This window comes from Arthrobacter sp. MA-N2 (genome assembly GCF_000517125.1).
In the GTDB taxonomy this organism is placed as follows: Bacteria; Actinomycetota; Actinomycetes; order Actinomycetales; family Micrococcaceae; genus Arthrobacter; species Arthrobacter methylotrophus.
Window position 1 is genome coordinate 143,870 of record NZ_KI912157.1, and the last position, 115,343, is coordinate 259,212.

Genomic DNA, 115,343 nt, shown 5'->3' on the forward strand with positions numbered 1-115,343 from the left:
CGAAATAGACTTCACAGGAACCAAGTTTCGAAGCGGAAGTAGATTTCCGGTCACCCACAATGTGGACGACGCCCCTAATCGTTCCCTGGGGAAATGGCGAGTCTAACGCGGCTTGTAGACGTCGGACCGGTGTTCGATGCGGTGGATGTACAGGATGTGCGCTTCAATGTCCAGGGTGAACAGCACCCTGTAGTCGCCGCGCCGTGCGGTGCGGAGTCCGAGCAGTTCGTTCGTGAGGGGTTTGCTCAGCCGGTGGGGATTGTCGGCCAGCGCGCCGGTGACGAATCCGATCATCGCGGTTGCCGCTTTCTCTGGCAGCCGCCGGAATCCCTTCAGTGCCGGGCTGGTGACCTCGACGTTCCAGGGTGCGGGGCCGGTGGATTCTGGCTGGGTCACCGCGGAGGCAGCCCGAATTCACGGCGGAGCTCTGCGCCGCTGGTCGTGTTGCCCTCGACGATGTCGCGCCGGGCCTGATCCAGGTCTTCGCGGATGCCCGGCTGTGAGAGCCAGTGGATGGTTTCCTGCAGGGATTCCAGGTCATCGGCGGACATCAGCACCGCCGATGGGTGCCCGTGCCGGGTGATCTGGATGATCTCGTGCGTCGTGTCTGCTTCCTCCACGAGGGCGGAGAGCTTGTCCTTGGCTTCGCTGAGCGGTACGGTTCTCATGCGGGAAATTATAGCCTGATGTCAGGCCATCAACTAGCCCGACTTTTAGCCGATAACCAGCCTTATGTAAAGTAAAATACTTTAAGCTTCAACTAAATTCCGGGACTGTGTCCTGTCCCATTGTCCTTTCTCAATTTAGTTGGCCATTTTCGCAACTTACTTGGCCACGTACGGGTTCCTCGCCCGCCAAGAACGGTGGCTTCCTGATACTTGACGTTCTCTGGGAAACGGACAAGGGCATGACGAGCACGAACCCGCTGTACTTCACCGCCAAGGATGCTGACGGTCGCGAAGCCTACTCTGAGCTGGGGATCGATGGTCAGCTTGGTACGGGCCAGGTCCCTGTCGGTGACAAGACGCGCGGCAATGTAGCGTTCGACATCAAACCGGGTACATCGATCGTGGTTATCACGAGCCCGTTGCTGGATGAGGTGGCTCGCATCACGGTGACGCCATAACCGTAGGAAGGCCCGGCACTCCCTTACGTGGAGTGCAGGAGGCAACCGTGAATCCTCAGCGGATATTTCACTCCTTCACACCCCTCCCAACTCGGTCATTTTGATTCCCCGACCAACCGCGGAGAAGTCAGCGAGGGTCCGAATTGTCACGGCTGGTGTTGCTGCACCGGACTGGATCTTCCAGGTACTGCTCCGTGTCAGCGAAGGTGGCGGTCTGGATCTGCGGTTGATGGTTTTTGCGTTGCACTTGGCAGCACAAGAAGCACCGGCAGGTGTGTTTTCTCTGAGTCCGGAGAATCGTCCTGAGGCCGTTCAAACGGGGGACTCCTGATACGCGTGGCCAAGTGACTGGAGCAGCCTGATGCCTTCCCAGTGTCCGTACATCTTCCGTCCGTGTCCGTTTGAGTTGGTTACCCAGACAATCTTTGAGTCCGGTGACTTAGCATCCACTCTTGCTTTGTAGGAAACGCCCATCGGGTATTGCACCTCCACATCGGCGCCGACTTCAATCCAGGACCAGTCCTGCATGGGATACCGCGGTTCCGCAGGTTGCTGTCCAGCCTTCTTTCTCCTCATTCTGTCCAATTCCCCTTTCTCGACCTCTTACCACGTCACGCTTGTAGGCCGCCCCATGATGCGTTGTCCGTAGGTTCGCCATTGTGTTGGAATATCTGACTCGACTGTCTTTTCTTGCTGTGGCGTCGCGTGGTCGAGCCCGCATGGCTGCAGTCCATCCCATCAAGGGATCGAGGGTGAGGGAACTCACTCCAAATCTCCCGTGCCGGCCGAAGCCAGGGCTTGGAGCTGGTACCAAAGCTGCTTTGGAATATCCCAATCAAACAGGCGTGCAGTTTGATCAATTCGCTCTGGATCCGACATCCCAACCAAGGTGGAACTTACACGGGGATCGCTCGTGGAGAATTGAAGCGCCGCAGCGGCGAGCGGTACTCCGTAATCCCCGCACAGCTGCTGCATCGCTGTAACACGTTCGAGGACGGCTTCGCTGGCCGGCCCGTAGCAGTAACTGCGCACCGCGGCGGGGCCCTTGGCGAGCATTCCTCCGCCGTAGGGTGCGGCGTTGACGAACCCAATGCCGCGAGCAGTCGCGGCCTCCAGAAGCGGTTGTGCCGTCTGATCAACCAAGCTGTAGCGGTTGTGGCTAAGAACCACGTCAAACGCGTCAGTTGCTAGATACTTCAGTTCCAAGTCAATGGGCGCTCCGGCGACACCCAAGTGCTGGATGACTCCCTCGTCCTGCAATTCGAGCAGAGCCTCGAGAGGACCGCCGGGTGCCGTTCCTTCCTCAAAGGTGATTCTTTCAGGATCATGGAGGTACACGAGCTGGAGGCGATCCAGGCCAAGCCGCCCGAGGCTCTCTTCCACAGACCGGCGGACTCGATCGCCCGAGAAATCTGCAGTCTCCTTGCATGGGTCCACTTTGGTGGCTAAGACGAAGCCTTCGGGAAGACCGCCGTTTTCACGGACGACGAGTCCGATTCTTCGCTCGCTTTCGCCTTGGCTGTATTCATTGGAGGTGTCCAGGAAGTTGAACGGGCCTTCAAAAACCCTCCTGACCGTGGCAACGGCGGTATCAGTGTCGACTTCGTAGCCGTATTGGGTGGGGTGGCTGCCGAGAGCGCACGTCCCTACGCTGATCGGTGAGACTGACAGGCCCGTACGGCCAAGGACGCGGTGGTTCATGGTTCTCCTTGAGATCTATTCAACTTTGAGCAGTGCACAGCAGAGCACCGGAGACCTCCGAAGTCCCCGTTCAGCTCCCGCTCACGCCATGGTCATCTCCAACGGAGGTAGGAGCTCCGCTTTCGAATCGCCGTGCCCGGTTCGTTCGGTGGCGTGGCCCAAGTCAGCGTGCCACCGGTTCGATTGCCTCTAGCAGTGCCAACTCTCCGCGACGGGGCATTCCCTCCCAGTCACCGGGAACGAGACAGGCAAACGCTCCGGTGCGTACGGCCATGGACAAACGCTCCTCGACACAGCTGCCGCGCAGGTGTTCCGATACGTAGCCCGCTACGAAAGCATCGCCTGCGCCCACCGTGTCCACCGGTTGGATTTTCAAGGCGTCGGCCTCGTATTCGACACCGTCTACAACCGCTACGCAGCCGGCCGGACCTCTTTTGATAATTGCCTGGCTCGGGCCAAGATCACTGAGCCGATGGGCCAGCTCCAGAGAAGTTCCGGGACCAACGGCGATTCCTGCCTCGTCGTCACCTGCGAAGACGATGTCCGATTGGGCCGTAAGCCTTCGGAAATGAGGTCCTGCTTTCTCGGGCGCCCATAGCGCTGCCCGGTAATTCAGGTCGAACGAAACTAGTTTGCCCGAGGTGCGCGCCCTGTCGATGGCATAGTCCACTGCATCTGAGGCGGAGGAAGAAAGGCCGGGGGTGATACCCGTGATGTGCAACAGCCTGGCTGTGTCGATCAGCCCAACAGGAACGTCCTCGCGGGTCAGGCGGGAGCCGGCGCTGCCCGAACGGTAGTACCAGACTTTCACTGCGTCAGGAGTACGCCTTTCCTTAATCATTAGTCCGGTTGGAGCCCCATAATCCCGTAGAGCTATGACTTCTAAGCCTTCGGCCATCAGCTCCCGCACGACCAGATCTCCCAAACTGTCGTTTCCAACCCGGCCCGCCCATGCCACGGAAGTTCCCAGCCGCCGCAGGGCAATCGCAAAGTTGCTCTCCGCTCCGCCGATACCCAGGCCAAGTGAGCGTGCCTGTGCTAGCGGACCTGGGGACTCAGCCCTCATCAGGGCCATGGTTTCCCCGAACGTTATGACTTCAACCGGTCCGGTGAACGATGACGCTCGGACGGTGGTCATCGCTGGCCACCTGTCATCATCTTCCCGTTCCTCGCTGCTAGGGATTCTGCTACGCGAGCCGTCAGATCGTCTGCGCGCTTGGCGAGACCGGCCAGGTCAGCGCTGTCAAAGACATCCTGCAGCAAGGGGCTACCGATGCTGACGGCCATGGCGCCTGCCTCGATCCATGCAATGGCATCGGCAGTTCCGACTCCTCCGCTGGGTATGACTTGGATGTCTGGAAACGGGCCACGTAGCTGCGCGAGATAGCCCGGGCCAACGGTTGAAGCGGGAAAGACTTTCACTGCCGTAGCGCCCGCGTTCCAGCCTTCGAGCAATTCCGTCGGGGTCAGGCCCCCAGGATAAACAGGTATCCCGCGGGCCGCGCAGGACTTCAAAACTTCAATGTTCATGGTTGGGGTGACCAAGAAGGCTGCGCCTCCTGCGAGGGCCCGATTCGCCTGATTCCCCGACGTTATTGTCCCTACACCAATTTCGGCTTCAGAGCCGAACTCTCTGACAAGAAGGGGCAATGCATCAAAGACGCCTTCTGTGCTGAGCGTGAGTTCAATCGTGCTGATACCACCTCTGACCAGCGCGTCGATGACGGGCAGATACTCCCGCGCATGAGAGGCACGCAGCACTGCTATGACAGGAGTTTTGAGAAGCAGCCCGGACGGTGCCGGTCGTTGAGTTCGGGTCTCAATGATCATCTTGCCAGCCACCCCCCATCGACCGGCAGGACGGTGCCGTGCACATAGTTCGCAGCGTCCGAGGCCAGAAACACGACGCTGCCGGCGATGTCTTCAGGAGCTCCCCATCTTCCGGCAGGGATTCGGTCAGAGATCTGCTCTCGACGTTCGTCGTCCGCGATCAAGGCACCGTTCATTTCGGTCGAAAAGTAGCCTGGCGCAATGGCGTTAACGTTGATGCCACGGTGGGCCCATTCGTTGCAAAGGGCTTTGGTCAGCTGACCAACAGCGCCTTTTGATGCCGCGTATGCCGGCACTCTGAAACCGCCCTGAAATGTTAGCAGAGATGCGAGATTGATGATCTTGCCGTAACGGCGCTGGAGCATTCCGGGGGCGAACCCTTGGCAGAGCTGGAAGACTGCGCGTGTGTTGATGTTCATTACCGCGTCAAAGTCACTCAGAGGAAAGTCCGTGGCGTCGTGGCGTATTTGGGTGCCCGCGTTGTTAACAAGGATGTCCACGTCATGGACTGCCAGGGTTTGCTCGATCGCTTCGGCAATGGAGGCTTCACTGGCCATGTCCACAGGTATGTGGGTGAGCTGCGCGCGTGATTTATCGGCGAGTGCCACCAGCTTCTGCGACAGAGCACCGCGCTGCAAGGCGGCCACGCTGGCGCCAGCGTGAATTAGCCCGGCCGCGATCGCTTCACCGAGACCGCGGGAGGAACCCGTCACGACGGCTGTTTTTCCCGTGAGGTCGAAGGGGGGTGGCGTCATGATCGTCGGTCTCCCATTAGATCCTCGTTCGGGGTGACAAGAACCTTCAGCTTGCCGCTGGCTGACATGGCCTTGTCAAAGGCGGATGCAGCGTCTTCCAACGCAAAGACTTCAACAGGTAGTCTGCCCAGGCCCAGGGCGTCGGTTTCGAGCAATTCGACGGCGCGCTCGACATCATCACGGGTATAGACGCGCACACCGATGACCGTATTCTCAGCGAAGGTTAGGGCTTGGAGGTCCACCTCTGTCGGTTTCTTGTAGACACCGACGAGCACAATGGTGCCTAGCACGCGTACGGTTTGCGGCAGGATCGCCGCCACTGAGGGGTGGGCTGCGGAATCGAAGACGATGTCGGCCCCGTTCCCTTCAGTTATCGAGAGAACTGTCGCTACGGGGTCCCCTCCCTTGGGCACAGTGGCAAAGCCGAGGTTCTGCGCGACGAGGCGGCGTTCGTCGCTTGGTTCTACGATCAGTATTTGTCGTGCGCCTCTGTGTCGGGCCACCAGCGCGGTCAGGATGCCGATGGGGCCGGCGCCGAAGACGACTACGTCTTCTCCCCCGGTCATGCCTGAGCGGGAGACGGCATGGACAGCGACGGCAAGCGGCTCGGCCAGTGCCACTTCCCTTGCCGGCACGGTTTCCTTCACGGGAATGAGCACGGAAGCTGGTAAGGCTATGAATTCAGCCAGCGATCCGGGTGCATCGATTCCGTAGAGATTCAAATTACGACAAACGTGCCTGTTGCCTTGGATGCACGGCGGGCATGTGCCGCAGTTTATGAGGGGTTCGACGGTGACCCGGGTGCCGGCTGGGGGCCCGTGAGCGCCAGCGACTTCTACAACACCTGTAATCTCGTGGCCCATGATGAGGGGTGATTCCGCGCGGGGGTGAGTTCCGTGCAGGATGGAAAAGTCCGTTCCACAAAGACCTGTGAATTCAACCCGGACAAGTGCCCACCCCTCCGGGACGTTGGGAACCGCTACTTGCTGGTTTTCGATGACGTCAGGGGCAGTCAATATGGCCGCCCTCATCGTCTCCGTCAGTCGTGTCATACGAGGATCTCCGGGTTGATAATGTTGCGGGGCGTCCGGCCGGCACAAACGTCAACGATGTTTTCCATGGCGCGCCGCTTTAGCTCGCCATAGGATTCTTCGCTATACCAAGCCACGTGAGGTGTCAGCACGGCATTTTCAAGGGACATCAGTGCATGGGTAGCGGGCAGTGGTTCTTCCTCGAACACGTCAAGTCCTGCCCCCCGCAGTCCGCCAGATACGAGAGCATCTGCCACGGCGGAAGTATCTACGACGGCTCCCCGGCATGTATTGACCAGAACAGCGCTCTCCTTCATCCGGGCAAGCGCCTGGGCGTTGATGAGGTGATGGGTTTCAGGCTTCAGCGGTACGTGTAGAGAAACGACGTCCGCCTGGGAGAGGAGTTCTTCAAAAGCCACGACGCTTACGCCATCGTTGGTGATTGTTCCTGGTTGGAGCAGCGGATCATGGCCAATTACCGAGTATCCGAGTCCCTTGGCCTTGCGGGCTGTGGCCGAGCCGATCAGTCCCAGCCCAACCACTCCGAACACACGGGTGTTTACTCTGTGGAGTGGTTGAACAGCCGCGAGATCGTACTCTCCCCTTCGTATCCGGCGATCCAACTGAACTACGCCGCGCTCAAGGGACAGCGCCAAAGCAATAGCGTGGTCGCTGACGTCCTCGGTTCCATAATCGGGGACGTTGCACACTGCGATGCCCCTGGCCGTGGCGGCACCAACGTCTACGGTGTCAAGCCCCACGCCATAGCGGCCGATGGCCTTAATATCAGGCAAGGCATCGAGAACCCTGGCGGTGATCGGTGCATATTGAACGAGCACCCCATCCGCTCCTGTCGCTGCCAGAATGACGTCGTCTTCGGTGCGGCACTGTGCCATCATCAGGCGTATCTGATGCTCGTCGGCAACTGCGCGTTCTATGGCAATGGAATCGTGATCACAGTCTGTAATAACGATTCGTGTAGTTGTTTCCACTTTGACCTTCCCTTCTCGAAACGCGCGCTGTGCGCCTACTGCCGGATATTTCCAACTCGGTCCGTGGAGGAGGTTCTGCTCCCATCAGCATGGGAGATCCCACGGGACCCTAAATTTCCTGAGTGACATGGGGCCGTTATGTCTTCGCGTGCTTTGCGCATCGCACTACCACAGGCCGACGACCGTTCTTTGTGCAGCCCGATTTGCCGGCTGGTGTGGCGTTCGGACGCGCACTTCTTGGTGTTTCCGCTGCGGGGTGCTCCATTTGACCCCAAGCTGGCGGAGGCTTCCGCGTTGACGCGCGTGCCAGAAAGGACCGTCCGGGGTTGGCGCCCGCACCACCAACCCCGGATAGGCCGGTCATTCAGACTTTTTGTCCGAGGACCACTTGTAGGGCCATTCCATCTCTCCCAGCATGTATTTCTCGACGTTGAATTTGCCGTTCGCGCTGTCTTCAAGGCTCTTGGGGCCATCGAAGCCGACTACATCCCAGCTGACGTGATTTCGGTTTCCTCCGTAGACGGGGTCTCCATAGAACCCTTGCCTGGTGTGCAGCAACAGCGCGGAGAAAAAGTCTGCGCCGTTGTCGGAAGCGCCGCGGTCGGAGGCGGCGGCGCTGGCGGGGACGGTAACCAGCTTCTCGGTCAGTTCGATGGTCTCGGGTTTTGGCGCCCCGGAGTAAGCGGCCAGAACATTATCTTGCTGTTCATCGGTCAGTGCTTTGAAGTCGGCCGCGTATGCTTCTCGGCTCAGCCGGTCGAGTTCTTTAATGCCTTCTCGGTACGTCTCCTGCAACTCGCCTATGCGTCCACGCCAAGCGTCTGCCTCTTTCCCGCTCAGCTCAAGGAAGCCGCTGCCGTCCGCTGACGCATAGATGTACTCAATCCCGGAGAGGTAGCGGTCGATGAACAGCGTCACGCCGGCTTCCTTTGCTCCGGGTTGGTGATCCGTGGGCATGATTCGTGCCGTGGCTGCCTCCACTGTGGCCCATTCGTGTTCGTCGAAGAAGAGCCGTTCGGTGGAGTCCGGGTCGATGGGAGGGATTGTTGTTCGCCATGCGGCTTTGCTCGTCGGGTGAACTTCGTCGCTTTCGAGCCGTCCACCGTCCTTCGGAACGTAAGGCCGGGCCGTGGCCTTTGGCCGCTTGCTTGTGTCGGCGGCCGAGTGCTTGCCGATCCCAGGAGTCGCAGCGATTTTTTCCGCGCACCGCCAGGCGTTCGCCATCATGAGCGGTGTCGGGTTGACTCCGGTTGCGGTCGGGAAGGAGCTTCCGTCGAGTATGAAGAGGTTGTCCACGTCGTGTGCCTGGCACCACTCATTCAGAACGGATGTCGCCGGGTCGAACCCCATGCGGGCAGTACCATGCTGATGGGTAGTGGTTCCGGGGATCATGTCTGCCAGGCCGACGGTGTGAATACGCGAAGCTCCGGCCGCCTCCAGGATTTCGGCGTTACGTGCCACCTGCCAGTTCGCCATCGCAACGTCGTTCGGATGATTCTTATATGTGATCCGGGCCGCCGGCATGCCCCACGCGTCTTTAACGTCCGGGTCCAGATCGACCCGGTTGGATTCCTGCGGCAGGTCGTGAAGGATCATGCCGATCTTCATGGCGTAGTTGAAGTAGTCACGGTCTGAGTTCTTCATGGCTTGCCCCCAGAGGGGCCGGTCCGGCATGGACCAGTTGATCGGCTGCAGCGTGCCGGATGCCGTGATGAAGGAACCGTTGATGTGCCCTCGCGACTCGTCCGTCTCATAGAACTGGAATGAGCCGCCGTTGAGGTAGTAGCCGGTCCAGCCATACAGGGGATCATGAACGTCATTATCGAAAAGACCGGTGGCGTAGCAGTATTCGTGGAAGGTGGCATTTCGACCCACTTGTCCGCTGCTGTTGGCCAGACCGTCCGGAAAGAGGTTGGACTTGGACTGGAGCAGCAACCGTGCGGTTTCGATGGCGGTGGAGCACAGGATGATGATGTCTGCTTCTTGTTCCACCTCTCGTCCGTCTGAGTCGATGTAGAGAACGCTCTTAGCGCGTCCGTCCGGGCCGACGTTCACACGTGTCACGTATGAGTCTGCCCGCAGCTCGTACAGCCCTGTGGCCAAGGCACTCGGGATGAAACTTGTCAGGGTTGTGGACTTGCTCAGTCCGGGGTCGCCATAGAGGTTCCAAAAGCCGGTGCATTCGGCCGCCGGACGGCCGTTGTGTTCCCTGGTGACCAGTCCTTGTGGAACGGGCGAGGCATCGATTCCGAGCGTCTCGCAGCCTTCATAGAACTTTCGGCCGAACGCTGTAACCGGGGGCGGAGGAGTCGGGTAGGGGCGGCTGCGCCGCACTTCATACGGGCTCTCCCGGTCCAGGCCGCTGCAGCCGAACTCCCACTCAATTTTCGTCAGGTACGGTTCGATGTCGTCGTAGGAAATCGGCCAGTCCGCCAGGCTCGCGCCATCGATGTTCCCATGAATGGAAAGCTGTCGGAAGTCGGAAGGCCGGGGCCGGGGCATCCAGGCGTTCCAGTGAACTGTCCCGCCTCCGACCATCTGTGGGAGAGGTGAGAACGGGAAGATTTCTGACTTCGAGTTCTCATCGGGCCGTCTGGTGCGAGGTTTGATTCGCATGTCCGGGTGCAGATAGTTGCGGCCCAGGTATTTGATTTCGTCGAAGGAGAAGTCCTTAGGCGTCAGCCAGGGGCCCCGTTCCAGGCCCACGACCGACAATCCCGCTTCGGTCAGCACCTTTGCTGCCGTTCCACCGGTCGCCCCGGCGCCGACTATGCAGACATCCACCCTTTCAGGCTTACGCGCATATTCCTTTTTTGTTGACATTAGGTTTGCCTCCATCAAAATCTTGTAACCGTGCATGAACTAATAGAGAACTTCTACGGGTTTTGTCCGGAGCCCGCTTCGGCTCCAGTCCCCTGACGGATTTTCAGGGGACCGGAAAGGAACAACGCCTTCAGGCGGCGGCCCATACCAGTGGCACCTCCGCCGGACGTCAGGTATACGGCTAGTAGGACAAGAAGCCCCTGGATGATGAGCTGTCCCTCTGCTTCTACGTTGCGGAGGTTCATTATGTTTGAGATCGTCCCGATGAGAAGAGCGCCCAGCACGGCGCTGATCGGGTTTCCCTTGCCTCCAAACAGTGCGGCGCCGCCGACGACTGCGGCGGCAATCGCGTTGAGCTCGTATCCTTGGCCGACCAGGGAGCTGCCGCCTGAAAGCTGAGCGGCGAGCAGCAGACCGGCCAAACCCGCGAGGGTGCCTGAAATGGCGTACGCGGCGATCAGATTGCGGCGTACGGGCAGGCCGGACAGGCGTGCTGCCTCCAGGTTTCCCCCAATTGCATATTGCTGCCGGCCGAAAATGGTCCAGCGCATGACAATCGCCGCAATGGCGGTGACAAGAATGAAAAGGATGGTCGGCGACGGGATCCCCAGGATGCGGCCGTCCAACAGTTCCAGGAACTGTTCGTTGGTTATCGCAATGAGCGACCCGCCCTGGACGAAAAACGCGATTCCTTGAATGATGCTCATCGTGCCCAACGTGGCGATGAATGGGGTAATTCGAGCGAACACCACAGCTAATCCGTTGAGCACGCCGACACCAGCAGATAATACGAGAGCGCCGACGATGGCGATAAGCATGGATTGGCCTTGTGCCATGACCCAGGCGGAAAATACGGTCGACAGGGCAGCGACAGCGCCGACCGAAAGATCTATTCCGGCGGTGACAATCACCATGAACTGCCCTACGGCAAGAATTGAGACAATGGCGCCGGTCAGGACAATGTTCTCAAGGTTCCTGGGAGTCAGAAAGAACGGTGAGGCGACCGATCCAATGATGATGACAACGATGATTCCGAGCAGCAGGAAAGCATAGCCGCCAAGGAAGTACTGCCTGAATCGCTGAAGTAGCGTCTGTTTTCGGTTCCGGTCGGGTGAACCCGTTTTTCCTGCATCCCGGTCTACGGTGGAAACTTGCATGTAGATCTGTGTCCTCTCAGAGCATGTGGATGGGGGCTAGCGCAGCATGGATAGGAGGCCGTCGGAGTCGATCATGTCGTGAGCAAACGAGGTCGAAAGCCGGCCGCGTTGCATGACATAGATTCGATCGCTCATCAGTGCTTCCTCGATCTCGGATGTGATGAGGAGGACGGAACCTCCCTGCGCCAGGTAGGTCCCAATGGCCTTGTAGATGGTTTCTTTCGCTGCTACATCAACGCCGCGCGTAGGCTCACTGACGATGAGCAGTTCTGCTCCAGCAGCAATCCACTTGGCGAAAACGACCTTCTGCTGGTTGCCGCCACTGAGAGTGCCAACGTGTTGGTCGGCATCCCTGACTCGAATTCCGAGGCTGTGGATCATACCGTCTGCGAGCCGCCGCTCCTTCGAGCCCCTTCGAAAGCCAAACCGCCTGATCGTGTGGAGACTGGGCATGGATATGTTTGCTTGGACCGACATGTCAAGAACCAGGCCCTGGCTCTTGCGGTCCTCCGGAATCCACCCAAGTCCGGCTTTGATCGCGTCGCGCGGCGTCCGGATGGAGACCTGGCGCCCGCGCATGAGGAACTCACCTGTGAGATGTGGCCGGCTGCCGAACAGGCACGCGGCCAGTTCAGACTGACCGCTCCCGACCAGACCGGTGACGGCCACCGCTTCCCCAGGCATTACACTCAAGGCGACTTCGTCCAGCAAATGTGAATCGCTGAGGTTTCGGACTTCCAGCATGGGCTTTTCTTTGCCGCTGTCTACAGTGCGAGGATTGATGCGCCGCCGGCCGCCAGTGGTGAGCTGACCGACGAGCTCCCCGATGAGATTTTCGCCCACCATCGCCCGCACCGCTTCTTCTTCTGGGAGCTCGGCGGAAGTTCGGGTCAGCACTTTCCGACCATCTCGCATTACGGTGATCCGGTCGCATAGGCGGTAGACCTCATCGAGCCTGTGGGAGATGAACACTATTGCCACACCCTCTCCCCTGAGTCGTTCCACCAACTCGAAGAGCTTTTCCACTTCAGGTTTCGGCAACGTGGCCGTTGGTTCATCCAGAAGGATCACCCTGGCTTTTCGGTGAACGGCCTTGGCGATCTCGACGGCTTGTTGTTCAGCCATGGACAAGGTGCCAACCGGCGTGTCAGCAGGAATGTCGAAGCCCAGGTTCAGGAGGTCTTCTGTGGCTCTACGGTGAAGTCGGTTCCAGTCGACAAGCCCAGCGCGTGTCGTGGGAAGGTCGGAGAGATAAATGTTTTCCGCCACGGACAGTCCGGGAGCAAGACTCAACTCCTGATGAATCGTGTAGATACCGTTCGCCTGCGCGTCACCGGGATTGCCAAAGCGCCGCGGGCTGCCCTCGAGAATGATTTCTCCCTCGGTGGGAACCTCCACCCCTGACATCACCTTTACAAGCGTTGACTTGCCCGCTCCGTTCTGGCCCAGTAATGCGTGGCATTCCCCCGGCCAGACATCAAGGTCGACACCCTCCAGCGCTTGGACACCGGGATAGCTCTTCGAAATTCCGCGGAGGCTCAGCGCTGCCGATGTCCGTGGTGATGTGTCCGACCCACCGGGATGCCGGGTCCCGGCATTGATCCGCGGCTCATTATTCAGGTTCATGGCGTCCTCCTCCCAACGCTTGGCCTTTGCATGCCCTGCTAGAACTTCTGCTCAGGCTTGAACTGTTGGGCAGCATTCTTGGGGGTGTACAAAGGGGTGGAGATATACTTGACTCCGCCGGGGCATGCCTCGCTCTGGGGCTTTCCCCCAACCGCTGCGAGAGCCATGTCGAGGGCTACTTTCCCCTGGACGTCCGGGCTGTTTGCCCCGTCGGCAAAGATCGGACCACTCGGGTGATCAATCATGTACTTCACCGTTGACATGGCACCGTCGTAGGTCCCGATGACAACTTTGTCCCACATTCCCAGGCCCGTCAGTGCTGACTGAACAGCTGGGAGCATGGAGTCGCTTGCTACGAAGATCAGCTTTAGATCGGGGTTGCCAGTCGCAACCTCGCGCAACGCAGACAGGGCCGTGTCAGCGACCCATTGACCGTAGATAGTGGGGAGCATCTTTAGCTTCGGTGCGTCTGGTGCGGACTGGTAGCCCTGCAGAAATCCTTTTGTCCGGAGATCTGTCACGACTTCGCCCGGAAAGCCGCCCACCATGACCGCCTTCACGGGCGTCTCCAGGCCGGATCTGCTCTTTAGAACGTTGGCGAGCTCTTTTCCTACGCCGGCCGCAGTAGCCACCTGGTCCTCTGCTACGTAGCAGTAGGCGTACTCGGCAAGCGAGGGGTCCAGGTTCGAATTCACTGCTATGAGCGGGATGTTGGCTTCTTTAAGCGCCTTCAATGCAGGTGTTACACCGCGGGGGTCAGCGGGGTTAAGGATGACCGCGTTTGCTCCTTTGGTGATGAAGTTCTTGACGAGAGAGTTCTGCACCACCGGGTCTCCGCGCCCATCGGACTCAAGCAGGCTGACTCCGCTGTCCTTCGCTGCCGCCCGGACGCCGTCCGTCTGGGCGGTCCACCAGTCGCTTGCAAAATTGCGTTGGGCGAAAGCAATGGTCGGAGATTTGGCGCCCGCAGGAGCAGCCTGACCGCCACACGCCGACAATGCAATACAGCTGATAATTGACACGACTGTGATAACCAGATTGCGTCGTTGCATGATAAATCACCCTTCAAAATCCGTTGGGAAAGTAACTCATCAGCGTTCCGTCAGATGAGTTTGTTGGTGAGAGGCCGGCGCGCGCCAGCTAGCTGTTGGCCCTCTACGTCGAGGGGAGCTGTCGGCGCATGTAGCCCAGGAGGTTGCCGCCGACTCGCATCCGCAGCCGATATATGGAGGTGGAGGCCGTGATGTACAGCGTCTTCCAGTCGGGTCCGCCCCAGTTCATGTTGGCGACCTTCTCCGGGACGTTGATCGACCCTAGTTTTGAACCGTCCGGGGCGTAGACCCATATACCTCCGGGTGCGGTCACGTAGAGATTGCCTTGTTCGTCGACCTTCATGCCGTCAACAAATCCATCCCCCGCCCCCGGATCTTCACTGATCTGGGCGGCAAAGACACGGCCGTTCTGAAGCCGGCCGTCGGAGGTGACATCAAAAACCCGCACATGCGCCCGCTCGGTGTCGTTCACGTACAGGAGTGATTCATCCGGTGAGAAGCACAGGCCGTTAGGCTGAGCAAAATCGTCCAGGAGTAGCTCCAGGCCACCCGTAGGCGGGAGGCGATAGACACCACGGAAGTCAAGCTCCACTTCCCGCTCCACTCCGAATACCGGCATCCGCCCATATGTCGGGTCGGTGAAGAACACGGAACCGTCACTGGCGACGACGACGTCGTTCGGGCTATTCAGTTCCTTTCCCTTCCACTCTGATGCCAGTACGTGTCGTTCGCCTTCTGCCTCGCGAACAACGGAGCTGGTGCTGTGCTCACATACGATCAGATGGCCGTCGGCATCGCGGGTCATGCCGTTGCATTTGTTGCTCTGGGCCCGAACGATGCTGAGCCCTTCATCCTCATGCCAGCGCCGGCGCTTGTCTTGGGGCATGTCACTGAAATGCAGTGAATTGTCTTGCATCCAGATAGGTCCTTCGGTGAAGGTGAACCCGGTTGCAATCCGTTCAACCTCCGCGTCCGGCGCGATGAGATCCTGCAGAACTGGGTAGGCTGATCTTGCTACCATGCCCAACTCCCCTTTCCTGTGATCCTTGGCTGCTCAACTGGCAATTTGTCCGCCATCGATGAAGAACGGCGCTCCGGTGGAGAAGCCACTTTCGTCCTGAGCCAGGTAGACAACCAATGGGGCCACTTCCTTCGGCTCTCCTGCCCGGCCCAGGGGGTTGCCTTCGGCTGCAGCCTTGGGGTCAGCTTGTGCTGCCAGGAAGTCCCGGCCGATTCCGGTCATAATCAGGCCCGGTACCAGAGCGTTGACCGTGATGTTGTCTTTCGCATGGTCCATGGCCATGGCCCTTGTCAGCGACATCACGGCGCCCTTGGACGCAATATAGCCCGCGTTATCCTGCCAACCAATGAATGAACTTGGAGAGGCGGTATTGATGATCCGTCCGCCCCCTGCCCGACGCATTTCCGGGATGGCGTAGCGTGAGCAGTAGAAGATGCCGTCCACGTTAACTGCGAAGACCCTGCGCCACTCCTTAAGGGGCATGTCGACGACATTTCCCTCCATCGGGTTGATGCCGGCATTGTTGAAGAGCACGTTCAGCTTGCCGAAATGTTCAACAGTCTCGTGCACGAGGTGGCGGGCCTGCTCCTCGATGGCGACGTCACATTTGATGAAGATGGCGTCACCGCCCTGCTCGGTGATCATCCCCGCTGTCTCCTGGCCGCCTGCACCGTCGACGTCACTGACTGCCACGCTCGCGCCCTCGGCGGCGAGGGCAATGGCCGAGGCACGGCCTATACCGGAGGCGGCTCCGGTGACGATGCATGTCTTGCCTAGAAGTTTCACGTTATCCTCAATTTCTGATCTGTACTGGGGTCTATTCGGCTGCATCAGCGCAGCTGATTCACCGGTCAGGGCCGGCGAAGCGATTAGGGTTGCCGCTCCCTCTGCGGGCCGGATCGGGACCGCAGAGGGAGCGGCAAGAACGACTCCTTAGACAGCTGCTGGAGTCTTACCCGCCTTGGACAGGTCGACCGGCCGGGCAATTTCAGCGGCTTCCACAACTCGGTGGGCAATCCCGTTGTGGTTGAAGGTGCACCGACCGAAGTACGAGGTGATGTCCGTCAGGGGACCGATCGGGATCTGGTCGAACGGGCCGTCCTGGATTGCGATGCTCCCGGTCCCCTTCATGGTGTCGTTGGCTTCGTAGTCCACCTGGACGTACACGAGCTCCTTCTTCTCAAGCCCAGAGGTGGTGTTCGCCGGGGTCTGGCGATAGCAGATGGGGAACTGCGTGCCGAAGAACGGGAATTCTTCCTTTGGAATCGCCTGCAGATTTTCAACGCGGCCAGAAACCAGATGCGCGCCCCGTCGGCTCACCGAGAAGTCATAGTGGTCCGAGTCCTCGGAGGTCGCAGGAGTGATTTCCATCTGGCCGATTTTCTTCGGGTAACCCCAGACTTCCCGGCCGTGAACGAGGACCAGGTCATCATCGACGTAGAGCTGGACGAGGAAGAGGCCCTCGGAACCGGGCTCGTCCTTCAGCCGGCACTTGATGCCGACGCCCCATTCATGGAAGGGGTAAGCCCAGGTTTTTTCACCGTCTTTTTCGGTCTCCTTGAACCAGCCCATGTAAATGACGACTTCGTCCGTGGCTTCCAAGGGGGCCGGCACCAACTTTCGCAAGTGCTCAAGGTCGCCCTTCGCCGTCATGATCAGATAATCGGCGTCGATGCGTCCCAGTTCCGCACCTCCGTCGCATGCCATCCAATCGAGTTCGTAGTTCCTGCAGACCAATCCCTGCTTCACAAGCTTTCTCCGATCTTCATCGACCTCTAAAGCAACACCTAAGCAGCCCAAAAACGTGCGAAGATTCGCCGTCCGTCGGACTCCTTTGGCGGGTGTCCCCCTGCCGCGTCGACGCAAGCAGGCCGGACCTCAGTCCTTCGAGGCTTGATTCCGGCGGTCCATCCACCGTGATCAACAACACTAAGTCAGCCCCGCATTTCCGTCAACCCCTTGGCTAAAATGCCAACCGGCTGACACATTTTGGCTGGCTGTCACCGGCGGAGATCCGTAATCTGGCACGTTTTCCCTAGTAATCCCCGATGGGACCCCCGACGCACACGGCTGCGGTAAAACACCCTGGCGCGTTACGCGATGCGCGTTACCAGGGGGCTGAGCCGGCCCTCATTTAATGGCTCGCTGTCGAACTTGATCGACAGCCGCATTCAGGCCCTCTTCGATCAGGTGCGGCTTGTCCGCCGCGACGTGATAAATACGTCCCGGTCTCGGTGGTCGTGATCATTGCGCGGACGATTTCTCTAACTCCGGTGGCTCTGAAGATCGATTTCGTAAGAAGCCTATGGCCGGCGGGGTCGCGATGTGTTTCAGTTCGTGCAGTCTTTGACGACGGGTGTTGCATTTCGTGCACAGATGACCGTCCAGCCAACGCTGGCCCGAGCAGATTCCCGCAGCCGCCCCAAAGAGAGACCCACCCCGACCGAGTTCAGTGCGCCACCCGACGGATCATCAGCGCCAATCCAGACGCCCCCGCACGGCTCGGAACACGGTCCGCAGTCAGGGCCTTAGACTTTGCGAATAGCTGGACCTTGCGGCGCACACGGCCATCCCACAATGGCTGTCTGCCATTGGGCATCGTCGTCGGCTTCGCCCCATCCGTAGATCAGTTCTCTACGAAGTCACGTTGGTTCGACTTGGGTGGGCAACCCTTTTCTGACATTTGGTCCGAGTGGCGGGCTCATGTTAACGCCAGCCGAAAATAGGGCCAGGAACGCCAACTGAAAATAGGGCCACCGACCACTATGGAAGGTGATCAATTTGGATGATTGGGCGGAGATACGCCACCTGTTTTCGACGGGCAAGCACTCGAAGCGGGAGATCGGCAGGATCGTGGGGTTTCCCGCGGAACGGTGGACCGGGCGCTGGAGTCGGACCGGGCGCCGAAGTATCAGCGGGCGGCGGGAGTCTCGAGTTTTGATGCGTTTGCTTCCGGGGTGCGGGAGCTGTTGGTGAAGACGCCGACGATGCCGGCCGCGACGCTGGCGGAGCGGGTGGGCTGGTCCGGTTCCGCGTCGTTGTTCCGGGCGAAGGTGGCCGCGATCCGGCCTGAATACGCGCCGCCTGACCCGGCTGACCGTTTGGTCCATGAACCGGGGTTCCAGGTCCAGTGCGATCTCTGGTTCCCGCACGAGCCGCTGCCCGTCGGTGAGGGTCAGACCGATACGCCGCCGGTGCTGGTGATGACCTCGCCGTTCTCGGGATTCATCCAGGCGCGGATGCTGCCGTCGCGGACGACGCCAGACCTGTTGGGCGGGATGTGGACTCTGCTGCAGGACGCGCAGGCGGTTCCGTCGCGGCTGTTGTGGGACAACGAGTCCGGCATCGGCAGGCGCCGGCCCACGGAGCCGGTGGCCGCGTTCGCCGGGTCCCTGGGACTGGAGATCAAGCTGCTGCCGCCGCGGGATCCGGAGTCCAAGGGCATGGTCGAGCGGATGAACAGGTTCTTCCGGCAACGCTTCATGCCGGGCCGGGATTTCCGCTCACCCTCGGATTTCAACGGCCAGCTGGAGGACTGGCTGCCGAAGGCGAATCACCGGTATTCGCGGTCCCGCCACGGCCGCCCGGACGAGCTGATCGTCCTGGACCGGGAGAGGATGCGGGAGCTGCCGCCGGTGACGCCGGAAGCGGTGTTCCGCAACGCGGTGCGGTTGCCGCGGGATTACTACGTGCGGGTGTTCTCCAACGACTATTCCGTGGACCCTTCATTCATTGGGCGGATCGTGGATGTGGTCGCTGACCTGGACACCGTCTGGGTCACCCATGAGGGTGTCATCATCGCCACCCATGTCCGGGCATGGGCCCGGCACCTGGTCCTGACCGATCCGGCCCACGTGGCCCGCGCGGCGGTGATGCGACGGGACTTCAGGACCCAGCGGGTGCACCGCCCCGAACCCGAAGAAGCGGTGGAGGTTCGGGATCTGGCCGCCTATGACGAGATCTTCGGCATCGACCTCGGCCTCCAGCCTGCCCTTCTGGAGGTGGCCTCATGACAGGGACACCGTCACAGATCGAGTACTACGCCCGGGCCCTGCGCGCACCACGGATCAGCGACGGGTTCCGCCGGCTCGGGGATCAGGCCCGGGACGCCGGCTGGTCTCATGAGGAATACTTGGCCGCGGTCCTCTCCCGTGAAGTCTCCGAACGCGAAGCCTCCGGCGCGGCGACCCGGATCAAGGCCGCGAGGTTCCCGGCCCACAAGGATCTGGAGGAGTTCAACTTCGACCACCAGCCCTCCGCGGACCGGAACCTCATCGCGCACCTGGGCACCGGGGTGTTCCTCTCCGAGGCCAAAAACGTGGTCCTCCTCGGGCCGCCCGGAACCGGCAAAACCCATCTCGCGGTCGGCATCGGCATCAAGGCAGCCAGGGCTGGGCACCGGGTCCTCTTCGATTCCGCGACCGGCTGGGTCGCTCGGCTGCAGGAGGCCCATTCCCGCGGGAAACTCGCCCAGGAACTGGTCAAACTCCGCCGCTACAGCCTCCTGGTGGTCGACGAGGTCTTGTCTTAAGAGTCTGTGGCTGATGGGCTTTCCGGTATCAACGATCGGAGGCCGTGCGTGGATGATGTTGAGCAGTTCGTGGAGTGGCTGGTTGTCATGGGCCGCAGCAGCTAGCACGGTTTCAGGTCGTACGGTCCTCTTGGGGTGGCGGGAAACACTTCCGACGATTGGCTGAGTCCGGAAGTCGCCCGGATGAAGGTGGACCAAGCCGCTGATCGGGCGACTATATCGGTGCGTTCTTCGCAGCTGGCGCTTTGACCGCGTCAGCTCAGCCCGAGGGCGCCGCCCGGACCGTCCGTGAAACCACCGGGCCCTCGCCGCCCTTGCGGCGTTTCTATGGATTCCTGGGATCCAGCGGGATCGACAAGAAACGGAAGCGGGGCCGCTGGGGCGAACGAGGAGAACCAGTCCGACCGGGTGAGGCCCGGGGGCTCGTTTTCCACGGAAATGCGGGGGGCGGGAGGCTGGCCCCCCATGGCCGCGGTGCTCTCGGTTGGAAAATCCGTTCGCCGGGAGTCCTCTGCGTGCTTTCCGAAGGGACCTCTGACCCGGCGGGGTCGCCGAAAGGATCGCCGTGGGCGAGGGCCCCTGCGCCCCGCCGGTTATCGGGCAAACGTGAACGCTCCTGCTCCGCCGACGGGCCAGCGGCGATCGGCGACTGGAAGCGGGAAAGTCACGGGCCGACACGGTGGTTCTTCTTGGAATGCGGATTTTGGCGGATTTTGCGACCCCGGCGGGTCGCCCGCCCACGGATCACAGTCCTCCTGCTCAAAGGGTTGCACCGGGGACGAGCACCCGGGGTGCCCGTGACGACCGATGACCCTGGGGTTTGGCGCTGCTTGGGATGAAATACTTCCACCGATGAGCGGGGCGCAAAGACCTCAACGCGAGCGGGGCATTTGTGGGTTTAGGCCGCCGCGGTCAGGCGGGCCGCCCGGCCCCCTATTCCTACCCGGGCCGGGCGTCTTTGAGGGGCTGCCGTCTTCCGGGCGCCACTGCACGCGAGATCGGAGGTGCACGCGAATCTCCGCACCGATGGCCTCCCGTGTCAATACTTGTTGCGGCAGAAGCTGGGTCGACTCGTCCGCGGGGCCCCCACGTGGTGCCCAGGGGAGGATGCCTTGGGGGGCATCGCGTAAGTAATCTCCCCACCACCGTCCGTAATGAGTTTATCGCCACATGTCGCGACCGAACGGGCAATGTTTGGAGAGGGCGCTTGTCGAGCTTGAGAGCAGCGCCCGGCAGCGCAGGGGCTTCCACCTCGACGTCGTGCACGGCGGGGGGGCGGTATGCGTTGTCGCCTATTTCGCCGCAGGACCAGTCCGCGGCCCTGGACTCTTTTTGCCCGGGGCAGCGGTGATGGAGGCGGCTTTCGGGGGACCCGGGATGCCGCCCGGCCCGGGAGCTCAGGCAGGCATGAGCCGTTCGTATTCCCCAAAGTGGTGAATGGTCCGGTGGTTTCTGGCCATCCGAATCGGTGGGGAGTGGGATCCGCGGCGTCGGCGGTGAGGCCCGCCAGCGCGGAACTGAACGGGCTCCCTGAAGTCTCCGCCTGCTGGGCTGTGTGCGACGCCTGCAAGCACTGTGGTGGGAGAGTCATCGAACCCGATCCTCATCCGACACTCGCCCGAAACGTGGGGGGCGCTGGTTTATGGGACGATTTCGTGCGGCCCGAGCTTGGGCCATGGCAGCCGCCGGTGAGAGTCGCGCGAGTTGGCGCGTGGCGCCGGTTCCGTGGCCTGGGGCGCCGGCGGATCCGCGCCCCGTGGCGCCTGCCGCCGGCGGCAGGGGCGAGGGGAGCGGCTGATTTGCTGCCTGGGCGGGCAGATCTTCTCATGGGGCGCGTCGCGCGCGAAGCGGCGGGGCGGTCAAGGGGCGGTCCCGCACTGCCCTGCGCGGCTAACGATGGTCGCGCTGCGACTACGACGCCAGCCTGTCCGAGCTGACCGACCGATGAACCTGCCGGATACCGCAGCAAAGGTGCGCAAACGGCACCGACATTCTGGATGCGCCCGCGTTGTGCCTGCTTGGCGTCCTTCCGGACCGGTCGCGGGCCGCGACGACCGGCAGCACACGCGGCCATAAGGCGGCGACCGTCCCCGATCGATCTCCCCGGGGACTGGTTCAAGCGGGTGGTTCCGGGAGCCAGTTTCCAGGCGGTCACCGTCCGCGCTTTACATGAATGCGGTACTCACACAGCGCGCATCAAGCGCCAGCACGCTCCGGCGACGAACGATCCGCCTCCCTGGCCTAGCTTCTGGGAAATGACCTGTGCGAGGGAAGAACAATCCCGAGGTCACCGAGTGCCGGAACGTCCTTTCCGCGGCACGCAACCGCGGATTCGTGCCCTTGGGCGCTGGCCTACCGCCCGAACCGTCCAGCGGAGCACGGCAACGAAGGGCACTGGCCGAACCGGACAACCACCTACGGACTGGCTTGTGGATGTCCGGTCGTTCTTCACCGACTTGTGCACGTGGGGCACCGCGACCCAGGCTCCGAGCTCGCTGGCCCGTTGCCTACAGTGTGGTCCCCGCTGACGACGCACGATTCTTCAGTGATGGTGGGTTCGCCGCTGCACGGGCTCCGAACCCACGGGCACGAACTTGACCAGCAAAGGTAGTATGGACCTGAAGCCGCGCGAGATCCCGACATTCCGCCGCTTTCGCTTTGCGCCCGCTGGCACGAAGCCGCACAGCAGGCTCGAGGCCGCCGGTCCGGGCGACCGGAAAGCCCTAAGGGCCGAGTGACGCGACCGGTTCTGGGATTGTGGCATTGCTCGAACTTGCTCCGTGGACCAGCGCGTCTGAGGGTCGAAGGCGTGTGTCCGGCTAACGACGCTCCGACGTGCTCAAACGCCATCTTCTCCCCGACGGCCGGGTCCTTACTATCTTGCTCCACACAGTCAAGCGCGTCGTCGCGTACGACCGGGCAGACGGGGTCATCTCCCGATCGGCGGACGGCCTCGGGGCGCGTGGATCCCCGAAATATCACTCGTCCCCACGTCAAAAGGGTTTCTACTCGCTCCGATGCATGTGCCGCCATGGCGACCCCGCGCGTGACGAGGAGCGGCCAAAGTTCCACCTGCCCACCCGCTCCACATGTCTTCTGCTGCAGGGGTGTCTTATGGCCATCCAAGCGCGATTGTGCGATCTCGATCAGGCAGTGCGCCAACGGCTTCCAAGCACTCTCTCAGTAGGAAGCTGGCGGCGCCGGCACCGCGGACGGGGCACCGCTGGCGGCTGTCTCGCACACGACTGCAGGGCGGCGCTTTCGCCACGCGAAACACCTGAATAACACAACACCCCGGTTGCACGTCATCGCGGCTGCTCCTGGCAGTGGCCGGGCATCGACAGTAGATGATCTACGCCAAGACCTACCCCGACACCATCGCTCGAAGTCTCACCCGGGCCAGCGCATGCGCGCGGGACTCTACACAGCGACAGGTCATACAGACTGACGCCGGCGCTCCGGGCACCCAACCCGCCGGAGAATCGGAGAGCATTCAGCGCCAAGCTGGTATCCGAGTCTCGGCAAGGGCAGCGCTCCGTGGAGCATTGGGCCACACACCGTCTTGCGCGGCTACAACCGACCAGGCGACGCACTGGCGCGAGCCGCGGTCTCGTCTGCCTCGCGGATGCCACCACGGCGCAACCAACGAGAAAGTCCGGCCGGCACCCGTTTTTTCGCCCGAATGATCGCGCTTCCACCACCGCGCCTGGCCAAACGCACGCGAAACAGGAGAACCCCTCCTGGGAGCAGCGCAAACAGGATCGGCGCCGCCCGGAGCCAAGCGGAGCTCGAGATCGAACCGGCTCCCGCAGTTGGCACCCACCGAAGCCCAAAAGAACTCGCGACGAACGACGTAGGCCCACGCCTCTCGAATCGAGGCCGACGATAACGAGTCCCGTGCGGCCCCCACCCACCGCGGCCACAGGGCGTTCTCCTGCCCGGTCCGGCGTTGGATGGTCCGTCCGCCGGCGCGCTAGGGTTTCATCCATGGTCGAAAGCGAACAGCTCGCGAGATGACGTTGTTTTTTCTACTTCCCCGTGGAAGGGGGCTACGTTATTCCTCAGCGATCAATGATCGGGAGCCGGCCTCGTTCATCCCCCGCGCCCGACGCGCCGAACAAGATTCCCCCCGTTGGACTCCCTGGCCTCGACAAATTCAAGCATCAACACGAGCGGCACAGCAGATTTCTAGAGGACCCTCGCAGCGGTTTCCGTTCTATGAGGTTTCCGCGACTCACCGCCGATGAAGCCTTTTTCCTTGACCGCATAATGCCCATCCATTTTCTTTGCGCTCCTCTCTATTCACTACTCAGTAGGACGGATGTGGGAGCAGCTCATCCAGCGGTTCGGGCTCCCAGGGCAGACGTCGACAGCCCAAACACATTCGTTTCTGCAACGCCACACGGGAACATTTCACCCCCGGGCTGGCACAGGGCGACGGTCATGTCCCTAGGCGTGGAGATACCCGGAAAAGATTCTCGAGGAATTTCGATCGTCAAAGGCATTTCCGCCTTTGCATCCGGATGCCCATAGCCACCCTGCGACTCCGTCGGAGGGGCGCTGAAAGCAAGGCTTGCGGTTGGATAGAGGCTCATGTCCCAGGCTCTGGATTCGGGCTTAACCCACAGCGTGAACGTGGTGATGCACTGGGTCCAAGCCTTGGAAGCGCATGATGGTGCGAGGACCGTTCCAACGAGTGCGCAGACATTTCACTTTGCCCGCCGCGGTGCGTGTTCTTCCGTTGTGGTCGGCTAAATGACTCTTCTCTGGCGGGACGCGACCGAAACATCCTGCAAGGCGCTAAAGCAGGGACCCCGCGGACAAGCGGCCACCGAACGATTCTTGAAGAAGCTCGTGAACGGGACAGATACGACGCGAGCGCGCTGGTCTGGAATGGGGATCCAGCTTAATGGAGCTGGGTACGACGCCGCGGATCACCGCCTACGCCCACGGTGGACTCATGCGGGACCCCTCGACGGGAGTCGCCCGCGACGCTGCGAAGCTCTCGATTTGGACATTAGGGACATGGATCTTAAACTTCTACCTCTGTGCCCATCTTGACCTGGCTTAGCGAGCACGCAAAGCATCCAGTGGCAGATCTTGACCATGCCCTCGCCTCCCTCGCGGGGGCTGCTTCAGCCACGGACTCTTAAGACAAGAAGTAGGCTACATCCCGTTCGATCAGGACGCCGCGAACTTGTTCTTCCAGCTCGTCTCCAGCCGCTACGAACACGCCTCCATGATCCTGACGTCCAACCTCCCATTCGCCCGCTGGGGCGACGTCTTCGGGGACCTGACCATCGCCTCGGCCATGATCGACCGGATCGTCCACCACGCCGAGGTAATCAGCCTCAAAGGCAACAGCTACCGGCTCAAAAAACACCAGCCCGCAGCCAGTACGGCACAATAGAACCACAACCCCGTGGCCCCGTTTTCAATTGGCACGAATGGCCCTATTTTCGGTCGGCGTTAACAGCTCATTCACTTCCCGCGAAATAGACGCACACTTCATCCAACTGTGCAACTGATGCACTGCGGAGACGCACGCGGATCTGCACGTCTCTCCGCCCTCGCCGTCGCTCCCAGTGGCTAGGAAACGCTGCACTCGCGCGGAGTTACAACGGCGGGCCTTCCCTACCCGTCCCGGTCAGTCTTCTTAGTTCAGCGGCTCGAATTTGCAGTACTTCAGGGTTCTCCTTCACATCTCGAAGAGAGGAACCCGTTGCCTCCCTGACGGCACGCCGCATGGCTTGCAGGCTCGTGAATCCGCTGGCCTCCGCAATGTCTGTCAGGGATCGCTTCCAGGAGTTTGCTTCGGTGAGGAGCTCAAGGGCCTCCAAAGTCCTCAGCGCGCGGATGTATCCGCTCACCTGGACCTCTTCGTCTTCGAAGAGGTCGTAAAGGGCACGGCGGGAAAGGAACGAGTAAGCCACAACCTCGTCCACATCAAGGGCCCGGTTCCTGTAATTCCTGCGTATGAACTTCTTGATCGCTGCGATGCGGGCCAGTCTTAGGTCCCCGTCCTCGGCCGGGGTTTCGAGCAGAGAGTTGACCAGGGCCGTCATCATGGACCGGAGGACCGGCTGGAGACGCGGCACCTCCCCGTCCATACCCGTCCGCTGCCAGCCGGACAACGCTGGAAGAATCAACCCTCGCACCAAAGGGTTCTCTCTGATATCGGCCAACCCCTGCAACCGTTTCACTGACTTGTCATCGAGGCCCAGCAGGCACCGATCGAGTTGGAGCCGCACCGCACTCAAGCCGGCCGGCGCATGGAAACTGCCGGGGGAAGAAAGATCAAGAAACCTGACCGCGCCACGAGAAACTTCCTCTGGGCGACCCGAGAAGCTGAACTCAGGACACGAACTTCGGAAATACACCAGCCAGTCCCCGGAAAAAGCATCCCCATTCCAGTAGCAAGTCACGGGTTCATTCGTGACATCAACAAGGCTGAACCCAGGACCATCCAGGCTTAAAGCGGTTGGATTGAAACTCGGACGGACTAGTTTTTCGGTTTTTTCCAACCGCACTGGAGTGTCGATGGCGCTGCCGTACCAGGTCCGCCAGTGCTCGAATTTTTCCTCGGGGCTCAGCCCAGGGGGAACACTGTAGCTTCTGATCCGGTCATGCAGTAACGCATCCGGAGCGCCTGCGTTGGCGCCGGCAGGAGGCATGTACTCCACGGGACTGGGGACCTTCCGGCTGTATGAATACCAAGATTCAGTATGATACATCTGTGCCAGAAGGCGACATGGTGAGGTTGCGCAGCATCGTTTTAGTGCTCGGCAGGGAGCACTCTTGGAAGATCCACACTCCTGTATCAGGGCCCTACCTGTTCCGTGATCGAGCCGAATCCAGAGGTTGAACCATCGGGCATCCATGCATCAATGACACCGATCATCTTTCATCGGTTCAACCATCGAAAACCTAGATTGATACGTCCGCTTGCCATATGAATTAGGATCAACGAAGAGAACGCATGGAACAGATATCGCATTTAGATCGTGGCGGCGCACGCTGGTCAAGCGCAGTGCCGTCGCCGGCAGTGCTACGTGCCGAAGCAATCCTGAAAGTATTGGCCGAGTCGCAGGGGACCGCGGTCAGTGTGGGGCGTTTGGCGGCTCAAGCCCAGGTGCCCCGATCATCCGCCGTGAATATCTGTGCGGCCCTGCGTCAGAGCGGCATTGTCATCGAGACGGACGACGGCTTCTTTTTGGGCCCACGGTTACTTGAGCTGGGCCAGGCTTATCTCAGCTCCCTGGACCCTCTGCGAAGGTTCACGGACCTTTTCCGGGGCGTCGATGCGTCAATCGCCGAAACGGTCCAGCTTGCGACCCTTGACGGCACTGAAGTCGTATATTTGGCAAAACACGACGGGAATACAGCGATTCGGATTGCCTCGAAGGTCGGTCTGAGACTTCCCGCGAACTGTACAGGCCTCGGTAAGGCCATGCTAGCTACGTTGAAGCCCGATGACCGCATGTCGCGGTTGCAAGCTGCGTCACCCCTTCCTGCACGAACACGGCACTCCAAGGTTGCTATACCTGAACTGCTTGAAGAACTCGAGGAGATCGCAGATAGAGGCTACGCAATCGATGACGAAGAGACCACTGAAGGCATTCTCTGCGTTGCTGCGGCCGTGCCTGAAATACCTGCGGACGTAGGAATCTACGGGATTAGTGTCACGATTCTGAAGAGTCTCGCCACTGACGCACGGATCAACGAACTCGTTGCGTCTGTCAAAGGCATCGCCAAGGAGGTCGCGCGACCGTCATAGCCAAGGATGATTATTGCCACTCGGGCTCATGCGAATAAGGACCGAGCGGGCTGCCAGCGGGAGCTGGGCTGCTGCGGCACGACATTTGATTTGTTCATCGGGCCTGGCCGCCGGGAAGTCATGAGGGGGCGGGCGTTTTCGATCTGGCTGGTGGTGAAGGTGCTTCGGCGGCCGCCGAGGTCTCTGCCGGATGCGCGGCGTTTGCTGACACTGTCTATGATGCGTTCGCGTTTGATGTCGAGTTCCATTTGCGCCAGGGCGGCCATGACGGTGAAGGCTATCGCGCCCATGGGGGTGCCGGTATCGACGTCTCCGCCGCCAAGGTTGAGGACGCGCAGGTTGATCTGCCTCCGGCGCAGCTCAGTGGCGAGGTTGAGCATGTCGAGTGCGGGGGGGTGGGCTCTGGCTCCACTGACGCCGTGATCAGCATAGAGGTCATCGCGGCGGACCCCTGCAGCGATGAGGTCAGTGATTTGCCGGTCGGTGGCTTGCGCCTTGTTGGAAACTCTGGCGTAGCCGATCGTTTTGCTCATGCCCGGCCCCATTCATGTCTTGCAACAGCGGTTGGATACAGACATTCCAACTTGAAGTTGTGATACACGGTAGCAAGATATTTCCGGCCGGGTATTTGCTAGGCGCCTGCAGCGCCCGGGGTGTCTTGTCGGCTTGTCTTGCATCCGGTGGCTTGCAAGACGATTGAACCGCACGGATTCATACAACGATGGTCGGCGGGTTCAAGTGGTCGTTGCAACACCTGAGTGATTGGGCGGTGTTGTGGTGCGTGTTGGTCGGCCTGAGGTTTTGCGTGAGGTTGTGCGGGTGTTTTGGGCGTCGCGGTCGTCGGGTCTTTCTGATGAGGCCGCGGCAGGTGTTGCGGGGTTCTCCGAGGGCACTGCCAGCAGGATTGTCCGTCAGCATGGTGGGGTGGATCCTTCGATTGAGCCCGCGTGCGGGCGGTTTTTGTCCTTCGATGAACGCGAGTTGATCGGTGTGTGGCGGGCAGAGGGTCGCGGGGTGCGCGAGATCGGCCGGCGTTTGGGACGGAGCCCGTCCACGGTCAGCCGCGAGCTGACCCGGAACAGCCGCAACGGGGGCAGGCGCCCGTATCTTGCGTCCGTGGCGCAGAACAGGGCCCAGAAGCAGGCCCGCCGGCCCAAGGTCCGGAAACTGGCGGTCAACGAGGCCTTGGCCCTGTATGTCGCCGGGATGCTGACGGCCCGGGAACGGTTGTCCCCGGAACAGATTAGTGCCCGGCTGCGAATCGATTTCCCCGATGATGAGAGCATGCGCATCAGCCCCGAGACGATCTATCAGTGCATCTACATCCAAGGCCGCGGCGGCCTGCGGGCAGAGCTCGCCGCGGCCCTGCGCACCGGCAGGGCGGTGCGGCAACCGAACAAACGACCCGGGATGCGCCGGCCCCGGGTCCCGAAAGAGCTGCTGATCAGCGAACGCCCGGCAGAGGCCGATGACCGGGCAGTGCCAGGCCACTGGGAAGGGGACCTGGTGCGCCACGAGGCGCTGTTTTACCGAGCGGAGGTGGAAGACCTTCGCCGTTGTGCTGTCGCAGCAGCATGACGAAGCTGGGGGCAGCCTGAACCGGGAAACGCCGGTGAGGGTGGCAAGCAGCCCCGACAACGCCGGGACGGGCCAGTACTACCGGATGGTCCGGGTCCGGCAAGCAAGGCGGGAAGGTGTACGCGAGGAACCAGTGCTAAAAGCTTCTCAAGTCTCCCGCCAGCTCCAATCCGGTGGATATGGGCTGGTCTGCGATGCGCACCGATACCCACTGGGTGTTGGCAACTCCGCTGTTGGTTAAGGTCGTTGGCAGTGGAGGCCACGGTGAAGGCCTGCGGCGTAGCCGTGGCGATATCGCAGGGGCATAGCTGGGCACCTAACCCGCCAATCGGTTGACAGTGAACGTGGGAACCACCGTGCGGCTCCCGGCTTCGGCGTCTCGGCCAGAGACGGCAAGGTCCGGGTTGATGCGTTGTCCGTCGACGGCGGCACGGTGGGGCGGAGGGGTCGTAGTAGTCCGAGCGGGGGAAAGCCCCGCACATGGCGAAGGACCCCAGCGGATATGACGCAGTAGCTACTGCAGGAACGGAGGCACTGGTGAATACCGGTGAACTGATATGGCCTTCCCCTGAGGGGGCGGCCGTGCGGGTACGTGCGATGCAGACGAAACTGCACCACTGGGCGGTCAAAGATTCCGACCGCCTTTTTGACGATGTGTTTAACCTCGTCTGCGACCCGGATTTCCTCACCATTGCGTGGGGCCGGGTCAGGGGGAACAAGGGTGCACGCACCGCCGGTGTTGACCGGCTCATCCCGGCGCTTATCGCCGAGGGTGCCGAGGTTGTGGAGTTTCTCGGGCAGGTACGGGAGCAGTTGAAGTCCCGCACATTTGCCCCGCTGCCGGTACGGGAGCGTCTGATCCCGAAGCCGGGCAGCAGCAAACTGCGCAGACTTGGTATCCCGACTGCGGCGGACCGGGTGGTGCAAGCAGCCTTGGCATTGGTGTTGGAACCGATATTCGAGGCGGATTTCAAGCCGGTAAGTTATGGCTTCCGCCCCAGACGCCGGGCCCAGGACGCGATCGCCGAGATACACGCCATGGGCACCCGTAACTATCACTGGGTGTTTGAGGCCGATATCCAGGCGTGTTTCGACGAGCTGAAGCATTCTGCGGTGATGGAGCAGGTGCGCAAGCGTATCGCCGATAAAAGGGTCCTGTCCCTGATCAGTCGTTTCCTGAAGGCGGGCGTGATGTCCGGTGACGGTAAGGTCAGGGAATCCGATACCGGCACCCCGCAGGGTGGAATCGTCTCACCGCTTCTGGCCAACATCGCTTTGTCGGTGCTGGACGAGCATTTCTGCGCTAAATGGGATGCCCATGGCAGCCCGTACCGTAGGGAAGCACACCGGAAGCGGGGCGGGGCCACCTATCGGATCATCCGTTATGCGGATGACTTCGTGATCATGGTGGCTGGCACCAAAGCCCACGCAGACGCGCTCTGGGACGAAGTCGCGGAGGTAATAGCCCCGCTGGGGTTACAGATCTCCGTTGCCAAGTCCCGGATTTGCCATCTGGACGAGGGGTTCGACTTTCTCGGTTTCCGCATCCAGCGGCGGCGAAGGAAAGGAACAACCAAAATGAGCGTCTACACCTACCCGTCCAAGAAATCGTTGCTGTCGATTCTCGGGAAAGTGCGGGCGCTGACACGTCGATCAGAACACCATGGGTTGGCGGATCTGCTGGGCCGGCTCAACCCGGTCCTGCGGGGATGGTGCAACTATTTCCGCCACGGGGTCTCTAAAGCGACCTTTGGTTATCTTGATGCGTTTGCGTGGCATCGGGTCACCCAATGGATCCACAAACGACACCCGGGAATCACGTGGCGGGACCTTTACCGGCGTTTCCTGACCGGAAGGCCCGGAAACCAACCAGAGGTCAACGGGATCACGATGTTCGACACCGCGACGATACCCATCACACGGTACCGGTGGCGAGCATCAAACATCCCGACACCGTGGGCCAGCGCCGCCTAAGGAGTGGCTATCCGTGGAGCGCCGGATGCGATGAGAGTCGCATGTCCGGTGCGGAGGGCGGGTCGGGGAAACGGGCCGGGAGCAATCCTGGCACCGCGCCCCGGCCCGACCCTACATCATCGGGACCCCCGGCACCGGGGCGATCGGGACGCTCGTGGAACGCACAAGCCGTTTCGTGATGCTCCTGCACCTGCCTCACGGACACACCGGCGAGCAGGTCCTGGCCGCCATCGAAGACACCCTGCCGACCCTGCCGGCCCAGCTGCGCCGCTCCCTGACTTGGGACCAAGGCGCGGAAATGGTCGGCATCCACGAACGCGTCAAGATCGCCACGGGAGCCGAAGTCTACTTCTGCGACCCGCACTCGCCCTGGCAACGCGGCACGAATGAGAACACCAACGGGCTCTTGCGCCAGTACTTCCCCAAAGGCATGGACCTGACCACAGTCACCCCCGAAGACCTCGACTACGCCGCCGCCGGACTCAACGGGCGCCTACGCAAAACCCTCGGCTGGAAAACCCCCGCACAAGCCCTGGACCAGATTCTGGAAGAATCAGCAACATAAAGAACGTGTTGCAACGACCACTTGAATCCGCCACCCATGGTGCCCCCACCAATGCGCGAGTAAATATCGAACGCCGAAACTTCGGGTGGACCGAAGCAGCCCTTCTCACCCTCGAAGCGGGTGAGCCAGGAGATCCTTCATCGGAGACGGCGATGATCGGAGGTGAAGCGATCACTAACAGCGCCCCTGGCAAGGAAAGTGGGCTCCGCTCAGCCCCGATGCCCGGGGCCAGCTCGCGCTGAGCGTTCCACCGACCTCGGCCGCGGTCATACGGTTCCACCGGTAAGCATGGAGACCTGAAGGGCCGACGACGCCTCGTAGATGCGTCTTGCATGCCCAGCGAGCGGTCGCCGAGCTGGAGCGGTGATCCTACCGCTTCTGGGAGTCCAGATCATCACAGCCCGAGACACCATGTGACATTGGAGTGCGTCCCAAGCCTCATTCCCCCACAGCGATCCTGTCCAAGTCGGTCTCGGCCCATCAGGATTCGGGTGGGCCGGGGCAACGGAGGATGGCGCTGCGTCGCGTTCTGCCTCGAACCTCCGATGGGTACCTGGCCGGTGCGCAAGGTCCGAGAACCTAGCACACTGGCTAAGAGGTTCGTCGGGTTGGGGCACACCCGAACCTGACGGTAGGGCTCCGGATACCTTTACCTTCTTCCGGGACGGTCCTTAGGGCTGATCCTGGCAACCCCTGGTCAATTGAACCGCTCCCCTGCCGGCGCCGTCCTTGCCTAGACGGAAGGCAAACTATCGGCATTCGGAAATTTGCTGGAGGACCATAAGAGGCGAAATCCCTAACCAGAACGCCATGGGCGCGTTTGTGGGTGACGGCGATAGGCAACGTGGAGCTTGGGCTCGCTCCGGTTGAACTCCCGCTGAGGTCTCCGACCTGGCGGCTGGAATGTAGGCGGACCAAGATACCTCTTTTGGGAGGTAATTTGTGCTTTGAAAAGGGAGTCTGCCCCGGAACTGATTGAACCCGCTTGGGGGTCGGGCGGGCGGACACTTGGAGGGCGCAGTGGGGGAACGGACGGGCTCGCACCGGCCGTACTGGAAGCCATAGGCCTCACGGCGACCAAGGCCGCAGCCATGACCGTCCGCCGGCTGGGCGCCCACCCGCCCAGAATGGTAAAGCTGCTCGCGGACGTGCCGGAATTTGCGACTCATGTGGGGTTTCGGGCCGCTGACCGCAGTCTCTGACGTCAGGACCCGGTTTGGTTCTGAATGGGAGGTCGGCTGCCCGCGTTTGGGCCTTGAGATGAAGGAGCCTCAGCTCCGAAATCGGAATATTCGATTCTGATGGCATAGCGCTGTTGACCCGAGAGCCTAGGAATGCGATATTGGCATGCACCGCAGAATGTAATCCATTACATTTTTCCTTCACACCAAGGAAAAATCTCAAGCAACAGGAGACAACGTTGTTCCCTTCCAAGGCTCTTCGGGCACGCGGGCTGGCAGCAGCTGCAGTAGCCCTCATCAGCGTGGCCGCCATGTCCGGCTGCAGCAGCGCCCAGACGGGGGCATCCGGCACGGCCACCTCCGGCACCGTGAAGTGGTGGGGATGGACGCCGGATGACAGTGAGGCGCAGCAGGAGATCGCCGCGTTCAACAAGCAGTACCCGAACATTAAGGTGGAGTTCAAGAAGATCCAGGACGCCGACTACAACTCGGCCCTCCGCCCTGCCTTGGCGTCACCATCTGGCCCCGATGTCTTCGACGTCGCAGCGGGCGGAGCGACGGGGGACGTAGGCACTTTCGGGGCCAATGCCCTCGACCTGACCTCGACGATGAAGCAACTTCGCGGGGACGGCTGGGATTCGGGTCTCTACACAGCCGGAGTCAAGGCGTTCACGGATGGGAGCGGCAAGCTCAAAGCAGCACAGGTCGGCCGCATCGCTTCGGGATTCCTCTGGATCAACCAGGGACTCTTCGACAAATACGGGTTGAAGGCGCCGACCACCCTCCAGGAGTGGGCCCGGGTATGCTCGGTGTTCCGCGCGAACGGGATGGGGTGCCTAAAAGAGGGCATCGGCCAGCCAGGGTTCGACATCGACACACTCCACTCCATCTCTGATAGCATCCAGCCGGGCACATTTACCAAGGCGACCGTGGGCGAGGTGAAGTGGACCGACCCGACGATCGTTCAGGCGTTCTCGATCTTCAAGCAGCTCAGCACCGACGGCATCCTCGACGAGGGAGCTGTGGGCATCAAGCAGTATCCGGACGCGAACAATGGCTTCCTCTCCGGTAAGGTGCCGATGGTCCAGATGGGCAGCTGGTACCAGCAGTACACAACCCAGCCTGCCCTCAAAGCGGCTGTGGCGGCCGCCGGTGTTCCTTCCGACACCCCGCTGATCACTATGACGCCAGTCCCGTTTCCAGACGTAGCAGGCAAGGGCAACAAGCCGAACCTGTTCGGGGATCCCGACTATGCGCTGGCTGTCAACGCTCGCTCCAAGGCGCAGGATGCCGCGACGACCTTCGCGCTGTGGCTTTCATCAACGAAGGAAGGTCAGCAGATCGTCGCCGATCACCTCACGGACTACCCGGCCCTGGAAAGCGTGTCGACCGACTGGTCGACGAACTCGCTGGTGAATCCGGCCGTCCAGGAGCCGGCACTCAAGGCACTGGGACAGCGGGTGAACCAGGTCGATCAGGCGCGCCAGGCCAATTTGCCAGCGGCAATGATCCAAGCACTAGTCACAGCCAACCAGGCGGTCATCGGCGGCCAGTCGACGCCCGAACAGGCTGCGGCCGCCCTGCAGGCGGCATACGAGGCCAACAAGAGCCATGGCTGACCGGCTGCACCAGGCAGACGGCCCAAGTGGTCGGCCCAGCTTGACGAAAGAGCATGCACGAGAGGCTCCCGTTGCATCGCGTGACCTCCCGGCCAGGAGGGGCCCGGGCGTGATCGGAACCCCGATCGGGCGAAAACCTGGCATCCCACGACGAGCCAGGCCTTCAGGCCTGCCGTGGATCCTCCCAGCACTGATCGTCTCCGCAGTGCTGATCTACTACTGCATCGGCTACACCGGATACATCTCGACCCTGAACTGGGATGGTGTGAGCGACGAGCAGGACTTCGTCGGCCTGCGGAACTATGCCGAGCTCGTCGGGGACGCAGTGTTCTGGAAAGCACTCGGGCATACCGCCGTCTTCTTTGCCGCGACCACGGCCGCACAAATCGTGCTCGGTCTGGTGTTCGCCGCTCTGCTCCACTCCCGACTTCAATGGACGGTTCTGTACAAGGTCCTCGTGTTCGTACCGGTAGTGATCGCCCCGGCCACAATGGCCCCGGTCTTCCGTCAGATCTACGCCCCGCAAGGGCAGTTCAATTCCATGCTCGAGGCGCTGGGATTAGGCGGCCTGGCCCAGTCATGGCTGGCCCAGCCGGAGACGGCGCTGGCAGTGATCATCTCGATCCAGATCTGGCAGTCGACCGGAATTGCCTTCATCCTGTACTTCGCCGCGATGAGCCAGATCGACGGAGAGGTCCTCGAGGCAGCGCGGATCGACGGTGCCGGCAACCTGCGGATCCTGCTCAGCATCATTTGGCCGGCCGTGCGCAGCACCACTGTCACCCTGGCCACGCTGAGCGCGATCGCTTCCCTTAAGACGTTCGACATCCCCTACCTCGTCTCCGGGGGAGGACCGAATTATGGGACCGAGTTCCTGGGCACCCTCATTTACCGGGTGAGCGTGCCGCAGTCCGAGGTCGGCTACGGTGCTGCCATCTCGGTGGTGCTGCTCATCCTCGCAGTCGGCGTCGCCATCGTCTTCAACACTGCAGGCCGCGAGAAAGGGGCACGGAATGTTTGAGACTCGCAGCTTGCGCGGAAGGCTCGTCCTCCAAATCGTGACCACCCTCCTTGTCTTGCCCTTCGTTTTCCCCCTAATAGCCATGGTGGAGGGCTCCCTCGCCGGAACCGGGTGGAACAACTACGTCACGGTGCTGTCGATTCCGCTGCTGCCCGAATTCTTCCGCAACAGCGCCATCATCGCGACCGGCGTCATCATCATAGTCTGCGCCTGCAGCATGCTGGCAGCGTTCGGATTCTCCAAACTGCACATCCGCGGGCGGGAGATCTACTTCTGGACGCTGCTGGCGGCGCTTACGCTTCCGGAAGTGGTACTGCTTACCCCACTTTTCGCCACGGCGACTTCAATGGGCGCCTACGACACCTTCTGGTCGGTGATCCTGCCGCTCGCTGCGCTGCAGATCCCCTTCACCGTCCTGCTGGCCCGGAACTTCATGGATGGCATCCCAAGCGAACTCATCGAGGCCGCCCGCGTCGACGGAGCGAGCACTTGGCGGACATTCCAGGACGTCGTCCTCCCCCTGACCCGCCCCATCGCTGCCGCCATCGTCATCCTGACGCTGATCACCTCATGGAACGCCTATCTGCTGCCACTGGTGTTCCTGCAGGACCCGGCGTCTCAGACCGTGACCCTGGTGCCGCAGTTCTTCATAGGCCAGTTCAACAACGACCAGACGAAGGTTCTGGCCGCCGCAGTCGTCACTGCGATCCCGGAGATCGTTGCCTACCTCTGCCTGCAGCGGCTTTTCGAGCGCGGACTGGCCGCGGGCGCACTGAAGTGACCGTCCCGGCACAGCAACCCATCGATTGCTAAGACCGCCCACCCACTGAAAGGAGCCCCCTTGACCTATCTTGAAATTGCCCGCATGGCAGATGTCTCCACGGCGACGGTCTCCCGCGTGCTCAGCGGAGCCGGCGCGGTCAGTGATGAGCGCCGGGAACGCGTCCTCGCGGCCGCGCAGGAGCTCTCCTATCGGGGCAGCCGTGCGGCGAGGACGCTACGCCGCCAGAAGGCGGACACCATCGGGCTGATCGTTTCCGATATCGAATACCCCTCCGTGGCCTCGATGGCTCGATCCGTCGAGAACGCTGCTGCCGAACGTGGCTTCGCACTGAACATTTGCAACTCTGACGAGGACTTGGCCAAGGAGCGCAAGTACATCAACCTCCTCATCGAGGAACGTGTAGCAGGACTTATTATCTCGCCCGCAACTGAGAGCTACTCGGCGCTTGAGCCCCTCGAGCGTGCCGGCATCCCCGTGGTCACGCTCGACCGACGCCTGCAAGACGCCAGGGTCGACAGCGTTCTGCTGGATAACCAGAAGGCCACACAGCTCCTTATGGACGATTTGCTGCGGCACGGACACCGGCATTTCGCTGCAGTGGTAGGAACCACGGTGGCGACGCCGAGCCGTGAACGGCTGGAGACCATGCGCGCGATCGTGAAGTCTGTCCCTGACGCCACCCTCATCATTGCCGGCAGCAAGCTCGGAGAGACTATCGGCGTTAGTCACACACTCGAAACAATCGGTCCCGCTGTGACTGCTCTCGCCCTCTCCGCACACCCGCAACCCACTGCATACGTGTGCGTGAACGCGATCATGCTCACGAGCGTTATGGCCTCCCTGATCCAGGAAGGCCTCCGCATCCCACAAGACGTGGCGGTCGTCGGATTCGACGACATGCCGGGCTTCGCTCTCTTCCAAACGCCGGTCACGGTCGTGGCGCAGCCCACCCAGGAGCTGGGACGTCTCGCCGTCCAATTGCTGTTCGAGCGAATCGCGTCCCCGACCCGACCCCACGAGACAATCCTCGTACCTCCAACCTTCGTGGCCCGCGCCAGCTGCGGGCACGAATGAACGGCCGCTCCGCCCATGCCCCGGCGTGGGCGGAGCGCACGTAACCCTTCAAGAAACTCAGGAGATTACATGACGAACACCACTGACTGGCGCGACCTAGCCGATCGCGTGCGCAGTTATCCGCAGACAGCAACCCAGGCCGCATTCCCGCTGGGCGGGATCGGCACGGGCAACGTCTCCGTAGGTGCCCGCGGCGAGCTGCGGGACTGGGAGATCTTCAACTGGCCGGGCAAGGGCAACTACATGCCCTTTACCTTCTTCGCTATCCGTACCGAGTCCCCAGACGGAGAGACTCACACTGCCGTGCTCGAGGCGGAACTGGTCGGTCCTCATGCCAAGTCCCACGGCTACTTCAATGGGGAGCTGGCAGGGTTGCGGCGCTTTCGTACCTCGAGGATGTGGTCCCTTTACCCGTACGTCTTCGTCGAACTCACGTCTCCCGACATGCCGGTGAGCGTCGTCCTCGAAGCGTTCACCCCGTTCGTGCCCGGGGACGAGGAGGCCTCAGGGATCCCCGGAGCCGTGATCCGCTACCACGTCACCAACCTGACCTCCGAGGACCTGAAGGTCTCCGTGGTCGGTTCGCTGACGAACGCCCTGGGCTTCCAAGGCTACGACGTCTTCGGCAACCTCAAGCTCAGCGGCGACCCGAAGAACGAGCTCCGCGACGACAATGGCCTCGTAGGGCTTTACTACACTTCCACGGACGACCCGGGGTCGGAGCAATATGGAACTCTGGCGTTCGCCACCACAGAGCACGGCGCGAATTACCGGCCCGAGTGGCTGAAGGGCCAGTGGACCGACAACGCCCAGGATTTCTGGGACGATTTCCGCAGTGACGGCGAACTCGACTTCTTCCACTCGGTAGAAGCTCCGGGCTCCGAACTCGACAACTTCTACGACTTCAGCTACCTCCGACTGCGCGAGCAGATAGGCTCCATTGCCGTGCCCAAGGAGGTCGCCGCGGGGCGCACCGAATCGTTCGAGTTTGCGTTCACCTGGCACGTCCCCAACCGACCCAAGGGCTGGATCGAAGTAGACGCTGATCTGGAGCGCCATGCTGCCGGCGCCTACCCGATCATCCGCAACCACTACGCGCTCGTGTATGAGAACGCCTGGTCGGCGCTGAAAGACCTCATCGGCAGGCTCGGGGAACTCGACACCCGATCCCGCCACTTTACCGAAGCTATCTATCGCTCATCACTGCCGCAGGCCGTCGTCGAAGCAATAGCCGCCAATATTACCGTCATACGGAGCCACACCTGCTTCTGGCTGGAGGACGGAAACTTCTACGGGTGGGAAGGAATCCGCGACCACGTCGGCTGTGGACTGGGGAACGTTAACCACGTATGGAACTACGCCCAGGGCGTCGCCTTCCTCTTCCCCCGTCTGGAGCAGACGATGCGGCGAGTCGAGTTTATGATTGAGACCGACGAAGCCGGCGCGCTCCCCTTCCGCTCCCGGCAGACCCTCGGCGAGGAGCGATGGCGCATGGTCCCCGCAGCCGACGGCCAGCTCGGCTCGATCGTCCGTGCGTGCCGCGAATGGCGCCTCTCCGGGGACGACGCCTTCCTCGCCGACGTGTGGCCCGGCGTGCAGCGCGCCATCGAATACGCCAAACGCACGTGGGACACCGACGGGGATCTGGTTCCGGATGCCCAGCAGAGCAACACCTACGACATCGAGTTCTACGGCGCCAACGGCATGATGGGCACCCTCATGGTCGCCGCACTGCTCGCAGGCGCCGAAATGGCCCACGGAATCGGAGATGAGGAGAGCGCGGCGAAATACGAGGCGGAGGCGCGCATCTCCAGTGAGAACCTCGACGCACTATGCTGGAACGGCTCCCACTATGTGCAGGACCTCGCAGACGTCGATTCGCACCGTTATCAGTTCGGCCAGGGCGTGCATTCTGACCAGCTTCTCGGCCAGTTCCTCGCACACGTGACCGGGCTGGGCCATGTGCTCCCGGAAGACCACGTCCGAACTGCTCTACAGACGATCGTGCGATCCAACCTCCGCGAGGAAATGCGCCAGGTGGACACCGTCCAGCGCGTGTACGCGCTCAACGACGAAGCCGGGCTCGTCCTCTGCAGCTGGCCGGACGGGGGTCGGCCTCGCTTCCCCTTCGGCTACAGCGACGAGATCTGGACCGGGGTCGAATACCAAGTGGCCGCAAGCCTCGTCTACGAGGGGTTCATGGACGAAGCCGAGGCCATCGTTGACCGAGTGCGCGCACGCCAGGATGGCTTCCTACGCAACCCCTGGAGTGAGAACGAGGCGGGGCACCACTATGCGAGATCTCTGGCGAGTTATGCACTCCTGACCGCCTACTCCGGCTTTAACGTCGATCTCTCGAAGAGAAAAGTATCCTTCGCTCCGGCAACAGATGGCGACTTCACCAGTTTCTGGTCACACGGCCTTGGCTGGGGCACCTACGAACAGCACGTCGCCGACAACGGTTCGCTCTCCGCCGTCATTACCGTCATCGAAGGTGAACTCGGCACCGACGCACCCGTGACCCCTGCGGCGACCGTTCATATCCAACAGCTAGCAGCGCCTCAACAGCTCATACAGCAGCCTTCATAGGCTCCCGCAGCTGCTGCACCCCCGGCATCAAAGGCTGGGGGTGTGTTGCGGCCCTGGCTGAGCTGGCCCTCCGGTAGCAGCAGCGGGCCCTCCGAGTTGGGTGGGAGAAGCCGGCGGCCACCGAACATGACGGTAACCGTCAACCACGCCCAATTCCGTAAAGCCGGCTTTCCACTGAAATTATCGCAATCACTGTGTGTCTGCATGGCATCGATTGCGGTGAGGAAGTCATTGCTCGTGGGGAATGGCTGGAGCCGATCAGGATGGCGAGGTCTTTCGCTATTTGGCCGACTCGACGGTTTCGCCACCCTCCACTCACCACCGTGGCGCTGCCCCACTATGAAATGGGCGCTTGGGCCACCGCAAAGAACCTCATCGACGCGATCGAGGGCAAAACCGATCTGGCCTTGTTAGTAGACCACCCGACGGTCCTCGGATGCCCTCTGGTAATTCGTAATTCCGTCACAGACACCCAGGCCCCAGGGTCAACCGGGCACCAGACGCAAGCCGCATTCTGACGAACCATTCCCCCCATCCGGCCCCAGGACCCCTCTGAACCTTCAAGGAGCACTCGATGTACCTCAACCCAGCTGCCGCACGCCCGAATCCCGAGGTGGTGGTTGTCGGTGAATCGCTCATCGACGTTATTGAAACAGCCGCAGGACCTGCCGAGTTTCCGGGCGGCTCGGGGATGAACGTCGCCTTCGGCCTCGGCCGTTTGGGGATTACCACCTCGCTGCTGACAGCTTTGGGCAACGACGCACACGGCCGCGTTATATGCCGGCACCTGGACTCCGCGGGCGTCCAGGTGATGGCCGGGGCCATGCACCTGAACCGCACCTCAACCGCGACAGCCGTCCTGGACCACACAGGATCGGCCACCTACGACTTCGACCTCGAATGGTCACTGCCGGAATTCAGCCCAACATCACTTCCAGCTGTTCTGCACACAGGATCTTTGGCCACGTTCCTCGAACCAGGGGCCAGCCGAGTGCGAAGGCTGCTGGAGGCGATCACCGGCCGCTGCCTCATCACCTACGACCCCAACATCCGCCCAGGCCTTCTCGGGAGCCACAGCGAGACCGTCGCGACCTTCGAAGACATTTCGGCCCTGACAAACGTCGTCAAGCTCAGCGTGGAGGACGCCCACTGGCTTTACCCCGGCCAGGCCGCCCAAAGCATCGCCCGGCGCCTTCTAGCACTGGGCTGCGACCTGGCGGTTGTCACCAACGGTGCGGACGGATCCTATCTTTGCTCACGAACAAGTGAAGTCTCAATGCTTCCACCGCGCGTAACAGTTGCCGACACTGTGGGCGCCGGAGATTCCTACATGGCTGCCCTCATCGCAGGCCTGGTCCAGGAATTCGAGGGTGGCTTTGATTACGGCCGGCTGACCCGCCTGGGAACCGCTGCTTCACTGGCCGCGGCAATAACCGTCGGACGACACGGGGCGAACCCTCCGACGAGGGCCGAGCTGAACGCGTCAATGGAACTGACCGACTCATCCGGAAAGGGCTCCAATGACTGAGACCCAGCCCCTGCAGCCCGAGACCCCTTGCCGTGGCCTCGCAAATACTCGTCCTCTTCTCCACTACACGGCCCGAGACACTTGGTTGAACGACCCCAACGGCCTCATCTACGACAAAGGCACTTACCACCTCTTTTACCAGAACAATCCGTATGGAAATGTCTGGGGCAACATGTCCTGGGGCCATGCCACCTCCACCGATCTCAGCACCTGGGTCGAGCACCCCGTGGCCATCCTGTGCAGCGACGAAGAGGACATCTTCTCGGGGAGCATCGTCATCGACCACCTCAATTCCTCCGGTCTGGGAAGCCCCGGTTCCTCCCCGTGGGTCGCCATCTACACCAGCGCCTTCAAAGAAAAATCCGTCCACCGCGGAACGCAGGCCCAATCCCTTGCCTTCAGCACGGACCAGGGGATGACATGGACAAGATGCAGCGGCAACCCGGTCCTCACCCGGGGCACAGCCAATTTCCGTGACCCCAAAGTGTTCTGGTACTCCGGCAGCGCCGGCTCCTACTGGGTAATGGTCGCCGTCGAAGCCCTCGAGCAAAAGGTGCTGCTCTACAAATCCAGGAACCTGAAGGACTGGGATTATCTGAGCGACTTCGGTCCGGCCAACGCCGCCGGCGGAGAATGGGAGTGTCCGGACCTGTTCTGCCTCCCCCTGGACGAGGACCCAGCAACAACAAAATGGGTCATGACCGTGAACATCAACCCCGGCGCAGTTGCAGGTGGCTCCGGTGGCCAATACTTCATCGGCCACTTCGACGGGCACCGCTTCACTGCAGACAATTGGGATCGCGGCACGGCTGCCCAAGAGAAAGCAGAACCGAAACATGATCTACGGAACTACCAATGGCTCGACTGGGGCCGGGACTACTATGCGGCCGTGTCATTCGGCAACGTCCCCGATAACCGGCGCATCATGATCGGTTGGATGAATAACTGGGACTACGCCAACGACATCCCCACATCCCCCTGGCGCTCAGCCATGTCGCTTGCACGGGAGATAACTCTGTCAACCATCGAGGGCTGTCCCGCACTAGTACAGAGGCCAATTCTGCCGGCAAACCGGACCCCTGTCGGAGCCTACAGGCAACAAGCACCGGTGGTGATCGACGGCACGTCCGCGACATTTCCGGACATGGCCAGCGGCCCCACGCTTGTCATCCAAGCCCAGTTCCGCGCAGGCACAGCGCACCACTTCGGCTTGAAACTCCGCGACCCCGGCCCACTAGCAAGCGGCCCTGCCGCCCAAAACGGAGAACGCTTCACGGCCATTACTTACAACGCAGACACCGGCGAGCTGGCCGTTGACAGAACGCGGTCCGGAAGCACGGGTTTTCACAAGCTCTTTCCCTCCATCGAAAAGTGCCCCGTGCGATCCCAAGACGGCGTCGTCAATTTGGAAATCATCGTGGACGCGTGCTCTGTGGAAGTCTTCGCCCAAGGGGGTGAAAAGGTCATCACCGACCTGATCTTTCCGTCAGGTAACACCCACATCGTCGAAGCTTTTGCGGAAGGTGGCCATGCCACTCTGGAGCAGTTGACCATCACCGCCTACACCTAAGAAGGCATCAGGCTGTGCCCTGAACGTACGCCCGCCGAGGGGGAGGGTCCGAAGGAAACAGCTTCCACCTACGATCCCAATATCGGTCCCGGCCCGCAGGCGTTTCCTGACACCTCAAGGCGCCGGTCATAGAGCCCAAGCTGACACATCCTCAGCGGAATCTGCACCTCGGGCTACGCTGTGCTCATGACTAGGCGCGGGGAAGCACTAGCGTGGCTGGAGGGGCAATCATTCCTCTGGTCCTTCGCCGGGCTCGGCCCATTCCAGAGCGGCGACAACATGCCCTTCATTGGGCAGAGCCCGCTTCTCGTCTGCAGGGAGCTTGTCATAGGTGTACGCGGCGACGGCCATCGGAGAGGACGAGCGGCCAAGGCTGTAGCGGACGCTGCGGTCGTTTTTGGTGCCGCAAATGAGGATTCCGATTGTTTCGTTGTGGTGCTCGCGGCGGAGCATGTCATCGACGAGGGCGACGTAGAAGTTAAGTTTGCCGGCGTATTCGGGTTGGAACTTGCCGGTTTTGAGTTCAATGACTACATAGCCCGTTGACCGCACTAACGGAGTGTCGCCGGAGAATGTCTGTGCGATCTGACAGGCTCAGGCATGGACAGCATCGAACCTCTTCCGGCACCGAAGGCGGCCCTTGACGTATCGCGCGTTGTCTTGCCGAGCGTCGGCGAAGTCGTCCAGACGACTGACTTGAGTTTGGCCTGGCGCGTCGTTGGTCTCCCCGAGGAGGTCGACGTCGCTGTCATAGACGATTTCCTGCGCGATCTATCGGCCAACGACTGCAGCCCCCAGACCCTTCGCTCCTATGCATTCGACGTTTTGCGCTGGTGGCGGTTTCTGACGGTGCTCGGGCGTCGCTGGGAGGCCGCCAGCAGGCAGGATGTGCGCGACCTGGTCCTGTGGATGCGGCAGGCGGCCGGGCTGGGCGCCAAGCAAGGGTATCGGCCTGCCTTCATTAATCACATGCTCTCGGTGCTGTCGGTGTTCTACGAGCATCAGGCGAGGCGCGGCGAAGGGCCGGTAATCAATCCGGTGCCCGCCGCCGGCTCCGGCGTACGAAGGTACGCCCACCACAATCCCCTGGAGGAATTCCAGCCCCAGCCGCGGGCACCGTATCGCCAGCGGGTCGTTGACAGCCCACCGCGGGCGCTTTCGGATGACCTCGTCGACCGGATCTTCACACGCCTGAGAACGAACCGGGACCGCGCCCTCGTTGCCATGTACCTTTCGACCGGTGCGCGGGCCAGCGGGCTGCTCGGCATGACCGGCAGGGACGTCGATTGGGGAAACCAGACGATCGGCGTCATCTCCAAGGGGACGCGGGCCTATCAATGGGTACCGGCATCGCCAGACTCACTGACCTGGCTGCGCCTGTACTTGAGCGAAGCACCGCGGAGTTCACCCGGGGACGCTCTGTGGTGGACGCTGCGCCGGCCGTACCGTCCTCTGCGCTATTCGGCGGTCCGGGCTGTGCTCGAAAGAGTCAACGAGACACTGGGCACGGATGTCACGTTGCACGATTTCCGTCACACCTGCGCCACGCGCCTTGCCAGCGATCCGACCATTCCCCTCACCGATGTGCAGGCCGTGCTCAGGCACGCTCATCTGAGCACAACGTCCCGGTACATCCACACGCAAACCGAGGACATGCTGGCGCGTGTCCATCAACACCATCAGGCGCCACGGCCCCAGCCACCCGAGACGAACACGGCATGGGGATACAGCGACTCCGATCTGGCGGACCTCTTCGGCGAGACGCCATGACGGCGACAGTGACCGGTAGTCCCGTCACTGTCGGCTGGGCACTCCGCGAAGCTCCTCCCGGTGCCTTTCTGACAATCGAGACGATCATTGCTCAGGCGACAGAACGGCTCAATGACACGCCCAAGCGAGGCCGGGAACGCGCGCGAGGACTGAAATACCTGCTGGACTGGCTCAGTTCTTTTCCCGGCGATGACTGGCAGCAGCGATGGGAAGCCGCGGGCTGTGATCAGGCCGGAATGTCATGGGGGCAGCAGGACATCAACCCATACCGCAAATCCCTACAGGGCAGCGCCTCGATCGCCCTCATAGTGCTCGACGTCGTACGCCCGTCCCTGACATGGCTGCGCACCGCCACCCCACCGCACCTGTTCATCACCTACAGGTCTGTCGTCGAGGCGGACGCCTTCACTCAGCTGGATACATGGCTGAAGACACTTCAGCTCTCGAAGACCTCGCACATGCTTGCCCTGAATGCACTGACGCTTCTTCGGATCCGCACCGGCACCCCGCTGCTGCGGGTCACCGCGGCACAATTCCTCCAAGTCGAGTCCGAATGGAAGGCGCTGCGCGGCAGAACCCGAGCGACCGGCGTAGCTTGGAAGGCGCTTCAGGCCTGCGGCGCACTTGTCGGGGAACCCGCCGACTACCGGGCCCTGCTCCGCAACGGGCGGCTCACCGTCACACAGCTTGTCGACGCGCACGGCATCTCCGACCCGGCCATCCGCACGCTATTCATCGACTACCTCACAGAGAGATCCGCCGCAGTCGACTACACAACTCTGGAGAGCATGGTCCGGGTACTGGTGAGGAACTTCTGGTCGGACGTCGAGCGCCACCACCCGGAACTCGGCACGATCAGACTGCCGGACGACGTCGCAACCGCCTGGAAACAGCGGCTACGCTACCTGCCCGGAGGCCGGGAACGACGCGACTACTTCACCCACCTGACCACCGTGCGGGGGTTCTACCTAGACCTCGCTCAGTGGGCGGTCACCGAACCCGAACGATGGGCAGCTTGGGCCTGTCCGTCTCCTGTCAGCGCCGCGGAAACAACCGGACTGACCAAACAGAAGCACCGGACGATAGCCCGAATGCACCAGCGCACCCGCATGCTCGCGCCTTGGCTCGGGGCCCTAGCGGCCACAGCCGAACAGGAACGCCGCCACACCGCAGCCCTGCTTGAAGCAGCGTCCCGTACTGGGGAAGGCGAGCTCCTGTCCGTCGGTGAGAAGACATACCGCCGCGTCTTCCGCGGCTTCTACGGAGACAACTCGCGGCCGTCGGTCGAGGACCTCGAGACCGGCTCCGTCATCCGCCTGTACCGAAGCGAAGAGAGGGCATTCTGGTCCTGGGCCGTCATAGAAGTCCTCCGGCTGACAGGACTGCGGGTCGAGGAGCTCGTTGAGCTGACCCACACATCCGTCCGCCGCTACATTCCTCCCGGCGGCGAAGTCACGGTGCTTCTGCAAGTAGCACCGTCCAAGAGCGACAGGGAGCGGCTCATCCCAGCCTCCCCGGAACTGGCTTCCGTCCTGGCCGCCATCATCCGCCGGCTCAAGGGGCCAGATGGGACCCTTCCCCTCATCAGCCGCTACGACCAGCTGGAACGCCGCTGGGGATCCAAGCTCCCGCACCTGTTCCAAATCGGGTTCGGCGGAGTGCCTAGAGTCCTCTCCACTGCGGGGGCTCGCAGACTGCTCCAAGACACGGCCAGCAGAGCCAACCTGAAAGACGTTGACGGTATGTCTTTGAAATTCACCCCGCACGACCTGCGCAGGATCTTCGCGACCGAGACCGTCAACAGCGGGCTGCCAATTCACATCGCCCAACACCTGCTGGGCAACATCAGCCTCAACACGACGCAGGGCTACGTCGCCGTCTATCCCGAGCAGGTAATCAGGAACTACCGGACGTTCATCGACCATCGCCGAAGCACCAGGCCGGCGCACGAGTACCGGGACCCCACCGCGGAGGAATGGACCGAATTCGAGAACCACTTCACCCTCCGGCGAGTTGCGCTCGGAACCTGCCACCGGCCCTATGGCACCCCGTGCATCCACGAACATGCCTGCGTCCGCTGCCCGATGCTCCAGATCGACCCCGGTCAGCTGCCCAGATTGCGGGAGATCGAGGCCAGTACCCTCGAACGCATCGACGAAGCCCGGCAGAAGACCTGGCTAGGCGAAGTCGCCGCCTTGGAAGAATCACTGCGTCACATCAGAGCGAAGCAGGACCAGGCAGCCCAAATCCGAGAACGCCTTCAGGCCGGTGCGGAACTGACCGAGAATGACGGCTCTTCCGAGACCTGAACATGCCAACTCCAGCTGGGACCGTGTCGTGGCCCAGCTTGGACTGCCGGGATGTGACAGTAATAGGCCCGCTGGCAGGAAATTTGCGAATGTCGAAGCTAGCAAAGCTGGGTCGACACGAAAGGCTTCCGGAAGTCTTTGAGAGGATGAGATCATGCCAGACGGTCCGATCGCGATCGAAATTGATTCATTGCGTGAGAACTTGGAAGCCCGGAGTCGCTGGGACCTCGGCTTGAGGGTGCGGGAAATCTCACGGGGTTATCGAGCTGTGACTTCGAGGCATCAGTCGATCCAACGGATGGGTCATGAATATGTCTCTGCCTCTAAGAGAAGTTTCGACCTGATGCGTAAGAAGGGCATCGGGGAAATGCTTTCAGCCGAGGAATTGGAGCTTCAGGAAGAAGCGAGCGAACTGGGGGACGCGCTGATCATGGAGGTCGAAAGCCTTTTCAACAGTGCCTCGCAGGTCCTCAACCGGGTGGCGGCCCTTCACGAGAGCTTCTTCGGCCCCGCGAAGATACCGTGGAAAAGCTTCAAGAGCTTCACCCACGCCTCGGAATATGGAGCCAAAAGGGGACTCGGCGAGCTTCCGGCAGGATTCGACGATGCGCGATCGTGGCTCTTCGATAACGTCATTCATATCCGTAACCGACACTTGGAGCACGTGCATGAAGGCCACGGAAAACCTCAGCGATCTGGCATCCTCGGCTACAACAACGTCACAGAAAATGTCTTCTACGGGGTTCAGGACAAGATGGATAGCCCCGCACCAGTGACGCACCAAGTGAATCCGCAGGACATACTACCGAGGCTTGACTTATTCCTTCGGCTCTGGATTGGCTATGTCTTGATCAATAATACGCATATGAGCGAACGTCAGGCACACGTGCCAATAACGTCGCCAGAGTCCGAGCAGAAGTAACCTCCAGATCAACTTGCGGCGACGAAGACTCGGACAGACAGTTGGGGGTGCGCGGAGCGGGCCGGTGGCCGCCCTCCCGGAGGACCAGATCTCTGTCGGGCCCGACGGTTCAGAGGGCGCCGCGCCCGATTCGTGCCCACCGAAGTGCCACTGCTAGTGCAGTTAAACCGGTTTTGGTCCATGTGGAAGAACAGCATGTCGATGAAGTAGTCATCTCCGTCGACGTCGAAGTGAACTTGCCGGCCAACGAACGAGAATCCCGGTCCCAGCTCACGCAGGGTTTCGGTGATGCGGCTGGTGAGGGCCAGTTCAAGGGCTCTCTCGGCAACAGCGCCGGAGAGGCCCAAGAACTCGAGTTGTATGGATCCTTGGCGATTTGCTGGGCGAGTTCCGAATCCTGCGCAACAAGCTGTTGCGTAAAGTTCGACGGGGCGGTGCCGGTCCTTTCCAGTGTCCGGTTCATGATCATGTTCAGCAGGACGTTACGGGACCAGCCGTGTTCGACTGCTGCCGCCGCGTAGGAGACTCGGCTTTCCTGCTCAGTGAGTTTGTCCAGCAGGACGGTGATGTGGCCCCACGGCAATTGCGCAACAGGCTGTTGCGCAATTGGGCTGTTGTGCCAGGCACCGGCGAATGTGGTCATGTATTGAATGTTCCGGGCAGATAGGCCTTTCATGTCGGGGAACTCCGCCCGAAGGTCCTCGGAGAGGCGGCGGATGACACCGCTACCCCAGCCTTGGTCCCGTTGTTCCTTGAGCACACCGCGGCCGATGGTCCAATACAACTCGATCAGCTGAATGTTGACCGTTCGAAGTGCTTTAGTTCTTGCCCCGCGAACGGTCTTCTTGAGCTCCTTGAGCAAATGGGCGTAGCCGCCTGGTAGGTCAACATCTCGGGAAACAGTCACAGACTTCATCCTAGGCATAAGCATTCGAAGGAATAGGGATAGACCTCCCCATTTTTAGTAGAGCGAGAGACTCAATCGTGTCGCGGAAATCCTGAAAAGTTTGGGCCGCTTCTAGCGGCTCAGTCTCTTTTGCAAGGTCTTGGTTTCGACGTTCATGCCGCGGGCTTTGCGTGCTTTCGGGCTGCGGCCTGCTGCCCCAGCTACGGCGGCGCTTGATGGGGTGGCTTGGTCCTGGTCGGCGGTGAGTCGTGCCTAGACAGCTTCCTTGTCGGCGACGCCGTCGATTCTGGCTGCCAGGTGTTGGCGGCGTTCGGCCGAGCCGTATTTCATGTCGGCTTCCTGGTACACAGCGCCTCGGGTAGCTGACGATTCCGGTCTTCCGGTCGTTGACCTTCAGGCCGAAGCGTTTCTGTATTTGGTCGCGGATGGTGTCGGCGGCGCTGCGGGCTGCGGGGTCGTGGTCTTTCCATACGATGGCGGTTTCGTGGACCCGTTTGATGTCGCGCCCGGTGGCCGTGTCCCACCAGCGGTTGTCCGTGACGGGTGCGAGCTGCGCCCGGGCTACGGCTCTGGAGGCATACCAGCGTCGCAGTTCGTGGTCGTTTATTTTGTTCAGGAGCGTGACGTTGTGGCTCAGCTCAATTATCCAGAAGGTCTGTGGACAATTGGTTCAGGCCCGGTCCATGCGGCCGCGAACGCACGCATGTTATAGATGTTCGTCCGGGAGAAGCCCCTCATGTGCGGGAACTCCGACCGCAGGTTACGCGCCAGCCTGTCAAGGATCTTGCTGCCCCAGGCCTCGTTGGCCTGCCGGTCCAGCATCGTTCGTCCGATGTTCCAGTACAGCTCGATCATGGCGCTGTTCACCACACGCTGGGCCTTGAATTGCGCCTGCCGCACAAGGTCTTTGAGGGGACATAAGTGCAGCCGTGAAGTCACGCGGCAGGTCCGGCTCGATCTGGGTCATGATTCACCCTATCGGGGGCCACTGACAGCCCGGATTCAATTGTCCAGACAGTGTCTGGACAATTGCGTCCTTCGGCCACGCGGACCGCCCAAACCTTCATGCATCCCTTACCCACCACCGATGACGAATGCCAGGACCGGCAAATGTGCCACAGCCTGCGGCATATTTGAGGGCTTCACCTCAATTGTCCGTTTCTGGCTCGGATCGACCTTCCGTACGGTCGGTGGGCCGGGTCATGGCTGGATGGTCCGGACGTCGGGGAACCAGCCTTCGGGTGCCGTTTTGGGTTCGAGGTGTTCGGGGTCGCGGTGTTTTTGCATGTCGCATTTGTAGAACGGGCCGCGCGGGTCCAGAAGTACATTCATGTGGTGGTCCGCGTGGTCTTTCCACCAGACGCTGATGCCGGTGGCGCCGTCGAGTCTGAGGTGTTCCCAGGCCCGCCAGAGCGCTTCCACTCGGGAGAGGGCTTCGGGGTGGAAGTACCATTCGAGGCACCATTTGGCGGCGCGGCCGTCGACGTCGCGGACGTAGGTGGGCAGGAGCTGCTCGTGCAGGAACTCTTCGGCTGAGCCGTAGACCAGTTCCGGCGGTTTCTGCTCTTCCGCCGGCCTCTCTGAAGGTGCCTCCGTCTCGTAGGGGGCGGGGGCTGTGCTGAATCGTCCGATATCACTGTTCATCTCAGAACCTCCTACCTCGTGAGCCAGGGATTGGCCACGGGCCCGGCTGCCGCCGGTATCTCCCGTTCTTCGGGGCGGGGGCTGTGGGTCGTGATGGAGGCCTCGACGGCTTCCTGGTGGGGTCCGGTGTACCAGGGCAGGGTCCGGACGAGGGTGGCGGGTGCGCCGGAGGCGAGGACCACGGCGCGGCCGCGGTCGAGTTCGGCGAGGTTGGAGACGTCGAAGATGCGTTCCTTGCCTTCCTGCCGGGAGCGGCTGGACCCGGTTTTGCCGGAGGAGATGGAGATGTTGGTGTAGCTGTAGTCCCCGATGAGGTCCGAGAGTGCCCGGAGGAAGCCTTCTTCGGCGACCCCGCCGCCGTAGACCTTGACGTTCGCGGCGGACCAGATTTTCCGCATGTTCGCCTCCCCCCAGAGTTCGACGCCCTGGGACCAGGACTGCAGGATGGCCATGACGATCAGGCCCTTGGAGCCGTAGTGGCTGAAATGGTCCGGCAGTCCGGCCCAGCGGACGACGTTGGCCAGCTCGTCCAGGGCGAACAGTGCAGGTTTGGGCAGGCGCCCGCCGCTGCGCTCGGCCCGTTCCTCCATGGCCTCGGCGATCGCCACGGTCAGGGCCGTGGTGAGCGGAGCGGCCGAGCCGGCACCTTCCTTGGAGAGGATGTAGATCGTCTCCTGTGAGGCGGCGAAATCGTGCGGGTTGAACCGGCGCCGGGGATCCCTGGCCACGGAGGCGCCGCGGGCCGGGGCGACCCAACGCAGCGTGTTCCTGCTCTTGAGGCACTGGATCATTTTCTCGGCGGTGCCGAAGATGCCGTCGCGCTGCTTGTCGGCCAGCTTCAGCGTGGACTCCAGGCCCTTGTACTGCAGCTCGTAGTCGTGCTCTTTGAGGATTTCGATGGGCTCCTGGCTGACCTGCTCCGTCACCCACAGATACACCTGGGTGATCGGCAGCTCCCCCAGCGCGGCGGCCAGGAAGTACGAGGAGAGAATGTCTTCGGCCTTCGGGTCGAAGTACGCGTCAGGTTTGGACCCCGGAAGGCGCGAGCCGACGGCGAAGTGCTGGGTGAGTTTGTAGGCCTTCTCTTCGTCCGTGACGTAGGAGAGCGGGTTCCACCACCAGTCCGGTTCTTCCTGGGCGATTTTCTGGGGATCAAACACCCACACAGGACCTGTAAGGATCCGGATGCCGCGGGTGCCGTCGACGACGTCGCGCTTGTTCGAGGTCGAGACCACGGCGCCGGGGGCGTCGAGGATCGCGGGCATGACCCGGGAGGTCGACTTACCGGTCCGGGGCCCCCAGATGTCGATGCTGAGGTCTTCCCAGGACTGGATGAACGTCTGGCCGGTGGAGACCACCTTGCCCACGACGATGCCCGGGGTGTCCTTCACGCCCAGGCGCTCGGCCGTGGCTTGGGCGCCCTTCTCGGAGAACGCGGCCAGGGATTTGCCGCGCCCGAGGTACCGGGCGGCCTTATCGACCCGGGCCCGCTTGGACGCGCCTTTCTTCCAGGCCAGCAGCACGACGACGGCCAGGACCAGGACCGTGCCGGCCATGAGGGCGGCGGCGACGGTGGACTGGACGGGCCAGGGCACCCGGCCCTTGATGAGCCCGGCTATCAGATCAATGGGCTGCGCCGGGGGTGCGGCGATGCCGGCCATCCAGGAGCCCAGGTGCACGGCGGCGTAGGTCCCGCCGCCAAAGACGACGATGAGGCCAATGGCCAACCACACCAGCAGGGCATCACCGAGGCCCATTCCTTTGCGGTTCGGTGCACTCACGGTGTGCCCCCTTCGGTGGGCAGCTGCGGAACGGCAGGCTCCATGAGCGTTTCTTTGTTCCAGCGGGTGTTGGTGTCGTTCAAGCCCTCGTCCTGTTCGATCGAGGTGAGCCCGATCTGGACGGGGATTCCCGGGCGGCCGCCGACCTTGATGAGGAACTTCCCCCGTCCCGGGGGTTCGACGTCGACTCCGCGGGAGTCCCAGGCGGGCGGGTCCTGCCAGGAGATGAGTTTCTGCTGCTCCTGCCGCGACAACGGGATGGCGGAGGTCAGCAGCGGCATCTCCGAAGCGGGCAGACCGCCGCAGATCACCATGCCGGAACGTTCCACGAATCCGCGGGCCTTCATCCTGTCCTCTTCCGCCGGCAAGGCCAGCAGGTCGGACATGGTGTGGGAAATCATGATCTGCCCGACGCCGACCGAGCGGTTCAATCGGGTCAGGGCGTCCACCCGGTCCACCATGCCCTTGCCGGAGCGCAGTGCCCGCCAGAGCTCGTCCAGGACCACGAAGTAGTTCCGGCGCGGTTCCAGGCCGGCGTCTGCCAGGGCGTTGGCGACGTTGACCGTGCCGAAGCCGTAGGACCAGCAGGCCAGCAGCACGGCGGCCTGCAGGTCCGTCTCGGTCTCGTCGATGCTGGAGACGTCGAAGACCACGGCGCGGTCCCGCCGCATGGGGTTGGTGGTCTGGGCGGAGAAGATTTCTCCGAGCTTCCCTCCCCCGGTCAGGCCCAGCAGGGTGGCCTCCAGGGCCCGGGTTTCCTGCAGGTAGACGGCCATGTCGCCGCGGTCCAGGGCGACCTGGCGCAGCTCATCCGGGGCAGAGACGATCACGTCCAGGAGGTCCTTCAGGACCGGGATGCCGTCGAACGTGTCATCGAGGACCCGCAGGGCCCGGTCCAGGATTGTCTGTTCCTGGTCTGTGGGCGGGTTGTTCCGGCTGATCGTGATGAGGGAGACGACCATGTTCAGGCGGCGGCCGTGGGCGTCGGCCCGGACCCGGGTGGCGGCTTCGTGGTGGCCGTTGGCCTCAAGGAGCTGGGCGACCTCGACGGCCTGGCCGGGATCAAGAATGTTCAGGTAGCCAACGCCGCGGCCCAGGGAAATGACCTGCCCGCCGAGAGCCTTGACCGCCTTGACGTGCTCCCCCTTCAGGTCCCCCAGGACCAGGGGGTGGACGCCCTGGGCGGAGAGCCCCAGGAACATGCGCCGGACCAGGGTGGACTTCCCCAGACCGGGCTTGCCCAGGATGAACGCGGACGGGTTGGAAATGAGCCGTGCCCGCTGGAACCAGCTGATCGGGTCACAGCAGACCGTGGCCTGGGTTTCCTCGTGGCGTCCGAGCGGGACGCCGATCATGGGCGAGGACGCACCGGAGGAGAACGGCCACAGCCCGCAGACCTGCACCGTCGTTCCCCGGTACTCCGTCACGGACGGGACGAGCGCGGCCATGCCCCCGCCGCGCCCTGCCCAGCCACGGGAACCCGGCCCGGCCTCCCGTGGCTGCCGCCCAGTCTTCGCCTGCTCAGCGTTCACCGGCGCCGCCGTTACGGGCTCAGGTGCTTTCCTGGACGGGCGGGTGAAGAGTTTCATGCGGGCCATTACAGGGCGTCCTTGATTTCGGAGGGCAGCATGCTGTGCTTGGGCAGGACCAGCCCCAACGGCAGGGAGGCCGCGAACGCGGTGTCCTGCGCGCCGTAGGCGCGGCGCAGCAGCACCCGGGCGGTACCGGAGGTCTGTTCGATGGCCGCGACGGCATCAGCGAGGCGTTCCTTATCGGTCACGGTGGCCGTGACGACCATCCCGAAGTTCACGAGCCCCGCGCCTTGGGCTTCCTCCTGGGCGGTCTGCACGGCGGAGCGGGCGTCGACCAGGGCGCGGGCGGAGGGCCGGGTCCCGGAGGTGATGCGGACGTTGGCGTTGTTCTGGTCCCGCTCGACCACGGCAGCTGCCCGTGCAGAATCCATCGGACGGTACAGCAGTGAAATCCGCTTCCGGTCGATGTCTCCGTGGGGGGCCAGCAGCCGTGAGAGGACCGAGGAGTTCACCGACCCCCGCGGTGCACCGGTCATGGTCCAGGAGGCCGAGAATGCGCTGTCGTGCCGGTAGGTATCCCAGCTTGCCTGGGTCGCGGTCGGGCCGACCTCGCCCCAGGCCAGGGACACCGGGGAACCGGCGGCGTGGGCTTCATCAATGATCAGCGCTGCGGGCGGGTCGTAGGCGATCCGGACGACTTCGCAGAGTTCCTGCGCCGGCATCGGGCGTGCGATGCCGGCGCCGGTGGATTGCAGCCGGGCCGACAGGCCCGGGATGCGGGAGGCAAGGTCACGGGCGACGTCTTCGGGTGTGCGTTTCTTGGACCCTGCCCGGAGGGCGGCGTTGAACGTCAGGGACACCCAGGCCCGGACCGTGGCCGACCCTTCCGGGTACGTGTTGACGACCTCGCGCAGAATCGCCTGGGCAAAGGCCGGCGCGTCCGGGTCGATGTTCATGTCCACTTCGGTCCGCAGCCGGTACCCGGAATCCGGTGCGGTCTCCACGGTCACGGCCGCGGCGTCCAGGCCGGCCTCGTCCGCCAGTCCGGCGAGCCAGCCGCCCCAGTTCGCCACCCACGCATCAACCTGCTCCGGGTCCACCAGTGAGGCGCCGTCGGGTTCGGTGGAGAAAATCACTGTGAAGTGGCTGGTGGCCGGCACATGCAGCAGCGCGAACGGGCGCTTGTAGGAGTCGGTGAACTCGTACAGGGTCGACGTCGCCGCAAGCCCCGGCAGCTGGTACATGCCCCAGCCCGTCACGCCCAGGGGGCCGGAACGGTAGAGATTCGTTCCCGAGGACCTCGACAGTCGGAAGCTCATCCGTGTCGCGAACCGGTCCACAACGGACTGGCCGTGCTTGTCCTTCACTGTCAGCAGGAGGGCGCTGACCCCGGCCACGGCCAGGACGGCCAGGCCCGGGAACAGACCCCAGATGGCGAAGCTGATGATCCCGGCCAACAGCCCGGCCATGACAATCCCGGTCCCGATAGCTCCGAGGTTGCCCAGCCCCGCTGAGCGAGGTACCCGCCAGTTGCCGTAGGACGGTTCCTTGTACTCGGTATTAATTGCTGCCACTGGGGCCCTCCCCGGTTGAATCCTGCGCGGTCTGCTGTGCGGCCTGCGAAACCTGGCCGGCGATCTGTGTTCCTGCAAGGACGGCGACTCCTACGGGACCGGCTGCTGCACCCTTGCCCGCTCCCGTGGCTGCCCCCGCGGTTCCGGCTGTCGCGGTGGCTCCACCAGGGCCACCTGGACTTGTCGAGGCTGGCGTCGGCTGGCCGCCGTTTCCTTTCGGGCCAGGTGTTCCGTTGCTGCCCTTCGGGGGCGTGCCTGGCTGGTTGGGTTGCGTGCTCGCCGGCGTCGGTGCGGCATTGCCCCTGCCGCTGCCGCCCCGGCCCAGGGACACGGCACCTGTAGCCATGGCACCTACTGCCGCGCCTGCCCCGGCTCCCCCGCCGGAGGCGACGGCCCCGACCATCGGGGTCACGAACCGCATGAGTGCCGGCAACGCGAACAAGGCAACGATCATCAGCGTGAAGCCCGTGATGGAACCGGTCAAAACGTCCTTCCCGGTGTTGTTTCCCATGAGGAGGAACGCGACCGAGTAGACAATGGCCGCAGCGGGTTTGTAGAGGAGGAAGGCAATGGTCCAGCCGACAGCTTTCTGGAACCACTGCCTGCCCATCTCCGTGTTCGTGAAAGCGGCCGTGGTGGGCAGGATGCCGGCAAGGATCACGAGCATGCCGCTGCGCACCACCATGAGGACGATCTGCACGAGGGAGGCAAGCAATCCGATCAGGCCCAGGACGATGAGGATGAACACGCCGACCCCCGTCTGGCCGGTCACGACCAGGAGGTTCATCGACTCAGCGAATCCCTTTCCGTCCGTGGAGCGCTGGATGATGGCGGCCGAGAAAGCGTCTGCCGCGATCACCAGAATCGAGATGACACCCAGGCCCAAGCCCGTGACCAGGGTGAGCGTGACCAGGGACCGGAGCAGGTCCTTCAGCGGTGCTCCGCGTTGTTCCCAGATCATTCGGATGCCACCGAGAATGACGGCGAGGACAGCCAGCGTCAGAGTCCAGACCATCAGCTCGCTGTTCACCATGGAGACGACGGGGCCCGGCGTCGTTCCGTCCTCGCTGGCCAGGTTCACCGCGGGCATGGACACCCAGAAGGTCGACAGTGTCGTTACCATCTGGCTCATGGCCTCCAGGATGGCTTTCGCCATGTTGCCCATGGCATCATCAGCCAGCCCTGAGAACCAGTCTCCTACCGGGTTCCAGGTAGGCCTCATGCTCCACTCCAGAGGATGAATCCGGAAAGGTCACGAACCTGTCGTGGTTCCTCCAAAGGTGCGCCGCTGTCGGCAACGACGCCCTTCCAGTCCCCGTCCTGCCAAAGCAGCGTTGTCCGCACCGAAGCAAGCGCTCCGTTGTCGGCTTTGAACGCGAGTTCCACTACGGCCTGGTTCGCCGTGTATGAGACGTTGAAGCCCGCTATCTGGACCCTCATCGCCGAGGCCGGGGCCTGGGTCTGGGGTGCTTTCATCCCAGCATCACGGCCAGGTCCTTTGGCTGCTAGCTGCTCGGCAATGGCTCGCTCCTTGGAGGGGTCAATACCTAGTGCCCAAAGGTTTACCGCCGCGTACAGCGCCCCTGTTGGTGTATGGGCGAAACAGGATCTTATGCCCTGATCGTCCGTTTTTCCCGGGCCGATTTTCGGATCGGTTGGCGCAGCCATGGTCCCCACGAGTTCCCACTTCGTCTTCGGTGCAGCCCCCAGCGCCGACTCCGACGCAGCGGGAAGTCCGCAGATACTTTGGTCGGCTGCAGCCGGGGCGCTGGGGCTCGATGTGGCCGGGCTGCCGGACCCTGCCGGGGGCGGGGCTGCGTGGTTGTTGTCCTGTCCTTTGGGGAGCAGGAAGATGACGAGGGCTGCTGCAATCAGCGCGACCACCAGCGCGGCAGCAAGGATGAAACCGGGTTTGGTGAACGGATTGCTTTCGGTGGTGCGCTCTGTTGACTGGCTCATGGTGAACCTCCCGTTGTTGGTGCTGGTTTAGACGAAGGCGCGGACGATGCCGGCGGCGCCGGTGATGATGATGCAGCCAAGGAGGACCCAGCCGAGCTTGGCGATAGCCTGGCCGCCCTCACCGCGCTGGAGCTGGATGACCATGCCGATGCCGACGATGATGACGCCCAGGACGCCCAGGACCAGGCCGATGCCGGAGGCCCAGTTCAGGAGCGTGAGGAGTCCTCCGGCCTCGGTCGGGACGACCGGGGTGGGGTTGGGGATGACGCTTCCGTCAAATACGGCGGAGGGGTTCATGGTGAGACCTTTCGGTTGATGGTGCGTGGTGGGGTGTCGGTAGCCAGGACGGCCAGGTCGGTGATGAATCGTTGGTACTCGCGGGCCGGCGGTGGTGTCGGGGAGTCCCCGTGGCGCCAGGCATCTACCCAGGGCAGGGTCCAGAGCCGGGGCGCTCCCCCGCCGACGATGGCGGTGAAGTCCCGGAGGGGTTTGGGAGGCTTTCCCGGCGCGTCTGCCAGGACGGCGAGGCCGAGGAGATCCAGTGTCGGTGCCGCCCCTGATGCCCATTGGGTCAGGGCGTTCCTGGCGGTTGTCAGGCCGCGCATGTCGGCCCGGCACACCAGCAGCACCCGTGGTGTGCTTCCGTCCGGTAGGACGGGCCAGCAGTGATCGGTGACGCGTGCCCCGGGCAGGAGCTCGGCGATCCGGCTTTCACCGGCTCCCCCGTGGGTGCCGGTGATCCACAGCGCTGCGGAACCTGGCATGGTGCGGGGGCCCAGGCGGTCTGCCGCGTCCGGTTCAACCATTCCCTTCAGGGGTGCAGTGATCACCGCGGTCGGCGGCAGGTGCGTGCCCGGTGCTTCCTCGTCCGCACTGTCGACGGCGTCTCTGGTGATCCAGGGGTTCAGGGGCTGTTGCATGGTTCCTCCTTCCAAGGGGCCGTTTGGGGGGTGGCTTAGAAGCCGCTGGCGACGGCGGCTGCTGCGGCCAGCCATGCCCGCCGGGTGGCGGTTTGGAGGGTTTCGTAGCGGATCGGGCCGTTGACCAGGGCCGGGTCGTAGGGAATCCGGACGACGGCCCGGACGAACGGCTCAAAGCCGTCCGCGATCCGCTGCGCCTCGTCTTTGGCCCGCTTCAGGGCTTCCCCGGTCATGCTGCGCTTGGCGTCGGTTGATTCGGAGACGATCACGACGGCGTTGCGGGCCAGCTCCGCGTTGTGGCCGCCACGGGATTCGAGGGTCTGCAGTGTCAGCCGGGCGGCTTCGGCGCGGTCTTCGATGGCCGTCACGGGGACGACGAGCTGGTTGGTGTGATCGATCATCCGGCGCCAGTTCGCTGCCCGGGCGGTGTTGCCCGAATCCATGACGACGAGCCGGTAGTAGCGGGTGAGGACCTGGTGGGCGATATCGACTTCCTCGGCGGTGACTTCGTGGTCGCCTTCTTCGTTCTCGTCCGAGCGCAGGACATCGAACTTGTCGGCGGTCTGGTGATGGACGAACTTGGCGATTTCCGCGGCGTTCGTTGCCGGTGAGAGAAGCTCGGTCGATGAATCGATCAGGTCCAGGACGCTCCGGTCGTGGGAACCCTTTTCGGTGCGCCAGCCCAGGGTGCCTTGGGATTCATTGTTGTCCCAGGCGACGGTGGCGGCGCCGCTGTAGCGGGCAAGGATTGCCGAGAGCATCACGACCGTGGGGGTCTTGTTCGCCCCGCCCTTGCGGTTGACCACGGCGATGGTGCGGGGACCGGGCCAGTGCTGGCTGACGGTGCGGATGTCCTCCCGCTCGGAGAGTTCCTCTGCTGAGGGGTCCATCCGGAATCCCAGGCGTGTGAGTGTTCCGCGCCAGCCCTGGGTGGCCGGTTCCAGTACCGGGGCGCTGACCAGGAACGAGGTTTCCTTCAGGGTCCGCCGGGTCGGAAGCGCTTGCCCGGCGACCGCGGCGGTCTGCTGTTCCACGGGGTTGGTAGATGCCGGCGTGGTGCCGGATTCGACGGGGTGGGGCGGAGAGGGCTGCCCGTCTGGCACCGCAGCAGCGGGGACCGCTGCGGGCTCTGAGAGGGTGGCTGCGGGTTCTGTCGGGGCGGCTGCCGGCTTGGGTGCACGAGCCGGGGCGGTATCGGTCACGGCCGGGGCGATGGTCCCGGGCGTGGTTTCGGGAGGTTCTGCGCGGCGGCGGGCGGGGCGGGGCGCGTAGGAGACGGATTCGATCTTGTGGTCCGGGTGCACGATCAGTTCACCGTGCCCTTCGGGATCCTCGATCTGGACCCTGACGGGGCGCTGCAGTGTTTGTGCCTCGCCCACGACGAGGGCCAGGGCGTTGTTGCGCAGGTCCTGCAGGGATTCCCCGGCCGGAACGATCCGGGAGTTCCCCGCGACGATGACCTCGGCGGTCCGGTTTTCGCGGACGATGGCGCTGATCTTTGGAAAGGCCAGGACCTCGGTTGGTGCAGTACCCATGAACTTCTTCCTTTACGTGTGTGCGGTGGCAGAGGTGCGGCGTTTAGGACGTTGGTGGTGTGAGCCGGTTGACCTTCCACGGGGCGTCCTTGCCCGTGCGGAGCAGCTGGACCGTGTAGGTCCCGGCGTTGGTGGGAACCGCGGCTGTGACGCCGTATCCGTTGGCGTCATCGACGGACAAGGTGGCGGCCCCGGTGACGCGGCTGGCCGGGATGTTGGCCGGGTCCACCGCCGAGTAGTCGGCGGTGGCCTGTGGTGTCAGCCAGCGGGCAAGGTCGTTGGCCCATTGCTTTTCCTCCACGGCGGGGCGGGCGAAGTCGGCCATTGCGTTCTGGGCGGTTTCCACGGCTTTGTCTTTGCCGGCCTGGTCCCAGGTGATGCCGGTGGCGGCCGGGGCTGTTCCTCCGGGCGCCTGGGGTCCGCTTCCGACGCTCAGGGAGACGGGGCCGGACGCCGTGGTGGTGGTGCCGGCTGATTCTGCCGGTGCCGTGTCCGCTGCCGGTGCGCAGGAAACGCAGAGCAGGGCCACGGCAGGCAAGGCGGCGGTGAGCAGGGGCACTGTCAGCAGGGTCAGGGGCTTTTTCACTTGTTCTCCTCGTGGGCGGGCAGGTACAGGAAGGCTGAGGGGACGTTGTTGGTGACTGTCCGGGTGTAGTAGCTGTGGTCGTTCGGGGGCGGGTTGCCGTTGTAGCCCTCTTCGACGTAGGTCCCGTTGTCCTTGACCTCTTTGACGACTGCGACGTGGCCGAATGTCGGGTCTGCTCCCCCGGTTCCGGGCGCGTACCAAACAACGGCACCAACCCGGGGGGTGCTGCCGGTAGGCCAGCCCTTGGCGTCCCAGCCGGCCTTCCACGTCACGGCAGAACCCAGCTGTTGCCCGTCCGGGCGGAAGGTGCCGTTGAGGAACTTGAATGGTGCGCTGGCGGATCCCATCTGCTGGTTCACCCGCCACAGGGCGAAGTCCACGCACTCGCGGTAGTACATGCCCAGCGGCGACGTGCTGGCTGTGTTCGCTCCGGCCTGCATCCAGGTCGGAGAGTTTTTCCACGGGTAGTCATCCCCGGCACCGGACTGTCCCGGGACGGCGCAGCCGCTGCCTTCCAGGGAGAACTTCGAGTTCGAAAGGGCCTGAACGAGTTTGACCGCCTCGGGCCAGTACTTCTGGTAGTGGTAAGGATCGGCGTTGCGCTGAACCTTGTTACCGGCGATGGTCGGCTCCAGGAGCTCCCAGCCGGCGACGCCCTGCAGGGCCTTGATGAAGTTCGTTGCGCTGGTGGCGGGGTCCATGCGGTCCGCGTAGGAGCCCCACGCGCCGTTGTCGCGTTGCTGGAACAACCCCCGGGAATCCGGGCCGGGTCCGTCGCCGGTATCCAGCACACGCAAGCCCGACTCCCCCAGGGCGACCATGACGCTGACCATCTGCCCCTGGACGGACAGGTCCAGCGCCTTTCCGGCACCCATGATCGCCGCGGCATTCTTCAGCTGCTCTTCGGTGTAGCCCTCGACTTTGGTGTTGCCGTCGATGACGACAGAAACAGCCGGGCCACAGCTGGCCACCGCCGACTTCGCGGGGGCCAACAGGAGCAGCATCGTGAAGATCAGACCAAGGAACAGCCCGGGGATGGCAAGGAGTGCCACCAGGCCCAGCGACTTACGCTGCATCAGGACAGTCCCCCGGCCCCGTTGCGGACACATGACCTCGTGAGCCGCCAGGGGCCGGCGGCTCCGACGGCCAAGACAACACCAGGACGTCGGATCCGCAGCACCACCCCCGGGCGTCCATGCTTGAAGACCCCGGCCTCCCCGTGGGAGGTCACCAGGCCCGTGCCCTTTAGGTCCGCGAGGGCATTCTGAAGGGCGTCCCCCAGCCCTGTCCGGTGGGCAATCCCAGCCGGTCTTGCCGGCCACCGCACTCCAAAAGGCACCAAACCAGCCATCTCCATCACCTCCCCCTTTGCTCCGGACGGTCCCAGTCCCTACCAGCCAGCCCCGACAAAAATCCATCGATTGGAGCCTGGCAAATCCTCCCGCAAACCAGCGGTATGTTCTTGTCACATCCCCCGAAGAGACCCATCTCACCTACTTAGTGACGGACATCAGTCACAAAACGGGTCAATCGGTATGGTTGTTTGCGATTGAAGCTTAGCGCATAGTTTAGCTATGCGCTAAGCTCTGCGTATGACCAAGTTCAAAAGGTTGGGGCAAGATATAACTCATGCCCCGCTATGTCCGACCGAAAGCGCCAGCCTCCCTGGAGGCGGCAATTGACGCGTTCGGCGGCAATCACGCGAAGGTTGCCGTCCTTGGCTTCCTTGCAGAAAAGGGCCCCGCCACGGCGGCCGAGGTAGCTGACGGCACGGGGCTGGGTCGTCCGACAGTCAAGGCCCACCTGTATCAGCTCGCGGACGCCGGGGTGGTCGTTGCTGACCCGGCGCGAGCGCTTCCTCTGGAGGACCGCACCGGGCGGCGGGTCAAATATTCGGTGGTGACGGATGAGCTCCGCCGCCACTACGAGGCCCTGGGCAGGTCCTTCGGGCTTGTCGAATAAATGTGTGGACCCTCCTGGCGAGTAGCAAAACCAGGCGCCCGTGCGCGGGTACTCAATGGTCAGCGGCGGCGGCTTCCTCGCATAGACAGAGCCGCGTCGTGGAACCCTTAGCCGGCGAGTTCCCAAGCTGGCTCGCTAATGGAGAGGGGCGACACGCTGGGCCGTTTTCTGTAAACAAATCCCCCGAAGCCGTAGCGAGCAATGCTAGTTTCGATTCAGTCGATAGCTGTAAACAGAAACCTCACATTGATCGACTGCACGTGGCACCAACGATGAAGCAGTCACAACGCCTGGTTGTGCGAGATTCAAAGGACCTGACAATGAGCGCAGTAATCAATCGTGGAGGCGGGCGGCCCAGCAAGGGCCTCCGCAAATACATTGGCTTCCGCACACCGGCCAAGACCGCGGAAGACGTTCAAAAGATCGCCGCCGCAAAAGGCATGACTGTCACCGACTACGTTTCCTCTGCCGTCGACCGGTCGCTGCGCGAAGATTTGGCTTTGCTTGGTCAGTTCACGCATCAAGACGAGCTGCCGATCCGCATGGCCTCGTAGATACAAAGAAGGCCCGCACGTAGCGGGCCTTCGAAGCTGAAGATTCACGATCCGGAGCTTGCCGGCGAACAGATCGTAAATCGTATGGAAGTCCTCGACAGGTCTTCATTTGTGTAACAAAACCGATCTTGCAGGATCGGCCATTACTCATTCCCCGAACAGGAACAAAATCATCGTACAACAGCACGCTCTCGTGCTGCCAGCAGCAAACGACGCTGGCGTGTCTCGCGAGCCATCCCCCACCGATATCGCCGCTCAGGCATGGGCCGCCCTGACGCCTCTTCTTGCAGGTCAGCCACGCATCCGACTCTCCCGAGATGGCGGAAAAACCTACCCTCACAAACATGAGCGTGCACTGACTGAGATCCTCCCCACACTTCCTGCTGCCGTCCGCATCTTCGGCACGGACGGCACCTGCGCCGCGATCTTCCTTGACTTCGACTCGTCAGTGGCCGGTGTTGACTGGGTTGAATCTGATGTGAGGGCCGTTCAGACCTGGCTGCACAACTGCGGTGCCCGCTGGATTGAGGACTACTCCCCCAATGGCGGCCGCCACGTCTACATACCGCTGTCTGAGCGCGTCACCTTTTCGGAAGCGCGCGATCTGGTCGAGGCACTGGGCACCCGTCACCGCACCTTGGACAAGTCGCCTCACCAGAATCTTTTACACGGCTGCATGCGTACGCCAGGTTCCCCTCACAAACGTGGCGGCCACCAGCAGCTCGCCATGTCACTTTCCATGGCTTACGACGTTGCCCGCCGTCCCAATTCGGTCTCCATCTGGTCTGCCATGAACGATGATCTGGCCAGTGAGATAGCCGCAGTACGTGCGCTGCGCCTTGAGCAGACGTACATGCCGACGGCCGTCGATGCACCAAGAGTCCAATACCCTGCAGGCCGGATGTCCCGGGCCATGCAGCAGATGGCACGTACCGGGCTCTACGACGCCAACCGATACGCCTCCGACTCGGAAGCCCGCCAGGCAATTGTTGCCGGCGCTGCAGCAGCCGGCATGGAGCTGGTCGAGGTGGAGCGCCGGATCCTGCAAGGGGTCTGGCCTGGGCTCGCTTCTTTCTATGCCCGGTATGCATCCCGCCACCGCATCCCCGCCTTGCGACGGGACTGGATGAACGCGGTCAGCTACCTCAGCAGAAACAAGGAATCCAGAAGCGGAAAGAACAATGACCACATATCCCCCACAAGCCGGCCAAATACACAGCCCCAATGGACTGAAGGAAATCCGATTTCATCGAATCCCGATGCCGAACATCGATTCATCAGAACCTGGCGCAATGCACTCCGCCTAAAGGAACACGCTTACGCCGAGTCCAGGACCGGACTTGCTCGACGCATGGTGTTGCGGTCTTTGGGGGAGGCTGCTCACAAGACAGCGTCAAGGTTTGTGGAATTCGGCGCTCGGTCCATCGCCGTGGCCACCGGCCTGGATCACACAACGGTCGGATCCCATTTGAGAGCCTTGCGCAGCGAGAAAGATCCCTTGGTCACCCTGGTGGAAGAAGGCCGCGGTACCAAAGGGGATCTCTACATGCTGACGGTGCCAGAGGAGGTGAAGACAGCAGCCGAAGACCTGACCTGGCGGAAGGGGAAAATCCATGCCCTCCGTCCGGTCTTCAGGGAGTTGGGCTTGCCGGCGGCATTCGTGTACGAAACACTCGAGCACTCCCCGGCTCTGTCAACGGCGGACCTCGTCCGGATCACCCATCTATCACGCACCGCTGTCAGTGAAGCGCTCGACGTGATGGCTGCCTGGAACATGATCGTTCGGAACAAGCAAAGGGCATGGTCAGTGGTGGCCACGACGTCGCTGAAGGAGCTTGCCGAACACTTCGGCGTCCTGGAGGCCGTCGCTGCGCAGCTTCAGAAATACAAGAACGACCGAATCCTCTGGAGGGAGTGGCTATCCAAGAACGTCAATACTGTCGCTGAGCTGCTCTCCCCCGGCGAAGACTATCCGTGGGAGACGTTTGAGGGCCCACCCGATGAGTGGGCCCTCGCGGACCTTGCTTTCACAAGAGCATCTTAGGGTTGGCATCCGGAGGTCTATCTTCTTTCATGCATGAAAGATTTCATTCATTCATGCCCGTTAGAACCTCATCAGCGCTTTCCGTCATCAGCCCCAGCGGCTAAGAATCGCCTGTTCGGTTGCCTCGCGGATCGAGATGCCTTCTTCGTCTGCCGCCGCGTAAAGCACATCCACAACGTTCTGGGCCAGCCGCGTGCTGAACGGGTATGTCACTTCCCGGCGGCTAGTCTTTGTATTGACTGCTTTCTTGGTGCTCGTCGAAGCCCTGGCCTGTTGGCGGACGGTCGCCGCCTGTTTAACAGCCTGTGTCGCGGCCGGTGGGGCCACCGGCGTTTCGACCGTCAACGGCTGGGTCGCTGGAGCCGGGGTGTCTGGCTCCGACTTAACCACTGGCGCTAGCCTACTGGCGTCAGGCTCGGCAGCCTGTGCGACGACCGGTGCCAAAGTGGCGTCGGATGCCTGGGCGGGGGCCGCCGGCGAGTAGTCCACCGGATCGACCTTCTCATCGGCCGCCGGCCGGGGCCTGCGCTTGAGGACGGGCGGGCGTTCTTTCAAGTCATCGCTCACTTGACGATCTCTTTCATCAACTCGGTGTAGGCTTCCACGACGGGCAGGCCCTTTCGGTACTCGCCATACCATTCCTGTGTCACACGCATCTCCTGGACGATGGTCCGGTGTGGGACCAGTGGGGTGAGCAGCATCCCGGTTTGCCGAAGCTCGTCGATGCTGGACACCGCGATGCGCGACATGACCGTAGAAGCGACGGCGCCGACGACGATGCCGGCCTCCTGTAGATTGTCCGGGGCGCCGATCCGCTTACGGGACATCCGGAACTGTTCGACGCTTTTGCGGGCGCCTGCAACACCATCCACTCCATCGACGGTGGCTCCTGCTGCGTACACAATTGTGTCGGCGGCGTTCAAGGCAGACAGCGTCAAAGGGCCACCCTGGCGGTTCGGGCAATCGATGATGACGACGTCCGCGTTTATCCCGATAAGTGACGTGCGTAAGCGCAACTCCGCATGGTCAGCGCGGTCAGCCTCACGATTTGAGACGCTGCGGGCGGAGGGGACGACACGAAAGTTCGGGAACCACGAGCTCGTCACAGCGAGATCTTCAGCCCAGCCTTCCGGATCGGCGTCCCCCAGGATGGCGCCGACGTGCAGACCTTCCTCTTTGGGTTCAACGCCGATCCACTTGCTGGCTGCGGCCCGCGGGTCGAGGTCGACGAGTACAACTTTGCGCCCTGAAGCGGCGGTGACGGCCGCCAGTGATACAGCAGTCGTTGTCTTGGTGGCACCACCCGACTCGCTGTAAACCATGATTGTTTGCATGCTTGAAAGCATTCCTGAGGCACGTATGCGTTACAAGCAGCCACGCCGCCCGCCCCCTACTGTGACCAAGATGTCATGCAAGCAATCTTTCCTGCCAGCATGATTTCTTTCTTTCATGCATGTTTACATCCCCCAGAAATCCCCTGGTTTTCGGTCATTTCAAGTCGCAGACGACCCCGGCGCCCCACCCGGTGGTGCGCGACTTCCCGTCGATCATTCTCGGTTCATCGAGCATGCTTTCATGCATGAATGACTGCAATCCTTAACACGCTAGGGTTAATTCCCGGCCGGCCACTACCGATTGGTCGCTGGCCGGGAGGATTTCATGCATGCTTGCAAGAATGCATGAAAGAAAGATTGCATGACAGCATGACAGATTTCTTGAATGAATGCAGGAAGGAAGGACTGAAAGAAAGAATGAAACAATGCATTCATTTATACATCTCGAACCTACCGCCCCTGCGGTCGTGTCGACCAGAGCAAGCAAGCTTTCATGCATGAATGAAAGCGTGAATGAATGCAAGTCCATTGGGTTACGGTCGACCGAGCACTCTCCTGGCTGAGCTCGACCGAGGCGCCCTACTCGACGTTGCCGACGTTCCTGTACGGCGACCCGTGGTGGAGAGGCGATGGGGGAGCTCGACAGGGTCCGCAGGATCCACAACGAGCTCTAGGTGCTCCCCTCGCTTTGCAGGCGCTAGGAGGAGAAATGGCCAAAGCTGGCGCCGGGCGTGGTTCCCGGCCTGGTCCGTGCTGCAGCGATGGCTGCGTTGACTTCAGCATCCCAGCAGGGAGTCGCGGAAATGGATGCCTCCGCGTGAGCCGGACCGCACGGCCCGCAGCTGAGTGGGCAGGCCATGGTGGGAGTGCTAGTGGCGCTACACGCGCTCGGGCGTCCTAGCGGGGCGCTTCCTCCGCCGCCTGGCCGCTACGCCGATGTCCTTGCGTCTGTGAAGGACCAGGTGCGCTCGGCGCAGCATCGCGTCCAGCGAGCGGTGAATACGGCCATGCTGGAACTGTACTGGGGGGATCGGGCGAACCATTCTGGACCGGCAGACCGCCCAGCCGTGGGGGAGCAAGGTATTGGATCGGCTGGCCTGTGACCTGCGGCCATGCAGAGAGACGGTCGCGAACAGCTTGGGCGAGCGGGATGGTTCGTTCGTCCAGGTGAAGGCGTCCGTCGTGAATGTCGGTCAGTTGCAGCTTGCGCAGTTGGACATGCCGTCTGGTTGGGGTATACCCCAACCAGACGTCAGGAAGGCGCCGGCATTTATGTCAGGCTCGGGCCTGTTGCGCTATTTATTGACACTTGTTGCCAGGGATCTCGGGGTTCAACCTGACACCCTTCGTTGGGAAGGCAACATGGCCGGTCAGTGCATTCGATACATCAGGGTCAGCAGTCTGCATTAGAACGCCCGGCGCCAGCTCGAGGGGTATTCAGCTGGACAGGATCTTCACGGATATTGCGTCCGGCAAGGACACTTGACGCACCCGGCTCGATGAGCCCTGTCCGGGAACGATGATGGGGTCGGCGTTCTCTAAGTTGCATGCAGTGAGCCAGCCGCGGGTCCTGGGGCCCGTCACGGTCCGTACTGCCCAATGCTGGGACACCACTTCTGCAGAGGACGGGCTCAACCAGTGGGCCAAGCGGACTGGATCATTCGATGCGGCGACCCCTGCCAAGGACGCCTGCAAGGCCAGCGCGGCAGCCCGCGTCGAGGACTGAACCGGGTCAGGAAGGCACGTGCCGAGGCCCGCTCCGGACTCAGTGCAGCCCGGCCATACCCAGAATCCCCAGAACGACAAGGACTTTCGCCGCTTAGCGTTACTGGCGACGCAGATCCTACTCAACCCCCGACTTCGGCGCAGGCAGCCAGCCGGCGCCGGCTGCCGTTCGCGCCGCGGGTGTGATTGCGCTGCATCCGCTTCGCTTCCCTCATCATGGCCCGCACGCTCAGATCGCAAGACCGTGGACGGCGCCGTCAAGATGCCCGGCTGGCCAGAGACCCTGCCCGCACATGACCTGGTCCCTGTCCTGCGCAGGATGCGGGGGTAGCCCTATGTCACTGGGTTGGAAGGCAAGCAGAAGAAACATAAGAAAATCCGGGACAAAGCGATCAGAGAAGTTCGCTTAGGTGAACAATAGCCTCATGAACTTGGACACATTGCTCTCAGGATTCTTGGGCGGCGCGATGCTCGGCGTGGCGAGGATGATTCTTTCGCTCCCAGTAGTGATGAGTATCCAAGATATGAAGTTCTCCCAATTCATATCTTCCCATTGCTTGCTCGCGTTTCTTCTGGGGCTCGTCGGAGCAGCAGTCGCTTGGGAGCTTGATGGTCGGGCAGCCGGATTTGTCGAAGGTATCGGAGCCCTCTCGTTTCTAACCCTCCTGGGAGCAGACTTACCTTCAAGCCTCGAACCGGGAAAGGACACGAAATGAACGGGCCCATTGTCCGGCGGGACGACTTCTGGGGAGATTTCGTCAACGGACTGTTCTTTCGACCGGTGGCCAGATCGATCGACAATGCGAGCCGAAAGACTGCCCGGCCGGGCAAGGAAACCGTCGCCGGAGACGAAGCTCTCAACGAGGAATTGAGTAAAGAACACATCGATACCGCCAGTGCGGACCCCGAAGTTCGAGGAGCGGCCGCCGCTGCTCTCGCCCATGGGTACGACATCTTCTTGCCCGTCCTCGGTGAGAGTGCCACCGGAACTGTCATCCGCTGGCTCAAGCGGGTAGGTGACCGGGTAGAGGTGGACGAGCCGCTGCTCGACGTTGCCACCGACAAAGTAGACACCGAAATCCCCTCTCCGATCGCCGGTGTGATCGAGGAAATCCTAGTTGCCGAAGATGAGACCGCTGAGGTCGGCGCCCCGCTGGTCCGCATCGGCGTCGGCGCCCCGCTGGTCCGCATCGGCGACGGCGCCGGCTCCGCTGAAGCAGCCGCTCCGGCCGCCGAAGCGCCCCCGGTCAATAACGAGAAAACTGCTCCATTGGGGCAAGAGCGGCCGGGCAAGGAAACCGTCGCCAGAGACGAAGCTCTCAACGAGGAATTGAGCAAAGAACACATCGATACCGCCGGCGTAATTCAAGTGCCAGAGCAGCCCCGGCCCCCAAGCCCAGAGGAATTTGGTGGAAACGAGTGGCTCGTTGACAACGTTGACAAACTGTACGAGCGGTATCAGCAGGACAAGAACACGGTCGACGCCAAGTGGTGGCCCCTGTTCGAATCCTTCGACGCCAGTGATGGTTCCTCCACTAACGGGTCCTCGGGCGCAGCGTCGGCTCCGCACCCTGACACCCGCGACCTCCCGTCGTAGCTCCTGGGGGCCGCCGTAGTAGGCCCGGTACTCCTGAGGGTGTCCTGAGCCGCCAAGTTTGAATCCGAGGAACAGGATCCATGACAGGTGTCGATAAACGATCGTTTACCGACACCCGGCCGCGAGGAACGAAACTCCGTGAAATCCCCGTCGACAAGCCGTGTTGGGAAACAACGACGAAAAACCCTGGTCACAGCGGAATCGACGTGCTCAAGAACAAAATTGCCGCCAAATCAGGGAAGACCAATCACTAACGTGACTTTTCCGAGCATTGGTCCTCAACCCCCGAAAACAGCAAGACCCGCACCGGGCGGTGCGGGCCCACCCAACATCTGGCATGGTCTGCGGCCCTTAGATGTCCCACTTCTTGCGGTTGCAGGCGGCGCAGAGCATTAGTCACCTAGGCCTGTGTGAGCGTACAAGCGTCCTATTTTTTATAGGACTTAACTCGGGCTGCCCAAGTCTTCAGCCGAACCAGCTCGGTCTCAAGTTCAATTGGCTCGGGAGGCACGAAGTTGACCTCGGGAGCTTGATCATGACGGACAGCCCATTCTGAGGTTTTTCCATAGCCGGACTGGAAATCGAGGTCATCTTGGTCGGTAAATTTCGGAAGCATCTTGAACATCCTCGGCTTTACCTCATTTGTCCCGCGGTCTACGAGGTGATTGACGATGTCCAAGTTCACAGCTCGTTCCCACGTTTGAGAGAGTCGACCTGCCCAATCCTGGGCGAGGCGAGCGTACTCTTCATCGTCGAGGCTTTGCCGTTCCTTTTTCAGACGAGACAGTCCTTGCTCAAGTTCTGAGATTCGGGCAGGCGTATCTGAGGTCTTCCAGGGATGCTGGTCGACTGTCTTGCCAGGCTGATTACCTACGCGGAGTACGGCTCTTTCGTGAATCTCAACGCCCTGGTCACGTGCTTCTTTGTTCAGTGCGGTTACAAACGTTGCCTCATGGGTGAAGACGATGACTTGTCGGTCTTGAGCAAGTTCAACTATGCGGTGTGCAACGAGCGAACGGCGGCCGGCGTCCAGCGAGGAAACTGGATCATCGAGGACGACACCGGAACGGGACCCGTCGAACATCACCTCTGTTAGAAATCCCGCCAGTCCTAGCGCAGTCTGTTCGCCCTCACTGAGGACGTTACTGATCTGTGCCTTAATGCTTGTGCCCAAGAGCTCTGGCTGGTGCTCAAGAGTTACTGCGCGTCGGCCGCGGGAAGGAGTCAAAGTGACTCGTCTAATCCTTAACCGCTCGGTTTCCCTCGTGAACTGGTCTCGAACGATATTGGTTACATGAGCGGTTGAGAGTTCCGTGGCCTTGCGGGTTATGCCTGTTGTGTCTGTAAGGCGTTTGGCGCTCTCAATACTCTTGAGGACTTTGAGACGCTCAATTTCCGATAGGAGGCTGGCCTTGGAACCTGCCAGCAGGCCTCGCCCCTGAAGCTCAGCAACGTGGTTCCTGGAGTCCTTCCTCTGTTTTAGAAATGTCTCGGCGTCGATGGCCTTGCTGGTATCAGTAAGAACTTTTGCTCTGGCGAGTATCACCGAGCTTATGGAGTCGATGATCTCCTTTGGGAGCGATGGTGCTTCACTGATGGCCCATTTACTGATTAGCGATATGGACGTGATAGCACTCGCAACCCACGTTTCCACCGCTGCAGTCCGCTCGTCGTTGGACTTGAGCTCCACGAGCGCTTCACTGACGACGGCCGGCCGCACTGCCAGCCCTTGAAGCTTGGTACTTAGAGTCTTCAGTTCCCGCTCTGCCGCCATCGCGTCTCTAGACGTGGTGTCGGATACAAAATTATTGAACCGGATCAGCCTGTCAGCGCCGTCGGACCCGAGATCCTGCTGGCAAAGGACACAGACGGCACCCTCATCTACCTTGGGGAAATCGTGATCGCGATAGGCATGGGAGAGGGAGTATTTTTGGGCAGCTTCCCAGAGAGCCCGCCATGCCACCGATCCGACGCCGTCGAGCGGCTCAGCGCCAAAATTGGCAGAGGAGGCAAGCTCGGCTGCCTTCCGCAGACCTTCAGCCCTTTCCCTTTCCGCTAGGACGAGGTCCAAAGCTTCCTTATTGACTTCCTTTGAAAGTTGGTCCACATATGTGTGGACCCTTGACCATAGTGTTGCAAGGCGCGCAAGACGCGTTTTTTCCGTGCTCGGATCACTTCTCTGGAGTCTTGCTTCCTCGTCTAGCCAACTTGCCAATAGGTGCGCGTGGTCCTCTGTCAGTGTTGTCGCAGATTCAACCTGCGCAACCGTTGTTGAGGCGCTAAGGCTGGCAAGAAAACCTTTTGATGTGCTCTCCTCAACCATGAGTGGCAACTCAGGCTTTTCTCGCTGATTAGCACTAGCGCGTTCAGCTAGCTCTTTCTTAAGAAGATCACACGCTGCTGAGAGGCGATCAAGAATAGTTAGCGTGGATGGTCGATAATTCGTTTCCGCTGCAGTAGTGACGTAAGAATCTCCGCACTCCTCGTCGTAAAAAAGGATGGAGGATAGCTCCTTGCTCTGCGGATCGCTGAGACTCCAGTTACCAGCTGCACCAGCAACGGAAAACTCGACAGTCGCCGCCTGTTGCTGTGGATTCGCGGAAAATACGTCAGGAAGCAGCGGTGCCTTGATTCTGGCCGTCACAGCCTCTCTGATCATCCGAGCGTAACCCGATTTACCGCTGCCGTTGTCTCCGTAGATAACCGTCAGTCCCGAAGTCCCGAATGAAAGCCGTTGATCGGGAAGTAGAGCGTTCACTCCACTGACATTTGATATTGCTGCGAGCTGGACTGAGCCTTGCCCAACGGAAGCGCCTGGAATGTCTGACTTTGCAATCGGTTCTATTGTCGGGTGCGAATCAGCTATGAGGTGGTCCGCGATTTCACAGATATCACTAGGCGATAGCTCCTCTCCTCGACAGAAGCGAGCGACCGCATGTTTTTGCCAATCTGGTCGACTGGCCACCCAAGTAGTGAGGTCGTCTTCGAGCGTCATATGCAGTGCCCCTGCTGTGCTGTGGTGGATCGAACAGCGCGGAACACGCTCAGATCGACAATGAAAAGGTTCACCCGCAACATTACGCACTCAATGTTCCGGAACCGACGTTTGTGGACGGGACATTTAAGTGGCAGGACGGCGCCCTTGTGCATCTCAAATACGATCCTTTGATGAGCCGGCCGGCGCTCCGGCCGGTCACTTGTGACTGTTAGTTGAGAATGGCGGTTAAATTGCAGCTCAAAGTGGCGGGTTGAGTCCGTTGGGGCTTCTAGCCCACCCGAGACTTCGACTCGGTCGACAAGCCCGATCACTGATGATTCACTTGCATCCTTGGAGACCCCAGGTGTCTATGGGCGCTTAGTCAACAGCCGATCGACGATTTGGGCGGTCGGTTCCTTCTTGTTGGGCACAAGGGTGATTGGCGATTGAAGGGTGGGGTTGTGGTCGAATTCGAAGACGACGGATTCGATCTGGCGTGACCCGATTGCAGCTGGGAATCGGCTTGGTTCGACGGAGCGGAGGCTTGCCCAGGGGATCGCACCGAGCTCGACGATCTTGCGGCCTCCGCGCCAGAAGCTCAGGCCCTGGGGGCTGGCGGCAACGTCGACGTTAAAGCCCTTCATGTTCGCGCCCTTGAGTAGCGCGGGCGAGGTGACAAAGGAAGGCAAGAGCATGCCGCTCCAGGCCATTGTGACTATTGCCGCTCCAGGGTTGCGTTCCGACACGAGGAGACGGCCCAGCCGCTGGTTGTGGTAGAAAACCATCAACGCGATTGTCATAATCAACCCGCAGATGAGAAATCCAAGAACGATGACCATGACCGCCGAAACCGCGTCACCTAATCGGCGGACCCTGAGGAACTCTGCGGCCCCGAGCAGGACGAACATCAAAACGTGCACGAACAGGATCGTCTTCACAGGAAGAGCTGGCCCGCTGCTGCTTCCTGAGGCCGAATCAGTTTTCGCCCTCTTCTGGCCCTGCCCGTAGAGGCGAGTGGCGGCCTGGTCGAGTTCCGTGGGTTTTGTTGTCTCGTCGGATATCACTGGCCCTTGCCCCCCGTGCTGGCTTGAAATGTTGGTTCGTACACTTTCTCAAGTCGCTGTACTGGAAAACAACACTTGCCACTACTCGAATTCACCCCGTGCGCTATACAACAGCGGCCTCGGCGGGAGCTTGATCCATAAACGACCGTATCTGCTACAAACCAACCGATCCGTTGAAGAGATTCAATACACCCCTGAATTTTGTAGCGAAACCCAGTGCCGTATTCTATGTGCCGGTTCTTCTGCTAGTTGACGGGTATTGGTACATTTGGGCGCATGGGACATCTGTTGGGCTACGCCCGAGTATCGACCGGGGACCAGGACGCGGCCCTGCAGCAGGACGCATTGAAGGCGTCCGGCTGCTACCGGATCTTCACCGACACGGCTTCCGGGTCTCTGGAGTCCCGTCCCGAACTGACGAAAGTTCTGGATCAGCTCCGGCCCGGGGACACGCTGGTGGTGTGGCGGCTGGACCGGCTCGGCCGGTCCATCCGGCATCTGATCGATCAGCTGGCCGATCTCCAGGAACGCGGCATCGGATTCCGGTCCCTGCAGGAAGCGATCGACACGACCTCCTCGGGCGGACGGCTGGTTTTCCACGTGTTCGCAGCCCTGGCGGAGTTCGAACGGGATCTGATCCGTGAACGGACCAACGCAGGCCTTCAGGCCGCACGGGCGCGGGGACGCGTTGGTGGCCGGCCACCGTTGCTAACCAAGGACAAGCTCCGGACCGCCCGACGGATGTATGAGCAGAAGGACATGACGGTCGAAAAGATCGGCGAGGTCCTCGGCGTCAGCCGGACCACCATCTACCGGGCACTCCGGCGCGAACCGGGCCCTGCTGCGCCGCGGCGGCGTTCAACAGCCACACAGAAAACAGTCCGGTGACGGCCGGAGGCAGCAGTACCCTGACGGGGGATGCTGCCTCCACGCCTGACCCGACAGCGTTGGTGCGCTGGCAGATCCTGCGCCGGCATATCGAAGAGGGCGTTCCGCTGACGACCCTGGCCGCGCACGAAGGCATCGGACTTCGGACACTGCAGCGCTGGCACGCGGCCCACAAACGCGACGGCATCTCAGGGTTAGCGACAGCAAAGCGCCGGACCGGTCAACGCAGGACCAACCTCGAACTGCTCGCGCTGATTGAGGGGCTGGCCTTAGTGAAACCAGCCCTGCCGGTGGCCCTAATCGCCCGCAAGGCCAACCGGGTCGCTGCCGGCCACGGCTGGCCGCCGCTCTCCTACAGCACGGTCCGGTCCATCGCTGCCGCCCTTGACCCCGGCATGAGGACGCTCGCCCAGCAGGGCACGGCTGTATACCGGGACACCTATGAACTTGTATGGCGGCACCGTGCCGAGCGGCCGAACGCGATCTGGCAAGCAGACCACACCGAACTGGACATCCTCGTGCTCGACGCCAATCTGAAACCGGCGCGCCCTTGGCTCACCACGATCCTGGACGACTACTCCCGCGCGATCTGCGGCTACACGATCTTCCTCGGGGCACCCTCGGCCATGAACACCGCCCTGGCACTGCGGCAGGGGATCTGGCCCAAAGCCGGGACTGGCTGGCCGATGTGCGGTATCCCGGACGTCCTCTACGTTGACCACGGATCAGACTTCACGAGCAACCATCTGACCCAGACCGCGAAGGACCTTCACTTCGAAATCACCTATTCCACGGTCGCCCGGCCCCAAGGACGGGGAAAGATCGAACGGTTTTTCGGCACTGTTAATACGGAGCTGCTAGCCGAACTTCCCGGCCACCTGAGTCGCGGCAACACCCCGCCGGCCCCGGGAATAACCCTCAAGGAACTCGACGAGAGCATTGGCCGCTTCATCATGGAGGATTACCACCAGCGCGAGCACCCGGAAATCAAGGCAACCCCGCACCATGCCTGGACCGGCGACGGCTGGCTGCCCAGGCTGCCGGCATCGATGGACGAACTCAACCTGTTGTTGCTGACCGTGGCCAAACCCCGCATCGTCCATCGCGACGGCGTGCACTTCCAAGGCCTCCGATACGTCTCACCCTTGCTGGCCGCCTATGTCCGCGAACCCGTCATTGTCCGCTACGACCCGCGGGACATCACCGAGATCCGCATCTTCCACAAGAACCAGTACATCTGCAAGGCCGTCGATCCCGACCACGAAACCTCCACCATCACCCTGAAAGACATCCAGGCCGCGCGGGCAGCCCGTCGCCGGGAGCTGCGCGGGCAGATCAAAGAGCGCATCGCCGTCGTGGCACGGCACCTGCCGGACCTGGCATCAGCGAAACCGGCTCCGGCCCCGGGCCCGGAGGACCAGCCCAGGAAGCGCCCGAAGCTACGCACCTATCTGGAGGATGACCAATGACAGCACAGGCCTTCATCGCCACGAAAGAGCACCGCCGGTTCGTTGAGTTCGCCGACGCGGTGCGCCGTCAGCACACCATCGGCATCTGCTACGGCCAGGCCGGAATCGGCAAGACCCTCTCCGCCAGGCGCTACGCCAACTGGCACAAAGCAGAGAACCTTCTGGAACAGTGGGGTCCCCGCGACGATTCCGACTTCCTGATCTATGCCGCCCTGGCCCGGGCACGCACCGTCTTCTACACCCCGTCCGTGCTCACCTCACCCAAACAGATCCACGCCGACCTCGAGCACATCAGCACCCGCGTCTCTATCTGCGTAGACCAGCACCTGGAAAAGATCGGCAAGAAAACAGCACCGCCTGCCGGCATCGGAAAGCATGTGGAGCTGATCATCATCGATGAATCCGAACGTCTTAGCGCTATCGCGCTGGAACTGCTCAGGGACAGATACGACCGAAGCAATGTCGCCCTGATCCTCATCGGCATGCCCGGCATCGACAAACAGTTCAGCCGCTACCCCCAGCTCTACAGCAGGGTCGGCTTCGCCCACGAATACCGCCCCCTCGAACAAGAAGAACTGCACTTCGTCCTGGAACGCCGGTGGCACAAACTCGGCCAGACCCTGAACCCAGAGGATTTCACCGACGCCCAAGCCATCGCCGCCGTTGCGCGGATCACCCGGGGCAACTTCCGCCTCATCGACCGGCTCTTCACCCAAGTCGAACGGGTCATGAAAATCAACGAACTGGGCACCATCACCGACGACGTCATCGAAGCCGCACGCTCAACCCTCGTCATCGGCATCAGCTAACGGAACCGCCACGCGCAGTAACGGCACCTGGACCAACTCTCAGACGGACGCGAAATTCAAAATCATCAGAACCCAAATACTCATCCGACGAATCGGGGCGAAGTGGCAACCATCGGATATGCCCGGGTCAGCGCTGCAGAGCAGTCTGCCGAGCTTCAAATATCCGCGCTGAGGGAAGCCGGCTGTGACCGGATTTTCACAGATCGTGGCGTGAACGGAACACGGGCCGGCACAGCCGAGCTGGACAACATTCTTGATCAGCTGCGCCCCGGGGACGAGCTGGTGATCTGGAGGCTGGACCGGCTGGGTCGCTCCACGAGGAAGCTCCTCCCGTTCATCGAACTGCTGGAGGCGAAAGGCGTGATGTTCAGGTCCCTGACCGAAGGCGTTACCACCACCGGCCCAAACGGCAAGGTCATGCTGACGATCCTGACCGCTCTGGCCCGGCTCGAACGTGAGACGACAACCGAGCGGACACGGGCAGGCATGGCCTTCGCGGCAGCTCACGGACGCCAAGGCGGACGACCCGTCGTCACAGCAGAAAACCCGGCCGTGAAACGCGCCCACGAACTCAAAGCATCAGGGCTCAAACCCGCCGACATCGGAAAGATAACCGGACTCAGCCGGGCGACGATATACCGCTACCTGAACATCGGGAGGGACGAACGAACCTGAGCGGGACCAATCCGACGACCGAAGCTTCGACAGTCCCTATGACGCAACGAACCATGAAACCGCCAACTTGAACTGCGATTTAACCGCCATTCTCAGCTAACAGTCACAGGTCACTACACAGTGGTTCATGATTTTTCAGGTCACGATATGTCCCAACAATGTGTCTCACTCTGATATTCTCAACATCACTAATTTTCGTCCTTTGATAAGACTGGGGAGTGGGATGGCGCGTCTTGGGTACGCACGAGTCAGCTTGGCGGATCAAAGCACTGATCTGCAGATCCGTGAGCTGGAGGCTGCGGGCTGCGATCGGATTTACCGGGATCAAGGAATCAGCGGGACCCGGGTAAGCCGTCCGGAGTTGGATAGGATGCTGGACCGTCTCGGCCGCGGAGATGAGGTGGTGGTGTGGAAGCTGGACAGGCTCGGGCGCAATACCCGCCACCTGCTGGAGTTGCTGGATGATTTCAAGTCGCGCGGCATCAAGTTCCGATCGCTTCGGGATGGCATCGTTACTGAACCTGATAGTGAGGTCGGGGGAGCGATCGCCCAGGCCATGGTCACGATCATTTCCGCTTTCGCCCAACTCGAACGCGACCAGCTTTCCGAGCGCACTCGGGCCGGCATGGCTGCTGCGGCCGAAAATGGTCGAAAGGCAGGCCGACGGGAAGTCACCGCTGACCATGACAAGGTGAAGCGCACACGTGAACTAAAGGCGCGTGGTCTCAAACCAGCTGACATAGGGAAAATCATCGGGGCGAGCCGTGCCACGGTGTACCGGTACCTGAGCATGGAATCCTGAGGCGAAGAGGGTCGCCGTCCCGAAGCTACCTCTGTGACTGTTGTGCAAGGGCGAGATTTTGGGACAACATTCGGGATGGTCAGATTATGCTGGGACACCTGGACCAGGTTTGAAATCTAACTGGACCAGGTTTGAAATTTAAACTGTTCCCTTTGGGTAGCGCTCTCCCAACAGGTCCGGGAGATTGTCATGGAGTCCTTGTCTCCGACGGGCAGCTGAAACGTCAAGAACGTGGCCGTTCTCGAGGAGGGTCGTTGCAATGAATATGGCATTGGCTAGCTCCTTCGCCGTCATGTTTTCTACCGGCTTCACCCCAGACATTTCCGTCACTTTTTCAGGGGAGTGACTCCTAGCCGCCAGCACTCGGAGGCGGGCCTCCGACCAACTTTCCTGCTGGGCCAACTGCTTGGGGGGCTGGTCCGCCTTGCTAATAGGTGGGATTGCGGGGGGTGATGCTGCTGAGGGTTCTCTGGTCGTTGCAGCTGTTGCGGGAGGTGGCGATTGTTTGGCGTGCGGTTGCCTTTGTGCCGCATTCTCTGACCTTTGCAGGTGCTTGTCATCTGCCCTATCTCCCGTCTTATACGGTTGCGGCCCGGTTGCCGCCTTTGCCGCAGCCCTTGTTCCTTTCGGGGGAATGGGAGAAAGCGCGTCAGTCAGGAGTTCACGGCTGTGCCAAACACGTCCGACCTGACCATCAGGAAAAGATGCGGCCGTTGGAACCTTGGGTGACTGGCTGCAGAAACCGGTGCCCTGATCCCTACATATATGTGTGGCCTCTAAGGCCAACGCTTTTAGCGGAATGGGAGCAGCCTGTGGAATGACGTACTCGTGCCAGTTGCGGATTTCCTTCATCATGGGAATGTCGCCCTGGAGATAGCCGCAGCTGGGGCACGTGTAGCCAAGGTAGGCGTGACCGGCTGCATCGCTGTTTTTTGTACGAAGCGGTGCCGGCCTGGCCAAGTCGCTATCGGCGTACATGGCTTTGAGGATGACCGGCCAGGCGGCCCTCTCGGCGCGGTCTTCCAAGTGCAGCCGGCCGAAGTACTCTGCGCCTACGGTGCCCTTCAAGCCGCATCGTGTTTCAACCTGGATGCGTTCAAGGCGGCAAATCGTCATCCATGCTCGGCATTCACTGCGAAAGCACCTCTTCATGCCGGTCGAGATGCTGAATGCTGTAACGGTAGCCTCAATGAACTGCATATGGTGTCCGGTCAGAACCCCCCGGATAGCTGAAGTCAGATCCACATCTCCGGCGCGTTCACCCAAGCTGGTTGCAGGGGTCTCGATGATGACTTCATCCGAGGAACCCTTGATCACATAGGAAGGTACTTGGGCCGCATTCCGTTTGTTGTGTGGGGCGACGAGCCAGATGCATTCGATGCCAGAGGCTTCGTAGCGTTCTTGTCTCCGGACGAATTCCGTGGGTTGCTGTGGGGAAAGCTGTATTTCGATGGCGACTCTTCGTCCGTCCTTTTCCGCTAAGACATCCGCGATCCAGCTGCGCTGGGGACCAGGGTATTCGATAGTGGATGCCCAGCCGCATGCTTTGGCTGCAGCTTCCGCCGCAGCCTTGAGTGCCAGATGTTCCGCGCTTTCCGGGGCACCCGCATGAAGTATGCAATCAGCGCCCCGCTTATGCGCGAAGTACTGAAAACCGAGTTTGGATGTTTTAGGGACACCAGGCTGACCGCAGGTCATCGTAAGAGTTCCCTGCTTATAGGCAGATTTGAGAACGGCCCATTCATCTTCTGCTAGCTGATGGGCTTCGGTCCTCGAACCGTTGAAATGTGCGACGAGCGGCATGATGATTCCCCAAGGTCTGGCCAGACCGTCTCGCCCTCTATAGCTTCCGGCGGGAACGACTGGCGGCCAACTTAATTGCAGACAGTGTGACATTTGCCACTGACAGAATTACGGGTGCAGGGGAGCGGTCCCTTGTCACCGTCCCATTTCCAAGGAAATGGGACCGCTGCCTGATACGGCAGACTTGCGAGGTGAAAAAATTTTGGCAGGCCGCTTGGGCCACAATATGGACTAATCGAACAGGTCTAGAAGGCCCGGTCCTCCTGACAGTGTCGTCAGGGGCAATCTAGACCCGGTCCTCCTGAAGGTGTCGTGAGCCGCCCAAGTTTCGTTAGTGCGCGGGTGAGCGGATCTTCCGGGGCTGAGCGGCGGATCTTCCTTACTCAGTACATGCCTGCACGATTCGTCTGTGGTGCTCTACTGGGGTTCCGGTTGAAGGTATTGGTAGACGGTTTGGCGGCTGACCCCGAATTCCCGGGCGAGTGCGGCTTTCGCCTCTCCGGCGGCGGCGCGCCGTACCAGGTCGGCCGCCTGCCCGGCGTTCAGCGCCTTGCCCCTGCCTTTGTAGACGCCGGCCTTTTTGGCCAGCGTGATCCCTTCACGTTGCCGTTCCCGGATGAGGGCCCGTTCGAACTCGGCGAACGCCCCCATCACCGACAACAGGAACGTCGCCATCGCGGTGTCGTCTCCGGTAAAGGTCAGGTTCTCCTTCACGAACCGGACCTGCACCTTCTTCTCGGTCAGCCGGCGGACGATGGCGCGGAGGTCATCGAGGTTCCGGGCCAGGCGGTCCATGGAGTGCACCAGGACGGTGTCGCCGTCTCGGGCGAAATCGATCAATGCTTCCAGCTGCGGGCGGTTTTGGTCCTTCCCCGACGCGCGGTCCATGAAAACCCGGTCGAGATGCTCGCCGTCGAGTTGTCGGATCGTGTTCTGGTCCAGTGTGCTGACCCGTATATAGCCGAAAGTCTGGCCAGTCATTGTCTCCCCATGGTGTCAGGGAAACTCTAAGAGTCTGTCACTCATGTGTCAAGAAATGCCACTTTGGACCCCAGCCTGACACGTATCCATTGGGATCGTTTCACGCCGGGTTTACGTCAGTTTGGGGTGTACCCCAACCCGACAAAGCCACAACGCTCAAGATCGCTGTTTCAACAGTGCTCTGGCCTCTTTGCCGAACAACGGATCATGCCGTAGCGACTCCACTGCATTGCGCCCAATATCGCCACCGACGCGCACGATCGTGCTGAGGAAGAGGATCCGCGAACTTCCGCGTGTGGTTTCATTCAGCAGATCCAACAATGCATTGAGGTTTTCCGGGGTCGCAGAGGCTGCCAACGCAACTGCCAGTCCCTGCTCCTCGTCCGGTCCTGTCGCGCGCAAGTAGAGCTCACGAAGACGGGGCCAGTAGATCTGTGCTGGTTTGACGGCCAGGGCACGCCCCAGGCCCTCCAACACTCGATCCGGGTACCCACCACGTTCCAAATGTTCGAAGAGCACAGGTAAGGCGGCAGGATACGGGTCAGCGGTGTTCACCAGATCCCATACAGACTTGACGTCGAGGCCAACTCCGCGCAGATCCTCCACAATTGGCTGCTCAGCCTTTCGGAACAGACTCACCCTCGCTTGATGCTCGGCGTCAAAGGCTGTCTTCTTGCTCTGATACTCCTGGTCCTTCTGAAGCTGAGCCATGAACTCAGTCGCGCTCATCGCACCGGACTTCTTATTCGAACGGGTCACGGGATGAATTTTAGATTGAATCTGGGGGTGTCGGCGATCGCGTCCTGCAGAGGTCCCGAAAGCGTCGTTGGGTTCGCGCCGCCACGCACGTAGAGGTCAAAGACTCGCCCAGTATCTTTCGCGAACTTCAGACTGTCTTTGAGTTGTCGGGTAAACGATTGCCGAGCCACATTTTTGACCTCAGAGACCGCTTCATCGGTGAGGCCGTCGAAGATGCGTTTCCGACCATCGATTTCTGCCGCCTTCTTCAGACCGATATCGAAGGCACCTCTAACTGCATCTTCGCCCGCCTGGCCAAGACGGACAATCTCAGCACCATTCTTCGCTGCGGCTGCCGATGCAAGATTCGCGTTCCCGACTGCCGCGGTAGCGGCTTCGCTGGCGGCGTGCATGATGGCGTTGGCGGCTGCGAGTGCTGCCCCGTCGTTCCGGGCCCCGTGGTCGTTGGTTGACGAGGGCCTTTGGGGGATGGCGGGGAAGTATGTTCCTGTGGCCTGGGGGTAGTCGGCGACGTAGCCGTCGTCCGCACCTATTGCGCCGACCATTGGGGTGTCATATGAGATGGTGCTGTCCGCGGATGCGGGTATCGCGGGGGATCCTGAAACGCCGTTTCCTAACGATGACCCGTCTGATGTTCTGGATGAGCTTTGCTGTTCCCAAGGCCAATGGATCGTGGGCAATTGGATCGACGGCAGCTGGATTGGGTGTGCGCTGAGCTGGGTTGAGAACCAGTCGATAAGGCCGCCGGCTAACGCCAAACCCCCAAGTGCGAGGGCGTCGTCGCCGCCCCAGTCGAGTCCTGAGGGGTCGCTGTGGTTGACGGGGTCCTGGCCGGAGTAGGCGTAGGGGCTGTATTTGTTCGGTTCGGTTGGATCCAGGAGGGGGTCCGGGCTTGTGAAGGCACCGGTGACGGGGTCGAGGTCGCGGGCTCCGAGGTGGGTGAGGGTGCTGATCGTGTCGGAGAGTCCGCCGATGTACCCGTTGACGGCGCCGTAACCTGCCGGGTTGGCCGCGTTGGACCCCACACCTGTGGTGGCACCCGTGGCGGTGGCGTACGCGCCGCCACCGGCTGCTGTCTGGGTGGGGCCGCGGGCGAGTCCGATCGGGTCGGTGTAGCGGGTCTGGGCGGTGACCGGCGTGGCCCCGCTGCTGGGTTGGAGGATGGTCTGTGTGGTGTCGACGCTGTCGCTGAGGATGAAGGCGAGTTTCACGGTCCCGCCGGCGGCGGTGCGTTGGGCGACGGTCTTGCCGGCGAAACCGTAGGTCTTGGTCGCGGTCTTGACTCCGGCCGGGGTGGAGTGGGCGGTGATGGAGCCGAGCGTGACGGTGGTGCCGGTGCCGTCGGTGATCCCGACGAGGTTCCCGCCGGCGTCGTAGTAGCGGGTCCCGGTGCTGCCCGCGGTTCCCGATACGGGTGCCGGCGGGGTGCCTGCCGTGGCGGAAGGGTTCGGGTTCGCGGGCAGGGTGCTGGTGCCGGTGGTGGTGGCGAGTTTCCCGTCCGCGGTGTAGGCCAGGGTTTCCCCCGCACGGCCGGTCATCCGGCCAGCCGCGTCCCAGGTGAAGGCGCTGGTCGTGGGCGACCCTGTGGCGGGGGTGGAGGTCATGGATTGGAGCTGGTGCGGTCCGGGCAGGCCGCCGGTCACGGGGCCGTTGAAGTAGCCCATGGTGTCGGCGATGAGCTGTACCGTGCCGGGGGAATCGTTCGTGAAGGAAATCGTCCCGTCAGATCCCACGGCGGTGATCGCGAAGTTGGGGATGATCTGCCCGGCCGTGTAGTTCCCGGAACTGCCTTCACTCCTTCTTCACTGAAGTCCTCCGCTGCCGTGACAGTCCAGCTCCCGCAGAATTGCGCCGAGGACTGCAACTGCTCCAGGACCTCCATGAACCCAATGAAACGCGTCTGGGTTTGACGGCAGAAGGCTGCCGCGGCAGAGGCTTCGGAGCGGACATGGGCCAGCTTCTCTGGGACGAGCTTCAGACACCCGTTTGTAGGAGTGCAGCACTTTCCAGGCTTGAAGACCTTGCCCTGTTCGTCCCAGGCGTAGGCAAAGACCTGACGTCGGATATGACGACTCGCGTCATTTTCGCGGTGCTGATCGAGTACACCCGGGAAATGATGAAAACCTACCCGTCACTTGCGCAGGGCGCGATCAGCAGGACGGTCAGTACATGGGATCCGCAGGCCCTTGACTGGTTCGAGCAGGATGTACTTTTGCCGTGTGCCGACGGGAAACAGCTTCTGCTGGTCCCGGCGGAATGGACGCGCGGGAACCTGCTCATGGCCAGCCGCTCCTTTTACAACCGCAAAGCCACCGAAACGCTGCAGGAAGAGCAAACGGTCGAGCGGGGAGAAAAGAAGCTTTCCCCTTCTAAGCGGTTCCTTAAACAGCAGCACCCCGAAGTGAAGAAGCTGAATGGGTCCCAAACCGTCATCTATCTTCGGGATCACAACCGGAATCTGGTGGAGGAATTCCGTACGGATGTCGACCGGAACTTTGAAGCAATGTCTTCCGAGGAAGCTGCACGTAGGATTTCCCGTCGCGATCAGGGAGCTGCCTAGGGACCGTGAGGGCTTGTTGTCCTTTACCTAGGGAAGCTGGCCGCGAATAAGCCGAGTCAGCTTGCGCACCCCAGTGAGGAACGGGGGCGCAAGCTGGTCTCGAGATTTCGAAGGTAAGGGGCGGGATCTGCGGTCAGGTCAGTGGTTCCCGGTCCTCCCTCAAACTGTCGGTGGCGACACGTAGTGTCGAACGCATATTCTATTAAAAGTTTTTCTATTAGAAGGTGTGTTCTAGTGCTGGATGTTGATGAGCGTGTGGTAGTGCGGACGACTCCGGACGGCTGCCCTCTGGGTTTTGAGTGGCGGGACCGGCAGTACCGGAGCACTGAGACACCTCTGCGGTTCTATACCAGGCGTCCGTGGTGGGTGGAACAGTCCCGCATTCAGAAGGGCATCGGCCCGCAGGTCCTGGAGACCGAGACCTGGCGGATTACCGCCTCCGGTCGTGGCCGGTCGGCGGAGCGGGTGTTCGAGTTGGTGCGTGATGACGCTGATTGGGTGTTGGCCCGCATCCTCGGTTAGAAGCTCCTGATGTTTACCCACCTGCATGTTGCGTCGGCGTTTTCCGCCCATTACGGGGTGGACTGGCCTGACACTTTGGCGGCCGCGGCGAAGGCCGGGGGAGCGGACGCCCTGGCCGTGACAGACCGCGACGGGCTCTACGGAATCCCCAAACATATCGGTGCCTGCGTGGCGGCCGGGATCGATCCGATCCTCGGCGTCGAGCTCGCCGTCCTCGACGACGATGGAGCCGTGGGCGGGCGGGTCGTGATCCTCGCCCACGGACACAACGACGGCGCGGGATACGCGGCGCTGTGCCGGCTGGTCTCCGCCGCCCACGCGCGCAAGACCGTCGCGGTGACCAGGGCGGAGATTGCTGCGCGTCTTCTCGGCGATGTCGGCCCGGTGGGGACCGTGCTTCTTGGGCCGCTTTCCGACGTCGGGCTCAAGGTCGGGACCCGCGGTGACGGCATGGCCCAGATGGAACAATGGCTCGCCGTCCTGCCCAGGGACGCTTTGCGGGTCGAGGTCGTCTCCCACCTGTCCGCGCCCGGGCTGCCGTTCAGCCACACCCACGCCACCAGGATGCTCCGCCTCGCCGGCAGGGCCAAGGTCAAGGCGGTGCTGAGCAACGCCGTCCGCTACGTTCTCCCGGACGGGGCGATCACCGCGGACATCCTCGATGCTGCCCGGGCGCTGCGCCGCCTGGACGAGACAGGGGTCCAGCCCACGGCCCAGGCCTGGCTCAAACCCGGACCGATGATGAACGCCCTCGCCTCGGAGATCGCCGCGGTCGGGCAGGCCGGCGCCGGAGCCGCCAGAGCCCTGCTCGCCGAGACCGGGGCGTTGGCGGACCGGTGCCGGATCGACCCCGTCACTGATGCGGGCTGGGGTGTGCCGGTCATGCCCGAAGCCTCCATCATCGGCATCACCGGCAACCCTCTGACCGTGCTGTGGGAACGCGCCCGCGCCGGGGTGAACACCCTCTATGCGGGCACCGGCCAGGCTGCTTTGGGGGTGGTGGAGTCGAGGTTGCGGCTGGAGATGGACACCATCGCCGATCTGGGGTTCGCGTCCTACTTCCTGACCGTGGCCGAGGTCGCCCGGCTCATCCGGGACATGGGCATCCGCTCCGCTGCCCGTGGATCCGGTGCCGGGTCCCTGGTCAACTACGCCCTGGGCATCTCGTTCGTGGACCCGATCCGCCACGACCTGCTCTTCGAACGGTTCCTGAGCACCCGGCGCCGGACCCTGCCCGACGTGGACATCGACGTCGAATCAGCGAGACGGCACGACATTTACCACGAGATCTTCGCCCGCTTCGGACCGGAACGGGTCACCCTGATGTCGATGCAGTCCGGATACCGGGCCCGCGGCGCGGCAAGGGACGCCGGCATGGTCCTGGGCATGGACCCGGACGATATTGACGGGATCGCCAAGAACCTCTGGCGCTTCTCGGCCTCCCACTTCCGCGAAGCCATGGCCGAGAAACCCGAGCTCCGGGACCTGGCCGAACGCGTCGAAGGCAGCCGGCAGCTGGACCTGCTGGTGGACATCACCGAACGCCTGGACCGTCTGCCCCGGCATATCTCCATGCACCCCTGCGGGGTGATCCTCTCCGACACCTCCCTCCTGGATCGCACCCCGGTGCAACCGTCCGGGATGGGTTTGCCGATGTCCCAGTACGACAAGCACGACATGGACCCGATGGGCATGATCAAACTCGACGTCCTCGGGGTCCGGATGCAGTCGGCCATGGCCTACGCCGTCGCCGAAATCCGACGCACCACCGGGGAGACCATCGACCTTGAGGCGGTGCCCCTGGATGATGAGCCGACCTTCGAGCTCATCCGCTCCACCCACACCCTGGGGTGTTTCCAGATCGAATCCCCGGGCCAGCGTGAACTCGTCGGCAAACTCCAGCCGGCCGTCTTCGATGACCTGATCACCGACATCAGCCTCTTCCGGCCCGGTCCGATGCAGGCCGACATGGTCAAACCCTTCCTGAACCGGCGCGGCGGCTGGGAAACCGTGGAGCAGCTGCACCCGGACCTGGAACCGTTCCTGCGGAACACCTACGGGATCGTGGTCTTCCACGAACAGCTCATGCGGATCATCGATACCTTCACCGGCTGCGGGCTCGCCTACGCCGACGTGCTACGCCGTTTCCTGTCCGACGAAGACCGCCTTCCCGGCGTCGAAAAGTTCTTCCACGAGAAAGCCGCAGGACGCGGCTACACGCCCGAGGTGATCGACAGGGTCTGGGGCGTCGTGAAAGGTTTCGGGTCCTTCGGGTTCTGCCGCGCCCACGGCGCCGCCTTCGCCAAACCCACCTTCCAGTCGGCCTGGCTGAAAACCCACTACCCGGTCCAGTTCATGGCCGGGCTCTGGACCCATGACCCCGGCATGTACCCCAAACGCCTGCTCGTGGCCGAGGTCCGGCGCCTCGGCATCCCCATCCTGCCCCTGGACGTCAACCGCTCCACCGACGAATACGTCACCGAACCGACCTCTGACGGCCGGCTGGGGATCCGCATGTCCCTGGCGGACGTGAAAGGCATCCAGGCCCGGGAAATCCACAGGATCCTCACCGAACGGCCCTTTGACTCGATGGCGGATTTGAAGGAACGGGCACGTCTGCGCGCGTCGACCGTGCAGAGCCTGGCCCTGGTCGGGGCCCTGGACACGCTCTACACCGGCCAGAGCAGACGGACGCGCCCGGCGATCGCCGCCCGGAACCAGGCCACCCGCACCGCAAAACGGCTCCAGGTCATCCCCGGCCAGCTCGCCCTCCCGCTCCCGGCGGTCGACGCGCCAACGATCCCGGCCGGCATGCCCGAACTGACGGACCTGGAGATCACCCGGGAGGAACTGGACATCCTGGCCCTGGATGTCACCCACCACCTGATCGACTCCTACCAGCCGCTCCTGGACCGGCTCGGCGTCACCAAAGCCAAAGACCTCCTGACCCTGCGCAACGGAACCAAGGTCCTCGTTGCGGGAATCCGTGTGGCTACCCAGACCCCGCCCATGCGGGGCGGCAAACGCGTCGTGTTCATCAGCGTCGACGACGGCACCGGCTGCGTCGACGCCACGTTCTTCAGCGACGCCCAGGAAAAAGTCGCTCCGCCGATCCTGTTCTCCACGAACTTGCTGCTCATCGAGGGGACCACCCGCCGGACCGGCCTACGAGGCATGTCTCTCCAGGCCAGCAACGCGTGGGACCTGAGCACTATCAGCCTTCCGAGGCCTGCCGCCGCATCGTGATCAGTGCCTGTGGTGCTGTACGTCGGAGGGGTCCAATTCAGGTCGGGCGCGTACGTACCGGATCGGGTGACGGAACGCCTTTCCGGACCAGGCAACATCTACCGATACCTCGATCACGAGCGGCTCCACGAGGGTGAGGTGAATCGCGCCCTTGTCCGTGCTGAATCTGTTGAGCATGCTTCCATTGATCACCTCTGGCCAGGCTGGAAAGAGTCAGCTTCTGCGTTACTCGCTGAAGCCAGGGACACGCCCTCTGTACCGTCCAAGTGGAATTGGATGGTGAAGGGTGCAGAATGCCTTCATGTCGCTCCATCACTATTTGCCAGCTGTTTACATGGGAGGTTTCTCTCTCTCGGATGACGGATCCCGGCGGTACAGGCCCCTGTGGTGCCTCCGACGAGGATCCCAGGAGCCGTTCCCAACAACAGGCGACAAACTTGGCTCGGCGAAAGACCTCTACACCCTGAAGAAGAACTGGCAGCCGCAGTCCCTGGACCGGGTGTGGGCGTACTACGAGAAGACCCTGCCATCCGCGATCAGCCAATTGGTCGATACCGCCCGGCCTCTAGAGGCAAACACCTGGCTGAGGACGCTCGTTCCGTTCGTCGCATCTCTCTTCGTTCGCGGGCCTGAGTTCAACGAGAGATTCGGAAGCCGGATCCCTGCCCGGCTGCAGCGCGCCGGGAGCGAAGACAGTACGAACGGCGCACGAGTGATTGAGCTTCAGCGGCTTCTGGCCCAGGTCGCGGCCGCGCACTGGGGCGTCGTCACCAGCAACGATCCACAAGCAAACTTCATCACCAACGAAATCGGCCTCAGCGTTGCCAGGGTTAGTGGCTTCGAAAGTACGCACGGGTGGCTCGTCCCCCTGGACAGACGCCATGTTCTTACCGTGACACCCCGCCGGTCCGGTCAAATAATGACCCACTCAGGACTCGGGTGGAAAACAATAATCGGCCGCCGCGGCGCCGGCCAGGACGAGGTGAAAACCATCAACCGAAACACCGCCGGGATGGCCCGCGAGTTCGTCATCGCCGGCGAGCAACAATTTTTGAAAAGTCTGAACGGAAAGTGGCAACGTCCCCCGGACCGGACCTGGCTCGATGGCGGGTGGGGATGCACTAGCGAAGAACGCATCGCCCATGAATTTGATTGGCACCGGCTGGTGAGCGTCGCCGCCCGGCCTTACAGTCCCGATGCGGACCTTCAAAGCATCGACAAGGACATCTGGGCCGCGGAGTGGTGCCCTCCACCGTTCTTCCCAACCAATTTGCCGGAATTCAGGAGTGGCCTCCATCTGAAAGAACGCACTATTTCCTTGGACCTGGGGCCGCGAAAAGGGTTCCCGCGCCGCGAAGAACACACAAACAATGCGGCTACCCTCTAATCCGTCGGGAGTATTGCCGGCGGCGTTGCGTCCGAAATGACGTCAGGGTGCACAGCGTCAGGGCCATCCGGGGAGGACTCGGGAACCGGTTGTGTTCCCGGCCAACGCCGATGGACAAGGTTACGGGTGCCAGACTTCCATGGCTGTCCGGACTGCCGTTAGCACCAGTGCTTGGCTGCTATCCAGACGGCAGCGATCTGCCATGAGTTGGCGCGAGGTCGCGGCTGCTGCTCCAATGGTCTCCCCTCTGTGGATGGGTGGGGGATCAATCCTAGGAGCTTGCGCCTGCCGTGGGAGGGGGTTGCCTCGCCTCCGGGGCTGGCCCGTTCCCCCGGTCATAGGCCAGAACCATGCGCCTTGCTGACAACACCGACAGCGGCCGCGCCAATTCCCTGTGTGCGCGTTTGAAACCCATCCGCTCCGGTGCTCCAGTGCGCTGCCCGTGGTCAATGTCCGATCAGTTGCCACAGGTCCAGTCCCATCCGTGCCGCCGTCAGTAGCAGCGCTGCAGCTGCGATCCAGACGCCCGCGATCTGCCAGGCGCTGGCCCTCGGCCGCTCGTTAACCTCCATGCTTCTCCTTCTCCCTACGTCGGGGATCCATCCTAGAAGCCAGGAACGACAGCATGGCGGCCCGCCGTTTCAGGGCCGGGGTGCTTGTGCACGCGTTTCCCACAGCCTCTCGCGCCCGGCCGCACGCCGCTGTGGACAACCGGCGCCCGCCATCCACAGAAAAGACCCGGCGTGCCGCCATCTCCCGGGCGAGCCGTCATCAAGGTTTCCTCTGATCCAAGCCTTGCGCTGTCGGGCCGCCGTCGTGGCCGCAGCCGTTTCAGCCGGGGGACGGGACGATCCAGGCGAAGGGCGAGGGCAGGAGACGCACGAGTTCGCGTGCCGGGGGTGCGGCGGCGCGGAACCATAGTAGTAGGAGTAGTATTGATACTACTCCTACTACTACTACTATGACTGGATTGAAGAGGTGTTTTTGATGACGTTGAGCGTGAAGGACCGCGTGTATGCCGCAGCCGAGCAGATCAGTGCCGAGCGCCGGCCGACCGTGTCCACGGTCCGCGCGGCCGCCGGGGTGAGCAACGCCGACGCCACCCGGTACCTGAAGGAATGGACCGAGGAAAAGCAGGCCGCCGGCGGGCAGGTCGCCGCGACACCCGCCGCCCTGCTGGAACAGGCGGCACGCCTGGCCGGTGCCTGCTGGGCCGAAGCGTCCGCCCTGGCCGCTGAACGCCACGCCGCTGTAGAGGCGGCCTGGGCGCAGGAACGCAAGGACAAGGACCAGGAGATCGCCGAGCTCGTTGCCGACCTGGACCAGGCAAGCGCCGACAAAGACGCAGCCTCGACTGCCCATGCCGAGGACATCACCCGGCTGGAGGCCCAACGTGCGGCGTTGGAGCGCCAGCTTGCCGTGATCGGCAAGCAGCTGGAGGATTCGCGGGAGGCCGAGCGGGCCGCGGCCAAGGAAGCGGCGGCAGCGGCACGCAGATTGGCAACGGCCGAGGTCCGCGCCACCACCCTGGAGAAGGTCCACAACGCCCTGCTGGAGCGCGTGTCCCCGGAGACGAAGAATCCCGGCAGCCAAAAGGATTAAATCCGGCCTCGTCGTTCCATCCAGGAAACCGGCACGGACCGGATCCGGGCTGCGGTCAGGGCTGGCGGGCACCCAAGGGGGTGCACGTCAATCAGCTGCCTGCCCTCAGGAGGCTTTGGCAAGGTATTGGGCCAGTGCTTCCCTGAGGATTTCGCTGGGCTTGCGGTGCTCCATTTCGGACCGGGCGAGCAGCTGCGCGTCCATGTCCTTCGGGAGGCGGACGGTCCGGGACGGGGACGTTCCGCCGCTGCTCAGGGACGGCTTGCCCACGGCTCTCTTCACCGCTTCGGGGGAACCCAGGGCTGCTTCCAGGAGGGCGCGTCCGGCACCTGGCCCGGACGCCTTGGTGATGTGGGCGTCAGGGCCGATGTCGGCGGTCTGCGCCCATTCCCCCAGGGCATGGAAGCGGGCCTGTTCCTCCGGGGTCAGGTCCTGGCCGCCCTTGGTTTTCTTCTCACTCATTCCGTTGCTCCTCTCTCGGCAATGTCGAGTATCTTGCGCCTGGCCTCCATCACGTGGAAGACCAGGATGTCGTTGGGCGGGGTAATGACCGCCATGACTTCGAGAATCATCCGGCGGTCCCGGGACGGGCCGATAAACAGGTCCGGACGTGCGCCCGATTCCACCCGCGGTTCATCGAACTGCTCAACGTGGTAGATCTGGTTCAGGATCGCATTCAACGCATCCTCACGGGCAATTCCATGTTTGTCTGCGCTGTCCGCCCACCTAATCGCCATACAAATATTGTCTCACAATAACCCGAATATTGCAAGACAATATTCGGGAGTTGTTTCACCGGTGCAGCGGGGGCGACTGCCGCCTCAGGACAGTCCCGCAGCCGGTTGCTTCCAGGCCGGCCCGGGGTTGTGCACAGTGTGGACAGCCTTGAGCTGCGCGGAGGGCTCCGCCTGACCACAATGGGCATAATCCCGGGATCAGGATCGCTTCCGCTGCGCTGCACCCCGGACAGGCCCGGGCACGTGCCGGCGTTTCTTCATGCCCGTGCGTCTTCGGATACCTTGCGCCACAACAGGAAAGCCGCCAGGCCATTGAGGACCGCGATGAAGACATCGCCCGCCGCCGGCCGGCCGATGTCTTCATCGAGGACCACCAACACCAGCGATCCGGCCGCGGCGACCGTGAATACCACGGCCAGGAACCTCCGGATCCGCGGAGACCCCATCCCGGCACCGTGCCGCACCCGGTGTGGGCGGCCCGAACGCGGTGGCTGATCACTCATGGCCTCACCCTACTCAGGAGGAAGGGCATGCTCGCAGGGCTCGCACCCATTTAGGCGTCCGCTGGCGCGGCCGGCTGTTGGGTCCAGTGTCTCCCTCGCAGGGCTCCGGAGACCCTGGACCTGTCTACGTCTTCGACGTTTTTTTGGTTGCTGTCCTCCGGATTCTAGGCGTCCGCTCCAGCCCGTCCAGCCCCTCCTTCGTCGGGGCCTGCGGTGCAGGAATGTCCCTCCGGCGCTCCTGCGTCGCTGATTTCCTCCAGGGAATTTCCTCCCCCTTGCCCTGCGGGTAGACAGGCCTCCGTCGGCCGCCGAGCAAGCGAGCTTGCCAGCAACCAAAAAACAACTGTGAGTCTTGCAGTGGCTGGTCTGGGACTAGCTGGCAGTGTTGATGCCGGTCGTTCTGCCTGGCGCGTGACTCGAAAAAACAATTGCCCCCGCGAGGGTGCATTTCCCCCGACTTGTCCGCGCTGGGTGGAGCGGCCGGCCTTGACCTGTCCCACGACGGTGGCTTGATTAGAAGCTTGCCCAGCCCCTGCGGTTGTGGCTCATCACAGTATTGCCTCGAAGTGACTCTTCCCAGGTCCAGTGCCGGTCGCGACGCGACCTGTCTTGCCCGTTCGAAAGGAAGGAGGGTGGCCGCGTTGACTATCGTTGCGCAGACCCGCCCGTTCGTCATCGGTGTGGACTGCCACGCCCGCACCCACACTTACGCCATCATCGAGGCCAGCACCCAGCGACAGATCGCGTGCGAGCAGTTCCCGACCACCCCGGCAGGTATTTCCCGCGCACTTGCCTGGGCAGGCCGACGGACAGACGGCGACATGGCCTGTCTATGGGCCGTAGAGGGTATCGGCTCCTACGGGGCACGTCTGGCCCGGGCAGTAACCGACGCCGGCTACGACGTCGCCGAAGCTCCACGGATGAACGCCCGAGGGCGCCGGGCGATCGGCAAATCCGACCCGCTGGACGCCGCAGCCATCGGAACCGCAGTCCTGGCCCTAGAGGAGTCCCAGCTCCGCGCCCCGCGCCGGGATGAAGGAGCCCGTGCTGGACTCAGGATCCTCAGCGCAGCCAGGGATCAGTTGACCCGGGACCGAACAATGAATGTCAATGCACTCACCGCCCTCCTCCGGGCACACGACTTGGGAATCGACGCTCGTAAACCTCTGGTTCCCGCCCAGATCGCAACGATCACCAGATGGCGGGAACGCCAGGAGCAGATCGAACTATCGATCGCGCGCGAGGAAGCAGTGCGGTTGGCGCGCCGCGTTCTCGAAGTGACCACCCAGCTGACTGCGAACCAGAAGCGCATGACAGAGCTGATCCAGCAAAGCCCCGCTGCGCCGCTGTTGGAGATGGTGGGCGCCGGGGCTGTCACAGTCGCCACCGTCCTGACAGCTTGGTCGCATCCAGGAAGGGTTCGCAGCGAAGCTGCCTTCGCCTCACTGGCAGGGGTGAATCCCTTGCCAGCCTCAAGCGGCAACACTGTCCGGCACAGGCTCAACCGGGGCGGTGATAGGCGCCTCAACCGAGCCCTGCACACCATAACCATGACCCGGATGGTCCACGACCCCGGAACACGGGACTACGTCACCAAACGCACCCAAGAAGGCCGCAGTTACCGTGAAATCCGCAGATCCCTCAAGCGCTACATCGCCCGAATCCTCTACCGCCAGCTCAACGCTCTTTACGCAACGACGGAACCGGCCCCATCCCACGTTGCCGGGGCAGATGGTTCAGGTGGTGTCCCTTAAGGATCGGCTACCGGGACGATCTATTCGAGACTCGAGTCACCTGCAAGGTGTCGGTTGCGCGCCTCGATCAGCCTTTGGAGGTAGCGGCCCAGCACCAGCTTCTCGGCCAGGCGTCCTATGGGTCCGAACGGTGCCTCGAACTCGATGCGATCCACCATCGTGGTTCCTGCGGAGTCTTGGCTGAACTCATGGACGTGCCGGAAACGTCGGAACGGACCTTTGACCTGCTCATCTACGAAGTAGTCGGGTGACTGCATCTCGGTTATCCTGCTCGTCATTTGAAGCGGGACGCCGAAGTGCCAGGCTCGCCAGGTCACTTCCTCACCCAAAGAGATAAGACCGGACCTCACGCCGCCTACGGCCTCTTCACGAGACTGCGCCATGGAGTCAGTGTGGGCGTCAATGCTCCGGGCAAGGTCAAACAGCTCCGCTTTGGCCATCTTTGTCCGGGTTCTGCACTCAAAATAAACGGCCATGGTCAGAGTATTGCAGCTCCTTCCGCCCCGGCCGGGAATCTGGCAGACAGAACCGTGCCCGGTTGAGGATCCTCCACCGGACACTTTGGGGGCGGGTCTCGCACGGCGATGCAGATCCAGGGGTTTGCCAAGCGCCAGGGCTGCCATGGTCCGCGGCCCAACGGTGATGCGGCGCGTCGGGTGCTGCGCGTGTAGTCGTGTCGAGCGTGCGTCGTACCGGACGCCGACTAATCGCCGGCACGGAGTTCACAATGCACTTCATGACGCTGAAAGCTGGGGTGTGAGGCCAGGACGATCAACCGTCAGCGGATCGCACGCGGCCAGTTCAGCGCCCGTCGGGCAGCCTTGATCTGAGTTCTTCCGCATGGGAAGCGAGGGCCTGACGCTGGTCTCGCGTGAATCTTCTGGCCTGCAGGTCGAGGACTGCCCGGCTGCCATGCTCTCCCACACCCAACAGCTGACCCACGCGACGTATTGCTTCGTCCATGTCCTCTGAATCGTCAATCACCTGGAAGACCTCGTCGCGCCGATCCATCGCCTGCACCAGCGCCTCGACGATTATCAACTGCTGTTCCCTCATCTGCCGCTCATGCTCATCCATGCCGCGATTCTTGCACGACCGGCAGTCTTGGGCCTTTCCGTCCAGTTTGGGGATCCTTTACCGGACCGGTTTGAACGGCCAATGGTCCGGATAGGTGTGAGGAACTGCGACGACTTGCACTGCGTCCTCGTAGACGAGTCGACCGGGGTTCCGGGTGCGAAGCGCCACCCAGGGGACGTCGTGCCGGTCGAGTAGGTCCAGATATCCAGCTGTCATATCGAGAAGCTGTGTGGACTCGGCCTTGAACCACGACCTGGCGCCAGGGTTCAGCTCAGAGTTGTAGCAATCCGCCGCCACGGTTGTCGGGTCGGCATAAATTGCCGAGGCGTTGGCGTTAGCAATCTGGAGCCATTGCTTATCTGCTTCACCCAAGAGTCCCTCATCTCTGAGTCCGTTGGCCATCGCGAACACACCTGGAAATCGCCCGCGACGGTTAGGGACGGCGCTTTGATAGCGAACGAACTCACCCATGCAAAGAGGGTACGCACTCATGGGCCATTGTCAGCTCACCTGTCCTAGTAAAGGATCGTCTATCTGTACTGATCGGAGACGTCGATTGAGTGGAGGTGAGAACTCGGCCCCCATGTATTCCGGGCACCGAGGTCACTACTTGACGAGATTCCTGGCGCTCCTTCAGCCTTTGGCTTCGGCTTTTCTCGCACGTAGGTCTTCTCGGTACTCGAGGCGGACCTCCGCGTACTGCTCGTCAGTGAGGTTGACCATATGCCGCATCGCGTCGCCAGACCAAACGTAGGTCACACCGTCGCTGTGCTTCCATGCCATGCGTGGGTCGTCACGCAGATGATCCTTCCAGCACAGGGCCTGGTGATCATGGGTTGTCAGCGTTCTGTCCTTACCGGGCCCCTTCCGCTTGGCATTCACCCGCTCAAGCAGCTTGGTCCTCGTGTAGGGATGCGTCTGATTTGGGTCGGTCTTCTTCACCATTACCCGCTCGCCTTCATGCGCCACTGACACGACCAAGTCGGCCCGCGTTACGGCCTTGACTGAGTTCAGGTGAACGTCATAGACGGCTGCGACGCGCTGCATGTCGGCGCCAGCGGCTTGGGCTTTGTCGAGTAGTTCGCGTAGGCCCTCGATGAAATCTTGAACCTCGGTCACGGCTGAGGTGGCAGGTTCGGTCTTCATGAACTGGATTGGCTCCGTCGGTGCCTTAGCGCCGAGGGGCAGGAGCTGCCAGGTAATTGAATCGGCCAAGTCCTTGTTGAAGCGGTCGAGCATGAAGTCCCGATAATTGAGGACGCTGGTCTGCAAGAAGGGGTAAACCATCTCGCCCAAATCGGCGGCGTAGAGGTGCACCGCGCGGTTACGGTACCCGACGAGAGCTGTGACGTTGGCTGCCAAGGCCGTGCCGTCCACACCTGTCGGGAAGAGCTTGTTGATGACCACCTGCTTGAGTGCATCTTCAGCCGCTAGCGTTCGGTAGGGCTCGTTGCGCTTCTTAGGGTAGAAGATGCGCTTTCCCGCCTGCCGTAGGGTCGCCTTCAGCGCGAGTTCCCAGGCGTTGACGACGAGCACCACGGTGACCTCGTCTCGGTACTCCATTCGCGGCTTGTTGTAGACCTCAATCGCTGCCAGCATTGCCGAGAGTGAATTCGCGACGAGGCGCCGGGAAGAGACATAGGGCTGCGGCACTTTTCATCACCTCGGTCAGGAAGATCGTCAATGACCGAGCTTAGAGCTACTGACCGAGAACTCTGAGCAATCATGAGAAGGGCGGCGGGTCGCTGCAAGCTACTAATTTAGGGGCCAATCTAAAAGCTGTTTTTGTCGTCCGTAAGCCGGTCGATCACCGTACCGCGGAAGTCCGCCGCCACGTTCCGGGCCATTGCTGGCCTGGGCCATGTACGTAAGACCCGCACGGTGATATGCACGGTGATGGGGGGGCGGTTTCTGGGGGTCGACGCAACAGATGCGTGATTTTCGGGTGTTTCCCCGGTGCTTTGAGGCTATCGCAAAGCGGCGGCCAGCGCTGTGCGTTCGGTTTTAAATCGTGCTGCCGGGGTGTCATAGTCGAGGGTTTTTCGTGGCCGTTCGTTGAGTTCCCGCATCACGTGGGAGACGTGCTCAACGCTGTGAACGGCGAGGTTGGTGCCTTTGGGGAAGTACTGGCGGGCCAGCCCGTTGAAGTTCTCGTTAGCGCCGCGCTGCCAGGGGCTGGAGCGTTCGGCAAAGTAGACTTGGACCCCGGTTTTCTTTGTTAGTTCCTCGTGGCTGGCCATTTCCACGCCCTGGTCCCAGGTGAGTGTTCGCTTCAGGTGTGTTGGCAGCTTCGCGAACGCGCTGATGGCGGCTGCGTTGACGCTCGCAGCGGTGTGATCCAGGGGCAGATTTATGATGATGCCGTACTGTGTTTTTCTTTCCCTGAGTGTCATCATCGCCGAGACTGACCCGACGCCGACGATGAGGTCGCCTTCCCAGTGGCCGGCCTCTAGACGGGTTTCGACCTCTGCCGGCCGCTGGTCGATCATGGTCATGTTGCGGATCCGGGAGCCTTGCCCGGTGCGGGTGCGCCAACGGGTCTTGCGGACCCTACGGCCGGTGCGCAGCTTGGCGGCATACCGCTGGTGCAGGCCGTGGTCCTCACGCAGCAGCAATGCCCGGTAGATCGTTTCCGGGCACAACCGCATCGTCTGGTCATCGGGGTATGTCTTCTTCATCCACCCGCAGATTTCGTCCGGCGACCAGAAACGGTTGAGCTTGCGTTGCACAAGGGTGCGCAGCCGGGTGTTGGCAACGAGCTTATGCACTTTCGGTCGGGCCCGTTGTAGCCGGGCGTCATGATCGGCAGTGCGGGGCAGGTAGAGGCCTTGAGCGTCCCGGTGACGGTCGAGTTCCCGTTTGATCGTGGAGGTGTGACGGCCCAGTTCCGCCGCGATTCGCCGCATTGAGTGCCCCAGGCGCAGCAGGTCCGCGATCTGCAACCGCTCCCGCGCATCCAGGTAGCGGCCCGCGGTTACGGCCGGCAATGTGATGGCTGGGATCTGGAAATTGCTGGCTTTACGCAACTGCGTCCCTGTTCTTCGGTGCATACCAAGAAGTCTGCATGCTTCTGCGTTGCTCACCCCGTTGCGCATCAGCTGCCAATACTTCTCGGCCCGTGCAGCACGGCGTTGCTGCGCTTCTGAGAGCACCGCGCCGAGCATCTGGTCTGCGTAACGACCGGAGGAGAGGACAGCGGCGTGCTGCGCGGCCGTGGCCGCGTTTCGCTCTTTCGATAGTCGGGATAAACGGTCGCGTTCGAAGGTCAGCCTGAGGCGGTCCGTCAAGCGCAATTGGTCCTGGCACCGCCTAACGGTCACCTTGGACTGCCGTAGCTGGTCGAAACGACGGTGTATCCACCGATATGCGGTTGAACGGCTCACACCCGCTGCCTTAGCTGCCTCCCCAAGGCTTTTCCCGCGATCAAACGCCGCCCAAAAGCTGGCCTCCTCGTCAATATTCACCCGAAGATGATGCCGGTCTTTGACCTGGCCGACGTCACCTTCCCACGCCGCCAGCCGGGACGTGGTGAACCCGAGCTCCGCCGTCGTCTCGCTGGGAGTCTTGCCGTTGCGACGCAGACGCAAGTATTCCTCGCGCAGCAAGCGGTAGCCGACCTCTTTATCGAAGCCAGCATGTCGGGCGGACGGTTTGAGACCATGCCCATGCTTTACCGAGGCAAGAAACCGGATGCCTGCTGCTGACGAGGAACTGAGATACATGTCGAACCACCTTGAAAGAAGGTGTTGCTTCGATCAACAGAATCCCGCGGGGGATTACTGCAACCCTGTTCCTCATGACTGGAATGAAGATCGGCTACGCCCGTGTCTCAACGAACGGCCAGGACCTGACCGCGCAACGAAACGCCCTCCTTGCCCTGGGTGTTGAAGAGAAGCAGATCTTTGTCGATCACGGACTTACAGGAGCTAACCGCCTGCGCCCTGGACTCCGCGAAGCGATGGCGGCATGCCGGGCCGGCGATACGCTCGTGGTGACCAAGCTCGACCGCCTGGCCCGCTCCCTTTCAGATGCTAGGGACATTGCCGATGAGCTGACGGCCAAAGGGGTTGTGCTTAGTCTCGGCGGCAGCACCCACGATCCGACTGACCCGGTAGGCCGCCTGCTGTTCAATGTCCTGGGAATGGTGGCCGAGTTTGAGGCGGATCTGATCCGGGCGCGCACCCGCGAGGGCATGGCAGTCGCAAAGGCCAAGGGGCGGCTGAAGGGCAAGCAGCCAAAATTATCCAAGACGCAGCGGAAGCATCTTCTGACGCTGCACGGTGCGGGCGCGCATACTCAGGCCGAACTGGCCGAACTGTTCCGGGTGTCACGAACGACTGTGTACCGCGAGCTCCAAAGGCGCACCATCTGAAGTGCGATGCGGCGCCACCGGCAGGCCCGTGCTGCACGCGAGAGCACCACAGTCTGGCCCGGAACCCAGGCGCTGCCTGAAGACTCCGGTTTCTGGGGCTCGCTTGGCTGACGTCCAGGGTTACTGCACGGACCTCGCTTCGCTTGGGCTGTAGAAGCGTTTTCTGTTTTTGCTGCTGTCCTGTGGATCGTACGTGCCCGCTCCACCGGCTCAACCGTCCTGCGGACGGCTGTGCAGCCGATGCCTTGTGTCGGCGCTTCGCTGATTTCCTCCACAACCCATCCGCTGCTTGCCCTTTGGGTTGCCCCGCCTCCGTCGGCCACAGCTACGCGCTGCTCCGCCAGCAGGCAAAAACAACCCGGGGGAGAGGGAATGCTGGCCGGTCACCACAGCCGCCCCCGCCCACCGGATCCTCAGCAAAGGACGAGAGAAACCATGAACGATCGCATTGCACGCGCAGCCCTGACCCGACTCTTCGAACCCGGCGACCGTGTCGGCCGCGCCCTCGTGGGCAGGCTCGGCGCTTACGCCGCGCTGAGGCTCGCCACCGGCGCGCAGCCCGTACACGCCATCCCTGAGGCCACCGTCGAAGAAATGTCAGAAGCGTTGAGACGGTGGGCTCCGAGGGTACCGGAGCTCGACGCCGAGAAGGACCTGGCCACCATCGAACGCCTGGGCGGCGGGTTCCTCATCCCGGGAGATGAACACTGGCCGGAAGGCCTGGACGACCTGCCCGACGCCCCGTACGGGCTGTGGTACCGGGGCAACATCGACAACGGCATCCCGGCGCCTTCGAAGTGTGCGGCCCTCACCGGATCCCGGGACTCGACCAGCTACGGCGCCTCCGTTACAGGAGATATGGCCTACGGGTTGGCCCAACGTGGAATCTGTGTGATCTCAGGGCTGGCCTACGGCATCGATGCCCACGCGCACTGGGCCGCGTTGGCCGGAAGCAAGGGAGAAGGACCGGCGACCCTCGCGGTACTGGCCGGAGGCCTTGACCGGGACTACCCGTCCGGCAACGCGGACCTCGCCGCCGCGATCCGCAGCAACGGCCTGACCCTCTCAGAGCTCCCGCCAGGTTCCGCCCCGACCCGGCACAGATTCCTGCAGAGAAACCGCATCATCGCCGCCCTCGCCGGGGCGACCTGTGTCGTGGAAGCCCGCTGGCGCTCAGGGGCGCTGAACACCGCCCACCACGCCGAAACCATTGCCCGGCATGTCGCGGCCGTCCCCGGGAGCGTCCACAGCGTTATCTGTGTGCTGTCAACTGTTCTGCGCTAGATTCCGTGGTTTTGTTGTGTCAACGACGTCCACGACTTGGTGTGTTTTCAGTGGTGGTTCCGGTCAGCGTTCGTCGGGAGGATCTTGCCGGATCCGGAATGCAACCCAGAGGCCCAGGTTAGGTGGGTTTCGGGGCGTCGCCGAACCGGATGTTGGTGACGTTTGATGGTTGGCCTGTGAGCTCGCGCAGTGCGGTGCGTTCGATCGTGAGGTCGTCTTCGAGGGCGCGGACGGTTTCCCGCAGTTGGGCGACTGCCCGGGACAGGTCGGTGTTGTTGGCGATGAGCCGGTCGATCTCTTGGCCGCGTTGTTCGTAGAGTTGCCGGAGCCGTTTCTCGTCACGTAGTTCTATCTGCGCTGCCAGTCCCGCGTCGAGTTTTAGGTTCAGTTCACGGATGTGGCCTTTGAGTCGTTTGATGATCTCGTGCGCGTTGACCAGATCAGCTGCCCGGGCAGCCCGCAGCGGCGGATCTTCGAGACCGGTTTGTGTTTTTTGGTGGCGGCGGAGAGCGTCCACGAGGTCTGGTTGGCTGTATAGGTATTGGCGGCTCACCCCGGCGGCCGCGGCCAGGGTGGAGATGGTGAGTGAGTGTCCGCGGTCCGCGGCGATTCTCAGCGCTGCCGCGACGTCTTGGTGTTTGCGGGCCGAGGTCTGCGCGCGTGCCCGGGCCAGTGCAGCGGCGTTTCCCTTGGCCGGGGTGTGGCCGGTGGTCATAGTTCTCTCAGCTCGATCGGTTTGTTGGCCAGTGCGGCGCTGCGGGCGCGGCGCATGACTTCGGACATGGTGTCGATTTCGCGGCGTTGTTCGGGCGGGAGCTGTTCGAGGCGTGCGCGCATGGTTGCCAGCACTTTTTCGTAGTCGGTGATCAGGCCGCGTTGGGCGTTGAGGAGGTAGGTGGCGGTGTCGGATGCTTCGGCGATGCGCAGCTGGGATCGGAGTTTCAGGATTTCCTTTTCGATCTCGGGGATGTGTGAGGGGTTGGGGCGGAAGAACCCGCAGCCGGCGCACTGATACCGGAGCTGGCATGCGGTGCCCCCGGCGGCGACGTTGGATGGTTCTGCGCAGTCTCCGTAGGGGACCGGGGTGATTTTCAGTTGCACTCGTCCGTTACCGATCCCGATCTGGTGGCCGTGACGGTCGTGGGCCAGGGGTGCGAGGGTGCTCACTGCCTGGCGGCGGCGTTTTGAACTGACCTGGTAGTAGCCCATCGTGGTTGCCATGGAGACGTGGTCCATGAGCTGGCGCAGCACGTCCGGGTCGGTTCCGTTGTCCGCGTGCCGCTGCGCGTAGGCGCGGCGGAAGTCATATGGTTGGACGCTGGCGAGGTCGAAGTCGACTGTGTTCCCGTCGGGGTCCAGCACGGGACCGGGAACGGGCGGGAGCGACTCGGCGAACGTGTGCAGGATCCGGGCCAGGTATGTCTCGCCGATGTGTGGGATGTTCTCGTCCTTCAGCCGGCGCCGGCCTGTCGGGAACAGGAAGGAGGCCCGGATGCCGAGTTCTTCCCGGACTCCTTCCCAGCGGCGGATCGATTCCACGACCGGTGTTTCGACCGGGAGCTCTTTGATGGCTCCTCCGGTTTTGTGGGCGGTGTAGCGCAGCAGCCAGCCGCCGTGTCGGTCCTGTCGGAGGCAGTCTGTGCCCAGAGAGGTGATCTCGCCCGGCCGTCGTCCGGTTTCCATCAATAGCTCCAGCACGCACCGATACATTTTGGTGTGCCGGCCGACGTTCATTTGACCTGTGTGGTTGCGCAGGTGCTCGATCACCGCGGCAGGGGTGACCCTGTCGTTTTCGACTCTTTGGTCGTTCCGGTCCCGCCGTGTCGTTCTCTTATGGCCTGCGTAGTTCTGTGCGAAGCTTTCCGGGATCTGCCTCCAGGTACCCAGCCGTCTGGCGGTCCGGCAAAGCTCCCACCACACAGCATGGCTTGTTTGTGAGGCCCTGACGGGCCAGCGGGCCTCGAAGCGGGTTGAGATGGCCGCCATGTCCTGGTAGGCCAGCCGGGTTGGGTCGATGCCTGCGTCGCTGCGTTTGGCACGGAGCACCGCGGAGGCCTCGACGCAGGCGGCGAAGCACCGCTGGACGCGGGTTCGGGGCTCCAACGTTGACCCGAGCCACTCACGGAAAGCCGCGGCGAGCCATGGCTGGGAGATTTCCTTCATGTCCAGCGGGGCCCCGGCAAGGTCGGCGTTGGGGTGCGAGTTCGTCACCCGCAGCGGGAGGTCCTGCAAGTAGATGAGATCCTCCTGCAGCGACTCATACCCGGTGAACCTCCGTAGGGCCTTCTCCAAGACCAGGATCCCGACCGACCGGACTCCCTTGAGCCGTGTGGCGTGCTCGTGCGTGCGGAAACACTCCAGCAGATTGGTGTGCTCGTCGTGGCGGGCGTCGTTGATAAACGGCCGCAGCTTGTTCACTCCCAGCCTCCCGTGACCGCGGGTCGAGTACTGCTGAAGGACGAACAGCAGCTCGGTGCGCATCGGCTCCGGCAAGGACCGCAACGGCAACTGATGGCGTTCCAGGACACTGTCGGATCCGATGAACCCTGTCACGGTGAGCTCGGGATCCAGCCGCTGCGCCGCCCGCAGCCCGGAGTCGTGATAGTCGCAGAGCCCGCTCCCCAGGGGTGTGGAGAACACCCGGTCACAGCCCTGCACCGGGCATGGCACCGAGGGGTGGGCCACTTTCCCTCGCCGGTCGGTGATGAACGCCGCCAGCATCTCATCGGTGATCGGCAGGTCCCGGGCTTTGCAGCTCTTGGTGAACCGGTAGTAGTGCGATGGGCAGAGTCCACGGGTCGTCTGCGCCCGCCCGCATCGGCGGCCTGTCTCGTCGTGAACCCCACACAGCGTGAAGCCCCGCGTTGACCGCCCTTCCAGAGGATCCGCTTTAGGCCGGGTTTGGGCGTATTCCTCGACTGGTAATCCTTCCGCCCTTGCCCTTCGCACGCACGATTGGCAAAACGCCACGCGGGCGGCCGGGTTGGTGCAGCCGGGGCGGTCACAGACTTTGAAATCGTTGAGTTCGTTGAACGGGTCGATCGTCAACACGCCGCGGCCCGGGTCCCAGGAACCGACGGCCCAGTCATCGCTGAGCATCCCGGCCAGAAACTCGCGCCATCCGGTGCCGGCACCGCATGGCGACGGAGTCAGTTCCTGCGCAACGGCGCTCATGCGCCCGCCGCCGGGAATTGCGGGAACTGGACTGCCGGGTTGGCGACCGCCGCCCGCAGCGACTCCTCGGAGGCGTGCGTGTAGATCAGCGTTGAAGCGATCGACCGGTGACCGAGCAGCACCCGTACGACGTCAAGATCGATGGGGTCGCCCTCCAGCCCGCGCAACCAGATCGTCGCCCTCGTGTGCCTCAGCACATGCGGACGGATCTTGAACCCCAGAAGCTTCGATAACCGCCTGAACAAGTCCACCACCCTCGCGTAACTCAGCGCCTGTCCCGCCGTCGGCCCTTCCAGGGCGACGAAAACGTTCCGACCCCGGTCATCACCAACACGGCCGATCCGCTCCCGCAGCGCCTCCTGGTAAGAGAACGCGAGCTCCGCAGGCAACGGGACCACCCGCAGGGACTTGGCACGTGCCCCGTTCGCCGAACGGTTGCGCACCACATGAACATGAGGACCCCTGATCTCGCAGCCGTGCGGCCGATTGTTCGCCAGCAAGTGCAGATCCTCCCGGAACAACGACAACGCCTCACCCACACGCAACCCTGCGAAGTAGAGCAACTCCACCAAGAACCGGTCCCGTGGACGCAACGACAGCGCCAGCAACGCCCGTCGGTCCGCTGCCTCCGACAACCACGCGGGCGTCCTCGGCACCTCCACCGACCTGACCCGCAGCTCCTTCGCGGCAACACTGCGCGTCCGGCCGCGTTCCCCACCCCGAGGACCAGGCCGAACGAACTGCTCCTCCGACAAACGGGCCACCAGCTCCTTTGGGACCAGACCCTCATTCGCCGCCCACCGGTAGAACTCGACCACCGCAACCAGCCACGCCCCGACCGTCGAGGGACGTCTAAGCGTCGCCACCCCTGCTCCATGTTGCACGGGAGTTACTGACAGATGGTTCTTCCACCGCACCATCGCCGAGGGCCTGGCTTGGGTCCACGCCAGCCCCTGAGCCGGAAGCCAGCTCAGGAACCCCGCGATCCTCAGACCGTAGTTGCGCACCGTGTTCGGCGAAGCGCCGGACTCAACCAAAGACAGCAACCAGTCACACGCCCCCGGATGAATCACCCCGCTCCGCCGGTCGAACACGACGGCCAGGTCCACTCCCGAAGTGGACCGCACCCAACGAAACCCGAACGCTCCAGGGGCAATCATGGGAGCACCCTATGGGCAGCCACTGACAACGAAACTGACGTGTCCACCACAAAGAAAAACCAACCAATAACTGACAATCGAAGACGCTGCTCCATGACTACAGATAAACAGCGCCAACTCCGCAGGATGCCACCGGCTTCTAAAAGAAGGCGCGGCGGTGCTGGTCTCCGATGCAGCCGAACTGGCCGAACTCCTCGCAGAATAGCCCCTTCAAGTGGCCGCCCCGTCGCCGGGGCGGCCACCGCTGGCGGTCTGCCGTCGTGGCCGGCCTGCGCTGGGGGTCGGCGTAGTCGGACCGCCATTCGCACACTTACTGCCGGCGACCGGGGCCGCGCGGCCGCCGAAGCCAGGGACGCCGAAAGAAGACCAGGGGTGCTGATGGAAGGGTTCGCAGGGCTCACCAGGAAAGGGCGTCCGCTGGCGCGGCCGGCTGTGGGGCCAGCGCCGGCTCCGCAGGGCTCCGCCGCCCCTGGCCCTGTTCTGTCTACGACGTTTTGGCTGCTGTCCTGACGGATTGTACGTGTCCGCTCCGGCCCGTCTAGCCCCTCCTTCGTCGGGGCCTGCGGTGAGGAATTCTTCGACGGCGCTCCTTCGTCGCTGATTCCCTTACGAAGATTTCCGCCCCTTGCCCTGCTGGTAGACAGGCCTCCGTCGGCCACAGCTCCGCAAGCTTCGCCAGCAGCCAAAACAACGGGGGAGAAGGGGAAGCTGGCCGGTCACCACGAGCCGCCCCACCCACCTAAATCCTCAGCAAAGGACATAAACACCATGAACGACGCCATCCGCATCTCCAGCCCCGCCGACATTCTCGGTTTCATCCCGCACTCCCTCGGGTTCGTACCGCGGGAATCCTTTGTGTTCCTGACCATGCGGGGCAAGACCCTGGGCGCGACCCTGCGCGTCGACGCCCCCGCGTTCGTCGAACCCGCCGGTTTCGCCCGCTCCATGGTGGACTACCTCGCATTGGACACACAGGCCACGGCGGTGCTGCTGGCCATCTACACAGCCAGCACCCCCGCACCCGGACAGCCCCGCCCCTTCTACGACCACTTCGAGGCCGTCATCGAGGCGCTGGAAGGTGCGGGTACCCCTCTGCAGGACGCGTGGCTGGTCACCCCGTCGCACTGGCAAAACCTCCTGTGCGACAGCGACGCCGGGTGCTGCCCGCCCGAACCGCTGGAGTCCATCACCGACGGGCAACTGAACGCGGAAATGGTATTCCGCGGCAGCAGCTACCAAAAGACGCCCGGCACCAGCTACGCACCGTTTGCAGGACCGGCAGACAGGGAGGAACAAATCCGCCACGCGCTCCCGGGAGTGCTCGGCGCCGAGCTGAATCCCGGACGGGAACTGTGGGCCGAGGCCCTGACCCGGGACGGCTGGACGGACCCGGCAACGGCAGTGGAGCTGCTCGCATGCTTCCAGCGCCCGGACCTGCGCGACACCTTGTTCTGCAACGTCATCGACCCGGAACGGCCCGACGCCGAGGAAAGCGGGAACCTGCTCCTGGGGGAGGGCATCACCCCGGACTGGAACCGCGTGGACCGGGCCCAGGAAACCGCCCGGGACCTCATCGACGCCGCGCCCGAAGGCTACCGGGCGCCCCTGCTGACCCTGATCGGATGGCTGGCATACCTCAAAGGCCAATCGTCCGTCGCCGCGGACCACTTCACCGCAGCCATGACGGACACACCCGGCTACCGGCTCGCGGAACTGATGGACCAGCTGGTCAGCAGGGGAACCATCGCCCCGGTCGCGAAGAACCAGGACACCGCCTACAAGCGGCACCACTAAACAAACGGGGGCCGGGCCGGGAAAACGGTCCGGCCCCCTGGGCGCGGTGGCGGCCTCCCCCGCATGCGCTCCTCCGGCCGCCGATGGCGCGACAGTGGTGGCAATCAGGTATGGCGTGGCCGGCAAGTGGGAGCCTGCAAAAAGAGGCCACAGCCCCACGGACGCGAAGCGCTTAGACCACGGGTTCTGTCTCCCGGGCCTTATCCAGATCATAGGAACGCAACCCGTGCTTCACGCCGAGGCGAATGATCCAATACAGCGCGACTGCAGCTAGGACCACAGGCCCAGCGACCACGACCACGCCGAGGACTATCGAAAGTATGTCCAAAGTAATTCCCCAAATGTGAGTCTTTGTGCAAAGCCTCTCACGGCGGTTGTCTATAGGAACATCTCCTCCGGCCACAGACCACGCTGCCGCGGGCGCAGCACCACACGCAGTAAACGGCCGAATGCCCGGGCTACAGTGGAAACGAAGACGATCCACTACGAGCCTGGGGGCAGCACATGAGCCACGAATACATCCTGACGGACGAGGACGCAGCACCTGCCGGTGCCACCCATGCCCAGGACGTCCTCGAGCTCTCGATGTTGACCATGCCGCAGCCAGGCGCCCCCATCGTTGATATCTCCTGGGAGAAATCCCCGCTGGACCTGTAAGTTTCCTGCAGCGATGACGCTGCAGCACCGAGTTTCCTTTTGCTGAGGGAAAGCTGAGGCCGGCCCCACGGGGCCGGCCTCAGCCCTTTTAAACGCTGAAAAGGGCCTCGCTTCGCTCGGGCTGTAGAAGCGCTTTTTCTGTTTTGGCGGCTGTCCTGACGGATTGTACGTGTCCGCTCCGGCCCGTCTAGCCCCTCCTTCGTCGGGGCCCGCGGCCCAGGAATTTCCCTGCGGCGCTCCTACGTCGCTGATTTCCTCCGGGAATTTCCCGCTCCTTGCCCTTACGGGTAGACGGGCCTCCGTCGGCCACAGCTCGCAAGCTTCGCCAGCAGCCAAAACAACGGGGGGAGAGGGGAGCTGGCCGGTCACCAAAGCCGCCCCGCTATAGTCCGCGCCAGCTCCCGATTCCAGCCGCTTGACAGACATAGAAGCGTCGGGGGGAGAGGGAAGCTGGCCGGTCACCTGAGCCGCCCGACCCGCCCCACGTCTCTGCAAGGACAAAAACCATGACCGCAACACCCACGCTCGAAATGCTCGACCCGGCCACCCTGACCGTCGATATCAACGTCCGCAAGGACGCGGCCCTGACCGCCGATTTCATCGCCAGCATCAAGGAACACGGCGTGATGGAACCCGTGATCGCCCACCGCAAGGAGGACGGCACCGTACACGTCCTGATGGGCCAGCGCCGCACCCGCGCCGCCGTCGAAGCAGGACGGGACAGCATCCCGGTAATGATCATCGACAGCCCCGAAGAAGCCGAACGCATCGTCACGCAGGTGGTGGAGAACATCCAGCGCGCCGAACTGACCGAAGCCGACGAGGCCGACGCCTACCACCAGCTGTCACTGATCGGGGTTTCGGCGGCCGCGATCGCCAAGAAGACCGGACGGACCAAGACCACCGTCGAGTCCGCACTCAAAGCCAAGTCCACCGAGACCGGAGCCGCCGCCCTGGGCAAGGGCTACACGGTCGAGGAAGCCCTCATTCTCGCTGAGTTTGAGTCAGACGAGGAAGCGACCGCCGAGCTCGAGTCCGTCATCATGGACGAACCTGGCATGCTCCTGCACGTCACCCAGCAGCTGCGCGACAAGCGCGACCGCGCCGCAGCGCTGGCCGCTCTCACTGCAGAGCTGGAAGCCGCCGGAACGATTATTGTTCCGGAATGCGGGTACGGGGAGGACAGCGAAACCCTCCGGGTCACGTCCCTGAAAAGGGCAGACGGGGAACCGGCCACGGACGAGGACGGAAACGCCGTCTACATCGAGACGGACTATCGCGGGGAGCACTCCACCGTCGCCGTCGTCACCGGATGGAAAGACCTGGGCTTCACCCTCCGCTACTACAGCGGCTACGGCACGTCATCGGCTCCGAAAGGCCCGATGACCGAGGAACAGAAGGCCGAACGGAAAACCCTGATCGAGAACAACAAGCTGATGCAGTCAGTCCTGTTAACTGAACTTCATCGTAGAGTCTGGATCAGGGTTCTCCGGAGAGGCGGTCCTCGTGGACGAAGTGCGGCTCAAACTGCTCGAGGGACAGATTGGCCTAATGGCGATAGGCGCGGTAGTCCCAAGACCGGAGGGCCTCTTGCCCTACGTCGTCATCGACGACAAGGGGCAAGAGATCGAGGACTTCTCAGTGTTCCTCCGTGATCTCGTTCTGAGCGATATGAGCCCTTTGACCGTCCGCTCTTACGGCAACGACTTGCTCAGGTGGTGGCGCATTCTTGGTCTGCTCGGCAGTGGATGGGAGCAGGCCACTCGTGCGGAGGTCGAGGTCCTCGTGGGGTGGATGCGGTCCGCGGTGAATCCTCAGCGGCGGGGGACCGGTCAGCGGGGCAGGAATTCGCGCACGGGTAAGCGTCCCTTGGTCGGCGGCTATGCGCCGGCAACGATCAATCACGCCCTATCGGTGATTTCGTCGTTTTACTCCTACCACGCACGCTTCGGTCGTGGGCCTCTGATAAACCCGGTTCCTGAGGCTGCAGGGCGGAGACGTATGGTTCATCGAGGCCGGACCGAAACAGCGCCAGGAGTAGGACGAGCTCCTTTGCGGCAGAAGAAGTCCGAATGGCTGCCCCGTTCCATCCCGGATGACCTTTTCGACGATTTGATGGAGGCTCTGCGGACCAACCGTGATCGTGCCCTGGTAAGTATGTATGTGTCCTCCGGGGCCCGCGCGAGTGAGCTGCTCGGCGTCCTCGGCGATCAGATCGACTGGTCTGGGCAACGTGTATGGGTCGTATCGAAAGGATCCCGTGTCCTGGAACCGGTGCCTGTCTCACCGGAGTCCCTGCAGTATCTGACCATGTACTTCCATGAGCACGGAGTTCCCAGGCCAGATGAGTTGATCTGGCGGGCGCTCCACGGCAAACCGCGGCCGTTGACGTATCATGCTGCTCGCCGAATGCTGCAACGGGTGAATGCAGTGCTGGGTACAGATTGGTCGCTGCATGACTTTAGACACACGACCATCAACCGCATGGTCTCAGACCCGAATCTGACCTTGCCTGAAATCATGGCCGTGAGCCGGCACCGACAAGTCTCCTCGATGGCTCCCTATCTACGGCCTCGGGTCGATGAGGTCTTCCAAAAAGTGCAAGAGCACATGGCATCCCCACGGCCCCAACCAACGCTGACCCCGGGCTACGACCCCGACGACTTCTCAGTGGTGTTCGGTGCCTGAGGCCCTTAAACGACCACAACAGCGGTCGATAAACGCAGCTGTTCCCGGCAGAACCCGGAACCAAACCGTCATCATCGCTGCTCCGGCGGCGCGACCGGAATTTCCGCCATGGCCGCGCGGTGATCTGGACGCGGCAAGCCCCGAGAGCATCATCGCTTTGACCGACACGATATGGCCCCGCAAGCAGCCACGTGAATCACTGCGCCATCACGGGCTGAAATGGCTGCTGGCTTATCTCGTGAGGCACTCCGGACGGACCTGGCAGGAGAAATGGATCTCCTCCGGGTTCAATGATGGTCACCGCAAAATACGTGAGCTGACCACGGGAAACTTTCGTTTGGACGGTGAACTGGGGCATTCGCTGATGCTCCTGTGCTGTCTGCGGGTCATCCGTCCATCGCTGGCAGCGTTCAAGATCAACTCGTTCTACCGCTACCACGAGCATTTTGAGCAAGCGCAAGACGACCCGGATCTGGACCGCTTCCTGGCCCTCGTGGAACAACAGGACACATCACATCACTTCAAACGATGCGCGCGGATGGATGTGGCATCAGCGTTAACGACCCAAGGGATCAGGTTCGCTGATCTGAGCGCGGAAGCGATGCTGCACTACGCCATCGCCACGCGCGAAGGCGGATGGGGCCGTGGCTATGAAACGCACGTCGGTTACCTTGCCTGGCGGGTGATGTCTGAATCCGGGCACTTTCCCGCCCAGGTCCCGCCAACTCTCCGCGGGGCAATGCGTCCCCCCGCTCAGACGCCGGCTGAGCTGGTCGACAAACACAACATCACCAACCCCGACATCCGCGACTTATTCATTGCCTACCTGACCCGGCGCAGCCACGACATCGACTTCGCCACCTTGCGGGACCTGGCAGAAGACATTTGCGGGAAATTTTGGACGGGCCTCCAAAAGATCAACCCTGGCCAAGCGACTTTCGTCATCTCTCAAGCGGACTACGCAAGTTGGCGGGCCGTGGTGGCCCTCCGCCGAGATGGGAAGCCACGCCTTCAGCTCGAAGCCGTCATGACGAATATCAGGGCCTTCTATCTTGACCTGCAGGGCTGGGCGGCCGAAGAGCCCGAACGCTGGGCCCGTTGGGTAGCGCCTTGCCCGATCGCGGGCAGAGAGACCCGGACGCTGGGCAAAGCGGCCCGCCGGGCAAAAGAACGCATGGACTCCAGAATCCGCCTCTTACAGCCGGTGCTGCCGGCATTCATCGCCGCTGCCACAGAACGCAAAGACCACTTCCATGAACTTTTGAAAGTGGCCGGCGAAACCCGCAAAGACGAGATCATCACCGTCGGAGGGAAGCAGTATCAACGGCTATATACCGAAGGAGACGCCCGGCACCGCCGCTTCCATGGAATAGCCAATGTCCGCGTGCTTGATCTGTCCGCCAACCGCAAGATCAACGTGACGTTCACCGAGGACGCCGTGTTTTGGCAGTGGGCGGCTGTTGAGACCTTGAGGCATACCGGCCTTCGGTGCGACGAACTGCTGGAACTGTCCCAGCTGAGCATCCGTCAATACATCCGACCGAACGGCGAAATCGTCGCGCTCTTGGTCGTCGCTCCCTCCAAAAATGATCGGGAACGGGTCATCCCCATGAGCCCTGACCTTTTCCACGTCATCGCCACGATCATCCGGCGACTGACCAGGAACAGGGAAAGCGTGCCGCTGGCGACTCGATTCAACCCATCGGAAAGAGTCACCAGCGAGCCGCTGCCGTTCCTCTTCCAGCGTACGATCGGCCAACGCACCGAAGTGATCAACGCCGGCTCGCTTCGTGATGAACTGGCCAAGCTCAGCGACGCCGTCGCCATCGATCATCCAGAGCTGGGCGGTTGCCGTTTCACACCGCATGACTTCCGCCGCCTTCTAGCTACGGACCTGGTCAATAACGGCCTGCCCATCCACATCGGCGCCGCACTTCTGGGACACCTCGATATCCAAACAACCCATGGCTACGTCACCGTCTTCCGCGAAGACGTCATCCGGCATTACCAAAAACACCTCAACGAGCGCCGGGCCGCCCGCCCGGCACGGGAATATCGATCTCCAAGTCCCACAGAGTGGGCTGAATTCGAGGAGCACTTCGACAAACGCAAAGTAGAGCTGGGGAACTGCGGCCGCCCCTACGCGACACCCTGCGAACACGAACACGCCTGCATCCGCTGCCCCATGCTCCAGATTGACCCTGGCATGATCGAACGTCTCGACGAGATCAATACCGATCTCATCGCCCGCCGTGAGCTTGCACAAAATAAGGGTTGGTTGGGCGAACTTGAGGGCATCGACCTCACACTCCAATTCCTCAAAGAGAAACGCGCCGACGCGCAAAAATCCGCCCAGCGCGGTCCGACCAATCTGGGCATCCCGGTCTTTCGCGCCTGAACTGGGACAGGAGCGCTCCACTTCGGGAAAACGTCCGTTCTGGGAGGCCTTATCGGTCCCGCGGCTATACCGGCATGGAACCAATGGATCTGATGACCACGGACAGGACAAAAGTGATCCCAGCCAGGGCCATGGAGGCAATGGAAATCTTGAAGGACATTCGCCTATGTTTCGATCTGTCAACAGCAACTTAGAAATGACCGGACGCGGCATGTTGGTCTGCCCGCTGGCGGCAGGTGATTGACCGGGCGCGGCAAGTATTTTTGGACAGGGTCAGGCGCCCCGGGTGTGCCGGGTTGGCGGGGCGCCTGACCGGGGTTTTGGGTTAGCTCATGGGGCAGGTTCCTTTCCCGTTTTGGGCTTGCATGAGCCGGACGGACTCGCCGCTGGTTTGGCAGAGGTGGGCGTGGTGGAGGAGCCGGTCCACGGTCGCGGTGGCAATGGTTTTGGGCATGAGCTCATCGAACCCGGACGGGTGGATATTGGAGCTGATCGCCAGAGAGCGCTTCTCGTAGGAGGCCTCGACAACCCGGTAGAAGCCCTCGGCCGCGTCCGCCGACACCGGCAAAAGGCCGATGTCATCGACGCAAATCAAATCCACGCTCGTGGCGCGGGTGATGGCTTTGTTGACGCTGTCATCGATCCGGTGCCGGCGCACGAGAGCGCCGAGGTCCTCCATGCTCAGCCAGGACACGGACATGCCCTGATCGATGGCCTGCTGGCCCAAGGACTCCAGCAGCAGGGTCTTGCCCGTGCCGGAGGGCCCGCAGGCAATCAGGTTCTCCCGCCGCCGCACCCACTCCAGCGTCCGCAGGAACGATGTTGTCGCCGCCGGGAGGGTGGAAAGGGCCTCGTCCCAGACATCGAAGGTCTTCCCGGAGGGAAAGCCTGCGCGCTTGCGGCGGGTGGCCAGCATCGAGGCGTTCCGGCCCGTGGCTTCGGCCTCCAGCAGGACGCGCACGACCTCTGTCGGGTCCCAACGCTGGGCTTTCGCGGTCGCCAGGACGTCGGCGACGACGGCGCGGGCGTGCGGCATCCGGGTCGTGCGCATCAACCCGATCACGTTCTCGACCGCCGGGTCCGATAGCGAGCTGGGGGCAAGGGCTGTCGCGCTCATTCGGTGGCTCCTTCAAAGTCTTCATCACTGGTGGTGGCAGGCGCGGTGGCGGCAGGCGCGGCGGTGCCGAAGTTGGCCCAGCCGCTGGTGCCCTGGCTGAGCCATTGGCCTTGGTCGGTGACGGTGCGGGTGCTGGTTGTGTGGTTTTTCCCGCCGGCGGTATTGATGATGGAGAGCAGGTCCTCGTGGGTGAAGCGCTGATGCACCGCGGCGGAACCGAGGCCCTTGTCGACCTCGTCGGTGCCCAGGACCTTGGCGAGGGTGACGGCACGTTCCATTTTGTGCCGGATCTTCCCGGTCCCGGCCGCGGCGGCTTCCTTGAGCCAGAGCGCAGCGCCGGCGCCGAGGGCCAGGAAATCTTCCTCGGCCTTGTTGGTCGGGCGCATGACCCGTTCCAGAGCCCCGGCTGGGGCCGGCGGGAAATGGGCGTCAATGATCGCCGGAGTGCCTGGGCGGGTGAGTTTGTGCCGTGCAACCTCGACCGGGCCGGTAACCCCGACATGGACGATGACGACCTCGGTCTCGGTCCCGCGCACCCACACCATCTCACCCATCAGGATGTGCGGGACGGAGTACCGGGACTGTTCGAACGTGATCATGGGCATGTTCGGCGGGACCTGGCGGGTCTGGCCGAAACTTGCTGTCACCGGGGTTTCCGGGACCGGGTGCAAGCGGGGGCGTTCGAGAACCCGGAGCATGTCCTTGGGGACCTCCAGCGTGGACCGGTGCACCCGCGAATTCACCTCCTCCATGAACGCCTCACACGCCGCTTCCAGCTCGGCGAAGGACCCGTACTCGGGCAGCAGGTTCGTCTCTTTGGGGACGAGGTCGGCTTTGGCGATCTTAACCGCGTTCTCCACCCCGCCCTTGGAGGCAGGGTCGGCCGGGATGCACGTCTGCATGGACGTCGAATAATGCCTGGAAAACGCCACAATCTGCGCGTTCCGCACGGGGATCCCGGCGATGTGCTCGATCGTGACGGTCTTCTCGTTATCCGTGAGTACGTAGGTCGTGACCCCGCCGACCAGGCGGAACGACCGGTCCAGGGCGGCGAAGACGCTCGGCATCGTCTTGTCCCGCAAAGCGATCACGATCCGGAACCGGGAGAAGGCCAGCCAAGCCACGAACAGCACGGTCTTCACCCCATCAACGACGGGCCCGTCGCCGTAGTCATACTGAAGCCAGAGACCCGGCTCGGGCGTCCAGGGCCGGTGCACGCGCACGTTCCGGGCCCGGTATTTCGCCTTCAATGCAGCCAGCGTAGTCCTGGTCGTGCGCTCACACCCGGTGAAGCCCAAAGCCAGGAGCTTCTCATGCACGACATCGCCGCGGATCTTCCCGCGGGACTGCTCCACCCAGGAAATCATCTGCGGCAGGAACGGGTCGGTCATCCGACCGCGCTGCCGGGCCACCGGCGCCTGCGCACCTTCCTGGCGGGCTTTCACATAAGAGCGCACCGTGTTGTGCGAAACGCCGCAGATCTTCGCGGCATCCCGGTACGACCGGGTCAAATCATAAGCAGCT

92 protein-coding genes and 8 pseudogenes (1 of these 100 cut by a window edge) are annotated in these 115,343 nt (G+C 62.3%); 44 read left to right on the forward strand and 56 right to left on the reverse strand.

Annotated elements, in window-relative coordinates:
* Positions 1–102: 102 nt before the first annotated feature.
* The gene (locus A3M3_RS0122290) at positions 103–396 is read right to left on the reverse strand and encodes a type II toxin-antitoxin system RelE family toxin (protein WP_028268163.1); all 294 of its coding nucleotides are present in this window, start codon (positions 394–396) and stop codon (positions 103–105) included.
* On the reverse strand, positions 393–668 hold the full coding sequence (locus tag A3M3_RS0122295) for a type II toxin-antitoxin system Phd/YefM family antitoxin (RefSeq protein ID WP_028268164.1): 276 nt from the start codon (positions 666–668) through the stop codon (positions 393–395). Before A3M3_RS0122295 ends, A3M3_RS0122290 begins: the two co-directional genes overlap by 4 nt.
* Positions 669–907: 239 nt before the next feature.
* Here A3M3_RS0122295 and A3M3_RS26530 point away from each other — a divergent pair, with 239 nt between their 5' ends.
* A complete protein-coding gene (locus A3M3_RS26530) occupies positions 908–1,126 on the forward strand; it encodes a hypothetical protein (RefSeq protein ID WP_028268165.1) in 219 nt (72 codons plus the stop codon).
* A 312-nt stretch (positions 1,127–1,438) separates the two neighbouring features.
* Here the strand turns inward: A3M3_RS26530 and A3M3_RS29135 are convergent, their stop codons facing one another.
* From A3M3_RS29135 to A3M3_RS0122370, 14 genes are all read right to left on the reverse strand, one after another.
* Positions 1,439–1,702 carry a hypothetical protein gene (locus A3M3_RS29135; RefSeq protein ID WP_231497403.1) on the reverse strand — a complete coding sequence of 88 codons (264 nt, stop codon included), beginning with the start codon at positions 1,700–1,702 and terminating at the stop codon, positions 1,439–1,441.
* 186 nt (positions 1,703–1,888) lie between these two features.
* The gene (locus A3M3_RS0122310; protein WP_028268167.1) at positions 1,889–2,827 is read right to left on the reverse strand and encodes an aldo/keto reductase; all 939 of its coding nucleotides are present in this window, start codon (positions 2,825–2,827) and stop codon (positions 1,889–1,891) included.
* Between the two features lie 163 nt (positions 2,828–2,990).
* On the reverse strand, positions 2,991–3,965 hold the full coding sequence (locus A3M3_RS0122315; protein WP_051423496.1) for a sugar kinase: 975 nt from the start codon (positions 3,963–3,965) through the stop codon (positions 2,991–2,993).
* Positions 3,962–4,657, reverse strand: a complete 696-nt coding sequence (locus A3M3_RS0122320; RefSeq protein ID WP_035743715.1) for a bifunctional 4-hydroxy-2-oxoglutarate aldolase/2-dehydro-3-deoxy-phosphogluconate aldolase — start codon at positions 4,655–4,657, stop codon at positions 3,962–3,964. The genes A3M3_RS0122315 and A3M3_RS0122320 overlap by 4 nt, the downstream gene beginning before the upstream one ends.
* A complete protein-coding gene (locus A3M3_RS0122325; protein ID WP_028268170.1) occupies positions 4,654–5,412 on the reverse strand; it encodes an SDR family oxidoreductase in 759 nt (252 codons plus the stop codon). Before A3M3_RS0122325 ends, A3M3_RS0122320 begins: the two co-directional genes overlap by 4 nt.
* Entirely contained in the window at positions 5,409–6,428 is a 1,020-nt protein-coding gene (locus A3M3_RS26535; RefSeq protein WP_231497404.1) for a zinc-dependent alcohol dehydrogenase, read from the reverse strand. The genes A3M3_RS0122325 and A3M3_RS26535 overlap by 4 nt, the downstream gene beginning before the upstream one ends.
* Positions 6,429–6,460: 32 nt before the next feature.
* Complete coding sequence (locus A3M3_RS0122335) at positions 6,461–7,435, reverse strand: C-terminal binding protein (RefSeq protein ID WP_028268171.1); 975 nt, start codon at positions 7,433–7,435, stop codon at positions 6,461–6,463.
* Between the two features lie 360 nt (positions 7,436–7,795).
* A complete protein-coding gene (locus tag A3M3_RS26540; RefSeq protein WP_231497405.1) occupies positions 7,796–10,258 on the reverse strand; it encodes a gluconate 2-dehydrogenase subunit 3 family protein in 2,463 nt (820 codons plus the stop codon).
* Between the two features lie 53 nt (positions 10,259–10,311).
* Complete coding sequence (locus tag A3M3_RS26545; RefSeq protein ID WP_081737015.1) at positions 10,312–11,415, reverse strand: ABC transporter permease; 1,104 nt, start codon at positions 11,413–11,415, stop codon at positions 10,312–10,314.
* A gap of 36 nt (positions 11,416–11,451) precedes the next feature.
* Positions 11,452–13,041 (reverse strand): sugar ABC transporter ATP-binding protein, encoded by a 1,590-nt coding sequence (locus A3M3_RS0122350; protein WP_081737016.1) that lies wholly within the window; start codon positions 13,039–13,041, stop codon positions 11,452–11,454.
* A 38-nt stretch (positions 13,042–13,079) separates the two neighbouring features.
* The gene (locus A3M3_RS26550) at positions 13,080–14,093 is read right to left on the reverse strand and encodes a sugar ABC transporter substrate-binding protein (protein WP_051423498.1); all 1,014 of its coding nucleotides are present in this window, start codon (positions 14,091–14,093) and stop codon (positions 13,080–13,082) included.
* A gap of 103 nt (positions 14,094–14,196) precedes the next feature.
* The gene (locus A3M3_RS26555) at positions 14,197–15,114 is read right to left on the reverse strand and encodes an SMP-30/gluconolactonase/LRE family protein (protein ID WP_081737017.1); all 918 of its coding nucleotides are present in this window, start codon (positions 15,112–15,114) and stop codon (positions 14,197–14,199) included.
* A gap of 33 nt (positions 15,115–15,147) precedes the next feature.
* The gene (locus tag A3M3_RS0122365) at positions 15,148–15,900 is read right to left on the reverse strand and encodes an SDR family NAD(P)-dependent oxidoreductase (RefSeq protein WP_028268173.1); all 753 of its coding nucleotides are present in this window, start codon (positions 15,898–15,900) and stop codon (positions 15,148–15,150) included.
* Positions 15,901–16,047: 147 nt separating this feature from the next.
* Positions 16,048–16,863, reverse strand: coding sequence for an acetoacetate decarboxylase family protein (locus tag A3M3_RS0122370; protein ID WP_028268174.1), 816 nt, complete (start codon positions 16,861–16,863; stop codon positions 16,048–16,050).
* A gap of 1,124 nt (positions 16,864–17,987) precedes the next feature.
* Between A3M3_RS0122370 and A3M3_RS26560 the strand changes: the two genes are divergently transcribed.
* The 3 genes and pseudogenes from A3M3_RS26560 to A3M3_RS0122395 form a co-directional block, all read left to right on the forward strand.
* Positions 17,988–19,127 (forward strand): Mu transposase domain-containing protein, encoded by a 1,140-nt coding sequence (locus A3M3_RS26560; protein ID WP_231497406.1) that lies wholly within the window; start codon positions 17,988–17,990, stop codon positions 19,125–19,127.
* A pseudogene (locus A3M3_RS26565) lies at positions 19,124–19,636 on the forward strand (ATP-binding protein); the annotation flags it as partial. The gene A3M3_RS26560 and the pseudogene A3M3_RS26565, both read left to right, overlap by 4 nt.
* Before the next feature lie 5,155 nt (positions 19,637–24,791).
* A pseudogene (locus tag A3M3_RS0122395) lies at positions 24,792–25,055 on the forward strand (ATP-binding protein); the annotation flags it as partial.
* 205 nt (positions 25,056–25,260) lie between these two features.
* Here A3M3_RS0122395 and A3M3_RS29140 read toward each other — a convergent pair.
* Positions 25,261–25,743, reverse strand: a complete 483-nt coding sequence (locus A3M3_RS29140) for a helix-turn-helix domain-containing protein (RefSeq protein ID WP_231497407.1) — start codon at positions 25,741–25,743, stop codon at positions 25,261–25,263.
* An 881-nt stretch (positions 25,744–26,624) separates the two neighbouring features.
* Here A3M3_RS29140 and A3M3_RS0122405 point away from each other — a divergent pair.
* Positions 26,625–27,422, forward strand: a complete 798-nt coding sequence (locus tag A3M3_RS0122405; protein WP_081737019.1) for an IclR family transcriptional regulator — start codon at positions 26,625–26,627, stop codon at positions 27,420–27,422.
* A 26-nt stretch (positions 27,423–27,448) separates the two neighbouring features.
* On the opposite strand, the gene A3M3_RS26570 is transcribed toward A3M3_RS0122405, so the two are convergent.
* Positions 27,449–27,955, reverse strand: a complete 507-nt coding sequence (locus tag A3M3_RS26570; RefSeq protein ID WP_051423501.1) for a recombinase family protein — start codon at positions 27,953–27,955, stop codon at positions 27,449–27,451.
* 229 nt (positions 27,956–28,184) lie between these two features.
* Between A3M3_RS26570 and A3M3_RS26575 the strand changes: the two are divergent.
* The 11 genes and pseudogenes from A3M3_RS26575 to A3M3_RS0122465 all read left to right on the forward strand — a co-directional run.
* Positions 28,185–28,931 (forward strand): annotated as a pseudogene (locus A3M3_RS26575) (IS30 family transposase); the annotation flags it as partial.
* A gap of 549 nt (positions 28,932–29,480) precedes the next feature.
* The gene (ltrA, locus tag A3M3_RS0122420; protein WP_051423503.1) at positions 29,481–30,974 is read left to right on the forward strand and encodes a group II intron reverse transcriptase/maturase; all 1,494 of its coding nucleotides are present in this window, start codon (positions 29,481–29,483) and stop codon (positions 30,972–30,974) included.
* A 115-nt stretch (positions 30,975–31,089) separates the two neighbouring features.
* A pseudogene (locus A3M3_RS26580) lies at positions 31,090–31,539 on the forward strand (IS30 family transposase); the annotation flags it as partial.
* A gap of 1,420 nt (positions 31,540–32,959) precedes the next feature.
* Positions 32,960–34,339 carry an ABC transporter substrate-binding protein gene (locus A3M3_RS26585; protein WP_051423505.1) on the forward strand — a complete coding sequence of 460 codons (1,380 nt, stop codon included), beginning with the start codon at positions 32,960–32,962 and terminating at the stop codon, positions 34,337–34,339.
* 109 nt (positions 34,340–34,448) lie between these two features.
* Positions 34,449–35,360 (forward strand): carbohydrate ABC transporter permease, encoded by a 912-nt coding sequence (locus tag A3M3_RS0122435; RefSeq protein ID WP_028268180.1) that lies wholly within the window; start codon positions 34,449–34,451, stop codon positions 35,358–35,360.
* A complete protein-coding gene (locus tag A3M3_RS0122440) occupies positions 35,353–36,141 on the forward strand; it encodes a carbohydrate ABC transporter permease (RefSeq protein ID WP_028268181.1) in 789 nt (262 codons plus the stop codon). Before A3M3_RS0122435 ends, A3M3_RS0122440 begins: the two co-directional genes overlap by 8 nt.
* A gap of 60 nt (positions 36,142–36,201) precedes the next feature.
* Positions 36,202–37,218: a LacI family DNA-binding transcriptional regulator gene (locus A3M3_RS0122445; RefSeq protein WP_028268182.1), complete on the forward strand. Its 1,017-nt coding sequence runs from the start codon at positions 36,202–36,204 to the stop codon at positions 37,216–37,218.
* A gap of 69 nt (positions 37,219–37,287) precedes the next feature.
* Positions 37,288–39,807, forward strand: coding sequence for a GH116 family glycosyl-hydrolase (locus tag A3M3_RS26590; protein ID WP_051423506.1), 2,520 nt, complete (start codon positions 37,288–37,290; stop codon positions 39,805–39,807).
* 305 nt (positions 39,808–40,112) lie between these two features.
* Positions 40,113–40,325 (forward strand): annotated as a pseudogene (locus A3M3_RS29145) (LacI family transcriptional regulator); the annotation flags it as partial.
* 56 nt (positions 40,326–40,381) lie between these two features.
* On the forward strand, positions 40,382–41,335 hold the full coding sequence (locus A3M3_RS0122460) for a carbohydrate kinase family protein (protein WP_028268184.1): 954 nt from the start codon (positions 40,382–40,384) through the stop codon (positions 41,333–41,335).
* Positions 41,328–42,905: a glycoside hydrolase family 32 protein gene (locus A3M3_RS0122465; RefSeq protein ID WP_028268185.1), complete on the forward strand. Its 1,578-nt coding sequence runs from the start codon at positions 41,328–41,330 to the stop codon at positions 42,903–42,905. Before A3M3_RS0122460 ends, A3M3_RS0122465 begins: the two co-directional genes overlap by 8 nt.
* 228 nt (positions 42,906–43,133) lie before the next feature.
* Here A3M3_RS0122465 and A3M3_RS0122470 read toward each other — a convergent pair whose 3' ends face one another.
* Positions 43,134–43,457 (reverse strand): PDDEXK nuclease domain-containing protein, encoded by a 324-nt coding sequence (locus A3M3_RS0122470; protein WP_028268186.1) that lies wholly within the window; start codon positions 43,455–43,457, stop codon positions 43,134–43,136.
* 48 nt (positions 43,458–43,505) lie between these two features.
* Between A3M3_RS0122470 and A3M3_RS0122475 the strand changes: the two genes are divergently transcribed.
* The 3 genes from A3M3_RS0122475 to A3M3_RS0122485 all read left to right on the forward strand — a co-directional run bounded on the left by A3M3_RS0122475 (position 43,506) and on the right by A3M3_RS0122485 (position 47,906).
* A complete protein-coding gene (locus A3M3_RS0122475; RefSeq protein WP_051423507.1) occupies positions 43,506–44,675 on the forward strand; it encodes a tyrosine-type recombinase/integrase in 1,170 nt (389 codons plus the stop codon).
* Positions 44,672–46,984 carry a tyrosine-type recombinase/integrase gene (locus tag A3M3_RS26595; RefSeq protein ID WP_155854522.1) on the forward strand — a complete coding sequence of 771 codons (2,313 nt, stop codon included), beginning with the start codon at positions 44,672–44,674 and terminating at the stop codon, positions 46,982–46,984. The genes A3M3_RS0122475 and A3M3_RS26595 overlap by 4 nt, the downstream gene beginning before the upstream one ends.
* A gap of 154 nt (positions 46,985–47,138) precedes the next feature.
* On the forward strand, positions 47,139–47,906 hold the full coding sequence (locus A3M3_RS0122485; RefSeq protein ID WP_028268188.1) for a hypothetical protein: 768 nt from the start codon (positions 47,139–47,141) through the stop codon (positions 47,904–47,906).
* An 8-nt stretch (positions 47,907–47,914) separates the two neighbouring features.
* On the opposite strand, the gene A3M3_RS29150 is transcribed toward A3M3_RS0122485, so the two are convergent.
* The 14 genes and pseudogenes from A3M3_RS29150 to A3M3_RS0122555 all read right to left on the reverse strand — a co-directional run bounded on the left by A3M3_RS29150 (position 47,915) and on the right by A3M3_RS0122555 (position 61,420).
* Positions 47,915–48,253 (reverse strand): PDDEXK nuclease domain-containing protein, encoded by a 339-nt coding sequence (locus A3M3_RS29150; protein WP_231497424.1) that lies wholly within the window; start codon positions 48,251–48,253, stop codon positions 47,915–47,917.
* Between the two features lie 155 nt (positions 48,254–48,408).
* Positions 48,409–48,837: pseudogene (locus A3M3_RS29155) on the reverse strand (DUF1016 N-terminal domain-containing protein); the annotation flags it as partial.
* A 618-nt stretch (positions 48,838–49,455) separates the two neighbouring features.
* Complete coding sequence (locus tag A3M3_RS29160; RefSeq protein WP_155854523.1) at positions 49,456–49,752, reverse strand: DUF1016 N-terminal domain-containing protein; 297 nt, start codon at positions 49,750–49,752, stop codon at positions 49,456–49,458.
* Positions 49,753–50,013: 261 nt separating this feature from the next.
* The gene (locus tag A3M3_RS0122505) at positions 50,014–50,457 is read right to left on the reverse strand and encodes a DUF4913 domain-containing protein (protein ID WP_028268190.1); all 444 of its coding nucleotides are present in this window, start codon (positions 50,455–50,457) and stop codon (positions 50,014–50,016) included.
* 11 nt (positions 50,458–50,468) lie between these two features.
* On the reverse strand, positions 50,469–52,238 hold the full coding sequence (locus A3M3_RS0122510; protein WP_028268191.1) for a type IV secretory system conjugative DNA transfer family protein: 1,770 nt from the start codon (positions 52,236–52,238) through the stop codon (positions 50,469–50,471).
* The gene (locus tag A3M3_RS0122515; RefSeq protein WP_028268192.1) at positions 52,235–53,836 is read right to left on the reverse strand and encodes a helicase HerA domain-containing protein; all 1,602 of its coding nucleotides are present in this window, start codon (positions 53,834–53,836) and stop codon (positions 52,235–52,237) included. Before A3M3_RS0122515 ends, A3M3_RS0122510 begins: the two co-directional genes overlap by 4 nt.
* Complete coding sequence (locus tag A3M3_RS0122520; protein ID WP_028268193.1) at positions 53,836–55,344, reverse strand: SCO6880 family protein; 1,509 nt, start codon at positions 55,342–55,344, stop codon at positions 53,836–53,838. The genes A3M3_RS0122515 and A3M3_RS0122520 overlap by 1 nt, the downstream gene beginning before the upstream one ends.
* Positions 55,331–56,566 (reverse strand): hypothetical protein, encoded by a 1,236-nt coding sequence (locus tag A3M3_RS0122525; protein ID WP_028268194.1) that lies wholly within the window; start codon positions 56,564–56,566, stop codon positions 55,331–55,333. Before A3M3_RS0122525 ends, A3M3_RS0122520 begins: the two co-directional genes overlap by 14 nt.
* Positions 56,563–57,303 carry a hypothetical protein gene (locus tag A3M3_RS0122530; protein WP_028268195.1) on the reverse strand — a complete coding sequence of 247 codons (741 nt, stop codon included), beginning with the start codon at positions 57,301–57,303 and terminating at the stop codon, positions 56,563–56,565. The genes A3M3_RS0122525 and A3M3_RS0122530 overlap by 4 nt, the downstream gene beginning before the upstream one ends.
* Positions 57,304–57,330: 27 nt before the next feature.
* Complete coding sequence (locus tag A3M3_RS0122535; protein WP_028268196.1) at positions 57,331–57,600, reverse strand: integral membrane protein; 270 nt, start codon at positions 57,598–57,600, stop codon at positions 57,331–57,333.
* Positions 57,597–58,223, reverse strand: a complete 627-nt coding sequence (locus A3M3_RS0122540) for a DUF6668 family protein (protein WP_028268197.1) — start codon at positions 58,221–58,223, stop codon at positions 57,597–57,599. Before A3M3_RS0122540 ends, A3M3_RS0122535 begins: the two co-directional genes overlap by 4 nt.
* Before the next feature lie 35 nt (positions 58,224–58,258).
* Complete coding sequence (locus A3M3_RS0122545) at positions 58,259–59,758, reverse strand: chromosome partitioning protein ParA (RefSeq protein WP_028268198.1); 1,500 nt, start codon at positions 59,756–59,758, stop codon at positions 58,259–58,261.
* 43 nt (positions 59,759–59,801) lie between these two features.
* On the reverse strand, positions 59,802–60,344 hold the full coding sequence (locus A3M3_RS0122550; protein WP_051423509.1) for a hypothetical protein: 543 nt from the start codon (positions 60,342–60,344) through the stop codon (positions 59,802–59,804).
* Positions 60,341–61,420 carry a CHAP domain-containing protein gene (locus A3M3_RS0122555; RefSeq protein ID WP_028268200.1) on the reverse strand — a complete coding sequence of 360 codons (1,080 nt, stop codon included), beginning with the start codon at positions 61,418–61,420 and terminating at the stop codon, positions 60,341–60,343. Before A3M3_RS0122555 ends, A3M3_RS0122550 begins: the two co-directional genes overlap by 4 nt.
* A gap of 553 nt (positions 61,421–61,973) precedes the next feature.
* Between A3M3_RS0122555 and A3M3_RS0122565 the strand changes: the two genes are divergently transcribed.
* The 3 genes from A3M3_RS0122565 (at position 61,974) to A3M3_RS0122575 (ending at position 64,904) form a co-directional block, all read left to right on the forward strand.
* Positions 61,974–62,306: a helix-turn-helix domain-containing protein gene (locus tag A3M3_RS0122565; RefSeq protein WP_028268202.1), complete on the forward strand. Its 333-nt coding sequence runs from the start codon at positions 61,974–61,976 to the stop codon at positions 62,304–62,306.
* A gap of 320 nt (positions 62,307–62,626) precedes the next feature.
* Entirely contained in the window at positions 62,627–62,860 is a 234-nt protein-coding gene (locus A3M3_RS0122570) for a hypothetical protein (RefSeq protein ID WP_028268203.1), read from the forward strand.
* Between the two features lie 193 nt (positions 62,861–63,053).
* A complete protein-coding gene (locus tag A3M3_RS0122575; protein ID WP_231497408.1) occupies positions 63,054–64,904 on the forward strand; it encodes a helix-turn-helix domain-containing protein in 1,851 nt (616 codons plus the stop codon).
* Between the two features lie 87 nt (positions 64,905–64,991).
* On the opposite strand, the gene A3M3_RS0122580 is transcribed toward A3M3_RS0122575, so the two are convergent.
* Together A3M3_RS0122580 and A3M3_RS0122585 are read right to left on the reverse strand one after the other, a co-directional pair.
* On the reverse strand, positions 64,992–65,471 hold the full coding sequence (locus A3M3_RS0122580; protein WP_028268205.1) for a hypothetical protein: 480 nt from the start codon (positions 65,469–65,471) through the stop codon (positions 64,992–64,994).
* Entirely contained in the window at positions 65,468–66,238 is a 771-nt protein-coding gene (locus A3M3_RS0122585) for a ParA family protein (RefSeq protein ID WP_028268206.1), read from the reverse strand. Before A3M3_RS0122585 ends, A3M3_RS0122580 begins: the two co-directional genes overlap by 4 nt.
* Positions 66,239–67,790: 1,552 nt before the next feature.
* Between A3M3_RS0122585 and A3M3_RS0122600 the strand changes: the two genes are divergently transcribed.
* The 3 genes and pseudogenes from A3M3_RS0122600 to A3M3_RS27750 all read left to right on the forward strand — a co-directional run.
* Positions 67,791–67,964 carry a hypothetical protein gene (locus A3M3_RS0122600; RefSeq protein WP_155854524.1) on the forward strand — a complete coding sequence of 58 codons (174 nt, stop codon included), beginning with the start codon at positions 67,791–67,793 and terminating at the stop codon, positions 67,962–67,964.
* A 424-nt stretch (positions 67,965–68,388) separates the two neighbouring features.
* Positions 68,389–68,679, forward strand: a complete 291-nt coding sequence (locus A3M3_RS0122610) for a hypothetical protein (protein ID WP_028268209.1) — start codon at positions 68,389–68,391, stop codon at positions 68,677–68,679.
* A 236-nt stretch (positions 68,680–68,915) separates the two neighbouring features.
* Positions 68,916–69,269, forward strand: a pseudogene (locus tag A3M3_RS27750) (biotin/lipoyl-containing protein); the annotation flags it as partial.
* A gap of 718 nt (positions 69,270–69,987) precedes the next feature.
* Here the strand turns inward: A3M3_RS27750 and A3M3_RS28320 are convergent.
* Positions 69,988–72,555: an AAA family ATPase gene (locus A3M3_RS28320; protein WP_155854525.1), complete on the reverse strand. Its 2,568-nt coding sequence runs from the start codon at positions 72,553–72,555 to the stop codon at positions 69,988–69,990.
* A 350-nt stretch (positions 72,556–72,905) separates the two neighbouring features.
* Entirely contained in the window at positions 72,906–73,475 is a 570-nt protein-coding gene (locus A3M3_RS0122630) for a hypothetical protein (protein WP_028268212.1), read from the reverse strand.
* A gap of 402 nt (positions 73,476–73,877) precedes the next feature.
* Between A3M3_RS0122630 and A3M3_RS0122635 the strand changes: the two genes are divergently transcribed.
* The 5 genes from A3M3_RS0122635 to A3M3_RS0122655 all read left to right on the forward strand — a co-directional run bounded on the left by A3M3_RS0122635 (position 73,878) and on the right by A3M3_RS0122655 (position 78,244).
* Positions 73,878–74,489 (forward strand): recombinase family protein, encoded by a 612-nt coding sequence (locus A3M3_RS0122635; RefSeq protein WP_028268213.1) that lies wholly within the window; start codon positions 73,878–73,880, stop codon positions 74,487–74,489.
* The gene (locus A3M3_RS0122640; RefSeq protein ID WP_231497409.1) at positions 74,486–75,958 is read left to right on the forward strand and encodes a Mu transposase C-terminal domain-containing protein; all 1,473 of its coding nucleotides are present in this window, start codon (positions 74,486–74,488) and stop codon (positions 75,956–75,958) included. Before A3M3_RS0122635 ends, A3M3_RS0122640 begins: the two co-directional genes overlap by 4 nt.
* Positions 75,955–76,767, forward strand: a complete 813-nt coding sequence (locus tag A3M3_RS0122645) for an AAA family ATPase (protein ID WP_028268215.1) — start codon at positions 75,955–75,957, stop codon at positions 76,765–76,767. The genes A3M3_RS0122640 and A3M3_RS0122645 overlap by 4 nt, the downstream gene beginning before the upstream one ends.
* Before the next feature lie 102 nt (positions 76,768–76,869).
* Complete coding sequence (locus tag A3M3_RS0122650; protein ID WP_028268216.1) at positions 76,870–77,442, forward strand: recombinase family protein; 573 nt, start codon at positions 76,870–76,872, stop codon at positions 77,440–77,442.
* Positions 77,443–77,569: 127 nt separating this feature from the next.
* A complete protein-coding gene (locus tag A3M3_RS0122655; RefSeq protein ID WP_231497410.1) occupies positions 77,570–78,244 on the forward strand; it encodes a recombinase family protein in 675 nt (224 codons plus the stop codon).
* A 138-nt stretch (positions 78,245–78,382) separates the two neighbouring features.
* Here the strand turns inward: A3M3_RS0122655 and A3M3_RS0122660 are convergent, their stop codons facing one another.
* The 4 genes from A3M3_RS0122660 to A3M3_RS26610 all read right to left on the reverse strand — a co-directional run bounded on the left by A3M3_RS0122660 (position 78,383) and on the right by A3M3_RS26610 (position 83,520).
* Positions 78,383–80,047 (reverse strand): competence protein CoiA, encoded by a 1,665-nt coding sequence (locus tag A3M3_RS0122660; protein WP_197023373.1) that lies wholly within the window; start codon positions 80,045–80,047, stop codon positions 78,383–78,385.
* 417 nt (positions 80,048–80,464) lie between these two features.
* Entirely contained in the window at positions 80,465–81,028 is a 564-nt protein-coding gene (locus A3M3_RS0122675) for a recombinase family protein (RefSeq protein ID WP_028268219.1), read from the reverse strand.
* A 156-nt stretch (positions 81,029–81,184) separates the two neighbouring features.
* Positions 81,185–81,787 carry a hypothetical protein gene (locus A3M3_RS0122680; protein WP_028268220.1) on the reverse strand — a complete coding sequence of 201 codons (603 nt, stop codon included), beginning with the start codon at positions 81,785–81,787 and terminating at the stop codon, positions 81,185–81,187.
* A complete protein-coding gene (locus tag A3M3_RS26610; protein WP_035743722.1) occupies positions 81,784–83,520 on the reverse strand; it encodes an RHS repeat-associated core domain-containing protein in 1,737 nt (578 codons plus the stop codon). The genes A3M3_RS0122680 and A3M3_RS26610 overlap by 4 nt, the downstream gene beginning before the upstream one ends.
* A 215-nt stretch (positions 83,521–83,735) precedes the next feature.
* Between A3M3_RS26610 and A3M3_RS0122690 the strand changes: the two genes are divergently transcribed.
* The 3 genes from A3M3_RS0122690 (at position 83,736) to A3M3_RS26620 (ending at position 88,115) form a co-directional block, all read left to right on the forward strand.
* Positions 83,736–84,347, forward strand: a complete 612-nt coding sequence (locus A3M3_RS0122690; RefSeq protein ID WP_155854526.1) for a hypothetical protein — start codon at positions 83,736–83,738, stop codon at positions 84,345–84,347.
* 234 nt (positions 84,348–84,581) lie between these two features.
* A complete protein-coding gene (locus A3M3_RS26615) occupies positions 84,582–84,869 on the forward strand; it encodes a DUF6504 family protein (RefSeq protein WP_035743724.1) in 288 nt (95 codons plus the stop codon).
* 6 nt (positions 84,870–84,875) lie between these two features.
* Positions 84,876–88,115, forward strand: a complete 3,240-nt coding sequence (locus A3M3_RS26620) for a DNA polymerase III subunit alpha (RefSeq protein ID WP_081737024.1) — start codon at positions 84,876–84,878, stop codon at positions 88,113–88,115.
* Here the strand turns inward: A3M3_RS26620 and A3M3_RS28325 are convergent, their stop codons facing one another.
* Positions 88,116–88,292: a hypothetical protein gene (locus A3M3_RS28325; protein ID WP_155854527.1), complete on the reverse strand. Its 177-nt coding sequence runs from the start codon at positions 88,290–88,292 to the stop codon at positions 88,116–88,118. It lies immediately after the preceding gene.
* A 124-nt stretch (positions 88,293–88,416) separates the two neighbouring features.
* On the opposite strand from A3M3_RS28325, the gene A3M3_RS0122710 reads away from it, so the two are divergent.
* Positions 88,417–89,502, forward strand: a complete 1,086-nt coding sequence (locus A3M3_RS0122710) for a DUF4238 domain-containing protein (RefSeq protein ID WP_155854528.1) — start codon at positions 88,417–88,419, stop codon at positions 89,500–89,502.
* Between the two features lie 446 nt (positions 89,503–89,948).
* Here the strand turns inward: A3M3_RS0122710 and A3M3_RS29345 are convergent, their stop codons facing one another.
* Positions 89,949–90,074, reverse strand: coding sequence for a hypothetical protein (locus A3M3_RS29345; protein WP_269317351.1), 126 nt, complete (start codon positions 90,072–90,074; stop codon positions 89,949–89,951).
* A gap of 415 nt (positions 90,075–90,489) precedes the next feature.
* On the opposite strand from A3M3_RS29345, the gene A3M3_RS0122720 reads away from it, so the two are divergent.
* The gene (locus A3M3_RS0122720) at positions 90,490–91,104 is read left to right on the forward strand and encodes a DNA-binding protein (protein ID WP_035743726.1); all 615 of its coding nucleotides are present in this window, start codon (positions 90,490–90,492) and stop codon (positions 91,102–91,104) included.
* Positions 91,105–91,209: 105 nt separating this feature from the next.
* Here the strand turns inward: A3M3_RS0122720 and A3M3_RS26625 are convergent, their stop codons facing one another.
* The 3 genes from A3M3_RS26625 to A3M3_RS0122735 all read right to left on the reverse strand — a co-directional run bounded on the left by A3M3_RS26625 (position 91,210) and on the right by A3M3_RS0122735 (position 92,344).
* Entirely contained in the window at positions 91,210–91,566 is a 357-nt protein-coding gene (locus tag A3M3_RS26625) for a ribbon-helix-helix protein, CopG family (protein WP_051423510.1), read from the reverse strand.
* Positions 91,563–91,841, reverse strand: a complete 279-nt coding sequence (locus tag A3M3_RS0122730) for a hypothetical protein (RefSeq protein WP_028268225.1) — start codon at positions 91,839–91,841, stop codon at positions 91,563–91,565. The genes A3M3_RS26625 and A3M3_RS0122730 overlap by 4 nt, the downstream gene beginning before the upstream one ends.
* A 257-nt stretch (positions 91,842–92,098) precedes the next feature.
* Positions 92,099–92,344 (reverse strand): hypothetical protein, encoded by a 246-nt coding sequence (locus A3M3_RS0122735; protein WP_028268226.1) that lies wholly within the window; start codon positions 92,342–92,344, stop codon positions 92,099–92,101.
* 641 nt (positions 92,345–92,985) lie between these two features.
* On the opposite strand from A3M3_RS0122735, the gene A3M3_RS26630 reads away from it, so the two are divergent.
* The gene (locus A3M3_RS26630) at positions 92,986–94,098 is read left to right on the forward strand and encodes an IS110 family transposase (RefSeq protein WP_051423528.1); all 1,113 of its coding nucleotides are present in this window, start codon (positions 92,986–92,988) and stop codon (positions 94,096–94,098) included.
* Between the two features lie 20 nt (positions 94,099–94,118).
* Here A3M3_RS26630 and A3M3_RS0122745 read toward each other — a convergent pair whose 3' ends face one another.
* The 5 genes from A3M3_RS0122745 to A3M3_RS26640 form a co-directional block, all read right to left on the reverse strand.
* A complete protein-coding gene (locus tag A3M3_RS0122745; RefSeq protein WP_028268227.1) occupies positions 94,119–94,574 on the reverse strand; it encodes an SRPBCC family protein in 456 nt (151 codons plus the stop codon).
* 325 nt (positions 94,575–94,899) lie between these two features.
* Positions 94,900–95,175, reverse strand: a complete 276-nt coding sequence (locus tag A3M3_RS0122750) for a DNA gyrase subunit A (RefSeq protein ID WP_028268228.1) — start codon at positions 95,173–95,175, stop codon at positions 94,900–94,902.
* A gap of 57 nt (positions 95,176–95,232) precedes the next feature.
* Positions 95,233–95,646, reverse strand: a complete 414-nt coding sequence (locus A3M3_RS26635) for a hypothetical protein (protein WP_035743728.1) — start codon at positions 95,644–95,646, stop codon at positions 95,233–95,235.
* A 162-nt stretch (positions 95,647–95,808) separates the two neighbouring features.
* Positions 95,809–96,828, reverse strand: coding sequence for a DUF3644 domain-containing protein (locus tag A3M3_RS0122760; RefSeq protein ID WP_028268230.1), 1,020 nt, complete (start codon positions 96,826–96,828; stop codon positions 95,809–95,811).
* A 314-nt stretch (positions 96,829–97,142) separates the two neighbouring features.
* The gene (locus A3M3_RS26640) at positions 97,143–98,897 is read right to left on the reverse strand and encodes an IS30 family transposase (protein WP_028268231.1); all 1,755 of its coding nucleotides are present in this window, start codon (positions 98,895–98,897) and stop codon (positions 97,143–97,145) included.
* Between the two features lie 74 nt (positions 98,898–98,971).
* Here A3M3_RS26640 and A3M3_RS0122770 point away from each other — a divergent pair, with 74 nt between their 5' ends.
* Together A3M3_RS0122770 and A3M3_RS26645 are read left to right on the forward strand one after the other, a co-directional pair.
* The gene (locus A3M3_RS0122770) at positions 98,972–99,547 is read left to right on the forward strand and encodes a recombinase family protein (RefSeq protein WP_197023374.1); all 576 of its coding nucleotides are present in this window, start codon (positions 98,972–98,974) and stop codon (positions 99,545–99,547) included.
* A 435-nt stretch (positions 99,548–99,982) separates the two neighbouring features.
* Positions 99,983–100,831, forward strand: a complete 849-nt coding sequence (locus A3M3_RS26645) for a DNA-processing protein DprA (RefSeq protein ID WP_051423511.1) — start codon at positions 99,983–99,985, stop codon at positions 100,829–100,831.
* Positions 100,832–100,949: 118 nt separating this feature from the next.
* Here A3M3_RS26645 and A3M3_RS27170 read toward each other — a convergent pair whose 3' ends face one another.
* From A3M3_RS27170 to A3M3_RS26655, 3 genes are read right to left on the reverse strand one after another with little or no spacing between them, the layout of a single operon-like run.
* Positions 100,950–101,546, reverse strand: coding sequence for a hypothetical protein (locus tag A3M3_RS27170; RefSeq protein ID WP_051423512.1), 597 nt, complete (start codon positions 101,544–101,546; stop codon positions 100,950–100,952).
* Complete coding sequence (locus tag A3M3_RS0122785) at positions 101,543–104,005, reverse strand: tyrosine-type recombinase/integrase (protein WP_028268233.1); 2,463 nt, start codon at positions 104,003–104,005, stop codon at positions 101,543–101,545. The genes A3M3_RS27170 and A3M3_RS0122785 overlap by 4 nt, the downstream gene beginning before the upstream one ends.
* Positions 104,002–105,165 (reverse strand): tyrosine-type recombinase/integrase, encoded by a 1,164-nt coding sequence (locus A3M3_RS26655; RefSeq protein ID WP_081737002.1) that lies wholly within the window; start codon positions 105,163–105,165, stop codon positions 104,002–104,004. The genes A3M3_RS0122785 and A3M3_RS26655 overlap by 4 nt, the downstream gene beginning before the upstream one ends.
* A gap of 103 nt (positions 105,166–105,268) precedes the next feature.
* Between A3M3_RS26655 and A3M3_RS29165 the strand changes: the two are divergent.
* The 6 genes and pseudogenes from A3M3_RS29165 to A3M3_RS26665 form a co-directional block, all read left to right on the forward strand.
* Positions 105,269–105,370, forward strand: a pseudogene (locus tag A3M3_RS29165) (DNA-processing protein DprA); the annotation flags it as partial.
* A 563-nt stretch (positions 105,371–105,933) separates the two neighbouring features.
* Positions 105,934–106,959: a DUF4192 domain-containing protein gene (locus tag A3M3_RS0122795; RefSeq protein ID WP_028268065.1), complete on the forward strand. Its 1,026-nt coding sequence runs from the start codon at positions 105,934–105,936 to the stop codon at positions 106,957–106,959.
* Between the two features lie 504 nt (positions 106,960–107,463).
* On the forward strand, positions 107,464–107,616 hold the full coding sequence (locus A3M3_RS28335) for a hypothetical protein (RefSeq protein ID WP_155854501.1): 153 nt from the start codon (positions 107,464–107,466) through the stop codon (positions 107,614–107,616).
* Positions 107,617–108,122: 506 nt separating this feature from the next.
* Positions 108,123–109,271 (forward strand): ParB/RepB/Spo0J family partition protein, encoded by a 1,149-nt coding sequence (locus tag A3M3_RS26660; protein ID WP_231497411.1) that lies wholly within the window; start codon positions 108,123–108,125, stop codon positions 109,269–109,271.
* 397 nt (positions 109,272–109,668) lie between these two features.
* Positions 109,669–110,304, forward strand: a complete 636-nt coding sequence (locus A3M3_RS28640) for a tyrosine-type recombinase/integrase (RefSeq protein WP_197023375.1) — start codon at positions 109,669–109,671, stop codon at positions 110,302–110,304.
* Between the two features lie 157 nt (positions 110,305–110,461).
* The gene (locus tag A3M3_RS26665) at positions 110,462–112,702 is read left to right on the forward strand and encodes a tyrosine-type recombinase/integrase (protein WP_051423514.1); all 2,241 of its coding nucleotides are present in this window, start codon (positions 110,462–110,464) and stop codon (positions 112,700–112,702) included.
* 325 nt (positions 112,703–113,027) lie between these two features.
* On the opposite strand, the gene A3M3_RS0122830 is transcribed toward A3M3_RS26665, so the two are convergent.
* Together A3M3_RS0122830 and istA are read right to left on the reverse strand one after the other, a co-directional pair.
* Positions 113,028–113,819 carry an ATP-binding protein gene (locus A3M3_RS0122830; protein ID WP_028268235.1) on the reverse strand — a complete coding sequence of 264 codons (792 nt, stop codon included), beginning with the start codon at positions 113,817–113,819 and terminating at the stop codon, positions 113,028–113,030.
* Positions 113,816–115,343, reverse strand: partial view of an IS21 family transposase gene (gene istA / locus A3M3_RS0122835; RefSeq protein ID WP_028268236.1) — the 3' portion only. It continues 32 nt past the right edge of the window; 1,528 of the gene's 1,560 nt are visible here — the last part of the coding sequence; its start codon lies beyond the right edge, outside the window — the gene reads right to left on this strand; the stop codon is at positions 113,816–113,818. Before istA ends, A3M3_RS0122830 begins: the two co-directional genes overlap by 4 nt.

What these genes read in the sequence shown, in the direction of transcription:
- A3M3_RS0122295 (WP_028268164.1), bottom strand. Translation starts at nt 668, where the DNA reads ATGAGAACCGTACCGCTCAGCGAAGCCAAGGACAAGCTCTCCGCCCTC.
- A3M3_RS26530 (WP_028268165.1), top strand. Translation starts at nt 908, where the DNA reads ATGACGAGCACGAACCCGCTGTACTTCACCGCCAAGGATGCTGACGGT.
- A3M3_RS29135 (WP_231497403.1), bottom strand. Translation starts at nt 1,702, where the DNA reads ATGAGGAGAAAGAAGGCTGGACAGCAACCTGCGGAACCGCGGTATCCC.
- A3M3_RS0122310 (WP_028268167.1), bottom strand. Translation starts at nt 2,827, where the DNA reads ATGAACCACCGCGTCCTTGGCCGTACGGGCCTGTCAGTCTCACCGATC.
- A3M3_RS0122315 (WP_051423496.1), bottom strand. Translation starts at nt 3,965, where the DNA reads ATGACCACCGTCCGAGCGTCATCGTTCACCGGACCGGTTGAAGTCATA.
- A3M3_RS0122320 (WP_035743715.1), bottom strand. Translation starts at nt 4,657, where the DNA reads ATGATCATTGAGACCCGAACTCAACGACCGGCACCGTCCGGGCTGCTT.
- A3M3_RS0122325 (WP_028268170.1), bottom strand. Translation starts at nt 5,412, where the DNA reads ATGACGCCACCCCCCTTCGACCTCACGGGAAAAACAGCCGTCGTGACG.
- A3M3_RS26540 (WP_231497405.1), bottom strand. Translation starts at nt 10,258, where the DNA reads ATGTCAACAAAAAAGGAATATGCGCGTAAGCCTGAAAGGGTGGATGTC.
- A3M3_RS26545 (WP_081737015.1), bottom strand. Translation starts at nt 11,415, where the DNA reads ATGCAAGTTTCCACCGTAGACCGGGATGCAGGAAAAACGGGTTCACCC.
- A3M3_RS0122350 (WP_081737016.1), bottom strand. Translation starts at nt 13,041, where the DNA reads ATGAACCTGAATAATGAGCCGCGGATCAATGCCGGGACCCGGCATCCC.
- A3M3_RS26550 (WP_051423498.1), bottom strand. Translation starts at nt 14,093, where the DNA reads ATGCAACGACGCAATCTGGTTATCACAGTCGTGTCAATTATCAGCTGT.
- A3M3_RS26555 (WP_081737017.1), bottom strand. Translation starts at nt 15,114, where the DNA reads ATGGTAGCAAGATCAGCCTACCCAGTTCTGCAGGATCTCATCGCGCCG.
- A3M3_RS0122405 (WP_081737019.1), top strand. Translation starts at nt 26,625, where the DNA reads ATGGAACAGATATCGCATTTAGATCGTGGCGGCGCACGCTGGTCAAGC.
- A3M3_RS26570 (WP_051423501.1), bottom strand. Translation starts at nt 27,955, where the DNA reads ATGAGCAAAACGATCGGCTACGCCAGAGTTTCCAACAAGGCGCAAGCC.
- ltrA (WP_051423503.1), top strand. Translation starts at nt 29,481, where the DNA reads ATGGCGAAGGACCCCAGCGGATATGACGCAGTAGCTACTGCAGGAACG.
- A3M3_RS0122440 (WP_028268181.1), top strand. Translation starts at nt 35,353, where the DNA reads ATGTTTGAGACTCGCAGCTTGCGCGGAAGGCTCGTCCTCCAAATCGTG.
- A3M3_RS26590 (WP_051423506.1), top strand. Translation starts at nt 37,288, where the DNA reads ATGACGAACACCACTGACTGGCGCGACCTAGCCGATCGCGTGCGCAGT.
- A3M3_RS0122460 (WP_028268184.1), top strand. Translation starts at nt 40,382, where the DNA reads ATGTACCTCAACCCAGCTGCCGCACGCCCGAATCCCGAGGTGGTGGTT.
- A3M3_RS0122465 (WP_028268185.1), top strand. Translation starts at nt 41,328, where the DNA reads ATGACTGAGACCCAGCCCCTGCAGCCCGAGACCCCTTGCCGTGGCCTC.
- A3M3_RS0122475 (WP_051423507.1), top strand. Translation starts at nt 43,506, where the DNA reads ATGGACAGCATCGAACCTCTTCCGGCACCGAAGGCGGCCCTTGACGTA.
- A3M3_RS26595 (WP_155854522.1), top strand. Translation starts at nt 44,672, where the DNA reads ATGACGGCGACAGTGACCGGTAGTCCCGTCACTGTCGGCTGGGCACTC.
- A3M3_RS0122485 (WP_028268188.1), top strand. Translation starts at nt 47,139, where the DNA reads ATGCCAGACGGTCCGATCGCGATCGAAATTGATTCATTGCGTGAGAAC.
- A3M3_RS0122505 (WP_028268190.1), bottom strand. Translation starts at nt 50,457, where the DNA reads ATGAACAGTGATATCGGACGATTCAGCACAGCCCCCGCCCCCTACGAG.
- A3M3_RS0122515 (WP_028268192.1), bottom strand. Translation starts at nt 53,836, where the DNA reads ATGGCCCGCATGAAACTCTTCACCCGCCCGTCCAGGAAAGCACCTGAG.
- A3M3_RS0122525 (WP_028268194.1), bottom strand. Translation starts at nt 56,566, where the DNA reads ATGAGGCCTACCTGGAACCCGGTAGGAGACTGGTTCTCAGGGCTGGCT.
- A3M3_RS0122530 (WP_028268195.1), bottom strand. Translation starts at nt 57,303, where the DNA reads ATGAGCCAGTCAACAGAGCGCACCACCGAAAGCAATCCGTTCACCAAA.
- A3M3_RS0122535 (WP_028268196.1), bottom strand. Translation starts at nt 57,600, where the DNA reads ATGAACCCCTCCGCCGTATTTGACGGAAGCGTCATCCCCAACCCCACC.
- A3M3_RS0122540 (WP_028268197.1), bottom strand. Translation starts at nt 58,223, where the DNA reads ATGCAACAGCCCCTGAACCCCTGGATCACCAGAGACGCCGTCGACAGT.
- A3M3_RS0122545 (WP_028268198.1), bottom strand. Translation starts at nt 59,758, where the DNA reads ATGGGTACTGCACCAACCGAGGTCCTGGCCTTTCCAAAGATCAGCGCC.
- A3M3_RS0122555 (WP_028268200.1), bottom strand. Translation starts at nt 61,420, where the DNA reads ATGCAGCGTAAGTCGCTGGGCCTGGTGGCACTCCTTGCCATCCCCGGG.
- A3M3_RS0122565 (WP_028268202.1), top strand. Translation starts at nt 61,974, where the DNA reads ATGCCCCGCTATGTCCGACCGAAAGCGCCAGCCTCCCTGGAGGCGGCA.
- A3M3_RS0122570 (WP_028268203.1), top strand. Translation starts at nt 62,627, where the DNA reads ATGAGCGCAGTAATCAATCGTGGAGGCGGGCGGCCCAGCAAGGGCCTC.
- A3M3_RS0122585 (WP_028268206.1), bottom strand. Translation starts at nt 66,238, where the DNA reads ATGCAAACAATCATGGTTTACAGCGAGTCGGGTGGTGCCACCAAGACA.
- A3M3_RS0122610 (WP_028268209.1), top strand. Translation starts at nt 68,389, where the DNA reads ATGAACTTGGACACATTGCTCTCAGGATTCTTGGGCGGCGCGATGCTC.
- A3M3_RS28320 (WP_155854525.1), bottom strand. Translation starts at nt 72,555, where the DNA reads ATGACGCTCGAAGACGACCTCACTACTTGGGTGGCCAGTCGACCAGAT.
- A3M3_RS0122635 (WP_028268213.1), top strand. Translation starts at nt 73,878, where the DNA reads ATGGGACATCTGTTGGGCTACGCCCGAGTATCGACCGGGGACCAGGAC.
- A3M3_RS0122645 (WP_028268215.1), top strand. Translation starts at nt 75,955, where the DNA reads ATGACAGCACAGGCCTTCATCGCCACGAAAGAGCACCGCCGGTTCGTT.
- A3M3_RS0122655 (WP_231497410.1), top strand. Translation starts at nt 77,570, where the DNA reads ATGATTTTTCAGGTCACGATATGTCCCAACAATGTGTCTCACTCTGAT.
- A3M3_RS0122660 (WP_197023373.1), bottom strand. Translation starts at nt 80,047, where the DNA reads ATGCCGCTCGTCGCACATTTCAACGGTTCGAGGACCGAAGCCCATCAG.
- A3M3_RS0122675 (WP_028268219.1), bottom strand. Translation starts at nt 81,028, where the DNA reads ATGACTGGCCAGACTTTCGGCTATATACGGGTCAGCACACTGGACCAG.
- A3M3_RS0122690 (WP_155854526.1), top strand. Translation starts at nt 83,736, where the DNA reads ATGGGCCAGCTTCTCTGGGACGAGCTTCAGACACCCGTTTGTAGGAGT.
- A3M3_RS28325 (WP_155854527.1), bottom strand. Translation starts at nt 88,292, where the DNA reads ATGCTCAACAGATTCAGCACGGACAAGGGCGCGATTCACCTCACCCTC.
- A3M3_RS0122710 (WP_155854528.1), top strand. Translation starts at nt 88,417, where the DNA reads ATGTCGCTCCATCACTATTTGCCAGCTGTTTACATGGGAGGTTTCTCT.
- A3M3_RS29345 (WP_269317351.1), bottom strand. Translation starts at nt 90,074, where the DNA reads ATGGAGGTTAACGAGCGGCCGAGGGCCAGCGCCTGGCAGATCGCGGGC.
- A3M3_RS0122720 (WP_035743726.1), top strand. Translation starts at nt 90,490, where the DNA reads ATGACGTTGAGCGTGAAGGACCGCGTGTATGCCGCAGCCGAGCAGATC.
- A3M3_RS26625 (WP_051423510.1), bottom strand. Translation starts at nt 91,566, where the DNA reads ATGAGTGAGAAGAAAACCAAGGGCGGCCAGGACCTGACCCCGGAGGAA.
- A3M3_RS0122730 (WP_028268225.1), bottom strand. Translation starts at nt 91,841, where the DNA reads ATGGCGATTAGGTGGGCGGACAGCGCAGACAAACATGGAATTGCCCGT.
- A3M3_RS0122735 (WP_028268226.1), bottom strand. Translation starts at nt 92,344, where the DNA reads ATGAGTGATCAGCCACCGCGTTCGGGCCGCCCACACCGGGTGCGGCAC.
- A3M3_RS0122745 (WP_028268227.1), bottom strand. Translation starts at nt 94,574, where the DNA reads ATGGCCGTTTATTTTGAGTGCAGAACCCGGACAAAGATGGCCAAAGCG.
- A3M3_RS0122750 (WP_028268228.1), bottom strand. Translation starts at nt 95,175, where the DNA reads ATGGATGAGCATGAGCGGCAGATGAGGGAACAGCAGTTGATAATCGTC.
- A3M3_RS26635 (WP_035743728.1), bottom strand. Translation starts at nt 95,646, where the DNA reads ATGGGTGAGTTCGTTCGCTATCAAAGCGCCGTCCCTAACCGTCGCGGG.
- A3M3_RS26640 (WP_028268231.1), bottom strand. Translation starts at nt 98,897, where the DNA reads ATGTATCTCAGTTCCTCGTCAGCAGCAGGCATCCGGTTTCTTGCCTCG.
- A3M3_RS0122770 (WP_197023374.1), top strand. Translation starts at nt 98,972, where the DNA reads ATGACTGGAATGAAGATCGGCTACGCCCGTGTCTCAACGAACGGCCAG.
- A3M3_RS26645 (WP_051423511.1), top strand. Translation starts at nt 99,983, where the DNA reads ATGAACGATCGCATTGCACGCGCAGCCCTGACCCGACTCTTCGAACCC.
- A3M3_RS27170 (WP_051423512.1), bottom strand. Translation starts at nt 101,546, where the DNA reads ATGACCACCGGCCACACCCCGGCCAAGGGAAACGCCGCTGCACTGGCC.
- A3M3_RS0122785 (WP_028268233.1), bottom strand. Translation starts at nt 104,005, where the DNA reads ATGAGCGCCGTTGCGCAGGAACTGACTCCGTCGCCATGCGGTGCCGGC.
- A3M3_RS26655 (WP_081737002.1), bottom strand. Translation starts at nt 105,165, where the DNA reads ATGATTGCCCCTGGAGCGTTCGGGTTTCGTTGGGTGCGGTCCACTTCG.
- A3M3_RS0122795 (WP_028268065.1), top strand. Translation starts at nt 105,934, where the DNA reads ATGAACGACGCCATCCGCATCTCCAGCCCCGCCGACATTCTCGGTTTC.
- A3M3_RS28335 (WP_155854501.1), top strand. Translation starts at nt 107,464, where the DNA reads ATGAGCCACGAATACATCCTGACGGACGAGGACGCAGCACCTGCCGGT.
- A3M3_RS26660 (WP_231497411.1), top strand. Translation starts at nt 108,123, where the DNA reads ATGACCGCAACACCCACGCTCGAAATGCTCGACCCGGCCACCCTGACC.
- A3M3_RS0122830 (WP_028268235.1), bottom strand. Translation starts at nt 113,819, where the DNA reads ATGAGCGCGACAGCCCTTGCCCCCAGCTCGCTATCGGACCCGGCGGTC.